Source organism: Nitrosophilus alvini (assembly GCF_015100395.1).
Classification (GTDB): Bacteria; Campylobacterota; Campylobacteria; order Campylobacterales; family Nitratiruptoraceae; genus Nitrosophilus; species Nitrosophilus alvini.
In genome coordinates this window covers 1,620,514-1,735,856 of sequence record NZ_AP022847.1, presented here as the reverse complement: position 1 = coordinate 1,735,856, position 115,343 = coordinate 1,620,514, and the positions used below count along the sequence as shown (strand labels likewise).

Annotated in this window: 113 protein-coding genes (2 of these 113 only partly in view); 78 read left to right on the top strand and 35 right to left on the bottom strand. The window is 38.6% G+C overall.

The window, feature by feature from the left end:
• Positions 1-979, top strand: partial view of an NnrS family protein gene (locus EPR_RS08830; protein WP_200762859.1) — the 3' portion only. 263 nt of this gene lie to the left of the window's left edge; only the last 979 of its 1,242 coding nucleotides appear in the window; its start codon lies off the left edge, out of view; it ends in the stop codon at positions 977-979.
• On the opposite strand, the gene EPR_RS08825 is transcribed toward EPR_RS08830, so the two are convergent.
• Genes EPR_RS08825 through EPR_RS08815 form a run of 3 tightly spaced genes read right to left on the bottom strand, consistent with a single transcriptional unit; the run spans position 960 to position 4,278 of the window.
• Positions 960-2,177, bottom strand: coding sequence for an ArsS family sensor histidine kinase (locus EPR_RS08825; protein WP_200762858.1), 1,218 nt, complete (start codon positions 2,175-2,177; stop codon positions 960-962). The genes EPR_RS08830 and EPR_RS08825 overlap by 20 nt on opposite strands.
• Positions 2,174-2,833, bottom strand: a complete 660-nt coding sequence (locus tag EPR_RS08820) for a response regulator transcription factor (RefSeq protein WP_200762857.1) — start codon at positions 2,831-2,833, stop codon at positions 2,174-2,176. The genes EPR_RS08825 and EPR_RS08820 overlap by 4 nt, the downstream gene beginning before the upstream one ends.
• Before the next feature lie 35 nt (positions 2,834-2,868).
• Positions 2,869-4,278 (bottom strand): DegQ family serine endoprotease, encoded by a 1,410-nt coding sequence (locus EPR_RS08815; protein ID WP_200762856.1) that lies wholly within the window; start codon positions 4,276-4,278, stop codon positions 2,869-2,871.
• Between the two features lie 130 nt (positions 4,279-4,408).
• Between EPR_RS08815 and EPR_RS08810 the strand changes: the two genes are divergently transcribed.
• The gene (locus EPR_RS08810; protein WP_200762855.1) at positions 4,409-5,179 is read left to right on the top strand and encodes an inositol monophosphatase family protein; all 771 of its coding nucleotides are present in this window, start codon (positions 4,409-4,411) and stop codon (positions 5,177-5,179) included.
• Here EPR_RS08810 and EPR_RS08805 read toward each other — a convergent pair.
• Entirely contained in the window at positions 5,176-6,426 is a 1,251-nt protein-coding gene (locus EPR_RS08805; RefSeq protein WP_200762854.1) for an Nramp family divalent metal transporter, read from the bottom strand. The genes EPR_RS08810 and EPR_RS08805 overlap by 4 nt on opposite strands.
• 126 nt (positions 6,427-6,552) lie before the next feature.
• Between EPR_RS08805 and EPR_RS08800 the strand changes: the two genes are divergently transcribed.
• Genes EPR_RS08800 through EPR_RS08775 form a run of 6 tightly spaced genes read left to right on the top strand, consistent with a single transcriptional unit; the run spans position 6,553 to position 12,316 of the window.
• A complete protein-coding gene (locus EPR_RS08800) occupies positions 6,553-7,368 on the top strand; it encodes an HAD-IIB family hydrolase (protein WP_200762853.1) in 816 nt (271 codons plus the stop codon).
• The gene (locus EPR_RS08795; protein WP_200762852.1) at positions 7,352-8,650 is read left to right on the top strand and encodes a glycerate kinase type-2 family protein; all 1,299 of its coding nucleotides are present in this window, start codon (positions 7,352-7,354) and stop codon (positions 8,648-8,650) included. Before EPR_RS08800 ends, EPR_RS08795 begins: the two co-directional genes overlap by 17 nt.
• On the top strand, positions 8,643-9,854 hold the full coding sequence (locus tag EPR_RS08790) for a glycosyltransferase family protein (protein ID WP_200762851.1): 1,212 nt from the start codon (positions 8,643-8,645) through the stop codon (positions 9,852-9,854). Before EPR_RS08795 ends, EPR_RS08790 begins: the two co-directional genes overlap by 8 nt.
• 10 nt (positions 9,855-9,864) lie before the next feature.
• Positions 9,865-10,053 (top strand): hypothetical protein, encoded by a 189-nt coding sequence (locus tag EPR_RS08785; protein WP_200762850.1) that lies wholly within the window; start codon positions 9,865-9,867, stop codon positions 10,051-10,053.
• A 9-nt stretch (positions 10,054-10,062) separates the two neighbouring features.
• Positions 10,063-11,067 carry a galactose-1-phosphate uridylyltransferase gene (locus EPR_RS08780; RefSeq protein WP_200762849.1) on the top strand — a complete coding sequence of 335 codons (1,005 nt, stop codon included), beginning with the start codon at positions 10,063-10,065 and terminating at the stop codon, positions 11,065-11,067.
• A gap of 1 nt (position 11,068) precedes the next feature.
• Positions 11,069-12,316, top strand: coding sequence for a glycosyltransferase (locus tag EPR_RS08775; protein ID WP_200762848.1), 1,248 nt, complete (start codon positions 11,069-11,071; stop codon positions 12,314-12,316).
• 13 nt (positions 12,317-12,329) lie between these two features.
• Here EPR_RS08775 and EPR_RS08770 read toward each other — a convergent pair whose 3' ends face one another.
• Positions 12,330-13,223, bottom strand: coding sequence for a patatin-like phospholipase family protein (locus EPR_RS08770; RefSeq protein ID WP_200762847.1), 894 nt, complete (start codon positions 13,221-13,223; stop codon positions 12,330-12,332).
• A 224-nt stretch (positions 13,224-13,447) separates the two neighbouring features.
• Between EPR_RS08770 and EPR_RS08765 the strand changes: the two genes are divergently transcribed.
• A complete protein-coding gene (locus tag EPR_RS08765) occupies positions 13,448-16,246 on the top strand; it encodes an EAL domain-containing protein (RefSeq protein ID WP_200762846.1) in 2,799 nt (932 codons plus the stop codon).
• Here the strand turns inward: EPR_RS08765 and EPR_RS08760 are convergent.
• Together EPR_RS08760 and EPR_RS08755 are read right to left on the bottom strand one after the other, a co-directional pair.
• A complete protein-coding gene (locus EPR_RS08760; protein WP_200762845.1) occupies positions 16,236-16,718 on the bottom strand; it encodes a BON domain-containing protein in 483 nt (160 codons plus the stop codon). The genes EPR_RS08765 and EPR_RS08760 overlap by 11 nt on opposite strands.
• Positions 16,702-17,682, bottom strand: a complete 981-nt coding sequence (locus EPR_RS08755; RefSeq protein WP_200762844.1) for a DUF6781 family protein — start codon at positions 17,680-17,682, stop codon at positions 16,702-16,704. Before EPR_RS08755 ends, EPR_RS08760 begins: the two co-directional genes overlap by 17 nt.
• Before the next feature lie 71 nt (positions 17,683-17,753).
• Between EPR_RS08755 and EPR_RS08750 the strand changes: the two genes are divergently transcribed.
• The 4 genes from EPR_RS08750 to EPR_RS08735 are packed head-to-tail and all read left to right on the top strand — an operon-like array spanning position 17,754 to position 24,197.
• Positions 17,754-21,275, top strand: a complete 3,522-nt coding sequence (locus tag EPR_RS08750; protein ID WP_200762843.1) for a hydantoinase B/oxoprolinase family protein — start codon at positions 17,754-17,756, stop codon at positions 21,273-21,275.
• 18 nt (positions 21,276-21,293) lie between these two features.
• Positions 21,294-22,523, top strand: coding sequence for an S-methyl-5-thioribose kinase (mtnK, locus tag EPR_RS08745; RefSeq protein ID WP_200762842.1), 1,230 nt, complete (start codon positions 21,294-21,296; stop codon positions 22,521-22,523).
• Positions 22,513-23,595, top strand: coding sequence for an S-methyl-5-thioribose-1-phosphate isomerase (gene mtnA, locus EPR_RS08740; protein WP_200762841.1), 1,083 nt, complete (start codon positions 22,513-22,515; stop codon positions 23,593-23,595). The genes mtnK and mtnA overlap by 11 nt, the downstream gene beginning before the upstream one ends.
• Positions 23,544-24,197 (top strand): class II aldolase/adducin family protein, encoded by a 654-nt coding sequence (locus EPR_RS08735; RefSeq protein WP_200762840.1) that lies wholly within the window; start codon positions 23,544-23,546, stop codon positions 24,195-24,197. The genes mtnA and EPR_RS08735 overlap by 52 nt, the downstream gene beginning before the upstream one ends.
• Before the next feature lie 2 nt (positions 24,198-24,199).
• On the opposite strand, the gene EPR_RS08730 is transcribed toward EPR_RS08735, so the two are convergent.
• The 7 genes from EPR_RS08730 to EPR_RS08700 all read right to left on the bottom strand — a co-directional run bounded on the left by EPR_RS08730 (position 24,200) and on the right by EPR_RS08700 (position 29,230).
• On the bottom strand, positions 24,200-25,399 hold the full coding sequence (locus EPR_RS08730; RefSeq protein WP_200762839.1) for a cation:proton antiporter: 1,200 nt from the start codon (positions 25,397-25,399) through the stop codon (positions 24,200-24,202).
• Positions 25,400-25,462: 63 nt separating this feature from the next.
• A complete protein-coding gene (locus EPR_RS08725; RefSeq protein WP_200762838.1) occupies positions 25,463-25,795 on the bottom strand; it encodes a hypothetical protein in 333 nt (110 codons plus the stop codon).
• A gap of 122 nt (positions 25,796-25,917) precedes the next feature.
• Positions 25,918-27,324, bottom strand: a complete 1,407-nt coding sequence (locus tag EPR_RS08720; protein WP_200762837.1) for a DEAD/DEAH box helicase — start codon at positions 27,322-27,324, stop codon at positions 25,918-25,920.
• Positions 27,325-27,580: 256 nt separating this feature from the next.
• A complete protein-coding gene (locus EPR_RS08715; protein ID WP_200762836.1) occupies positions 27,581-27,850 on the bottom strand; it encodes an HP0495 family protein in 270 nt (89 codons plus the stop codon).
• Positions 27,847-28,464, bottom strand: coding sequence for a DedA family protein (locus EPR_RS08710; RefSeq protein ID WP_234697132.1), 618 nt, complete (start codon positions 28,462-28,464; stop codon positions 27,847-27,849). The genes EPR_RS08715 and EPR_RS08710 overlap by 4 nt, the downstream gene beginning before the upstream one ends.
• Positions 28,465-28,467: 3 nt before the next feature.
• Positions 28,468-28,947: a cyclic pyranopterin monophosphate synthase MoaC gene (moaC, locus tag EPR_RS08705; RefSeq protein WP_200762835.1), complete on the bottom strand. Its 480-nt coding sequence runs from the start codon at positions 28,945-28,947 to the stop codon at positions 28,468-28,470.
• Positions 28,940-29,230 carry a Dabb family protein gene (locus EPR_RS08700; protein WP_200762834.1) on the bottom strand — a complete coding sequence of 97 codons (291 nt, stop codon included), beginning with the start codon at positions 29,228-29,230 and terminating at the stop codon, positions 28,940-28,942. Before EPR_RS08700 ends, moaC begins: the two co-directional genes overlap by 8 nt.
• 75 nt (positions 29,231-29,305) lie before the next feature.
• On the opposite strand from EPR_RS08700, the gene EPR_RS08695 reads away from it, so the two are divergent.
• On the top strand, positions 29,306-29,761 hold the full coding sequence (locus tag EPR_RS08695; protein ID WP_200762833.1) for a hypothetical protein: 456 nt from the start codon (positions 29,306-29,308) through the stop codon (positions 29,759-29,761).
• A 34-nt stretch (positions 29,762-29,795) separates the two neighbouring features.
• Here the strand turns inward: EPR_RS08695 and mobA are convergent, their stop codons facing one another.
• The 3 genes from mobA to leuC are packed head-to-tail and all read right to left on the bottom strand — an operon-like array spanning position 29,796 to position 32,338.
• Positions 29,796-30,383 (bottom strand): molybdenum cofactor guanylyltransferase MobA, encoded by a 588-nt coding sequence (gene mobA / locus EPR_RS08690; RefSeq protein WP_200762832.1) that lies wholly within the window; start codon positions 30,381-30,383, stop codon positions 29,796-29,798.
• A complete protein-coding gene (gene sfsA / locus EPR_RS08685; protein WP_200762831.1) occupies positions 30,371-31,057 on the bottom strand; it encodes a DNA/RNA nuclease SfsA in 687 nt (228 codons plus the stop codon). The genes mobA and sfsA overlap by 13 nt, the downstream gene beginning before the upstream one ends.
• Positions 31,058-31,069: 12 nt before the next feature.
• A complete protein-coding gene (gene leuC / locus EPR_RS08680; protein ID WP_200762830.1) occupies positions 31,070-32,338 on the bottom strand; it encodes a 3-isopropylmalate dehydratase large subunit in 1,269 nt (422 codons plus the stop codon).
• Positions 32,339-32,402: 64 nt separating this feature from the next.
• Between leuC and EPR_RS08675 the strand changes: the two genes are divergently transcribed.
• From EPR_RS08675 to tpx, 7 genes are all read left to right on the top strand, one after another.
• The gene (locus tag EPR_RS08675; protein ID WP_200762829.1) at positions 32,403-33,722 is read left to right on the top strand and encodes an NFACT RNA binding domain-containing protein; all 1,320 of its coding nucleotides are present in this window, start codon (positions 32,403-32,405) and stop codon (positions 33,720-33,722) included.
• 83 nt (positions 33,723-33,805) lie between these two features.
• Positions 33,806-35,401, top strand: a complete 1,596-nt coding sequence (locus EPR_RS08670; protein ID WP_200762828.1) for a methyl-accepting chemotaxis protein — start codon at positions 33,806-33,808, stop codon at positions 35,399-35,401.
• 98 nt (positions 35,402-35,499) lie between these two features.
• The gene (locus tag EPR_RS08665; RefSeq protein ID WP_234697130.1) at positions 35,500-36,267 is read left to right on the top strand and encodes a phosphatidate cytidylyltransferase; all 768 of its coding nucleotides are present in this window, start codon (positions 35,500-35,502) and stop codon (positions 36,265-36,267) included.
• A gap of 82 nt (positions 36,268-36,349) precedes the next feature.
• Positions 36,350-37,426: a 1-deoxy-D-xylulose-5-phosphate reductoisomerase gene (gene dxr / locus EPR_RS08660; protein WP_200764219.1), complete on the top strand. Its 1,077-nt coding sequence runs from the start codon at positions 36,350-36,352 to the stop codon at positions 37,424-37,426.
• Between the two features lies 1 nt (position 37,427).
• Positions 37,428-37,979: an RBBP9/YdeN family alpha/beta hydrolase gene (locus EPR_RS08655; RefSeq protein WP_234697204.1), complete on the top strand. Its 552-nt coding sequence runs from the start codon at positions 37,428-37,430 to the stop codon at positions 37,977-37,979.
• Positions 37,976-38,980, top strand: a complete 1,005-nt coding sequence (tsaD, locus tag EPR_RS08650) for a tRNA (adenosine(37)-N6)-threonylcarbamoyltransferase complex transferase subunit TsaD (protein WP_200762826.1) — start codon at positions 37,976-37,978, stop codon at positions 38,978-38,980. The genes EPR_RS08655 and tsaD overlap by 4 nt, the downstream gene beginning before the upstream one ends.
• A gap of 59 nt (positions 38,981-39,039) precedes the next feature.
• Positions 39,040-39,555 (top strand): thiol peroxidase, encoded by a 516-nt coding sequence (tpx, locus tag EPR_RS08645; protein WP_200762825.1) that lies wholly within the window; start codon positions 39,040-39,042, stop codon positions 39,553-39,555.
• Positions 39,556-39,642: 87 nt separating this feature from the next.
• Here the strand turns inward: tpx and EPR_RS08640 are convergent, their stop codons facing one another.
• Positions 39,643-40,419: a UDP-N-acetylmuramate dehydrogenase gene (locus tag EPR_RS08640; RefSeq protein ID WP_200762824.1), complete on the bottom strand. Its 777-nt coding sequence runs from the start codon at positions 40,417-40,419 to the stop codon at positions 39,643-39,645.
• 37 nt (positions 40,420-40,456) lie between these two features.
• Positions 40,457-41,320 (bottom strand): menaquinone biosynthesis family protein, encoded by an 864-nt coding sequence (locus tag EPR_RS08635; RefSeq protein WP_200762823.1) that lies wholly within the window; start codon positions 41,318-41,320, stop codon positions 40,457-40,459.
• An 82-nt stretch (positions 41,321-41,402) separates the two neighbouring features.
• Between EPR_RS08635 and recA the strand changes: the two genes are divergently transcribed.
• From recA to EPR_RS08615, 4 genes are all read left to right on the top strand, one after another.
• Positions 41,403-42,434 carry a recombinase RecA gene (recA, locus tag EPR_RS08630; RefSeq protein ID WP_200762822.1) on the top strand — a complete coding sequence of 344 codons (1,032 nt, stop codon included), beginning with the start codon at positions 41,403-41,405 and terminating at the stop codon, positions 42,432-42,434.
• Between the two features lie 79 nt (positions 42,435-42,513).
• Positions 42,514-43,782 carry a phosphopyruvate hydratase gene (gene eno / locus EPR_RS08625; protein WP_200762821.1) on the top strand — a complete coding sequence of 423 codons (1,269 nt, stop codon included), beginning with the start codon at positions 42,514-42,516 and terminating at the stop codon, positions 43,780-43,782.
• 26 nt (positions 43,783-43,808) lie between these two features.
• Complete coding sequence (locus tag EPR_RS08620; protein WP_200762820.1) at positions 43,809-44,075, top strand: FtsB family cell division protein; 267 nt, start codon at positions 43,809-43,811, stop codon at positions 44,073-44,075.
• On the top strand, positions 44,072-44,503 hold the full coding sequence (locus tag EPR_RS08615) for an AMIN domain-containing protein (RefSeq protein ID WP_200762819.1): 432 nt from the start codon (positions 44,072-44,074) through the stop codon (positions 44,501-44,503). The genes EPR_RS08620 and EPR_RS08615 overlap by 4 nt, the downstream gene beginning before the upstream one ends.
• 3 nt (positions 44,504-44,506) lie before the next feature.
• On the opposite strand, the gene EPR_RS08610 is transcribed toward EPR_RS08615, so the two are convergent.
• The 4 genes from EPR_RS08610 to topA are packed head-to-tail and all read right to left on the bottom strand — an operon-like array spanning position 44,507 to position 49,255.
• Positions 44,507-45,673 carry a cation:proton antiporter gene (locus EPR_RS08610; RefSeq protein WP_200762818.1) on the bottom strand — a complete coding sequence of 389 codons (1,167 nt, stop codon included), beginning with the start codon at positions 45,671-45,673 and terminating at the stop codon, positions 44,507-44,509.
• On the bottom strand, positions 45,666-46,508 hold the full coding sequence (locus tag EPR_RS08605) for a biotin synthase (RefSeq protein ID WP_200762817.1): 843 nt from the start codon (positions 46,506-46,508) through the stop codon (positions 45,666-45,668). Before EPR_RS08605 ends, EPR_RS08610 begins: the two co-directional genes overlap by 8 nt.
• Positions 46,505-47,026 (bottom strand): YfcE family phosphodiesterase, encoded by a 522-nt coding sequence (locus tag EPR_RS08600; protein WP_200762816.1) that lies wholly within the window; start codon positions 47,024-47,026, stop codon positions 46,505-46,507. Before EPR_RS08600 ends, EPR_RS08605 begins: the two co-directional genes overlap by 4 nt.
• Before the next feature lie 24 nt (positions 47,027-47,050).
• Positions 47,051-49,255: a type I DNA topoisomerase gene (gene topA / locus EPR_RS08595; protein ID WP_200762815.1), complete on the bottom strand. Its 2,205-nt coding sequence runs from the start codon at positions 49,253-49,255 to the stop codon at positions 47,051-47,053.
• 134 nt (positions 49,256-49,389) lie between these two features.
• Here topA and EPR_RS08590 point away from each other — a divergent pair, with 134 nt between their 5' ends.
• The 3 genes from EPR_RS08590 to asnB are packed head-to-tail and all read left to right on the top strand — an operon-like array spanning position 49,390 to position 52,349.
• Positions 49,390-49,749, top strand: a complete 360-nt coding sequence (locus EPR_RS08590; protein WP_200762814.1) for a hypothetical protein — start codon at positions 49,390-49,392, stop codon at positions 49,747-49,749.
• Between the two features lie 3 nt (positions 49,750-49,752).
• Positions 49,753-50,553, top strand: coding sequence for a DegT/DnrJ/EryC1/StrS family aminotransferase (locus tag EPR_RS08585; protein ID WP_200762813.1), 801 nt, complete (start codon positions 49,753-49,755; stop codon positions 50,551-50,553).
• Entirely contained in the window at positions 50,553-52,349 is a 1,797-nt protein-coding gene (gene asnB / locus EPR_RS08580) for an asparagine synthase (glutamine-hydrolyzing) (RefSeq protein ID WP_200762812.1), read from the top strand. Before EPR_RS08585 ends, asnB begins: the two co-directional genes overlap by 1 nt.
• On the opposite strand, the gene EPR_RS08575 is transcribed toward asnB, so the two are convergent.
• Both EPR_RS08575 and dcd read right to left on the bottom strand, forming a co-directional pair.
• Entirely contained in the window at positions 52,344-53,327 is a 984-nt protein-coding gene (locus EPR_RS08575; RefSeq protein ID WP_200762811.1) for an amidohydrolase family protein, read from the bottom strand. The genes asnB and EPR_RS08575 overlap by 6 nt on opposite strands.
• A gap of 13 nt (positions 53,328-53,340) precedes the next feature.
• Entirely contained in the window at positions 53,341-53,901 is a 561-nt protein-coding gene (gene dcd / locus EPR_RS08570; protein WP_200762810.1) for a dCTP deaminase, read from the bottom strand.
• Between the two features lie 93 nt (positions 53,902-53,994).
• Between dcd and accB the strand changes: the two genes are divergently transcribed.
• Positions 53,995-54,462 carry an acetyl-CoA carboxylase biotin carboxyl carrier protein gene (gene accB, locus EPR_RS08565; RefSeq protein WP_200762809.1) on the top strand — a complete coding sequence of 156 codons (468 nt, stop codon included), beginning with the start codon at positions 53,995-53,997 and terminating at the stop codon, positions 54,460-54,462.
• Entirely contained in the window at positions 54,463-55,803 is a 1,341-nt protein-coding gene (locus EPR_RS08560) for an acetyl-CoA carboxylase biotin carboxylase subunit (RefSeq protein WP_200762808.1), read from the top strand.
• A 31-nt stretch (positions 55,804-55,834) separates the two neighbouring features.
• On the opposite strand, the gene EPR_RS08555 is transcribed toward EPR_RS08560, so the two are convergent.
• Together EPR_RS08555 and dapD are read right to left on the bottom strand one after the other, a co-directional pair.
• A complete protein-coding gene (locus EPR_RS08555) occupies positions 55,835-56,665 on the bottom strand; it encodes a peptidylprolyl isomerase (RefSeq protein WP_200762807.1) in 831 nt (276 codons plus the stop codon).
• 72 nt (positions 56,666-56,737) lie between these two features.
• A complete protein-coding gene (gene dapD / locus EPR_RS08550) occupies positions 56,738-57,547 on the bottom strand; it encodes a 2,3,4,5-tetrahydropyridine-2,6-dicarboxylate N-succinyltransferase (RefSeq protein WP_200762806.1) in 810 nt (269 codons plus the stop codon).
• Between the two features lie 103 nt (positions 57,548-57,650).
• On the opposite strand from dapD, the gene gltX reads away from it, so the two are divergent.
• Together gltX and EPR_RS08540 are read left to right on the top strand one after the other, a co-directional pair.
• On the top strand, positions 57,651-59,042 hold the full coding sequence (gene gltX, locus EPR_RS08545) for a glutamate--tRNA ligase (protein ID WP_200762805.1): 1,392 nt from the start codon (positions 57,651-57,653) through the stop codon (positions 59,040-59,042).
• A complete protein-coding gene (locus tag EPR_RS08540) occupies positions 59,035-60,321 on the top strand; it encodes a malic enzyme-like NAD(P)-binding protein (RefSeq protein ID WP_200762804.1) in 1,287 nt (428 codons plus the stop codon). Before gltX ends, EPR_RS08540 begins: the two co-directional genes overlap by 8 nt.
• Here the strand turns inward: EPR_RS08540 and EPR_RS08535 are convergent.
• The 4 genes from EPR_RS08535 to EPR_RS08520 all read right to left on the bottom strand — a co-directional run bounded on the left by EPR_RS08535 (position 60,307) and on the right by EPR_RS08520 (position 67,245).
• On the bottom strand, positions 60,307-63,492 hold the full coding sequence (locus EPR_RS08535) for an NAD-glutamate dehydrogenase domain-containing protein (RefSeq protein WP_200762803.1): 3,186 nt from the start codon (positions 63,490-63,492) through the stop codon (positions 60,307-60,309). The two genes, EPR_RS08540 and EPR_RS08535, sit on opposite strands and share 15 nt — an antisense overlap.
• Before the next feature lie 9 nt (positions 63,493-63,501).
• A complete protein-coding gene (locus tag EPR_RS08530) occupies positions 63,502-65,589 on the bottom strand; it encodes an EAL domain-containing protein (protein WP_200762802.1) in 2,088 nt (695 codons plus the stop codon).
• Positions 65,586-66,515: a cytochrome-c peroxidase gene (locus tag EPR_RS08525; RefSeq protein ID WP_200762801.1), complete on the bottom strand. Its 930-nt coding sequence runs from the start codon at positions 66,513-66,515 to the stop codon at positions 65,586-65,588. The genes EPR_RS08530 and EPR_RS08525 overlap by 4 nt, the downstream gene beginning before the upstream one ends.
• A gap of 82 nt (positions 66,516-66,597) precedes the next feature.
• Positions 66,598-67,245 carry an MqnA/MqnD/SBP family protein gene (locus EPR_RS08520; protein ID WP_200762800.1) on the bottom strand — a complete coding sequence of 216 codons (648 nt, stop codon included), beginning with the start codon at positions 67,243-67,245 and terminating at the stop codon, positions 66,598-66,600.
• Between the two features lie 62 nt (positions 67,246-67,307).
• On the opposite strand from EPR_RS08520, the gene EPR_RS08515 reads away from it, so the two are divergent.
• The 3 genes from EPR_RS08515 to EPR_RS08505 are packed head-to-tail and all read left to right on the top strand — an operon-like array spanning position 67,308 to position 69,251.
• Entirely contained in the window at positions 67,308-67,529 is a 222-nt protein-coding gene (locus tag EPR_RS08515) for a MoaD/ThiS family protein (RefSeq protein WP_200762799.1), read from the top strand.
• Between the two features lie 58 nt (positions 67,530-67,587).
• Entirely contained in the window at positions 67,588-68,028 is a 441-nt protein-coding gene (locus EPR_RS08510) for a molybdopterin synthase catalytic subunit (protein WP_200762798.1), read from the top strand.
• 8 nt (positions 68,029-68,036) lie between these two features.
• Complete coding sequence (locus EPR_RS08505) at positions 68,037-69,251, top strand: molybdopterin molybdotransferase MoeA (protein ID WP_200762797.1); 1,215 nt, start codon at positions 68,037-68,039, stop codon at positions 69,249-69,251.
• 54 nt (positions 69,252-69,305) lie between these two features.
• Here the strand turns inward: EPR_RS08505 and EPR_RS08500 are convergent, their stop codons facing one another.
• On the bottom strand, positions 69,306-70,640 hold the full coding sequence (locus tag EPR_RS08500; protein WP_200762796.1) for an MFS transporter: 1,335 nt from the start codon (positions 70,638-70,640) through the stop codon (positions 69,306-69,308).
• A gap of 83 nt (positions 70,641-70,723) precedes the next feature.
• Here EPR_RS08500 and rdgB point away from each other — a divergent pair, with 83 nt between their 5' ends.
• The 39 genes from rdgB to amrA all read left to right on the top strand — a co-directional run bounded on the left by rdgB (position 70,724) and on the right by amrA (position 109,068).
• Positions 70,724-71,341 carry an RdgB/HAM1 family non-canonical purine NTP pyrophosphatase gene (gene rdgB, locus EPR_RS08495; RefSeq protein WP_200762795.1) on the top strand — a complete coding sequence of 206 codons (618 nt, stop codon included), beginning with the start codon at positions 70,724-70,726 and terminating at the stop codon, positions 71,339-71,341.
• Positions 71,338-73,188 (top strand): invasion protein CiaB, encoded by a 1,851-nt coding sequence (gene ciaB, locus EPR_RS08490; protein ID WP_200762794.1) that lies wholly within the window; start codon positions 71,338-71,340, stop codon positions 73,186-73,188. The genes rdgB and ciaB overlap by 4 nt, the downstream gene beginning before the upstream one ends.
• Positions 73,189-73,306: 118 nt before the next feature.
• Positions 73,307-73,741 carry an Hsp20/alpha crystallin family protein gene (locus EPR_RS08485; protein ID WP_200762793.1) on the top strand — a complete coding sequence of 145 codons (435 nt, stop codon included), beginning with the start codon at positions 73,307-73,309 and terminating at the stop codon, positions 73,739-73,741.
• Between the two features lie 125 nt (positions 73,742-73,866).
• The gene (locus EPR_RS08480) at positions 73,867-74,964 is read left to right on the top strand and encodes a pyridoxal-phosphate-dependent aminotransferase family protein (RefSeq protein ID WP_200762792.1); all 1,098 of its coding nucleotides are present in this window, start codon (positions 73,867-73,869) and stop codon (positions 74,962-74,964) included.
• Between the two features lie 4 nt (positions 74,965-74,968).
• Positions 74,969-75,823: an ATP phosphoribosyltransferase regulatory subunit gene (locus EPR_RS08475; protein ID WP_200764218.1), complete on the top strand. Its 855-nt coding sequence runs from the start codon at positions 74,969-74,971 to the stop codon at positions 75,821-75,823.
• Entirely contained in the window at positions 75,823-77,070 is a 1,248-nt protein-coding gene (locus tag EPR_RS08470; protein ID WP_200762791.1) for an adenylosuccinate synthase, read from the top strand. The genes EPR_RS08475 and EPR_RS08470 overlap by 1 nt, the downstream gene beginning before the upstream one ends.
• Positions 77,071-77,126: 56 nt before the next feature.
• Positions 77,127-77,678 carry a DUF507 family protein gene (locus EPR_RS08465; RefSeq protein ID WP_200762790.1) on the top strand — a complete coding sequence of 184 codons (552 nt, stop codon included), beginning with the start codon at positions 77,127-77,129 and terminating at the stop codon, positions 77,676-77,678.
• 59 nt (positions 77,679-77,737) lie between these two features.
• Positions 77,738-78,886, top strand: coding sequence for a glutamine-hydrolyzing carbamoyl-phosphate synthase small subunit (gene carA / locus EPR_RS08460; protein ID WP_200762789.1), 1,149 nt, complete (start codon positions 77,738-77,740; stop codon positions 78,884-78,886).
• Positions 78,886-79,110: a hypothetical protein gene (locus EPR_RS08455; protein WP_200762788.1), complete on the top strand. Its 225-nt coding sequence runs from the start codon at positions 78,886-78,888 to the stop codon at positions 79,108-79,110. The genes carA and EPR_RS08455 overlap by 1 nt, the downstream gene beginning before the upstream one ends.
• 273 nt (positions 79,111-79,383) lie before the next feature.
• Positions 79,384-81,438, top strand: a complete 2,055-nt coding sequence (locus EPR_RS08450; RefSeq protein ID WP_200762787.1) for a TonB-dependent receptor — start codon at positions 79,384-79,386, stop codon at positions 81,436-81,438.
• Between the two features lie 104 nt (positions 81,439-81,542).
• Positions 81,543-82,232, top strand: coding sequence for a sulfite exporter TauE/SafE family protein (locus EPR_RS08445; RefSeq protein ID WP_200762786.1), 690 nt, complete (start codon positions 81,543-81,545; stop codon positions 82,230-82,232).
• Between the two features lie 2 nt (positions 82,233-82,234).
• A complete protein-coding gene (locus tag EPR_RS08440) occupies positions 82,235-83,926 on the top strand; it encodes a hybrid sensor histidine kinase/response regulator (protein WP_234697127.1) in 1,692 nt (563 codons plus the stop codon).
• Positions 83,901-84,587 carry a response regulator transcription factor gene (locus tag EPR_RS08435; protein WP_200762784.1) on the top strand — a complete coding sequence of 229 codons (687 nt, stop codon included), beginning with the start codon at positions 83,901-83,903 and terminating at the stop codon, positions 84,585-84,587. The genes EPR_RS08440 and EPR_RS08435 overlap by 26 nt, the downstream gene beginning before the upstream one ends.
• Positions 84,588-84,855: 268 nt before the next feature.
• A complete protein-coding gene (ccoN, locus tag EPR_RS08430) occupies positions 84,856-86,322 on the top strand; it encodes a cytochrome-c oxidase, cbb3-type subunit I (protein ID WP_200762783.1) in 1,467 nt (488 codons plus the stop codon).
• A 10-nt stretch (positions 86,323-86,332) separates the two neighbouring features.
• On the top strand, positions 86,333-87,016 hold the full coding sequence (gene ccoO, locus EPR_RS08425; RefSeq protein WP_200762782.1) for a cytochrome-c oxidase, cbb3-type subunit II: 684 nt from the start codon (positions 86,333-86,335) through the stop codon (positions 87,014-87,016).
• A 4-nt stretch (positions 87,017-87,020) separates the two neighbouring features.
• Positions 87,021-87,239 carry a cytochrome c oxidase, cbb3-type, CcoQ subunit gene (locus EPR_RS08420; protein ID WP_200762781.1) on the top strand — a complete coding sequence of 73 codons (219 nt, stop codon included), beginning with the start codon at positions 87,021-87,023 and terminating at the stop codon, positions 87,237-87,239.
• The gene (locus EPR_RS08415) at positions 87,240-88,067 is read left to right on the top strand and encodes a c-type cytochrome (RefSeq protein WP_200762780.1); all 828 of its coding nucleotides are present in this window, start codon (positions 87,240-87,242) and stop codon (positions 88,065-88,067) included.
• Positions 88,068-88,077: 10 nt separating this feature from the next.
• Positions 88,078-88,344 carry a DUF4006 family protein gene (locus EPR_RS08410; RefSeq protein WP_200762779.1) on the top strand — a complete coding sequence of 89 codons (267 nt, stop codon included), beginning with the start codon at positions 88,078-88,080 and terminating at the stop codon, positions 88,342-88,344.
• Positions 88,345-88,350: 6 nt separating this feature from the next.
• Positions 88,351-89,808, top strand: a complete 1,458-nt coding sequence (ccoG, locus tag EPR_RS08405) for a cytochrome c oxidase accessory protein CcoG (RefSeq protein WP_234697126.1) — start codon at positions 88,351-88,353, stop codon at positions 89,806-89,808.
• Positions 89,809-89,993: 185 nt separating this feature from the next.
• The gene (locus tag EPR_RS08400; RefSeq protein ID WP_200762778.1) at positions 89,994-90,569 is read left to right on the top strand and encodes a TPM domain-containing protein; all 576 of its coding nucleotides are present in this window, start codon (positions 89,994-89,996) and stop codon (positions 90,567-90,569) included.
• Positions 90,566-91,060 (top strand): FixH family protein, encoded by a 495-nt coding sequence (locus EPR_RS08395; protein ID WP_200762777.1) that lies wholly within the window; start codon positions 90,566-90,568, stop codon positions 91,058-91,060. Before EPR_RS08400 ends, EPR_RS08395 begins: the two co-directional genes overlap by 4 nt.
• 35 nt (positions 91,061-91,095) lie before the next feature.
• Entirely contained in the window at positions 91,096-93,435 is a 2,340-nt protein-coding gene (locus EPR_RS08390; protein WP_200762776.1) for a PD-(D/E)XK nuclease family protein, read from the top strand.
• Positions 93,435-96,158 (top strand): RecB-like helicase, encoded by a 2,724-nt coding sequence (locus EPR_RS08385; protein ID WP_200762775.1) that lies wholly within the window; start codon positions 93,435-93,437, stop codon positions 96,156-96,158. Before EPR_RS08390 ends, EPR_RS08385 begins: the two co-directional genes overlap by 1 nt.
• Before the next feature lie 98 nt (positions 96,159-96,256).
• The gene (gene rplM, locus EPR_RS08380) at positions 96,257-96,676 is read left to right on the top strand and encodes a 50S ribosomal protein L13 (RefSeq protein WP_200762774.1); all 420 of its coding nucleotides are present in this window, start codon (positions 96,257-96,259) and stop codon (positions 96,674-96,676) included.
• A gap of 3 nt (positions 96,677-96,679) precedes the next feature.
• On the top strand, positions 96,680-97,069 hold the full coding sequence (gene rpsI, locus EPR_RS08375) for a 30S ribosomal protein S9 (protein WP_200762773.1): 390 nt from the start codon (positions 96,680-96,682) through the stop codon (positions 97,067-97,069).
• Positions 97,070-97,130: 61 nt separating this feature from the next.
• On the top strand, positions 97,131-97,535 hold the full coding sequence (locus EPR_RS08370; RefSeq protein WP_200762772.1) for a rhodanese-like domain-containing protein: 405 nt from the start codon (positions 97,131-97,133) through the stop codon (positions 97,533-97,535).
• A gap of 36 nt (positions 97,536-97,571) precedes the next feature.
• Entirely contained in the window at positions 97,572-99,071 is a 1,500-nt protein-coding gene (locus EPR_RS08365; protein ID WP_200762771.1) for a peptide-binding protein, read from the top strand.
• A gap of 31 nt (positions 99,072-99,102) precedes the next feature.
• Positions 99,103-99,765 carry an HAD family hydrolase gene (locus tag EPR_RS08360; protein ID WP_200762770.1) on the top strand — a complete coding sequence of 221 codons (663 nt, stop codon included), beginning with the start codon at positions 99,103-99,105 and terminating at the stop codon, positions 99,763-99,765.
• A gap of 95 nt (positions 99,766-99,860) precedes the next feature.
• A complete protein-coding gene (locus EPR_RS08355; protein WP_200762769.1) occupies positions 99,861-100,418 on the top strand; it encodes a pyruvate flavodoxin oxidoreductase subunit gamma in 558 nt (185 codons plus the stop codon).
• Positions 100,419-100,428: 10 nt separating this feature from the next.
• Positions 100,429-100,833, top strand: coding sequence for a 4Fe-4S dicluster domain-containing protein (locus tag EPR_RS08350; protein ID WP_200762768.1), 405 nt, complete (start codon positions 100,429-100,431; stop codon positions 100,831-100,833).
• A gap of 38 nt (positions 100,834-100,871) precedes the next feature.
• Positions 100,872-102,089, top strand: coding sequence for a 2-oxoacid:ferredoxin oxidoreductase subunit alpha (locus EPR_RS08345; RefSeq protein WP_200762767.1), 1,218 nt, complete (start codon positions 100,872-100,874; stop codon positions 102,087-102,089).
• Positions 102,090-102,101: 12 nt separating this feature from the next.
• Entirely contained in the window at positions 102,102-103,100 is a 999-nt protein-coding gene (locus EPR_RS08340) for a thiamine pyrophosphate-dependent enzyme (RefSeq protein ID WP_200762766.1), read from the top strand.
• A 150-nt stretch (positions 103,101-103,250) separates the two neighbouring features.
• The gene (locus tag EPR_RS08335) at positions 103,251-104,456 is read left to right on the top strand and encodes an NAD(P)/FAD-dependent oxidoreductase (RefSeq protein ID WP_200762765.1); all 1,206 of its coding nucleotides are present in this window, start codon (positions 103,251-103,253) and stop codon (positions 104,454-104,456) included.
• Between the two features lie 69 nt (positions 104,457-104,525).
• The gene (gene luxS / locus EPR_RS08330) at positions 104,526-105,077 is read left to right on the top strand and encodes an S-ribosylhomocysteine lyase (RefSeq protein ID WP_200762764.1); all 552 of its coding nucleotides are present in this window, start codon (positions 104,526-104,528) and stop codon (positions 105,075-105,077) included.
• Positions 105,078-105,103: 26 nt separating this feature from the next.
• Positions 105,104-105,400 (top strand): hypothetical protein, encoded by a 297-nt coding sequence (locus EPR_RS08325; protein WP_200762763.1) that lies wholly within the window; start codon positions 105,104-105,106, stop codon positions 105,398-105,400.
• Complete coding sequence (locus EPR_RS08320) at positions 105,387-105,803, top strand: hypothetical protein (RefSeq protein ID WP_200762762.1); 417 nt, start codon at positions 105,387-105,389, stop codon at positions 105,801-105,803. The genes EPR_RS08325 and EPR_RS08320 overlap by 14 nt, the downstream gene beginning before the upstream one ends.
• Before the next feature lie 16 nt (positions 105,804-105,819).
• Entirely contained in the window at positions 105,820-106,578 is a 759-nt protein-coding gene (locus EPR_RS08315) for a tRNA (5-methylaminomethyl-2-thiouridine)(34)-methyltransferase MnmD (RefSeq protein ID WP_200762761.1), read from the top strand.
• A gap of 62 nt (positions 106,579-106,640) precedes the next feature.
• The gene (locus EPR_RS08310) at positions 106,641-108,479 is read left to right on the top strand and encodes a GGDEF domain-containing protein (RefSeq protein WP_200762760.1); all 1,839 of its coding nucleotides are present in this window, start codon (positions 106,641-106,643) and stop codon (positions 108,477-108,479) included.
• Between the two features lie 10 nt (positions 108,480-108,489).
• Entirely contained in the window at positions 108,490-109,068 is a 579-nt protein-coding gene (gene amrA / locus EPR_RS08305; RefSeq protein ID WP_200762759.1) for an AmmeMemoRadiSam system protein A, read from the top strand.
• Positions 109,069-109,070: 2 nt separating this feature from the next.
• Here the strand turns inward: amrA and EPR_RS08300 are convergent, their stop codons facing one another.
• From EPR_RS08300 to EPR_RS08290, 3 genes are read right to left on the bottom strand one after another with little or no spacing between them, the layout of a single operon-like run.
• The gene (locus tag EPR_RS08300; protein ID WP_200762758.1) at positions 109,071-109,364 is read right to left on the bottom strand and encodes a cupin domain-containing protein; all 294 of its coding nucleotides are present in this window, start codon (positions 109,362-109,364) and stop codon (positions 109,071-109,073) included.
• Positions 109,365-109,371: 7 nt separating this feature from the next.
• The gene (thpR, locus tag EPR_RS08295; RefSeq protein ID WP_200762757.1) at positions 109,372-109,869 is read right to left on the bottom strand and encodes an RNA 2',3'-cyclic phosphodiesterase; all 498 of its coding nucleotides are present in this window, start codon (positions 109,867-109,869) and stop codon (positions 109,372-109,374) included.
• 16 nt (positions 109,870-109,885) lie between these two features.
• Positions 109,886-110,494: a riboflavin synthase gene (locus EPR_RS08290; RefSeq protein WP_200762756.1), complete on the bottom strand. Its 609-nt coding sequence runs from the start codon at positions 110,492-110,494 to the stop codon at positions 109,886-109,888.
• Between the two features lie 107 nt (positions 110,495-110,601).
• Here EPR_RS08290 and mnmG point away from each other — a divergent pair, with 107 nt between their 5' ends.
• From mnmG to EPR_RS08270, 4 genes are all read left to right on the top strand, one after another.
• Positions 110,602-112,500 carry a tRNA uridine-5-carboxymethylaminomethyl(34) synthesis enzyme MnmG gene (mnmG, locus tag EPR_RS08285; protein ID WP_200762755.1) on the top strand — a complete coding sequence of 633 codons (1,899 nt, stop codon included), beginning with the start codon at positions 110,602-110,604 and terminating at the stop codon, positions 112,498-112,500.
• Between the two features lie 163 nt (positions 112,501-112,663).
• Positions 112,664-113,533 (top strand): hypothetical protein, encoded by an 870-nt coding sequence (locus tag EPR_RS08280; protein ID WP_200762754.1) that lies wholly within the window; start codon positions 112,664-112,666, stop codon positions 113,531-113,533.
• 63 nt (positions 113,534-113,596) lie between these two features.
• Positions 113,597-114,097 carry a ubiquinol-cytochrome c reductase iron-sulfur subunit gene (gene petA, locus EPR_RS08275; RefSeq protein WP_200762753.1) on the top strand — a complete coding sequence of 167 codons (501 nt, stop codon included), beginning with the start codon at positions 113,597-113,599 and terminating at the stop codon, positions 114,095-114,097.
• Positions 114,098-114,107: 10 nt separating this feature from the next.
• A protein-coding gene (locus EPR_RS08270; protein ID WP_200762752.1) for a cytochrome b crosses the window boundary here: on the top strand, positions 114,108-115,343 show its 5' portion. Its footprint extends 21 nt past the window's final position; only the first 1,236 of its 1,257 coding nucleotides appear in the window; it begins with the start codon at positions 114,108-114,110; its stop codon lies beyond the right edge, outside the window.

Genomic DNA, 115,343 nt, shown 5'->3' with positions numbered 1-115,343 from the left:
ACTTCCCAGAACCGCAAACATCAGGGTTTTTATACTGTATCAGGCGGGTGCTTTACTCTTCGTTGTCTCCCAATTTATTTCTGTTTATCTTACGCTTTTGTCCGTTGTTTTGACTTTTGCGGCACAATTTATTGCTTTTGCGATAATGTATCAGATATATAGATTCAGTCCGGTTCCCCAAAAAGATGAACCCGGTTGGATGCTGAAAGCTTTCGGGCTGGGGCTTGTTGCGCATCTTCTGTTTATTGCATATCTTCTCATTTATCTCTTTTTACCAGAAGTCGGATGGACGGTTTTTATCTATGAAGCGGCCAAAAATATCGCTGTTTACCTTTATCTCTTTTTTATGGCTTTTGCCGTAGGGCAGAGAATGATACCTTTTTTTACAACAGCGGCACAGTTTGGATATCAGCCAAATAAAACACCGGGAATGCTGAAAACTGTTTTTTATCTGCTTATAGCAAAAACTCTATTTGCAACAGCAGGTCTTCATCTGGTTGAAGCACTGGCGGATGCGGCTCTTGCCGGTTTTATAGGAAGAGAGCTTGTAAAATGGAAATTGCCGGTTTTCAAAGTCTCTGCAATGCTGTGGGTTATGTATCTGTCTCTGTTTTGGATTCCTTTAGGATTTGGACTCTCGGCAGTGGAAAATGTTTTATGGTGGAGTTTGGGTACGGCGTATGATCCTTTGGAGAGACTCTCTCTTCATATCCTGATGGTGGGATTTTTGACAACCATCCTTATAGGTTTCGGAAGCAGGGTTACTCTGGGCCATTCCGGGCGGCCTCCTGTGGCAGACAGATATACTGTTTTCGTGTTTTTGTTCGTGCAGTTCGTAGTATTTTTCAGAGCGGCAAGCTCGGTTCTGTTTTTTTTGCTGCCGCAGGCATACTATCATGCAATTTTGTTTACGGCCGGGCTTTGGGTGTTGATGTTTGTTCTGTGGAGCAGAAAATATCTCATCTACTTGTTGAGATAGTAAATATATTTCGCCCATCTTTATATTTGTATGAGAGTTTGAAGCCGTGAAGAGCCAGGATTTTTGATACTATAAATAGACCAAGGCCGAAACCTTCACTTCTGCTCTCCTTCGAAAAGGGCTGAAGATAGTATTCGATTTCTCTTTTCAGGGGTTCTCCCCGACTTTCGATAAAAATCGATCCCTTTTTTGTACCTATTTTTACTTTATGATCGCTTGAGTGTTTTATACCGTTTTCCAGCAGATTTTTGACAGCAATTGAAAAAAGGCGTGAATCAGCATTGACAAAAAAGTCCTCTTCAATATCCTTTTCGACCTCTTTTTTGTCAAACATTCCAAGTTCAATCGCCTCATTTATGATATCCCGAACAGCCCTGCGTTTAAGCTCGGGTTCTATTTTTGAATCTACCGCTTCCAAAGCGGCGAGTTCGTTTATAAGAGAGTTGAGTCTTTCAAATATCTTGATAAACCTCTTTTTTTGCTTCTCATCTTCTATCATTTCCGAAGCTATTCTTCCCTTCGCGATAGGAGTTTTAAGTTCGTGCATCACGTTTCTTAAAAGCAGTTTTCTGGACTCCAAAAGGTTTTTGATCGAGTCGGTAGCCTCTTTCAGTGCAGACGCGACCTGGGCGATTTCACTGCTTCCTTTTATATCGAGGTCAAGGTCTAGTTCACCTTTTGAAAATTTCTTAAGCTCTTTTTCTATTTTTTTCAACGGTCTTAGTTTCATTATCGTAGCGATATAAACAAAAAGCAAAGAGAGTGCGATGATGGAAAAGATAGATATAATGACTTTCTGTCTGTAAGGTTCGTATTGGGCATATTTTAGAAGTAACAGGTTTGCGAAACTCTGAACAAGTATGTAAAAATCTTTTTGGTTTTGAAGAAGTTTTATCTCTCCTATGGGAATATTTTTCTGATCTATAACTTTAGCAGCGGTTATGATTTTTGCTATCTCTTTCGGGTAGGTTATAGGTGTAAGCCCGAGTTTTTCTATCTGGCGGTATATTTCATCGGGATTTTGTTCGGTTTGAAGCTGCCAGGTAATTGTATGTGTAAGAATCTCATATTTTTGATAAACAGTGTTTAGATAGTTTGATCTGTCATATTTCAAAAATAGATAAGCAGCCATTGCGATAGCAACAAACGCTATAAAGAATATAAAGGTAATTGATACGAAAATTGATGATTTTTTCATGGAACGAATTTATATCCTATACCTCTGACCGATATTATGTGTCTTGGATTTTTGGGATTCTCTTCAAGTTTCTGTCTAATTCTGCCTATTATTACATCTATGCTTTTGAGTGTGCTCTCATCATTAAGAGAGTCTATATTATAAAGAATATCTTCTCTGGAAAGCACTTTTGGACTTTTTTTGATCAAGTAGGCGAGTATCTCAAATTCAGCCGGTGTTAGGCGCAGAGGTTTGTCTTTGAAGAGAATCTCTCTGGCATCTTCGTTTAGTACTACATCGCTTTTTTTTGGAGTTTCGGGTCTCTTTCTTCTAAGAATCGCCCTGATTCTTGCTTCAAGCTCTCTTGGATTGTAGGGTTTTGGGAGATAGTCGTCTGCCCCCAGTTCCAAACCTATAACTTTGTCTGTTATGTCACTTCTTGCACTTGAGATGATTATTGGAATATCACTAAATTCCCTTATTTTTTTCAAAACTTCGAGTCCGTCCATTCCGGGAAGCGAAAGGTCAAGAATAAGAGCGTCAAATTTTTTAGACCTTAAAGCCGACAGAGCCAAAAAAGGATCCTCATAATTTGTCAGTTCAATATTGAATCTTTTCAGATATTCGGTCAAAATTTCAGCCAACTCAAAATCATCCTCTATCATTGCAATTTTCATCGAACTCCTTCAGGCAGCGCCGAAGCGCTGCAAGACTACTTGAGAACTTTTATCATAGGGTATCCGTGTCTGTTGATGAATACTCTTTTTGGTCCTTTGTATTTTTTGAGTGCCTCTTTGAAATCATCCACATTCTCTATCTCTTTGTCTTCAACACCCTCTATAATATCACCCGGTTTGAATCCGGCTTTTTCGGCCTTGCTGTCCGGTGCTACATCTACAACAAGAACACCTTCCACATCTTCGGGAATATTATACATCCTTCTTGTCTGTTCATCAAGATTTTTCAGACTCAGTCCTATTTCATCCTGTTCGGATGCCTGGCTTTGAGATGTTTCAGGTCTTTTTTGAAGAGTCAGTTTAGTTGTATATGTTTTTTTGTTTCTCTCATATTTTACTTTTATCGTTTTTCCCGGTGGCAGGGAACCTACAACTGTTTTGAGCTCATTTGCGTCTTCTATTTTTTTACCATCCACTTCTATGATAAGATCACCTCTTTTAAGGCCGGCTTTTTGGGCTGCAGAGTCTTTGGCAACTTCTACTATGACAGCGCCGTAGTCGTGCCTGTAAAGCTCTTTTAGATCTTTGCTCAAATCTTCAATTGTTACGCCCATAAAACCTCTTTCTATTTTACCTTTTTCTATGAGAGTCTTGACCACTTTTTTCATCATATTTGAAGGGATTGCAAAGCCTATACCGTTGTTTCCGCCGCTTCTGGTTATAATGGCGCTGTTGATTCCTATCAGTGCCCCTCTGCTATCCACAAGAGCACCACCTGAATTTCCGGGGTTTATAGCGGCATCTGTCTGAATGAAGTTTTCATATGTGTTTATACCTACACTGTTCCTGTTGAGTCCGGAAACGATTCCCTGCGTTACGGTTTCGCCTATTCCGAAAGGATTTCCTATGGCAAATACTATATCCCCGGCTTTAAGTTTTGAAGAGTCGCCTACCTTTATAGGTTTGAGGTTTTTTGCTTCAATCTTTATGACGGCAAGATCTGTAAGAGGGTCTTTGCCTATAACTTTTGCTTTATACTCTTTATCGCTTCCGGGAATCGTAACTGTTATCTCGTCTGCATCGTTTACAACGTGGTTGTTTGTTACAATATATCCATCTTTGCTTATGATAACACCCGATCCCAGCGATCTTTGCACTCGCTCTTTTGGTATCATATCTTTGAACATTGGTCCGAAAAACTGTCTAAAAAAAGGGTCGTTGAAAAGCTGAGAACGGTCAAACTTCGGTCTTTTTATCTTTTTTTTGGTAGATATGTTGACCACAGACTCTTTAGCGTCTTTTATAGCATCGTAATAGGAAAGTACTACATTGTTCCCGCCTCCTGGCATAACTCTTTTGAAATGGTTGGGCATTTCGTTAAAATTGATAGTAGCGGCTGAAAGCATCAGAGCCGCAGCAACTGAGATAACTGCAAGTTTTTTCATTTTCTCCTCCTTGTTTTTTTTACTGATATAATTGTAAGTGATATTTTGCAAACAGATTTAAACAAAAAGTTAACAGACGGTAAACAAGAAATTAGAGGTTCAACCTCTAAACTTTTTATAAAGGGAGTAGATGCGAAACGAATTGACCGCGATTATAAGAGAGGCGGGAGAGATGTTAAAAGAGGGGTATTACAGCAAAAAGTGCGTGAGTTTTAAAAGTGAAGTAGATCTGGTTACACAGTATGATATAGAGATAGAGAAGTTTTTGACAAAAAGGCTAAAAGAGATATATCCCGATTTTGAAATTGTAGGTGAAGAGGAGTACAGCGAGTCACGGTATCCATCAAACGCAATTTTTGTCGATCCCATTGACGGAACGACCAACTTTGTTCACGGTATACCTTTTGTTGCAGTTTCAATAGGGATATTTAAAGATAGTGAGCCGATAGAGGGAGCTGTATACAATCCTGTTTTAGATGAGCTCTTTTATGCAAAAAAAGGCGAAGGCGCTTTTTTAAATAAAGAACCGATAGAGGTATCAGCCGCAACATTGCTTCAAAAGTCTCTTATAGCCACAGGATTTCCCTATACCAAAGTAACAAAAGGGCGTGACTACAGATGGGTGATAGAGACTATGAAAGAGCTTCTACCAAAAACAAGAGATATAAGAAGACTGGGTTCGGCGGCAATAGACCTTTGCTATACTGCGAAAGGGATATTTGACGGATTTTATGAGATAAATCTCAAACCCTGGGATACTGCTGCAGGAATTTTGATAGTGGAAGAGGCGGGAGGCAGAGTCAGTAACGAGAAGGGTGAAAAGTATAGATTTGGAGATATTGTAGTGGCAAGCAACGGGAAAGTACATGAGGATCTTTTGAAAAATATAGCAAGATATTAAAACAATATACGGCTAAACATTACAATAGAGAGAAGAGAGGTTATTATCATCGTAGCAGATGCGAATATGTTATTAAATCTGCTGTTTGTATACTTTCCCATGATATTTTTATCGTTGCTTATGAGAAGTACCAGTCCAATGAGTAGAGGAAGTAATACTCCATCAAGGACCTGCGAGTAGTACAGAGCGTCAACCGCCGATATTGGTGAAAGGTCGATTATGTCGCCAATTATCAGTGCACCTATAAAAACGGTATAAAATCCTTTAGCATCGCTGACTTTGTAGTCCATTCCCTCTCTCCATCCGAAAGTGTCTGCTATTGCGTATGCAGTGGTACCTGCAAGAACAGGTATGGCAAGAAATCCGGATATTATGATGCCGATACTGAAAATAAGAAATGCGTATTCACCGGCAATAGGTTTTAAAGCTGTTGCGGCATCTTCCACGGTTTTTATGTCATTTCCCGTTCCATATATAGTGGCGGCTGCAGCTACTATTATGAAATAGTCAAGAACACTCGAATAGATCATCCCTACAGTAGTATCGAGTTCTGCCTCTTTTGCCTGCATTACGGTTCTATGCTCTTCTTTCTCTTCTGAAGCCTGCCAGAAGAGTAGATAAGGCGACATTTTTGTTCCAAGATAGCCTAAGGCCGCAACAAGAAAAAGTGAATGAAGAGGCAGACTGGGTATAAAAGTACCTAGAAGTACTTTTTCAAAATCGGGTTTTGCCAAAAAAGCGGATAGTATGTAGATACTAAGTGAAAGAGAGAGTACTACAAAGATTTTTTTTACATTCTTATATTTGCCGAACATAACAAGATAGGCTATGAGTGCAGTGATAGGTATAAGAAAATATACGGAATCTATATTGGTGGTTATCTTAAATATTACTGCGATTGCATTGAGGTCTGCGCCGATTGTGAGGATATTTGCAACGGAGAGTATAAGAACGATAAAGATTGTAAAAGGTTTTCCATAGAAACTGTTTGTTATTTCGGGAAGACTTTTACCTGTAACTATAGCTATTCTTGAAACGCTGTCTTGTACAGCGACCATCATGGGAGCAGATAAAAAAGCGAGCCATAGCAGTGAAAAACCGGTTGTAGCTCCTACTACCGTACAGGTAACTATTCCTGCCGGATCATCTCCTGCTCCTCCGGTTATGATACCAGGTCCCAGTTTTTTTATCCGTTCCCTGTTTTTTTTGATATCCTCTTTTATCTTATCTTTAAGACTCTTTCGCATCAGCAACCTTTATATTCTCTTCTAATTATAATTTATTTATATGTTACCGCATCTTAAGTGTCTCATATCTGTTACTTTGTATAAATTGTCGAAAAATAATATAATGTAACAGTTTGGGAGAAAAATATGAACAAAAAAATTTTTGTAATATTTACCGATCTTGACGGTACTCTTTTAGATCATGAAACCTATTCGTACGAAGGTGCTTCTAAGGTTCTTCAGATTATCGAAAAAGAGAGTATACCTCTTGTTCTCTCCTCCAGCAAAACCCGCTTTGAAATAGAAAAGATAAGAGAAAAACTGGGACTTAACACTCCTTTTATCAGTGAAAACGGAGCAGCAGTCTTTTTTCCCAAAGAGATGGCATCTTTTCTTCCTTCCGAAGCTCTGGAAGAAGAGAAATACTGTGTAGTAAAGATGGGAGTTGATTATGAGTATATATGTGAATTTGAAAAAGAGATAAAAAGAGAAGTCAATATAAGAGGATTTTGTGAAATGGATATTGAAGAGATAGCCAGGCTCACAGGTCTTGAATATGAGGATGCTAAACTTGCGAAAAAAAGAGAGTTTACAGAACCTTTTTTGATAGAAAAGGAAGAGGATCTTTTATTTTTGAAAAAAGAGGCAGCAAAAAGAGGGCTTAAAATAACAAAAGGTGGCAGGTTTTATCATCTCGTGGGAGCTGGTCAGGACAAAGGAAAAGCTCTATTGGTTACGAAAAAGGTTTATGAAAAGATTTTTCACTCCAAAGTCACTTCAATATGTGCAGGAGATAGTGAGAATGATTATGAAATGCTGAAAGTATGTGACAAAGCCGTTTTGATACCAAAGCCCGATGGCAGATACAGCGATATCTCTCTGCCGGGGCTTATATACGCAAGAAAGCCCGGCAGCAGAGGCTGGGGAGAGACGATAGGAGAGATACTTGAAACTGCGAACTGATGCACTGGATATTTTCAGATATGCCGTAGATGCCGTTTTGCCGGAAAATCTGGTAAAAACTTATGTTAGAAGAGAAGGCAAAAAGCTTTTTATTGAGAAAAACGTATATGATCTCGAAAAATATGAAAACATCTATATTCTGGGAGCCGGAAAAGCGTCTGCAAGGATGGCGAAAGCACTTTACCCTCTGATAGAGGATGTTGTAACGGAAGGTACGGTTGTCTCTTTGGAAGAGGGCAGTGTCGGAAAAATAAAACTATTAAAAGGAAGCCATCCTATACCATCGAAAGGGAGTGAAAAAGGCGCAGAAGCTCTGATGGAAATTGCAGGAAAAACGACAAAAAATGATCTGTCTGTATTTCTTTTATCAGGCGGAGCTTCAGCACTTGCCGAAAAACCGTTGCCGCCTGTAACTTTGGATGATTTGAGGCTTGTGACCGGGCTTCTTCTAAAAAGCGGTGCAGATATTAATGAAGTAAATATCGTAAGAAAGCATATCTCCATGATAAAAGGGGGCAGGCTGGCATCACTTTGCAAAGGCGAAGCTGCGGTTCTTATAATATCGGATGTTATAGGTGACGATCTTCAGACGATAGGCTCGGCTCCTTGCTATTTTGATAGCAGCAGTTTCAAAGATGCTGCGGCTGTGTTGAAAAAATACGCTGTTTCTGAAAAAGTCCCGCAGAGCGTAAAAGAGGTTTTAAAAAAAGGATTGGAAAAAGTTGTGGAAGAGACTCCAAAAGCTCCCAAAAAAAAGATAAAACATTTTCTAATAGGTTCGAATAAAAAGGCTCTGGAGGCTGCAAAGCAAAAAGCCGTCTATCTTGGGTACAGAACTTTTGTAGTAACCGACAAAATGTGCGGTGAAGCAAAAGATGTGGGAGCGAAAATCGCACAAAAAGCGCTTAATACAAAATATAAAAAAGATTTCTGCTGGCTCTTTGGAGGCGAGACGACCGTTAATGTGAAAGGAGATGGAAAGGGTGGTCGAAATCAGGAGATGGCACTTTCCGCCCTTGAAATAATCAAAGAGAAACAGGGAATTGTTTTTTTAAGTGCCGGAACGGACGGAATTGATGCAAACACCGATGCGGCAGGAGCCTGTGCGGATTGTTATATATATGAAAGAAGCAGAGATCTGGGGCTTGATATAAAAAGATATCTCAGAAACAACGATTCATACACTTTTTTTGAAAAAGTCGAAGGATTGATAGTTACGGGGCCTACAGGAACAAACGTGATGGATATAACAGTTGTTTTAAAAAGGGGTAGAGATGGCTGATTTTTTTCAAAACGGAATCATAACCACACTTACGAAACTGGGTCATCGGAATATCGAAGAGATGGAAGAGGAGCTTCTGGAGTATTCTAAAAGAAGGAGTATGGTACTTCTTTTGCCTGCTCTTTACAGTGAATTTGAAACCTCTTCTATGAAAAGAATTGTTGATGAGCTTAAAAATGTAAAATATCTTAACAAAATCGTTCTTGGTCTTGATATGGCCACAAAAAAGCAGTTCGAAAAGGCAAGACGCATAATGGACGAGCTTCCTGTTCGTACAGATATTATCTGGAACGACGGTCCGAGAATGCAGGAGATCTACTCCTATCTTCACTCACATGGATTCGATAGTATCGAAATAAGAGGAAAAGGATTAAATGTCTGGATGATGATGGGGTACTCTTTTGTGGACAAGGAAAACTACGCAATAGCTTTACATGATTGCGATATTGTTAACTATACCAGGGAGATTCCGGCAAGACTTTTCTATCCTATTGTCCATCCCGCACTCAATTTTGAATTCAACAAAGGATACTACTCAAGAGTCACAAACAGGCTTCACGGAAGGGTTACGAGACTTTTTTATACCCCTCTTATAAGATCGATCATAAAGACATACGGAGAGACGAGGTTTCTCGAATATCTAAACAGTTTCAGATATGCTCTGTCCGGTGAGTTTGCTATGATAAGATCACTTGCGAGAGGTATAAGAATATCGCCTACCTGGGGTCTTGAAGTATCGACTTTGAGCGAAGTGTACAACAATACATCTATTAAAAGAGTATGCCAGACTGAGATCATGGAGTCTTACGAACATAAACATCAGATTCTTGGCAGTAGCAAAGATAACAGCGGAATTGCGAGAATGGCAAACGAGATAGCAAAATCTCTCTTCAGGCTTCTTGCACAGCAAGGTATGGTTTTTGATAGATGTACTTTCAATACGCTTCTTAGCTGCTATTTTGACGAATCGAGAAATGCAATAGCCAAATATGATGCGCTGAGCAAGATAAACGGTCTTTTTTATGAGAGACAAAAAGAGATAGAAGCGGTTGAAGTGTTTACAGAGAGTATGAGAAAAGCCATGAGAGAATATCTGGAGGATCCTCTTGGTGTTCCTTCTTTATCCGCCTGGATTACGGTACGTTCTGTGATTTCTGATATTTCCGATAGACTTAAAGATGCTATAGAGACAGATAACAATTAAAGGAGCAGCTATGGAAGAAAACTGCAAAAAAGTGACTCTTTCCGATATTGATATACCTTTTTGGAGTCTGGTTATGTTTATGGTTAAGTTGGCCCTTGCTTCGATACCGGCTTTTATCATAATCTATTTTATCTTTTCTCTGCTGGGTCTGCTGTTGGGTGGATTTTTTTCTATGTTTGTTTTTCATCCGATGATGTAAGGGAATGAAATGCCGGATATAAGATATGATCCCTTAAAAAACAGATATTCTGTTTTTTCGCCGCAAAGAGCGCTTAGGCCACATGCAGGTTATGCAAAAAAGAGAGAGAAGAGAGATTATATCTCTCCTTTTGAGTGGGGAAATGAGCATATGACCCCTCCGGAAATTTTTGCAATAAGAGATGATGACAGCAGACCAGATACTCCGGGATGGAAAATTAGAGTCATTCCAAACGCATACTCGGCTCTTGAAAAAAGCGAGAACCATAAAAAAGAAAGAGAGTGTATATATTTACATATGGGAGGATACGGCTATCATGAGATTGTTGTAGAAACTCCGGATAAATTCAAACAGTTTGAAGATTTCACCATTGATGAGGTTTCACTTCTTTTTTGGGTATTTCAAAAAAGAGCCAGCTTTTTGTATACAGACAAAAATATAGAGTATGTACAGATATTCAAGAACTGCGGGGAAGAGGCAGGAAGCTCCATATTGCACTCCCACTCTCAGATAATTGCACTGCCCTATATTCCCTCTTTGACAAAAAGAATGCTCTTTCAGAGTAAAGAATATTTCAGTAAATTTGGAAAATGTCTGCTGTGTGATGAGGTTGAGTGTGAAACAGGTGAGAAAAAAAGGGTTGTATATGAAAATGAAAAGTATATAGTTTACTCTCCTTATGCATCCTTTTTCCCTTATGAAATGAGGGTAGTATCCAAACTTCATTCTTCCGATTTTATAAAAATAGAGAAAAAATCTTTAGATATGCTCTCAGATGCGGTTTTGAGTGCGATTGTTGCACTCAGAAGAAGCATAGCCGATGTTTCTTATAATATAATTATGCATATACTGCCAAAAAGTGAAAAAGATGCTTATAAATTTTTCCATTGGCATGTGGAAATCGTTCCGAGACTGAATGTGTGGGGAGGCTTTGAGATCGGGAGCGGCTCTGCTATAAACAGTGTTCTTCCGGAAGAGGCTGCTAGAGAGTTGAAAACCTTTGCAAGGATATAGAATGGATGGAAGAAGATTCATAACCGCATTAAGAGAAGATGCGAGAAAAGTCATAGAGACTCTCAGCGAGGCTGATATAGTTATAGGAATTCCGGCCTATTTCAGTCAAAATACCATATCGCATGTAATTAAAACTTCTGCAAAAGGGCTTGAAAAATACTATCCCGACGCTAAAGCGCTTATATTTGTAGCAGACGGAGGTTCTACTGATGATACAAGGGAAGAGGCAGCCAGAGTTCATATAAACAGTTTTAATATAAAAAAAGTTGTTACCATATATAGGGGCCTTCCCGGCAAAGGGTCTGCTGTTAGGGCGATATTTGAGGCAGCCTCTTTTTTAAAGGCCAAAAGTGTGGCACTTTTTGATTCTGACTTAAGGTCTATAACTCCTGAGTGGATTAAAAATGTGATAGAACCCGTTATGGAGGGATATGACTATGTTGCTCCTCTGTACAAAAGAGACAGGTTTGATGCGACAATAACAAACACTATCGCATATGATTTGACTAGGGCTTTATACGGTCTTAGAATCAGGCAGCCTATCGGGGGAGATTTTGGCATATCTCAAAGAATGGTAAAACTTTATCTAGATGAAGATGTGTGGGAGAGCGAGATAGCAAAGTTTGGTGTGGATGTTTGGATGACAACAACCGCTATTGTAAAAGGTGCAAAGATTTGTGAATCTAGGCTCGGAGCCAAGATTCACGATGTAAAAGATCCGGCAGCGGATCTTAGTGCTATGTACAGACAGGTAGTGGGTACGATTTTTAAACTTTGCGAACAGTATGAGGAGTATTGGAAAAAGGTGGAAGGCTCGAAGTCTGTACCCGTTTTGGGTGACGAGATCGGGAGAGAGCCGGAACCTCTTAAAATAGACCAAGAAAGCCTTATAGAGTACTTCAGACTGGGATTCAATAACTTTGGTGTGATTTGGAAGAAGATACTGGAAGAGAAAGACTATAAAGTTGTACAGCATCTTGCAAAAACAAAAAACTGTTTAGATTTTCTAATGCCTATAGAGACTTGGATAAGAATAGTCTACTCTTATCTTATAGCTTTTCACGAAACGCCAAGACAGGAGATGAAACTGCTTGAGACAATGATTCCTCTATATAACGCCAGAGTAGCGTCACTTGTAAACGAACTTGACGAAAAACCTCAGGAAGAGTGTGAAGAGTATTATGAAATGCAGGCTCTGAAGTTTGAAGAGATGAAAGAGTATCTGATAAAAAAATGGGAAAAAGGCTGATTTAATTTTTCTATCAGTGAGATAATAGTTTTTCGTAATCTTTTATAGCCTCTTTTGCGATCTCTTTTCCTATCTTTATCATCTCTTCGGCTCTATGAAATTCGTAAAAATCGCAACTGCTTTTCGGTATCTCTATGAGGATATCGGGTTTATATCCTGCAATCCTGTAGTTTGTAAGGATATTTTGCATCATATCCATCGATTTTGAAATAATAGTAAGATAATTCAGCTCCTCTTTTGATTTCTGTTTTGCTTCTTTGACTTTCTCCCTGGCATTTTCAAGAAGTGATTCAAAAAAACTTTTCGCTTTCTCTTTTTTCTCTTTCTCTTCTTTGGAGATACGGATTTTTTTTACTGGTTTATTACTGTTGAGATTTATGGCTACGATGATATCAGACATTTCTGACATTACAGGAGCTATTGGCAGAGGATTTGTTATGCCTCCGTCTATGAGAACTCTTTCGTTTATCTCTTTTGGTGTGAAAAAAGAGGGAATGGCAATGGATGCACGGATAGCGTCTATAAGCTTTCCTTCCTGCAGCCAGATCTCTTTTTGGTTAATAAGGTCCGTAGCGACAGCGGTATATTTTAAGGGAAGCTCCTCTATGAGTATATCTCCTATCATTTTTTCCAGATGTTCGAAAACTTTATCACCTTTTATAAGTCCCGAAGGGGCAAAAGAGATATCAAGCAGTTTTATTACGTCTATAAAATCGAGTGTTAGAACCCAGTTTTTATACTCTTCGAGTTTCCCGCAGGCATAAAGGCCGCCTATGAGCGCACCCATTGATGAGCCGCTAATAGCCTCTATCTTATAGCCATTATTTACAAGTTCATTTATTGCGCCTATATGTGCATATCCTCTTGCTCCTCCGCTGCCCAGAGCCAGTGAGACGGTTTTTTTCATTTTCCTGCCTTTGTAAAGAAAATTAAATAATATTGATATTATTGCACAAAATAAAAGTTTTGTTTCATAGAAATAAAAACAGATCTCTTGGTTACTTTCAGTTCAAAAGATTATTTGCTGGGTTTATTTATAAAATTCGATTAATTTATTTATGTTAACATATTAAATCAAACACAATATTTCAATCTAATTTTTCCAAATGTAGATAGAATAAGGCAGGTGATATGCTTAGTTTTATAAAACCTATTGTTCTTTTTATGAAAAGGCTAGATTACAAAAAAAAATTTACAATAATAGCCGTAGCAATAATACTTCCTTTTATCTCTCCCGCATTTCTCTCCTATCAATCACTGTTTAAAGAGATTTCTATACTACAAAATGAACAGACGGCAATAGGATATATCAAAGCTTTAAAGGAGTTGATAAAAACTATTCAACAACATAGAGGAATGATGGAAGGATATCTTAAAGGTGATGTCTCTTTCAAAAAAGATATTGAGATTTTGGAAAAAGAGATTGATAAATCATTTGAAAATCTAAAGAGATTCGATGCCAAAGAAGGAAAGGTTTTAAAAAATCTCTCTACATTTATAGAAGCCGAAAGGATATGGAAAAGCGTAAAACTAAAAAACTTTAAAAAAAATGAAATGAACAGTTTTGATCTGCACACAAAACTTCTGTCCAATATTATTATTATCATAAAAGAGGTATCAAATATATTTGATATATCCAGAGATAAAAATATTGAAAACTATTATCTCTCTATAGCAGTATTTGATAAAATTCCAAATCTTGCCGAATATCTAGGCAGAATGAGAGGATATATAACGGGAATTCTTGCAAATAATAAGATTACAAAAGAGAATGAAAGAGAGCTTATCGAGATGTATGCTCTTATATATTCTGCTCTAGAGAGTGTGTATCAAAACCTTTTTCATTATATAAAAGCCAATCCTAAGACCTCCCATGAGATTAAAAAAAGAGTTTTGAAAAGCCGAAAGCTGATCGAAGAGTATCTAAAAAGAGTAAATCGGTTGATTTCGGATAAGAATTTAGAAAATGAAAAGCCCAAGAAATTCTTTAGTTATGCCACCTCTATTATAGATGAGGTATTTATGCTATATGATACGGTTCTTCAGAAGATTGAGACTGATCTTAAGAAGAGGGAAAAAGAGACGATTGTTATGATTTTATTCTATACTGCAGGGCTTTTTATAACTATTTTCATTGCATTTATTCTTTTTGCGGGTATCTACTACTCTACAATAAAATCTCTTGAAAAAATTCAAAGAGCCTCTTTAGATATATCGAAGGGAAATTTTGATGTGGATACAAAAGTAGATACAAAAGATGAGATGGCCGATGTTGCAAAAGCGTTTGAAAAGATGGCATATGAAATTAAAAAGCAGATAAGCTTTTTAGAAGGGTATAAAAAGGCTCTAGATGCAAGCTCTCTAGTCATAAAGATGGATAGCAAAGGATTTATTACATATGCAAATGACTCTTTTCTTGAAGTTTCGGGCTGTAGTAAAGATTATATTTTAGGCAAAGAGTACAGTGATTTAATATGTCCAGATATGGTTAAAGAGATCTCTTCAAAAATATGGGAAACGATAAAATCGAAAAAAATATGGAAAGGTGTAATTAAAAACAGAAAGAAAAACGGAGAATTTTTTATTACTATTACTACTATAGTTCCTATAACAAATGAAAAGGGAGATGTCAAAGAGTATGTTGTTGCGGCGTATGATGTAACAGAACTTGTCAACAGTAAAGAGCAGATAAGAAAAATGCTCTATTTTGATACTCTTACCAATCTTCCCAACCGTACAAAACTTCTTGAAGATCTCAAAAGAAGCAGAAATGCTGTTCTTTTTATAATACTCAATATAGATGACTTCAGAATGTTGAACGATTTTTACGGATACGAGGCTGGAAATCTTGTCCTGAAAAATATGGCTAACTGGATACAAGAGTTTATCGGGCAAAAATTCAAGGTTTATAGGTTTCCATCCGATGAGTTTGCTATCGTATCACATGAAAAAATTGAAAAAGATGAGGTTTTGGAGTTTGTAAAAAGGCTTATAGGATACATTGAAGAAAAAACTGTTCTTTACGAAGATAATGAGATAGCCGTACAGGTTAGTGCAGGTGTTGCTATCGCAAAATATGGACAATATAAGGACTTTGACAAGCTTTTGCTTGAAGCCGACGCTGCTCTTAAAAATGCAAAAAATCTCAGGAAAAAGATAATTGTTTATGATAGCGGTAAATCATCCGAAGAGGAGTATAAAAAAAATACAGAGTGGATCAGAAAAATAAAAGAGGCCATTAAAGAAGACAGGGTGGAGCCATATTTTCAGCCGATAGTTAATACTGCAACAAAAAAGATAGAAAAATACGAAGCACTGGTAAGAATTATAGACAAAGACGGAAAAATCGTGCTTCCTTACGAGTTTTTAGATATTGCTAAAAAATCGAAACTTTATACACAGATTACAAAAATCGTGATAGACAAGGCGTTCAGGGTTTTTGAAAATAGAGATGAAGAGATATCAATAAACATCTCCACTTTGGATATCGAAAGTGCAGAAATTGCCGAAGCAATTAAAAACAGTATAGATAAATATGATATATCAAGAAGAGTGGTTTTTGAAATAACAGAATCCGAAGAGGTAAAGAACTATGAAGAGTTAATGAAGTTTGCCAGAAATGTTAAGAAATGCTCATGCAAACTGGCTATAGACGACTTTGGAAGCGGTTATTCAAATTTTGCATATATTCTCAATATGGGAGTCGATTATCTAAAAATCGACGGCTCTCTTATAAAGAATATAACTTCTGATGAAAAGTCTGCTGCTCTTGTAAAAGCAGTTATTACATTTACTAAAGAGTTGGGTATAAAAACGATCGCTGAGTTTGTAGCAGATGAAGAGATCAAAAGGATGATGGAAAATATAGGAGTCGATTATATGCAGGGTTTTTATATAGGCAAACCAGTTTCCAAAGAGGCTATAACGTAACTACGGAGGGTTCGATAACAATCAAAAAAGATTCCACTTCTTTTACTCCTGCAACTGTGAGGGCTGTGGATATTACCTCTTCGGCCTGCTCTTTTGAAGCCACTTTTCCAAACAGCTGAACTTTCCCATCATTTGCGGTTACAAGAATATTGCCGGAAGCTATCTCTTTTTTGGCAAGCAGTCTGTATTTTATCTGAGTAATTATCAATATATCACTTCTTTTTTCTACAGGTGCTTCATTTTCTATTTTTTTATAATAGAGTTGAAAGCCGCTTTTTGTTGAGGGAATCGCTTTTTGCTCTTTAAGGGTAAACGACTCTATTATCTCCTGAGACTTTTTCATCATCTCATATGCCTCTTTCAAAAGTTCCTGGGTGGTTTTATTGATGTCTTCGAAAGAGGCGGCGTTTAAAGTCGATATCATAAGAGCCGATGCGACTATACCCGCAAGGAGACTATCTCTCTTTATCATCCTTCTGCTCCTTTGCTATAGCCTCTTTAGCCCCTTTTATTGCTCCTTCCACAGCTGCCTTTGCCGTTGAGAAAGCTCTTAAGCCCAGTTTTTTTGCCTCTTCGGCCTTCTCTTTTAAAACAGTACTTTTAGAAGCGGCCTCTTTTGCAAATTCTGAAAATGTCGTTTTAAGTGTCTCTATCGCTTCATTTGCTTCGCTGGCCAGCCTTGTTAGATTTCTTTCCATCTCCTCCGCGAGTTTAAGCAGTTTGTTTCTGACACTTACATCCGCTTTCAAAGCCACGTTTTTAATCGTATGGGAGTATAAGTCTTCCACTTTTTCCAAATCTTCTATTATTTTTTCATAGTTTGTTACAATCATCTCTCTTGCTTCTATCGGTGTAAACTCGAGTGATTCTTTGAATTTTGCGATACTTTTTGCAACTCCTTGTTTTACTCCGTACACGCTTCCTTTGAGAATTTCATCACTATAATTAAGCGATACTGCAGCAATTTCTGCCGATACCGTTAAAATCGTTTTTGAAACATCCTCAATATGTTTTAGATCAAGCCTGTTTTCGCTTAACGATTCAAAAGTTATATTTTTTGTTATCTCTCTTATAGTATCCTCAACATCTTCACCCTTTTCAAGAACCGTTAAAATGGCAGCCTCGGTTGTCTCTTTCAAAATGCCAAGAAACTCCAGACTACGTAATTTACTCTCCTCAAGAGATTTCAGCAAAATCTCCCTTTTTTCTTCTTCAAGTTCTGATGCGATCTCTTCGAGAGTTTCGAAAACATCATTTAAAATATGTTTTATCTGCTCCTTCTGCAGATCTATTTCGTGTTCGATTCTATCTTTTTCTTTTAAAAGCTCTTCAATTTTTTCTTCTTTCTCCTTTTTGGCATCTTTTACCAAATTTTCCACATAATCTTTCAAATCATCCGTTTTTGCCAAATCTTCAAGTAGTTTATCTTTTTGCATAGCTGCCCTTTGGTAGAATTGTAAAATCATCTTAGATGTTTCTACAACTTTTATTATAGCAAAGGTTTACAATGCTTAGGATTGCTATAGACAGAGGCGGAACTTTTACCGATATATATGCCGAGTTTGGCGAAAAAAAGATAATAAAGAAAGTATTGTCTAATTCTCCTTTTTATAAAGATTCCTGCAGTTATGCGATAAAAGAGGTTTTAAAAGAGATCTACAAAAAAGAGTTTGAAAAGATTGACCCATCAATGTTTGAATGGATAAGAATGGGGACGACTATCGCCACAAACGCTCTGTTGGAAAGAAAAGGTGCCGATACGGCTCTCGTAATTACGAAAGGTTTTCGTGACACTCTTGTTATCGGCTATCAGGACAGACCCGATATCTTTGCTCTTGATATTAAAAAGCCGGAAGTGCTTTACAAAGAGGTAATCGAGATAAATGAGAGAGTATTGCCCCAAAAAGGCGGCTTCAGGGTTGAAACCCGACTTGACGAAAAAGAGGTTGAGGAGAAACTTTCGAAAATCTCTTCAAAAAGTGTTGCGGTTGCGTTTCTTCACAGTTACGGATTTGACGGACATGAAAAAGAGGTAAAAAAGATAGCCGCAAGGCTTGGATTTGAAAATATTACGCTTTCATCCGAAGTGATGCCTCTTGTGAAGATTGTAGACAGAGCCGATACGGCAGTTGTTGATGCATATCTTACCCCGCTGCTTAAAAAGTATATAAAAAATTTCAAGAAAGAGTTTTCAAAAGACCCTGGTTCCAAGCTTCTTTTCATGCAGTCAAACGGGGGGCTATGTCTTTCTGAAGAGTTCAGGGGTGCAAACTCACTTTTAAGCGGCCCTGCAGGAGGGGTCACGGCTCTGTCAGCCATTTACGAAGGGACTCCTATTATCGGTTTTGATATGGGAGGTACAAGTACGGACGTATGCAGATTTGATGGGGAGATAGGGATAAAGTTTGAAGATACGATAAACGGGATACGTATAAAGTATCCGCAGGTAGATATCCATACGGTTGCCGCAGGAGGAGGGAGCAGGCTTTTTTATAAAAACCGTATGTTTGAAGTCGGACCCGAGAGTGCCGGTTCGTATCCAGGTCCAGTCTGCTATCGTTTTGGAGGATTTCTTGCCATAACAGACGCAAATTTGGTTACAGGCAGGATTTTGCCGGAGCGTTTTCCGAAAATTTTCGGAAAAAACCGAAATGAGCCGCTCGATATCGATGCTTCAAAGAAGGAGTTTGAGAAACTGAGAAGAGATGTCGGTCTGGATATGAGTATAGAGGAGATTGCCGAAGGTTTTATAGAGGTGGCAAACGAAAATATGGCAAAGGCGATAAAAGAGGTGACAGCTTCTTACGGATTTGCTCCCGAAAACCATATTCTATGCTCTTTTGGAGGCGCAGGAGGGCAGCACGCCGTATCTGTTGCCAGAAAACTCGGGATAAAAAAGGTTTTTATCCACAAGGATGCGGGTATTCTCTCTGCCGTTGGTATAGCATATGCGGACATAATAAAAGAGTATTCGAAAAGTGTTGATGTATATCTTGATGAATTTGACGAAAAAGTTTTTGAAGAGCTTGAAAGAAAAGCTGTAAAAGAGCTTGAGAGATACGAAAATATAGAGTTTAAAAGATATATGTTTTTGAAATACGAAGGAACGGATACATCTTTGCAGATAGAAGCTGACAATGAAGCAAAAAAGAGTTTTGAGCAGGTGCATAAAAGAGTTTTCGGTTTTGTTATGGATAGAAAAATTGTGGTTGAAGCCGTAAGGCTTGTGGCATTGGTCAAAACCGAAAAACCCAAAAGAGACCAGATAGAGTTTTCTTCAGCACCTCCACAGCCTCTGGATAAAACCAAAATCTTCTTTAAAGGCGAATGGATCGAAGCTGATGTCTATGATTTGAGTCTGCTCAAAGCATCGCAGAAAATAGCGGGTTGTGCGGTTATACTGCAGGATACCTCCACAATATTTGTGGAACCTGGATGCGAAGCTGTTATCACAAAACACGGTGATATCGAAATAATGATAAGAGATCTGTCTCAAGAGAACAGAGGCAAAGGTTTTTTTGCGATACAGACGGCTCTTCTTTCAAAGAGGTTTGCATATGTTGCAGCCAAAATGGGAGATGTTCTTAAAAAAACGGCAGTTTCTACAAATATCAAAGAGAGGTTTGATTTTTCGTGTGCAATTTTTGATAAAGATGGAAATCTAGTCTCAAACGCCCCTCACATACCTGTACATCTGGGGTCCATGAGCAGTGTGGTCAAATCTTTGATACAGAAGTACTCCCGTTTTGAAAAAGGCGATCTGTTCATATCAAACGCTCCTTATGAGGGAGGCTCACACCTGCCGGACATTACCGTGTGTGCGCCTTTTATTGAGAACGGCAGAGTGCTTTTCTGGACGGCAGCCAGGGGACATCATGCAGATATAGGAGGAAGTGTGCCAGGCTCCATGCCGCCTTTTTCCAAGTCTCTTTTCGAAGAGGGGGCTGTGATAGAAAGTTTCAGGATCGTCCAAAAGGGTATTTTCAAAGAGGAGAGACTCATAGATATACTCAACCGTGCAGGAGCAAGAAAGATAGCAGACAACATATCCGACGTGAAGGCGCAGATATCGGCTGCCAGGGAGGGGATAGAAGGTGTTTTGGCAATAATGGAAGAGTTTGGCCAAAAAAGGGTTCTTGAGTATATGGAGGATATCCAGAAAATCAGTGAAGAGGCTTGCAGAAATTTTCTTAAAAACCGGCGAAAAAAGTTAAAAGCTTATGACTTTATGGATGATGGAAGCAGGATATTTCTAGAAATAGATATAGATGAAGAGGGCGGTGCGCTGTTTGACTTTTCAAAATCGGACATAGAAGTGTTTTCAAACCAGAACACGCCGCCATCAGTCGTAAGGTCTGCCGTGATGTATGCTTTGAGAGTTATGCTCAAAGAGGAGATACCGCTCAATGATGGCATCCTGCGTCCGATAAGGATCAATCTGAGGCAAAATTCCATACTGAACCCTTCAAAAGAGGCTGCGGTAGTCGGAGGCAACGTAACAACTTCCCAAAGGATTGTCGATGTTTTGCTAAGAGCCTTTGATGCTGCGGCTGCAAGTCAAGGGTGTATGAACAACATAACTTTTGGAGACAGCAGTTTCGGATATTATGAAACTGTAGCCGGAGGGGCTGGAGCTACGCCGCTAAGCAACGGAGCCGACGCAGTGCATACGCATATGACAAACACCAGGATTACAGATACGGAAGTGATAGAAAGAAGATACCCTGTTATCATACGCGAGTTTTCCGTAAGAGAAGGCAGCGGCGGCAAAGGACACCACAGTGGAGGAGACGGTGTGATAAGAGAGATGGAGTTTTTAAAAGAGCTCGATTTTTCGATACTCAGTGAAAGAAGAGTATTCCGGCCTTTCGGGCTCAAAGGCGGACAAAGCGGCAAAAGAGGCAAAAATATACTCATAAGAGATGGCAAAAGCTACAATCTCACTTCAAAAACGCTGATAAAAGTCAAAAAAGGAGACAGAGTTAGAATACTTACTCCCGGAGGGGGAGGGTATGGTAAAATTTTGTAATTTGTAAAAGGATCGAGTATGGGATATGAGATACTCAGACCCGAGAGTCTGCAGGATTTTCTTTATAAAAATGAGGGTATCAGAGATTTTTTTGAGGGTGATGACCTTGAGGTCAGCGAGATAGGTGACGGCAACCTTAACTTCGTTTTTGTGGCAAAATCAAGGAAAAATCCTGAAAAATCGCTGATTGTAAAGCAGGCAGTACCGTATCTCAGGTGTGCCGGAGAGGATTTTCCCCTATCAAGAGAGAGGATGACTTTCGAAATAAGAGCTTTAAGAGAGTATGAGAGGCTTTCGCCAGAATATGCTCCGAAGATTTACCACTCGGACGAAGAGATGAGCGTGGTAGTTATGCAGCATCTCAAAGATCATCTGATTTTGAGAAAAGGACTTATAAAAGGGATAAAATATTGCAACTTTGCAGAACAGATATCCACTTTTTTGGCCAAAACGCTCTTTTTCACCTCTTCTTTATATCTCTCAAGCACAGAGAAACGGCGTTTGATGGACAGGTTCAACCAAAATACCGAACTTTGCAAACTTACAGAGGATTTTGTCTTTACATTCCCTTATATGGAGCATGAAACAAATTTTGTGGAAGATATGAATAAAGAGATGGCCGAAAATCTTTTTTCGGATATGGAGTTCAAGAAAAAAGTATTGAAGCTGAAATATCTTTTTATGTCAAGTTGCGACGCTCTTTTACATGGGGATCTTCATACAGGCTCGATAATGGCGAATGAGAAAGAGACATTTGTAATAGACCCTGAATTTGCGTTTTTCGGACCCTTCGGTTTTGATATCGGAGCTTTGATAGCCAATATGGCAAACTCCTATATCTCCCATTCGGTTTTGGGAAGTTCCAAAGAGTACAGAGAGTGGATTCTAGATACGATAGAACAGATCTGGGAAAAATTCGAATCGAAATTTCTTGAGCTCTGGAGAGAGCAGCAAGAGAGCGCACTTATAATCCCCGGCTTTATAGATGAAGAGTATATGGAGAGTTTCAGAAGAGAGTTTATGGAGGATATTTTGAAACAGAGCATGGGATTTGCGGGATGCAAAATGGCAAGAAGGGTTTTTGGCATAGCAGGCGTAGAGGAGATAAGAGGCATTGAGAATGAAGCCCTTCGAAAAGAGGCACAAAGAAGAGCGCTTCAAACAGGTGTCAATTTTGTAAAAAACTATGAAAATATAACAGGTATAAATGATCTGACAGATATTTTAAGGAAGAGTAATGCAGGGTAGATACAGAGCTTTATGGCTTAATGAAGAAGGATATCTTGAGGTGATAGACCAGAGGTTCCTTCCTTTTGAAAAAAGAACGCTTATCATAAAAAGTGCCCAGCAGTGCGCCAGGGCTATAAAAAATATGACGGTAAGAGGTGCCGGCGTTATAGGAAATACGGCAGCTTTCGGCGTATACCTGGCAGCACGCCAAAGCAGCGGCAAAATAGAAGAGGTAAGAAAAGAGGCAAAAAATATAAGAGAGTCCAGGCCAACGGCCGTAAATCTTATGTGGGCAGTTGACAGGATGCTCGAAGTGGCTGAAAAATGTACTGCTTCGGATATGGCCGAAAGGTTGAAAAAAGAGGCAGTGGCCATATGTGACGAAGATGTTGTCAGATGCCGCAGCATAGGAAAAACGGGGGCGGATATTTTTGAGAAGATTATGAAAGAAAAAAACAGAAATTCCATTAATATTCTGACCCACTGCAATGCCGGTTGGCTGGCAATTGTCGACGACGGCTCCGCACTGGCCCCTATATATGAGCTTCACAGAAGAGGAGTGGATGTTCATGTATGGGTCGATGAAACAAGGCCCAGAAACCAGGGTGCGAATCTGACTGCATGGGAGCTTTCCGAAGCCGGTATAAAACATACGGTAATAGCCGACAATACAGGTGGGCATCTTATGCAGCACGGGATGGTTGACGTCTGTATAACCGGTGCCGACAGGGTGAGTCTGAGCGGTGATGTGGCAAACAAGATAGGAACCTATCTCAAAGCTCTTGCCGCAAAGGACAACAAAGTTCCGTTTTATGTGGCTCTTCCCGCATCCACATTCGACTTTTCCATAGAGGACGGACTGAAGCAGATACCCATAGAGACAAGAAGCGAGGATGAGGTGAAGTTTATAAGAGGACGCACCAAAAGCGGTTCTTTGGAAGAGGTTCAGATTGTCCCGGATGGTTCACGGTGTGCAAACTACGGTTTTGATGTAACTCCCGCAAGACTTATAACGGGACTTATTACCGAAAGAGGAGTTTGCGAGGCAAAAAAAGAGGCGATAGCAGAGATGTTTGGAGATATTTTATGATAGATGGTGTTATAAAGTACGAATTTGTGCATACAATGTGCCGGGCTTTGGAAAAAGAGCTCTGGGAAGATATCGAAATGGTAAGACAGAGGCTTGTCTGTCTGAAACTCATAGGAGAGTATGGAGGCATAGGATACGGAAATATAAGCAAGAGAGTTAAAAAGAGCTCTTTTGTGGTTACAGGTACGCAAACGGGACATCTGAAGGAGATGGACGGGAACTTTTATGCTCTGGTGGAAGAGTATGATGACAGGAGATTTTTTTTAAAATCACGCGGCGGAGTGAAACCTAGCAGCGAAAGCCTCACCCATGCCACGATATACAATCTGGACGAAAAAATAGGGGCAGTTATACATATACATTCAAACAGAATCTGGGAGTATATGCTTCAAAACGGATATCTTGCCACAGGCGAAGATACCGAGTACGGATCTTTGGAAATGATAGATGAGGTAAACGCCCTTTATGCTAAGTTCAATCCTCTCTCAGACCCTCTCTTTGCCATGGCGGGACATAAAGACGGAGTAATGGTATTTGGCAGAAATCTAAAAGAGGCTGAAGGAAAACTACTGGAACTTGTAGGAGAGGTTTTAAAGGCGTGATATCAGGCGCATTCGAATTTGAAAAGATATTTGAGCAAAAAGGGCGGTATTAAAGTAGTTACTACAATTACAAAAATCAAAACAGCATATATTTCGTTGCTAAGTATACCGTTTAATCTTCCTATCTCTGCAAATATCAGTCCCACCTCGCCTCTCGGTACCATTGAGATTCCTATAAGAACTTTGTTCAGCGTACATTTTGCGGTTATCAAAAAAGCACCAAGATATTTTCCCAAAACCGCAATGACTAAAAATGCCAGTGACATTTCCCAAAATATTGAAGATGTAAAATCTATGGCTTTTAGATTCATCGATAGTCCCACCATAACGAAAAAAATCGGTGTAAAAAGCTGGATAATCGGTGTCATTGCATTTTCCACTTTTTTTACAAAGTATTCATCTTTTTTAAGACCCAGTCCGAAAGGAAGAAAAAACCTTCTTGAAAGAGCCAGACCCGCAGCAAAAGAGCCGAGTATTTCAGGGGCTCCAAACTCTTTTGAAAGATACGCAAACAGAAGAATGAGAGATATTATGACTGTTGGTATAAACCCCGGGACCCTATTGTGTTTGTCGAACTTTCTTATCAGTTCGGACATGATATTTGCAAGGGCGGGAGCCAACAGAAGAAACATGAGAATAAACAGAGATACGGATGCAACATTTGACATATCGAGTGTTTTTGAAACAGAAAAATCGTATATAAACACGAGCAAAATAACACCTATGATGTCGTCTATTACTGCCGCACCTATCACTATCTGAGCAACCGAGGTTTGTTCTTTGTGAAGATCTTTGAGGACTCTGAGTGTGATACCTATGCTTGTGGCTGTAAGAGTTCCGCCAACGAACATGGATGTGTATATATCCAGATGGAAATAGTAGTAACTGATTATAAAAGCTGCCGCAAATGGAAAAACTGCTCCGAAAAGTGCTACTATAAGCGATTTGAAACCGGCTTCTTTGAGCCTTTTTATATCTGTTTCAAGACCCACTTCGAAAAGAAGAAGGATTATTCCTATTTCGGCAAGAAGTTTTAAAGCTTCATTTGGCTCTATGATACCAAACCCGGAAGCCCCTAAAAGTATGCCGGCACTTAGCTCTCCCAATACTGAAGGAATGCCGAGTCTTGCAAACAGTTCACCAAGGATTCTCGCTGTTACAAGTATAAGAAAAAGCGCAAGGAAAAAACTGTGTGCATCCATAGAGCCCTTCCTTCAATAATATCAACATTATTATACATAAAAAGAGGAGTAGGAGTTGAAGAGTTATCCGCAGTTAAGTCCGTCGCAGCTTCTGACCACACCCATGTCCCGGCCGTTGTTTTTCATAAATTTTTGCAGATGAATCGCTCTTCTTTTGAAATAGCCGGAATCAATTTTTTTCAAAGCTTTTGGGTACTTTTTGTGAAGTTCTCTCAGTTTTGCCGCATTGTTACCAAAGATTTCGACCCATTCGTCACTATTTAGCATGGCAGCGCCTTTGAAGGCGGGGCCATGGCATTTGCTGCATAATTTTTTATATGCAGTCATACCTTGTGAGGAGTAGCCGAAACTTAGAGTAGCACATGCTGCAATTATTAGCATAGAGTAAGGTTTCACAGTATGCTCCTTGCAGTTACAAAACAATATTAACATAAAAAAATTTAATAGATATTAAAGATTTTGTATTAGAAATTTTTATAATGTAAAGAAAAAGAAGATGTTTTGAAGGCAAGAAGAGATTATCTTCTTCTTTGCCTCTGTCCGCCTCTGTTGAATCTTTTTTGGTGGCCTCTGCCTCTGCCTGAATGAGATTTTTGCTTCACGAACTCTTTAATCAGCCACTCGATCTCTTTTTTGCTCTTTCCTATTTTGTTGGAACCTTTTACCTTATGGTTTTGGGCAACAACTGAAGCCAATTTGAAAGCTATTTCTGAGATATCATACTCTGCTTTAAGGGCTTCTACAAGTTCGATAGCTTCAGTATTTACTTCCTGCTCTTTTATAGACTCCACAAGAGATGACTGTTTTTTGCTGCTAACATCTTTTGCTGAAGGAACCTCTTTATTTACAAGGGAGCTTCCAACGTTTTTCTGTATCCTAAGAAGCGCTTTGAACTCATGTGGAGTGACTATAGATACTGCAATGCCTTCTCTTCCAGCTCTTCCCGTTCTTCCTATTCTATGGACATAACTTTCACTGTCAAAGGGAAGGTGATAGTTAAATACATGGGAAACATCGCTGATATCCAGACCTCTTGCCGCAACATCTGTCGCTATCAGTATCTCCAGATTTCCTTTTTTAAATCCTCTGATAACTTCTTCTCTTTGTCTTTGCTGCATGTCTCCGTGGAGACCTTTCGCATTGTATCCCTGTGCATTTAGAAAATCTGCAAGTCTATCAACCTCTTTTTTCATTCTACAGAAAATTATCGACTTGGCAGGAGATTTGTAGTCCAGAAGCCTTATAAGAGCTTCATCCCTTTCATGCTCGTCAATTACATAATAGTACTGTTTAATGTTTACGTTTGTTATTTCGTTTTTTGTAATGGATATAAATTCAGGGTTGAAGAGTATTTTTCTTGCAAGCTCTTTTATCTCGTTTGGCATTGTCGCGCTGAAAAGCATCGTCTGTCTGTTTGAAGGCAAAAATTCGAAAATCTCTTTTATATCGTCCAAAAATCCCATATCGAGCATCTCATCTGCTTCGTCGAGAACAACGAAAGTAGGGTTTAGTTCTATTTTCCCGCTTTTGAGAAGATCAAGAAGCCTTCCGGGAGTTGCAACGACAATAGAGGCATTTTCTATATGCTTCAGCTGTCTGGAATAGGATGAGCCTCCGTAAACAGTGGCAGTTCTGATCCCTAAAAACTTGCCCAGTTTGAATATCTCGTCACTTACCTGAGTCGCAAGTTCTCTTGTAGGGACAATTACCAAAGCTTCAACTTCGCCGTTTAATTCTAGCATATTAAGCACCGGCAGTCCGAATGCTGCAGTTTTTCCTGTCCCTGTGTGTGCCTGAGCTACTACGTCTTTTCCTTGAAGAACCAATGGTATCGCTTCTTTTTGAACAGGACTTGGTTCTTTGAATCCTGCTTCTTCGATTGCCTTCATAATAGGCTGTTTAAGATTGAAATCTTGAAATGTCATTTTTCTTCTTTAAATGTGTATTTACCCTTGAGCTGCCAAAAAAGGAATATCGTTATTCAATATACCGATCCAATTTTGCATGGGTCACATCTAAAATATAGTCGAGGGGTTTAGAGGTGAGAGGTTAAAATCGAATCGTTATTTAAATTTTACTCTCTTTGATAGGCAATCTATCAAAGGTATGCGGAATTGTACCCGTTAAAGCTTAAATTAAGGACAGGAAATAAAACTATTTGTTTTATGAGACCTTTTTCGGCTAAAGAACCATTGTTATATCGCAGTGTTTTTTCAAAGAGCGGTATATCTCTTCTCTCTCCTCTTCGCTGTGCACAAAAATATCAGCATTGAAACTTTGATATTTTCCCTTTGTGCTCAGTTTTGAAAAGGTTACGGAACAAGGAAGATTTTTTGCTGCCGACTCTATCGCTTCTCTTGTTTTTTTGGCGTCTTCACCTATTACTTTATATCTCCATACTGTTGGATACTCAATCTGAACTTTTTGTTCAAAATCTCCCATCTCTTTCATAGTCTCTCTCCTTTTAAAAGGCTTTTTGTTTTTAATTTTATGTATATAAATATTATAACAGATAAAGATGCAAGAGTTGCTGCAATGATGAAATGAAGATACTCTTCTATTAATTTTTCGTTATTTCCTATAAAAAAACCAAGAAGAGCCAGTATGGTAACCCATATGCCCGCCCCAAGACTTGTATAAAAAGCAAAAAGAGCCAGATCCATCCTTGCAAGACCGGCAGGCAAAGATATATACTGTCTGACAGCAGGAATCAGCCTTCCGGAAAATGTGGAGATGTGGCCATGTTTTTCGAAAAACCTTTCCATTTTCTGAAGAGTCGCTTCTTTGATAAACAGATATCTTCCCCATCTGCTCAAAAAGGAGCGCCCTAATTTCAAAGCCAGAAAATAGTTAAATACCGCACCGGCCAAAGAACCCGCTATACCTGAAAATATAGCCAGATAGATGTTCATTTTACCGATTGAAGCCAGGTATCCTGCAGGTATCATTACCACTTCGCTCGGAAAAGGGAAAAAGCTGCTTTCCAAAAACATCATAATAAAAATTCCTATATATCCCAGGTCTGAAACCGTAGAGACTATCCACTCGATTATGCCGTGAAGCAAACTTTACCCTTTTCTGACGAAATCGCCGCTTTTACCGCCGCTTTTGGATTCGAGTCTTATATCTTTTATCTCCATACTTTTGTCTATAGCTTTTACCATATCGTAAATGGTTAAAAGACCGATGCTTACACCGGTCAAAGCTTCCATCTCCACACCTGTTTTTCCTCTCAGTTTGCAAGTAAGTGTCAGTCTGAAACCAGGAAGTTCGGGAAGTTCTTCTACATCGCAGTTTATAGAGGTAAGAAGCAGTGGATGACACATCGGAATCAGATCCGGCGTCTTTTTTGCTCCCATGATAGCCGCGATCACAGCCGTATGCAAAACGGCTCCTTTTTTTGTCGTCTGGTTTATAACGGCCTCATACGCTTCGCGGCTCATTTTTATCATACCGCTTGCGACTGCAACCCTCTGGCTCTCTTCTTTTACTCCCACATCGACCATTTTTGGCCGTTTTTTTTCGTCAAGATGTGTCAAATCAGCCATTTTCCACCTCGTAATCTACAACTTTGCTCTCGACTCCCAAAGATTTGAGATATTTTATAATATCCTGATGATAGGGGTGTACCGCATAATTTTCAAGTGCCTCTTTGCTCTCAAACAGAGTTGTCAATGCTATATGGTAGGCTCTCTCCTCAGGTGAAAAGTTTATGCCCACTTCGATATCTTTCAGCTCTTTTATATTCCCTTTCATCGACAAAAGCTTTGCTTTGACATTTTCCAATACGGTTTTGTCCGGAAATTTCATAAAAACTATATGTTTTACCATTTTCTACCTTTGGCTTTTTGCATATTTTATCCAAAAAGTGATAATATAAAATTAATCGTATCAGAAGGAATTATTATGAAAAAGATAACCTTTGCTTTAATGTTTTTATCGGTTTTTCTATCGGCGGCTGACTGCAAGTGTGATCTGAACAAGAGCGAGCTTAGATGCAATTACTATGTTGTTAAAAAAGGTGACACAACAAAACAGAAATTTTGCGGTGAGTATGCGGCATATCTGGAGAAAACCGAAGTTTACGGCAAAGCATCGTGGTACTATCTGGTAGGCGGTGAACCTGAAAAAGCGATAGAAACGGGAACCAAAGCTTTGAAATCCGGTGAGCATTATGCTGCTGAGTATATAGCCGATGCCTATCTCATAGAAGGCGATGTTGATAAAGCGAAGAAATATTACAGCCATTTTGCAAAAAATGTCTCCCAAAGGAATTTTTTTATAAACAGGAATTTTGCAATACTTGAGAGAATTTATAAAAAATTTGACGCCAAGTTGGCCAGGGAGTTGATTGGGAATTAGGAATTGAAATCGGATTTTGCCATACAAAAACTTATCACGTATCACGATTCAATAAATGAATAGCTCTGTTATAATCTTCTGGTCTGTTCAGGTTTAAAAACTTCTCTTCATCTTCAAAATCTACAAAAAGAGTATTTGAAATTTTCAAAAGATAGTTAAGTTTGAAGTTCTTTTTTTGGGCAAGCTCTTTTATTTTAGGGGCAATGCTTGGTCTGTATATTCCTATCAGCGGATGTGTGCCACTTTTTGTTCTTGCTATAACAGCATCTTTTTTAGGGTGAAGTTTTGCTTTTTCAATCAGTTTTTTTATCACCTCTTTGTCTACAAAAGGGGTATCGACGCTTATCGCGAAAAATTCTGAGTTCAGAGATTCAAAGCTGCTTAGGATACCGAATGTGGGAGCAAACCGGGCAGAGTCTCTATCTTTTATGAGAGGTGCGGCAAAGTTGAATTTGTTCTCTTTTGCACTGATGTAGACATTATTGAAAATTTTGGAAAGCCTTCTGTACTGATACTCTGACAGCGTCGAAAATCCTGCGAATGGCAGAAGTGATTTGTCTTTTCCCATCCGGCTGCTTTTCCCACCGGCGAAGATAATGCAGGGGATATCTAACTTTGACATAGATTCAACTCTCCATCATATACAACTCTCAATTCTTCATCTATTTTTATAAAAAAACCTTTGAACTTTACACCCTCATTAAGTGCTGTGTAAAATGTTTTTTTGAACTCGCCGTCTCTTTCGGGATGGGGTTTGAAGCATTTGCAACGTCTGAGTGCCATGATAAGAATATATGCCTCGTAGCCTCTCTTTTTGGCTTCTATCAGCTCTTTTATATGTTTTGTGCCTCTGCTGGTGGGAGCGTTTGGAAAGAGGCAAAAACCGTTTTGTACCAGGGAACACCCTTTAAGTTCCACATAGGCGTTGTCAGCTTTGTAATCGAATCTGCTGTTTAAAAATCTGACCTCTTTTTTGATAATTTCAGGCTTGAAGCCCAAAACTCCGTTTTTAATGGCAATATGGGCGATTGCGGGATGAAGTTTTGTGTTTATCAAAACCCATCCCTCTTCCATTTTTGCCGCAACAAGAGTGTAGTCTGTCTTTAAAGACTCTGCGTTTTTCAGAAGCAGAAGCTCTCTTTTGGGTGTTAGTATCTCTTCAAGTCTTCCGGTGTCTGCGATATGGATTTTTTTTATCTCCTCATCCACTTTCGCAGTAGCCAGAAAGCGGTTTTGCCTTTTTATAAAAAAACCTTTTTTCAGCTCTCCGAGAGTTTTCAAGTCAAAAAGTATCACTTCCACCAAATATTAAATGATTTCTCTCGGGTCTGCTATTTTACCGGCTATCGCACTTGCCGCTGCAACAGCGGAGTTTGCAAGATATATTTCGCTGGATCTTGCTCCCATCCTGCCTACAAAGTTTCTGTTTGTCGTAGCTATACATCTCTCGCCGTCGCCCAAAATTCCCATATACCCGCCGAGGCACGCTCCGCATGTAGGATTTGAGACAACTGCCCCCGCATCTATAAGAGTATCGATATATCCAAGTTTTTCGGCTTCTTTGAAGATTTTTTGCGTAGCCGGCGTTACTATCATTCTTGTTCGTTTTGCCACTTTTTTCCCTTTTACTATCTCAGCTGCAATGGCAAGGTCGCTAAGCCTTCCGTTTGTGCAACTCCCTATGAAAACCTGGTCAACGGCAAGGTCGTCTTTTACGGCCTGACTGAGAGGTTTTCCGTTGCTGGGGAGATGCGGATATGCGATGACCGGTTCCAGGTTGGCCACATCTATCTCCACAGTTCTTACGTACACGGCGTCTTCGTCGCTGTAGTGAAATTTCGGCTCACGGGCGAGATTTTTATCTTTCAAAAACTCTTTTGTAATCTCGTCTACCGCAATAATACCGTTTTTAGCTCCGGCTTCAATCGCCATATTGCAAAGGCTGAATCTGTCATCCATAGACAGATGTTCAATGGTATCTCCTGTAAATTCCAACGCTTTGTAAAGCGCTCCGTCTACACCTATCAGCCTTATAAGCTCGAGTATCAAATCTTTTCCGTAGACAAATTCGCGCGGTTTTCCTTTGAATATCACTTTTATAGATTCGGGGACCCTGAACCAGTTTGAGCCTGTTATCATTCCGTATGCAAGGTCGGTTGAGCCCATACCGGTGGCGAAAGCTCCCAAAGCGCCGTGTGTACAGGTGTGGCTGTCCGCACCTATGATCACATCGCCCGGAACTACGAGCCCCTTTTCGGGAAGCAGCGCATGCTCTATTCCCATATCCTTTTCGTCAAAAAAGTGTTTAAGATCGTGTTCGTATGCAAAGTCGCGGCTGATTTTCGCCTGGTTAGCACTCGCTATATCTTTTGCAGGTATGAAATGGTCCATTACTATGGCGAAGTTATCGGGTTTTGCCAGCTTTTTTGCACCTGATTCCCTGAAAGCTTTTATAGATATCGGTGTGGTTATGTCGTTTCCGATGATCATATCCAGTTCGCACTGTATAATCTCGCCGGCTTTTACCTCCCGTCCTACATGATCGCTGAATATTTTTTCGGTTATCGTCTGACCCATAATAAGCCTTTTAAAATTTTTGTGATATTTTACCATATTAAAACGGTGATATAAGAGGAAATATATGAAGCTTTGGGAATTGAAGCGTATCGGGGAATATCTGAAAAAATTCAGGATTATTACCGATATATGCAGGGTTGATGACAATGTTATAAAGATAGAGTTTGACAAAAATCCTATTCTTTTTGATCTTAAAAAATCGGATGCAAAAATATACAAAAGAGAGGATCTGCTGAAGATAAAAAGATACAACGCTCCTTTTGATATAGCTTTGCAGAAAAGATTTAAAAAGGCGAAAATCATCAAAGTGGAAGTTCCGGATGATAAGATACTGAAAATCGTAGCCGAATCGGCATCTTCCTACAAAAAAGAGATAACGGTTTTACAGCTTGAATTTACCGGGAGAAACACAAATGCCATCGTTTTAACAGAGGATGGCACAGTTATAGAAGCTTTGCGTCACATTGACAGCAGCGTCTCTTTCAGAGAGGTCAAACCCGGCAAAAAGCTTCTTGATATTCCAAAGCGGGAGTTCAAAGAAGAACCAAAAGAGATAGAAGATATTGAAAAATATCTGTACGAAGTTTATGAAAAAGAGAGACAAAAAAGACTTTCTGTGCTGAAAACATCCAAAATTTTGCAGATATACAAACAGATAGAAAAACTTGAAAAGATTCTAAAAGATCTTGAAAGCAGTGAAAATCTGATGAAAGAGGCTGATGAATATGAGAAAAAAGCAAATCTCATACTTGCAAATATCCATAAAATAAAGCCCTACCAAACAGTTGCCAAAATAGAGGATTTTGACAACAAAACGGTTGAGATAGAACTCCCGCCGGAGGCAAAAAGCGTATCGCAGATGGCAGATATATTTTTTTCAAAAGCGAAAAGACTTAGACAAAAAGCCAAAAATATCCATATAGAAAAAGAGAATCTCTCTTCAAAAATTCTTTTTTTAAAAAGGCTTGCAAACATAGTGGAAAATGCCAAAAATCCTGAAGAGATCGAGCTGCTGTTTCCAAAAAAAGAGAAAAGAAAAAAAGAGAAAAAAGCACTCAATTTCGAGAAGTTTAAAATAGACGAATATACGATATATGTGGGTAAAAACGAAAAAGGAAATATAGAACTTCTAAAAAATGCAAAAGCATCCGATATCTGGCTTCATCTAAAAGATAGACCTTCCACTCATGTGATAATCCGTTCCAACAGACAAAATATTCCAGAAGAGATAATAAAAACGGCAGCCAGACTCTGTGTCGACTTCAGTGTGGATGAAAAAGGGGGATATCTTGTTGACTACACCAGGCGAAGAAATGTAAAGCCGAAAGCGGGCGCAAACGTAAACTATGTTAATTATAAAACAGTAAAAATCTATAAAAAATAATTAAATGTTAAAGTATAAACGGATAATATAATCCAATCACCGATTATTTATAAATATTATGTCAGTTTTAAAGGTCTCTTATAATGTTCAAAACTATCAAATCAAAACTTGTTTTTACTCTTATTCTTCTGTTGCTGCTTTTAGCTTTTTTATTGTACGCGTTTGTCTCTTATACTTATGACAAACTGTCTGATACCGCATCCAAAAAGAGTGCAATTATGTTGACGGAGTCTATTTTCCAGTCCGTGAGGCAGAGTATGAACAGCGGTGACAGAGAGGTTATCAATGAAACTTTGGAAAACGCCAAAAAAATCAAAGGGATTAAAGATCTGAACATTATCAGATCCAAAGAACTTATAAAATTTTTCGGCGAAAACAGAACGGCAAAAAACGGAAGCCGGGATGCTGTTAAAAAGGTTTTTGATACAAAGAAAAGTCTTGATTTCATAGAAGAAAAAAATGGCGGAACAAGATATGTTTTCTTAAAACCTTTGATAGCCGATAAAAGCTGTATAATATGTCATGCAACATCAAAGCCCGGAGACGTGCTGGGTGTTATGGACCTAGAGATATCGATGGACGATGTTGCCCGCCTTGTAGAGAGTTCGAGGACGGATATATTAGCCGGTATTGCAGTTGGAACCCTGTTTACGGCACTCTTTTTTTATGTTTTCTTTTCACGTGAAATCTTCAAGCCTCTTGACAATCTGACTCTAAAAGCAAAAGACCTTGCCCAGGGTGACGGCGATCTGACTAAAACAATAAATATAAAAAGAGAAGACGAGATAGGGCTTGCATCAAAATATGTAAATGAATTTATATCAAAAGTCAAAAATGTGGTCATAAGAGCGAAAGAGAATTCATACGATACAAGTAAATTTGCAGATGAGCTAAAAGAGGTAGCGCATCAGCTGCTTACAGATATATCCAAAGAGCTTGAAGAGATATCTTCGGTTGACAATGCCGCAAAAGAGGCAGGAAATCAGCTTGAAGATGCCAAAAGAGTTGCCAAAAAAACAGTTGAGGATTTGAAGCTTACAGAAAGAGTGCTTGTTGAATTTGTAGAGAATCTAAAAGAGGTAATAGATGTTATTTTTGAAGAGGGCAACAGGCAAAATGAGATAATCCGAAAGATGAACAGTCTTAAAGACCATGCGTTGCAGATAGAAGATATAGTCAAAATAATAACGGATATTGCAGCCCAGACAAATCTTCTTGCATTGAATGCAGCCATAGAAGCGGCAAGGGCTGGCGAGCATGGGAAAGGGTTTTCCGTTGTAGCGGAAGAGGTAAGAAACCTGGCGGTCAAAACACAGCAGAGCCTAAAAAATATAAACGAGACAATTTCCGTTATGGTAGAGAATGTTGAAGATATGAGTAAAACAGTGGAAAAAACATCCAAAAATATACTCGATGTGACAAAAAGTGCCTCATCACTTATAGAGAGCGCGGATGAGACCAGAGAGAGACTCAATACCGGTGTTGAGATTTCCGAAAAAGTTTTTGAAAAATATGAGATTATAGAAAAGAGTAGCAAAGAGCTTATTGTGGCTATGGATGAGACCCTGCATCTGTCGAAAGAGAATGAAAAAAGAGCAAAGAAGGTTGATCATATAGCGCTGTTGCTTGCCCAAAAGTCTAAAACTCTAAGTGAAATACTTCAGGGCTTCAAAACATAGGAACGAGCTTATTGGATTTAATGCTACCGTTAAATCAACTTCGTTATAATAGAATCTAACGGTTTGTGTTTTAGCAATCTTCAAAGCAAGAGGATTTTATGGAAAAAATAATAAATACTATCAAAGACAATTCGGAACGTTTTGTTACCGGTTCTATTTTATTGGCAGTAGTTATTGCCATAGGAATTATCGATAACTTTTTTCTTGTCTGGCTCTTTTTGGGAGTCGTTTTTATGTTCTCTTTTTACGAAGCTATGAAACTTTTCGGTATCGAAAACAACTCTATATATTTCTGGGCACTGGCTCTTTGGATAGTCGCCTTTTTCTATCCGAATCCCGATGATCTCTTTTTTGTAGTAGCTATACTGTTTGCTTCGGCATTAGCCTATACAAGGGAGTTTGACAGCAAACTTTTTTTGCCGTTTCTCTATCCGGCGAGCGGCTTTCTTTTTCTTCTTGCACTCTATCATGATTTCGGTATAGGGTCACTTTTCTGGCTTCTTGTTGTAGTTGCGCTTACCGATATAGGTGCATATTTTGTGGGTAAAATGTTTGGGAAAAGGGAGTTTTGCCCGACTTCTCCAAACAAAACCGTTGAGGGAGCAGTAGGTGGTGTAGTGCTTGCGACACTTTTTGGAACTATGTTCGGACTCTCTTTGGTAGATTTCGGCTACGCTTTTATTATCTCTCTTTTTGTTTCTGTTGCATCACTTTTCGGGGATCTTTTTGAAAGCTATCTCAAAAGAAGAGCAGGTGTGAAAGACAGCGGCGACATACTTCCAGGCCATGGGGGATTTCTTGACAGAGTTGACGGGTATCTTTTTGCGGGTCCGGCCATGGTGGTACTTTTAAGAGGACTTTTGTGAATATCCGGCCGGCACTCAGCAGGCATTATATTAAAGAGTGTAGACCAAACTGGATGGAAGAGGGACTGTTTTGCGCAGAAAAATAGCGGTTTTGGGCTCTACCGGCTCAATTGGTGTAAATACTCTTAATATTGCAAGAGAGTATAAACTTGATATCGATGTTCTTGTCGCCGGGAACAATATTGAACTTTTAAAGAAGCAGATAGATGAGTTTGCTCCCCAGATTGTTGTAGTGGGTAAAAAAGAGCATGTGGATAAGATCACACATAAAAGAGTGCTTTGGGGAGAAGAGGGAATACTTGAAGCGATTGAAAGTACAACTGCCGATACGGTTGTAAATGCCCTGGTGGGTTTTTTGGGGCTAAGACCTACTGTAAAAGCTATAGAGTGCGGTAAAAGGGTTGCGCTTGCCAATAAAGAGTCGCTTGTGGTTGCGGGAAAATTTATAGATATCTCAAAAATAGACCCGATTGACAGCGAGCATTTCGGTCTTTGGTATATACTTGGCAAAAGACCTGTAAAATCTATGCTTATAACTGCAAGCGGCGGAGCTTTCAGAGACTGGCCCCTTGAAAAACTTGAAAGAGCCACTTTGGAAGATGCTCTTAAACATCCAAACTGGAGTATGGGTGTAAAAATTACTATTGACAGCGCGACTATGGTTAACAAACTCTTTGAGCTTCTGGAAGGAAGATGGCTTTTTGGGTGCCAAAATCTTGATGCCGTTATAGAGACGAAATCGATAATTCATGCAATTGTCAACTATATGGACGGCAGCAGTGTTTTGCATGCGGCTTATGCGGATATGCGACTCCCTATAGCTTTTGCTCTGCTCAAAGAGGTGAAAAAACCTGTAATGCAGAGCGTTGATTTCGCCTCTTTGGGAATTTTGGAGTTTAGAAAGATAGAACAAGAAAGATATCCTGTCTGGCAGATTAGAGAAGAGCTTTTAGAACAACCGCACAGAGGTATTGTAGTAAATGCGGCAAATGAAGTTGCCATAGAGGCTTTTGTAAACAGACAGGCGGCTTTTACGAAGATTTCGGAGGTTATTTTGAAAAGTTTTGAAAAGTTTTCAGATGTGGATCCGAAAAATCTAGAGGAAGTATTTGAAATAGACAAAGAAGTACGAAATTTTGCAAGGAGTCTGATTGGATAGGGTGCTGATTCTTCACGGATGGGGTGGAAGTGACTATCCCCATTGGCAAAGCTGGCTGGCTTCCGAACTAGCTAAAGATTACGGAACTCTCTCTTTTCCATTATTGATGCATCCGCACCATCCCAACAGACACAGATGGATGAAGAAGGTAAAAAATATTATGAAAACTTTTTCTCCAACAACGGTTATATGTCACTCTCTTGCATGTACTTTATGGTTTTGGCTCTGCAATGAGGGTGAAGTAGAAGAGGTACAGAGGCTTTTGCTTGTAGCTCCCCCGAGGCTGGACTGTGATATAGAGATAATAAAAAGTTTTTTTCCTGTTGAAACTCCGAAAAGACTCTTTGCAAAAGAAGCTATGATGGTTGTATCTACGAATGATCCTTATATGAGTATCCAAGAGGCTCATGAACTACAGAATTTTTTAAATATTGAGATGCTTATACTGGAAAATGCCGGCCATATAAATACCGACAGCGGATACGGAGAGTGGCCCTGGGTTCTTGAGTGGGCAAAAGAGGGGGGAAAAGAGGCAGCCGGAGTTCCGGTATGAAAAAGGAGTTTCTGCTCAGTATCGAAAGCAGCTGTGATGACAGCTCTATTGCAATTACAAGAATAAGCGACTACAAACTTCTTTTTCATAAAAAGATATCCCAGGAGAAGCAGCATGCGGCATATGGAGGAGTTGTTCCCGAACTTGCAAGCAGACTGCATGCTGTAGCTTTGCCAAAAATCCTTGAGGAGACAAAAGAGTTTTTTCCTTTCCTTAAAGCTGTAGCGGTAACAAACGAACCCGGGCTTTCAGTGACTCTAATGGAAGGCGTTATGATGGCAAAGGCCCTTAGCCTATCACTGGGCCTGCCTTTGATAGGAGTAAACCATTTAAAGGGGCATATATATTCTCTTTTTATTGAGAAGGAAGCAGAACTTCCAAAAACGGTTCTTCTAGTCTCCGGCGGACATACAATGGTGATAGATGTCCAAAGCTATGATCTCATAAGAGTTTTGGCAACGACTATGGATGACAGTTTCGGAGAGAGTTTTGACAAAGTGGCAAAAATGATGGGGCTAGGATATCCGGGTGGGCCTGTTATAGAAGAGCTTGCAAGAAGAGGGGATGAAAACAGATTTGCTTTTCCTGTCCCTTTGAAAAACTCACCGAAAATAGCTTTTAGCTATTCGGGGCTTAAAAATGCGGTCAGAAGGACCATAGAAGAGATAGGCAGATTGACCGATAAGGACAAGGCCGACATTGCCGCCTCATTTCAAAAAGCTGCTATAGAGCATCTTTTGCATAAAACAAAAAAAGTGCTCGATATATTCCCTGCTTCTTCTTTTGCTATAGTCGGAGGCGCGAGTGCGAACCTTAAAGTAAGAGAGATTTTTGAAAAAGAGTGTGAAAAAAGAGGTATTGATATAAGCTTTGCCGAACTAAAGTACTGTTCTGACAATGCCGCAATGATAGGAAGATGTGCTATAGAGGCCTACAAAAGAAAAGACTTCAGCGATCCACTTTCCCTGAAAGTTAAACCTAAATCCTCGTTTTTTAATTAAGACATTTTTTATCCTATTTAGTTATAATTTTGTTACAAAATTTATGATGAGGGGTAATTATGGCAACAGTAAAACTTAAAGGTAATGAAGTAAAATTATCTGGAAATGAAATAAATGTAGGCGATAAGGCGCCGGAAGCTACAGTAGTTGCAACGGATCTTTCTGAAAAAAAGGTCGGAGGAGCTCAGGAGAAGGTACAGATGATAGTTGTCGTTCCTTCTCTGGATACTCCGGTATGTGCAACTGAGACAAGAAAATTCAATGAGTCTGCTGCTAACATAGAGGGTGTTGATGTAACTGTTGTTTCTATGGATCTTCCTTTTGCATCCAAGAGATTCTGCTCCACAGAAGGTGTGGAAAATCTGACAGTTGCATCAGATTTCAGAAACAAAGAGTTTGGGGAAAAATACGGAGTTCTTATAGAGGAAGGTCCTCTGGCAGGTATTCTTGCCAGAGCCATATTTATTATCGGAAAAGACGGGACTGTTGTTTATAAGCAGCTTGTTCCGGAAATTACTGAAGAGCCAAACTACGATGAGGCTATAGAAGCTGCAAAAGCTGCAGCAAACAAATAATATTCTAAATTATTTGCCCGAGGCAACAGCTTCGGGGCTACATAGGGGGAATTTGCAGCCTTTAGGCTGCAAATTTATTTATAGGTATTACAATATAACAACTTCTTCTTTTAAAACAATTCCAAACTTTTCGTAAACTCTTTTTTTTGCAAGTTCTATCAGTTTTATCGCATCTTCAAAGGAGGCATCTCCTCTGTTTACAAGAAAATTGGCGTGTATTTCGCTGAAAGCGGCGCCGCCTACGGTATATCCTTTAAGTCCCACCGCTTCTATAAGTCTTCCCGCATAGTCGCCGGGCGGGTTTTTGAAACAGCTGCCAGGGCTAGGCTCTTTTGGTTGATTTTTTCTTAAATCGAGCAGCTTTTTTTGCAGAGCGGTATCAAATCCATACTCTATCTTAAAAGCGGCTTCATAGATAATATTTTCAATATCTGTTATTCTATAGTCTATGTTTATCTCTTTTTTTGGAACAGTGCCCCGATAGGTTCTTATCCACAAAAGAGATTTTCCTATCTCATAGTTTTTTACGCCCGCATTCATTTTGACCATTGCACCCAGAGTCCCGGGCAGTTTAGTCAGGAATTCAAAACCTTTTATATTATGCTTTTTGCAAAAAGAGAGAATTTTTCCGCTAGGGGTTGCACCGCCTATAACGAGAGTATCATTTTTGATTTTTATATAATCAAATTTTTTGGATAAGATACCGATTTTTGGGGGATTTGGAGATACCAAAAGATTGTTTGCGCCGCCTATTATAAAGAGCTGCTCATTATCCTTTTCTATCTTTTCGATTATATACACTTCAACTTTCGGCCCGATTTTTATGGAGCTGTATTTAGAAAAATCTATAATCTTTTTTCCCAATTCAATATTCCATATTTTTAACTTTCACTTTTTACGTTCAGGAAAACCTGAACTCTTTATACTCTTTCGGTATCAGATACTCTTTTGCATCTATAGGACATTTGTAAAATCCGTGTTCGAAGCCTATTTGAAAGAGCCGATTCAGTGCCATATACTGTTTTTCGTTCATTACCGCAGACTCTTCGTTGGCATACATACCAAGATAGATATCGAGTTTTTTATCATCTATTCTGACAAGATCTCTTTCAATAAGCATTTTTGAGAGCATCTCTTTGTTTTTCGTTGCCACTTCCACAGCTTTGATGAGCATCTCTTCCGCCTCAATGGCCTTAAGTATGGGGATAGAGCGTCTAAGTGCCATTCCTCCAAGAGGAAGAGGAAGAGAACCGCCGCTCAGCTCTTCCCATATATCCCAAAGCTCACACTCCACTTCCAGGTTTTCGTCAAAATCGAGTATGCTCTCATGTATCAGAACACCTGCGTCAACCTTCTCTTCGAGGACCGCCTTTTCTATATCGAGGAAATTCATATATGTGATCCTGGCTTCCGGATATGCTATACGAAAAAGCATAGCGTTGGTTGTATATTTCCCGCTCAGAGCCACCCTGAAATTTTTCTTGAGCTTTTTGCCTTTTTTCTTTATCAGCTTCGGTCCGTAGCCGTTTCCGAAGCTGACAGCCGTTCTCAAAAGAGCATATTCCTCTTTTATAAAAGGATAGAGTGCGAAACTGATTGCCGTTATATCGTAAAAAGAGTTGAGAGCTTCCCTGTTTAGGGTCTCTATATCGAGTGCTATGTTTTCAAATCGTATGTTTTTTGAACTCACCCATCCGAATTTTATGGCATAAAACATAAAAATATCGTCTGCATCGGGGGAGTGGGCCACACTGTAACAAGACATCGGTTGCCTTTTATGATAATTTATTCATATTTTAATCAAAAAAGGATAAAATATTGATAATTTTAATAATGAGGTTGATTAAATGGATGCAAACAAGCAAAAAGCACTTGAACTTGCGATAAAACAGATAGACAAAGCATTCGGAAAAGGTGCGCTTGTAAAACTGGGCGAAAAAGAGATAGTGCCAATCGACTCTATAAGTACCGGGTCTTTGGGACTCGATCTGGCTCTCGGTATAGGCGGGGTGCCAAAAGGAAGAATCATTGAGATATATGGACCCGAGAGTTCGGGAAAAACCACACTGGCCCTTCAAATAATTGCCGAAGCGCAGAAGCAGGGGGGCGTGTGTGCTTTTATAGATGCGGAACATGCTCTGGATGTTCTTTATGCGAAAAATCTGGGAGTTGATGTTGATAACCTTCTTGTTTCTCAGCCCGATTTCGGCGAGCAGGCTCTGGATATTGTTGAAACCATTGCCAGAAGCGGTGCGATCGATGTGATAGTGATAGATTCTGTTGCGGCTCTGACTCCCAAAGCCGAAATCGAAGGCGAAATGGGCGACAGCCATATGGGGCTGCAGGCTAGGCTGATGAGTCAGGCTCTTAGAAAACTTACCGGAGTTCTTCATAAAATGAGTACCACCGTTATCTTCATCAATCAGATAAGGATGAAGATAGGGGCTATGGGATATGGAACGCCTGAAACCACAACCGGCGGAAATGCTTTGAAATTTTATGCTTCTGTTAGAATTGATGTGAGAAGAATCGCCACACTCAAACAGGGTGAAAATCAGATAGGGAACAAAGTAAGAGCGAAAGTTGTCAAAAACAAGGTAGCCCCTCCGTTCAGGCAGGCGGAATTTGACATAATGTTCGGAGAGGGTATCAGCAAAGAGGGTGAGATCGTTGATTATGGCGTAAAACTTGATATCATAGACAAAAGCGGTGCATGGTTTAGCTACAAGGATAAAAAACTGGGACAGGGACGAGAAAACGTAAAAGCCTATCTCAAAGAGCATCCGGAAGTCGCTTCGGAGATAGAAGAGCAGATAAAAAAGAGTATGGGGATAGATAAAGCTCTTGAAGTGCCTGAAAATGAGATGGTAGAAGATTGAGTCGGTTGTTATAGAGAGGACTAAAGCAACCGATTACGAATCACTAGTCACGAATTACGAGTTATAAAAAGGGGAGATAATGGTTTATATTGATAATATTATAGCAGATGAAGTTCTTGACAGCAGGGGCAATCCTACCGTAAAAGCCACTGTAATACTCAGTGACGGTACCGTGGCAAGCGCGATAGTGCCAAGCGGTGCAAGTACAGGGAAAAGAGAAGCGCTGGAGCTTAGAGACAAAGATGAAAGATTTTTGGGAAAAGGCGTTTTGAAAGCGTGTGAAAATGTAGAAGTTGCCATTGCCGACGAGTTGACAGGATTGGAACCATATAATCAGGCTGAAATTGATGCAATAATGAAAGAGTTGGATGGTACTGATAACTATTCCAGACTTGGAGCAAATGCCGTCCTGGGTGTTTCTATGGCTGTAGCAAGAGCAGCGGCAAAGAGTTTGAGACTACCTCTTTACAGATATCTGGGAGGCTCTAATGCCGTTGTAGTTCCCACACCTATGCTTAATATCATAAACGGCGGTGCGCATGCCGATAACAATGTGGACTTTCAGGAATATATGATAATGCCAAACGGCTTTGACGACTTTAAAGAGGCTTTGAGAGCAAGTACCGAAGTTTATCACACATTGAAAAAACTTCTGGAATCTGACGGTCACAATACAGCGTTGGGAGATGAAGGGGGATTTGCTCCCAATCTTAAAAATAATGCCGAACCCATCGAATATATTATAAGAGCTATAGAAAAAGCCGGATACAAACCATCCGAACAGATATCAATTGCTCTGGATGTTGCCAGCAGTGAACTTGTATGTGAGGAAGGATACAGGCTGGAGGGTGAAAATAGAACACTCACAGCCGAAGAGCTGGTTGGATATTATGAAGAGCTCTGCGGCAAGTATCCTATTGTATCCATCGAAGACGGGCTTAGTGAAGATGACTGGGAAGGATGGAAAATCCTTACGGATAGACTGGGCAGCAAAATACAGCTTGTAGGTGACGATCTGTTTGTAACAAACAAAGAGATATTGCAAAAAGGGATAGATGAAAAAATAGCAAACTCTATTTTGATAAAACCGAATCAGATAGGAAGTGTAAGTGAGACAATGCAGACGGTCAGGCTTGCTCAAAGAAACGGTTATAGATGCGTTATGAGCCACAGAAGCGGCGAAAGCGAAGATGCGTTTATAGCCGATTTTGCTGTTGCACTCAATACCGGAGAGATAAAAACAGGCGCTCCTGCCAGGGGTGAGAGAAATGCAAAATATAACAGGCTTATTGAGATAGCAAGAGATTTGGGCTATGCGGAATTTATAGGCCGTGAGCTTTTTGGTTAAAAAGCTGATAAAATCAGTGCGTCCCTATGAGAGAAATACTTGACGATTTAGGCTCCAAAAGTTTTAAAGAGACATTTTTCTGGTTTCTGAAAATTTTTGGAGCTGTAGTTGCAGTTGTGCTGCTAGGACTCTATATAGGGACGCTTCTTTTTGGTAAGAACTCCGTAGAGGTGCTTTTTGAACTACAGGAGCAAGAAAAGCTCCTTAAAAAAGAGGTAAACAGGCTCAAACAGGAGAATGCAAAACTCCAAAAAGAGTATTTTGAACTTAAACAACTGGAGCCGGGTCAGTGAAAAAATATACTATTTTGTTTTTGGCTGCCGTTATGCTGTTTGCCAGAGAAAACCCTTTTGAGCCTGTAAAAGCCGAACAGTTCCAGAAAGAGCCCCCTTTGTCTGAAACAAAACAACAGCCTCAGAGTGTCCAAAAAATAAAAATATTCTCATTTTTAGAGATTTTGGATAACAACAGAAGCATCATTATCCAAACAAAAGATAGAGCAATCAGAGTTTTTACTGTAAAAAATCCTTTAAAAACTGTTTTGGATTTCAGGCGTAAAAACAGTTTTTACACGAAGAAAATCGACCTGCAAAACGAAAATTTCAAAAAAGTGGAAATAGGAAGCCATAAAAATTACTACCGCATTGCAATAACTCCTAGAAAAGGCTGCAACCCGGAGGCTGAAAAGACTGATTTGGGATATAAGGTATTTTGCAAATAGTCCTCAGGTTTTTTCGTTTTTGGTGATATTCTCTTTTTTCTGCAGCAGTCTGATTGCGATCATAACAAACAACACTTCGAAAAGACTTGCCAGTATGAATGCCAGATAGTGAAACTCATCTATACTTTTTGTATGGTATGCAAGTGTGGCAACTGCTACAAGAAGCGTCAAAGGCATTGAGTGAGAGAGCCCAAAAAGAATGCTGTCTTTTAGCCCTAGAATTTTTATAAAATTCATTGAAGCGATGATTCTTATACCAGTCATTAGAACCGTTATCAAAAGAGCCTGCAAAAGCAACCCTTCCATTGTTAGTGCACTCAGTTTGAAAGAGCTTCCTGTATAGATAAAAAATATAGGAACAAGAAAACCGAAACCAAATGATGAGAGTTTATGGGGGAGCGCTTTTTTGTGTTCGAAAAAAGTAGCTATAAAAATACCCGCGATAAATGCGCCGAATGCAACTTCAAGGTCCAGATAGAGCATAATAGCGATAAATATAAAAAGAAGAGCCATACTCAGCCTGATATCCTGCTCTTCGCTGTCGATTTTGGGCATAAGTGTGGTTTTAAGTTCAGGATACCACCAAAACAGAATCTGTAGAAATTTGAATGCACCGAGAATCAGAAGCAGAAACATTGATAGATAAAATATCGTTTCATAAAACTTTATGCCGAAACCAAACTGAAGACCCGCGCTTACAAGTGTAAGTGCGGCAATACTTACGACTTCTCCGAGTGAACCTATTATCATAGAGATATTTAGCCAGGTAAGATTTTTGCCATACTCCTTTTTCAATGCGGCTATAAGGCCAACCGATATCAGAGGCATAACAACAATAAAAATATCACTGAATTTCATATATTTCGATATAGCAAAAGCTAAAATGTACAAAGTGGCAAGATAGAGCAAACCTTTATAGATTATATCTTTTTGGGTTGTAAAAACTTTTTTGAGGTCAACTTCAAGGCCTGCTAAAAACATAAGATATAAAAATCCAAATTCCGCCAAAAGCTCGAAAAGTTCGATATGTGGTAAGAGTGCCATAAAACCGGCTATGGAGCCAAGAATTATTTCCAACACGCTTGTAGGAAGTCTTGTGATTTTTGAAATGAAAGGAGTGGCAAATATCAAAAGTGATATTGTTATTATTATAGTTATTTCGTTATTCATGGCAGGTTACGGCGATTTCCAGTCCAAGTGATTTTATCGTTTCTATATCTTTGTGCGGTTCATTCCCTTTTGTTGTCAGATAGTCGCCTATAACTATCGCATCGGCTCCCATTTCAAATATTCTATACCATTCATCCTTAAGAGTTATCTCTCTTCCGCCTGCAACCATCAGTTTCACATCCGGCAGTATCTCTCTGGCAAGTTTTACGATGGACAAGGCCTCTTCAGCTTCCAGGATTTTCGCTTCAAGCGGTAAAGATGGATTTGGATGATAAAAGTTGATAGGTGTTGAGTCAGGGCTCAGTGATTTTATCTGCTCAAGAAACTCAACTCTTTGCTCTTTGCTCTCTCCAAGACCGAATATTCCTCCGCTGCAGAGTTTGAGTCCTGCCGCTTTTACATTCAGACAGGTCTGATATCTCTCATCCCACTCATGGGTTGAACAGATTTTTTTATAAAAATCTCTGTGGGTTTCAAGATTGTGGTTATAGCTGTCTATGCCGGCACTTTTGAGTTCTTTGAGTTGTTCAACATCGGCTGTACCGCAGCATCCTATAAGATTGAAATCATTCACGACTTTTTTTACTGCTCTTGCCGCTTCGCATACAAACTCCAGCTTTTTATCATCTATTCCTTTGCCCGAAGTTACCAGACAAAAACCCAAAGCTCCCATTTTTTTTGCTGCAACTGCTTCTTTTACGATTGTCTCTATCGGTTTATGCTCATATCTTTGGATATCGGCCTTATATCTCACGCTCTGAGTGCAGAACCTGCAATCTTCAAGGCATCTGCCGCTGGAAATATTTGATATGGCACATAAAAAAACTTTTTTCATAAATTCTCCGGATCTGCAGTTTTTATACTCTCTTTTATCCAAATGTTATCAGGTAACTCTTTATAACAATATATAATTTCGTATCTATTATCAATATCCAGAATGGCGCATTCGGATCTCGGTTTCTTTCTTGCACATACTTCACCAGGATTCAGATAGAGGCAGGAATCAGTTTTTTGATATTCAAATCTGTGCAGATGTCCGTATATGACTATATCGCTGTCCGGAGTTAGATAAAAGGGCAGATGCATAAGTTTGAATGTTGTATCTTTGATTTTGAAATAGTATGGCTCTTTATGTATATTGTATCTGGTTTGCAGATGAAAAAGATGTCGGTCGTTGTTTCCAAAAACCGCCGTATAGGGAAGAGATGTCTCTTCAAGCATTTGAAGAGTCTCCGGAAGTTCTATGTCTCCGGCGTGAATCAGAGCCTTTACCCCCTCTTTGACCAAAAATTTTATAGCATCTTCTGCAAGATCAAGACGTCTGTGTGTATCTGAGAGGATTCCTACTTTCATATCTTAAAATTCCCAATTCCTGTTTCAGGCTTCTTCTTTATGTTTACATTTTATACACTCATAAACCTCTTTGCCCCTATATGTCCTTTTTGCCGTCATATAACCGCATTTTTCGCATTTTTTCTCAGTCGGTTCGTATTTGGAGATGAATTTACACTCCGGATAGTTCGAACATCCGAAAAATTTACCTCTTTTCGAATATCTTTCCAGTATCTCTCCGCCGCACTCGGGACATTTTACGGAGAGTTTTTTGGGATCGTTCAAAGGTTTTGTATTTTTGCATTTTGGATATGCGCTGCAGGCGAGGAATTTGCCTCGGGGTCCCTGTTTTACCACCATAGGAGCACCGCATTTATCGCAAATCTGATCGGTAGTCTCCTCATTTTTGCTCTCTTTTTTATCCTCACTCTCTATCTGTTCTGTATATTTGCATTTTGGATATGCGCTGCAGGCGACAAACTCCCCGAACCTGCCGCTTCTTTTTACAAGTTCGGCTCCGCACAGCGGACAGTTTCTGCCTAGTGGAATTGCGATTTTCTGACTTTTTATCTCTTTTTTTCCCTCTTCAATCTGTTTGATAAAGGGTTCATAAAACTCAAGAAGAACCTTTTGCCACTCTTTTTTGGCCTCTGCTATCTCGTCTAGTTCCTCTTCCATTTTTGCAGTGAAGGAGCTGTCCACTATTTCACTGAAATGCTTTTCCAGAACCTCTATAACTTTAAATGCGATATCGGTAGGAATAAGCTGTTTTTTCTCTATATCTATATATTTTCTTGCCTGAAGAAGCGCTATAGTAGGAGCGTATGTACTTGGTCTTCCTATCCCCAAAGATTCGAGTTTTTTTATGAGACTAGCTTCGGAGTATCTTGCAGGAGGCTCTGTAAAATGCTGGTTTGCTTCGATTTTTGTAAGTTCGACTTTTTCTCCTTCTTTCAGCTCGGGAAGAAGCTTATCTTTGTCTTCGGTACCCAGAACTTTATAAAAACCGTCAAATACCAGTTTCCTTCCGCTTGCTTTGAAGGTTCCGCTATCGCTTTTGAAATAGATGGTTTGTGTTTCAAATATCGCATCTTCCATCTGAGATGCCAAAAATCTGTTGTATATGAGCGTATAGAGTCTTAGTTCGTCTTTTGAGAGATACTGTGCAGCAGCTTGCGGAGTGAAGTCTATCATAGTGGGTCTGATAGCCTCGTGAGCTTCCTGTGCACCTTTCGATTTTGTTGTATATATTTTGGGATTTTTGGGAAGGTATTTTTCCCCGTATCTGTTTTTTATGAGCTCTCTTGCGCTATTTTGTGCCTCTTTTGCTATATTGAGGCTGTCGGTCCTCATATAAGTTATGATACCGGTTATTCCTTTGTCGGTTTGAACGCCTTCATAAAGTTTCTGTGCTATCATCATCGTCTTTTTGGGGCTGAATCCCAGTTGACTGGAGGCTGTTTGCTGAAGTGTGGATGTCATAAAAGGCGGAGGTGTTTTGGAGACTCTTTTTTTCTTCTCTATTTTTGCAACTTTAAACTCTTCGCCTTTGAGGGTCTTTACAATGTTTTTAGCCACATCGGCGGTTTTAATACTCATTTTTTCTATTTTTTTGTCTTTAAACTCGACTAAAGATGCATCGATACTTTTGTTGAATACCGCGTCTATGCTCCAGTACTCCTGGGGAACAAACGCTTTTATCTCTCTTTCTCTGTCAACTATGAGTTTCAGAGCAGAAGACTGAACACGCCCGGCACTGAGTCCTCTTTGGATTTTGGATGAAAGAAGCGGTGAGAGTTTGTAGCCTACTATTCTGTCAAGAAGTCTTCTCGCCTGCTGAGCATTTACTTTGTCCATATCAATGGTTCTCGGATTTTCCAAAGCATGTGTTATGGCATTTTTCGTGATTTCGTGAAAAACAATCCTTGGCAGTTTTTCCGGGTCTTTTCCTATAGCTTTTGCGATATGGTAACCGATAGCTTCACCCTCTCTGTCCTCGTCCGTTGCTATGAAAATCCTGTCACTTTTCTTTGCGAGCTCTTTTATCTGTTTTACAACTGCGGAGTGTTCTTTGTCCACTCTGTATTGGGGTTCGAACTTTCCCTCTTCAACTTTTATACCGAAACTGTGTTTTGGAAGGTCTCTTATATGTCCCTTGGAAGCGATAACTTCATAATCTTTTCCCAAAAAATTTTTGATAGTTCTTGCTTTTGCCGGTGACTCGACTATTATAAGGTTTTTGTTTTTCACGGGTCTGCCTTGAAAATTTTTTGTGCAATTCTATCATATTTGCAAAATTTTGGCTAACATTAATTATAATAATAAAATATTTCGGGTAAAAGCGGAATATTCCCGTATTCGGAAACTATCAAAAAGGATGGATAATGAAGGCAATAGTTATAATCACGGTTTTTTTTACGTTTTTCCTGTATGCGGATACAAAAAGCGTTGTGCCCCAAAAAGCTAAATGGGTAGATATAATTCTTGAGGGAAAAGAGTGCAGTGTGGAGATAAAACAGGCAAACCGCTATGCTGAGGGAACTATCAAAAGTTCATCAGGCAGAGTAGAAAGAATGGCGATAATTATGAAAAATCCGAAAGGTTTTGGAAAAATTCATGTAAAATCGAATTGCAAAATAGTAAAAATAGACTACAGCAAAAATGCGGTAGGAAGTCCGGTAAAAAAGATAAAAAACAGAGAACTTTGGGAGTGGAAAAAGAGAAAAACAGATAATTTGAAATAAGATATGAGAAAGATTTTCTGCTCAAACTCACAGACTGCTTATATGGCGCTTTTGAAAGTTGCGGGTGTAAAAGATATCTCAATACCCGCGAATGCTCCAAGTTGGTTTGCCACAGTCCCGGAATTTTTGGGAATTAGAATAAAACTTGAAGATGTAAAGATAGATTTTTCGTCAAAAAGCGATATACAAAACCTCTTCTTTGAAAGTTTTATACCAAATGATGCCCTGTTTGTTTTTCAAAACCGTGGAGCGATAATCGGGGAAGCAAAAGCGCATATTGTTGATTTCGGAGATTTTGCTGCTATTTTTACCAGGGACGAAACTCTTGCAAAAGAGTTGGAGATTTTTGTAAAGGGCGGTATTGAGAAAGGAAGGCTTTGGAATTTTGATATAAAAAAAGCCGGAATCGATATCGAAGCCGAAAATGTCGATATACCCGATATCGAAGAGAAACTTGAAAAACAAAAAGAGGTTTTGGAGAGGTTTGAAAAAGAGTTTGCGAAAACTCCTTATTTCGATATTTTGCATATAGGAAACCGAACACTCAAAGAGTTCTATCCTATTTTTTTAAAACCCTCTTTGTATTGCCCCAAAGAGGATATTGTCCGAAAACTTGTCGAAAAAGGTTTTGAAGCAACGGTTCATTACAAGCCTCTATACAAATTGACACTTTTCAATTCAAAACCTCTTCCTGTGAGCGAAGAGTTATACAAGAGCGAACTCTCTATTCCACTTTGCGAAGAGGTTATAGAATCTCTTTTTGAAACGGTTGAAGAATACAGTTACAGGAGTTGCAGTTTTTAATGTGCGGTATATTTGGAGTTTTTGGAAAATATGATGAGAAAAGAGCATTTGAATCTCTTTCGTTGCTGACACACAGGGGTCCTGACAGCAGGGGATTTTATAAAGACGAAAAGATATTTTTGGGACACACCAGGCTTTCTATCATCGATCCCGGACGCAGAGCCGATCAGCCTATGCAAAGAGAGGAGATAACGGTTGTATTCAACGGAGAAATATACAACTATAAAGAGCTAAGACTCAGACTAGATTTTCCTTTTACGACAGATTCTGACACGGAAGTTATAATAGCTGCGTTTAAAAAGTGGGGAGTCTCTTTTGTCAATTATCTTAGAGGAATGTTCGCTATTGCTCTGTATGACGGTGAAAAGCTCTATCTTTTCAGAGACAGATTCGGTAAAAAACCGCTCTTTTATGCCAAAGACGGGGATAGTTTCATCTTTGCGTCGGAGATAAAATCGATAAAAAGCTATCTCTCGTCAAAAATAGAGAACAAAAAAGCTCTTTTATGCTATCTCTCCTACGGGACTTCAGTATCTCCAATGACATTTTATGCCGGGATATGCAAAGTTTTGCCCGCTTCATCTCTTGTATACGATACAAAGAATTTGGAAGAGAACAGATACTACACTTTTTTGAACAAGCCGCGAATTTTTGAAGAAAAAGAGGCATTAAAGCATATAGAAGATCATATAAAAGAGGCGGTTGAATACAGGCTTGTCAGTGATGTGGAGGTTGGAGCATTTTTGAGCGGTGGAGTAGACAGCTCTTTGGTTGCTGCAGTGGCAAAGAAACTTGAAAACAGCCTGAAAACCTTCAGTATAGGCTACAAAGAGTATGAAAGTTACAGCGAACTGGGATTTGCCAAGAGGGTTGCAAGGCATCTCGATACTGATCATCACGAAATAAGAATCGACAGAAACGATTTTTTTGAAGCTTTGGATGATGTTATATACCATCTTGACGAGCCTCTGGCCGATCCTGCGGCAGTTCCGTTGTGGCATCTGTCGCGCTTTGTGCATGAAAACGGTATAAAAACCGTCTTAAGCGGTGACGGTGGAGACGAACTTTTTATGGGGTATAGGCAGTATTTCGAATTTCTGGATATTGCAAAAGCCAAAGAGCTTAAATACAAAAACTGGCTCAGAAACTATTTTAAAAAACATTTTTCCGTAAACAAAGAGTGGGAGTGGTATAAAAGGGTATTTGAGGGGAGCGTGCTTTTTAGAACCAGCTCCGAGATTTTTACCGATCTTCAAAAAAACAGACTTCTCAAACAGAATGTCAAAGACAACGATTCGCTGGAGTATATAAAAAGATATATAGAAGAGTATGAAAATTCCGGCCTTGAGGATGAAGTTTCGTGGCAGAGCTTTTTGGATATAAAAGTGCATCTTGGAGAGCTCTACTTTACCAAGCTAGACCGTATCAGTATGGCTCACTCACTGGAGGTTAGAACTCCTCTGATAGACCAAAAACTGGTCGAACTCTCTTTCAGCATAGACCCGAAACTGAAGATTGGTGACGGCAATACCAAATATCTTTTGAAAAAAATTGCATCAAAATATCTTCCCGAAGATATTGTATACAGAAAGAAAAAAGGTTTTTCCTATCCATTCATCGAGTGGCTGAACAGCGCCAATGAACTTGAGCGTATAAGAGGGGTAAACAAAAAAGCGGAGATCTTTAAAGAAGAAGAGATAGATTTTTTGCTGGCCCAGGCGCAAAGAGGCAGATTCAAACAGCATGCATGGGCACTCTATATCTATTGTCGCTGGTTTGAAAAGGAGTTTTTATAGAAGCTTTTTCCAATTTGTAAATATCTCGCTCTCTTTGCCAAAAATCTCTACAAAGACTTCCGTGTATCTGTCGAAAGGGTTCTTAATTGCTGCTATCTTTTTTTTTCTATGCCTGTCAATATCCAAAGGCATAAATTCAACAATAATTGGAATCGGAAAATCGGTTCCGAAGAGAAGCTTGCTGTGGATATGTTTCTGAGTTGAGAGATGGCGAAGAACTCTCGCTTTGAGAGGATTGAGCATGGAGGAGAGGTCTGCGTAGAGATTTTCGTAAATTTCAAGCATTTCAATGAGTTTGAAATACTCTTTATTGAAAAAACGCGGATTTTGGCTGAAATTTCTCCAGAAAAGAAGTTTGTACTCCACATGTCCGCAGGCCATATGAGCCGCTATAACTTTTACTCCCGTTTCCAAAGGGAGTCTGAGCATATCTGTCTTTTCATATCTTTTGTTGCTTTCAATCGCAATTTCCAGTCCGGTATGAATAATAAGCGGCAAAGAGAGATCTCTCAGTTTTTCATAATAGGGAACTAAAGAAGGGTCGTTTGTATCTATCTGCCAGTAGTTTTGCAGAAATTTTGCGCCTCTGCATCCTCGTTCGGCATAGATTTCAAGCAGACTCAGCGCATCCGGTCTGTATGGATTTACTGACATAAAAGGTATGATGAGGTCTCTGTTTTTTTCATATACCGAAAGAACATCATCCGTAGAAGCACATGCCGTTTTGTTTTTTGAGAGGAATCTGCCTTTTTTGTCATATTTTGCATCTATACCGAAAAGAACAGCTTTTTCGATATATTTTGATTCTTTCAAAAGCTGAAGAAAACGGAATATGTAATACCCATACCCTTCAGTAAAGAGCCTTTTTCTCTCATAGCCCATATTTTTGGCAAAAAGGGCTATCGCTATTTTGTCAAAAAATCTGTCAAATTCCACTTCCGGACTCAAAAGATGAGTATGGAAGTCGACTGTTATCATGAAAAAACCAAAATCAGCCTAAAATTCTGGGCAGAGTGATTCCTGTCTGCTTTTGATACTTTCCGGCTTTGTCCTTATAGCTTACTTCGCATGGTTCGTCACCTTCAAAAAAGAGAACCTGGGCGATTCCTTCATTTGCGTATATTTTTGCAGGAAGAGGAGTTGTGTTTGATATTTCTATGGTTATATGTCCTTCAAATTCCGGCTCAAAAGGAGTTACGTTGACTATTATTCCGCATCTTGCATATGTGCTTTTGCCAAGACATATGGCAAGGACATTTCGGGGAATCTTGAAATACTCCACGGTCCTGGCAAGAGCAAAAGAGTTCGGAGGTACTATACATACATCTCCTTTGAAATCTACAACGTTTCTTTCATCAAAATGTTTTGGATCCACAACTTCAGCATTGACATTGGTAAAAATTTTGAATTCATCACTAACTCTTATGTCGTAACCGTAGCTGCTTAGGCCGTAGCTTACAACTCCCCGTCCTACCTGATCCTCGCAAAAAGGTTCTATCATTCCCTCTTTTAAAGCTTTTTCTCTTATCCAACTGTCCGATTTGAGTCCCATTATTTTTTTCCTGAATTTATAATTCTCTTTAAAAAATTATGATATTATAGCATACCTTTATCAAGCGTTTCAGACAATACTTTAGGAGAAAAAATGGACTTTAAAGAGATTAAAGAACTGATTAGAATATTTGATAAAAGCGGACTCAGTAAAATAAAGATAAAAGAGAATGAATTTTCTATAACGCTTCAAAAAGGCGGTGAAGCGGTACAGGTTGCTCCCGCGGCTCAGCAGATTGCAGCTGCACAGCCGGCAACTGCTCCTGCTCCTGTGCCTGCTCAGACATCTGAGCAAAAAGAGATTGAGACTGAAAAGAAAAAAGGCGAATTCATAACTTCTCCTATGGTGGGAACTTTCTACAGAGCACCATCTCCCGATTCCGAACCTTTTGTAAAAGTGGGAGATGTGGTATCAAAGGGACAGACTATAGCCATTATCGAAGCTATGAAAATTTTCAATGAGATAGAGGCCGATTTTGACTGCAAGATTCTTGAGATTCTTGCCGAAGACGGCCAGCCTGTAGAGTATGATATGCCGCTCTTTTTGGTTGAAAGGGTTTAAATGGCGATAGAAAAAATTCTTGTTGCCAACAGAGGTGAGATTGCCCTAAGAGCCATAAGAACAATAAAAGAGATGGGCAAAAAAGCTATCGCGGTCTATTCAAAAGCGGATAAGGATGCGCACTACTTGAAATTGGCTGATGCTGCGATATGTATAGGTCCCGAAAAAAGCAGTGAAAGCTATCTCGACATTCCCGCTATCATCAGTGCGGCTGAGCTAAGCGAATGTGATGCGATATTTCCTGGGTACGGATTTTTGAGCGAAAACCAGCAGTTTGTGGAAATATGCAATCTTCATAAGATAAAATTTATCGGTCCTTCCATTGAGGTGATGTCTCTTATGAGTGACAAATCAAAAGCGAAAGAGGTTATGAGAGCGGCGGGGGTTCCTGTTGTACCTGGGAGTGAAGGGGCTATAAAAGATATAGAGGATGCAAAGAAAAAAGCAAAAGAGATAGGATATCCGGTTATTTTGAAAGCTGCTGCCGGAGGCGGTGGAAGAGGAATGAGAGTCGTAGAAGATGAAAGCTATATAGAAAACGCCTTTCTGGCAGCCGAGAGCGAGGCGATAAGCTCCTTTGGCGACGGAACGATATATATGGAAAAGTTTATAAAAAGTCCGAGACATATAGAAGTGCAGATTCTTGCAGACAGTCACGGAAATGTGGTCCATATAGGAGAGAGAGACTGCTCTTTGCAAAGAAGACATCAGAAAATGCTCGAAGAGTCTCCTGCGATTTTTTTAGATGAGGAAAAGAGAAAAGAGCTTCTAGATACCGCTATAAGAGCTGCAAAGTATGTAAACTATGAAGGGGCCGGAACAATAGAGTTTCTTGTTGACAGTGACAAGAACTTCTATTTTATGGAGATGAACACAAGACTTCAGGTTGAACATCCAGTGAGTGAAATGGTCAGTGGAATAGATATAATAGAGTGGATGATAAGGATTGCGGAAGGAGAAGAACTCTTTTCCCAAGATAGCTTCGAACTCAAAGGACACTCAATCGAGTGTAGAATAAATGCGGAAGATCCTGTTAAATTTATTCCTAGCCCCGGCAAGATAAAGACATGGATATCTCCCGGCGGAAAAGATGTAAGGCTCGATACGCATGTATATGCAGGATATATTGTTCCTCCTTATTATGACTCAATGATAGCAAAGATTATAGTCTGGGGTGAAGATAGGAAAATGGCGATTGCAAAGATGAAAAGGGCTCTTGAAGAGTTTGAAGTAACAGGTATAAAAACCACAATAGATTTTCACAAAAAAATGATGGACAATCCCGACTTCATATCAAACAACTACGATACTAAATATATAGACGAGAAGTTTTTGAAATAGATTGATAAAAGAGGCTTTGGCGCCTCTTTTATCAGGGAAGTCTGTAGACTTTTATATTTGCAGAGGCTCTCAGTTTTTCGAAGTATTCTTTAACAGCTTTTTCTTTTTTTGCTTCCATTATTTTGGCGATAACCATATTTTTTACTTTTTCAAAGCTGATAGGTTGGTTGTCGATCTTCTTTTTGACAAAAAGAACTATATAATCTTTGCCTACGGGTATTATGGGAGTAAAAGAGCCCTCTTTCGTCTCGGTCAGTAAAAAGGCAAGTTGGCTTCCTACAGTGGACAGATCTACTTTTTCTTCCTCTTTTTGCACGTCCGGAATTGATGCCAGAGGGTTTTTGACAAGATTTTCAAGCGCTTTTTTTGAGGTTGACATATACTTTACAACTTCAACATATTTCGGGGCAGAAAACTCTTCAATATGAGAGTCGTAATATCTTTTTATCTCTTCCTCTTCCGGTCTCGATACTTTTGCAGATGCGATTTTGGAGTAAAGCTTTTTTTTGAGGAGCCGTTTTTTGAACTCTTCTTTATACTCTTCCAAGTCCAGACCTTTTTGCTTTATTATATTTTTCAGCTGAGATAGCGTAAGAGAGTTTTGTGCAGCAAACTTTTCGAGTTCTTTTTCAAGCTCGAAATCGTCTACTTTGAGACCGAGTTTTTTGACTTCTGCATCTTCGAGTTTTTTCTGTATGAGTATATCGACAGCTTTCTCTTTGTTTACTCCAAGAATCTTTGAAGTTTTGACTATCTCATACATCGTTATAGGCTCGTTGTTTACCACGATCGCAATGCCGTCAACAAGACCGGCAAAAAGAGATGATAACGTAAACAGAAGCGCTGCCAAAAATTTTTTCATAAAAGTCCTTCAATCGATATAGATGTATGGGCTAAATATATTTTTAAAGGCGCCCGATTTTTTCAAAAGCCATCAGCTTCTCAAAAGGTCGTTGATGGATGTTTTGCTTCTTGTTTTTTCGTCTACCTGTTTTACGATAATTACGGCATAAGTCTGTGTTTTTCCGTCACTGCTGGTAAGGGTTCCGGGCACTACAACACTATAAGGAGGAATTTCACCGTATAAAATCTCTCCGGTTGCTCTGTTATATATCTTTGTACTCGCGCCTATATAGCATCCCATGGATATTACGCTTCCTTCTCTGACAATAACCCCTTCGGCTATTTCGCTTCTTGCACCTATAAATACATTATCTTCTATGATAACCGGATTTGCCTGAAGAGGTTCAAGAACCCCGCCTATACCTACCCCTCCGCTGAGATGGCAGTTTTTTCCTATCTGGGCGCAGCTTCCCACTGTAGCCCAGGTATCGACCATTGTTCCTTCGTCTACATATGCTCCGATATTGGTAAAACTTGGCATAAGTATTGCATTTTTGCCTATAAACGTTCCGTATCTTACTATCGCTCCCGGAACAACCCTGAAACCTCCCTCTCTGAAGTCATCTTCGCTCCAGCCGGCAAACTTTGTAGGAACTTTATCGAAATATACATTTGTATTATCTGCGTCAAGAATTTTGTTATCTGTTATTTTGAAATAGAGCAGAACCGCTTTTTTTGCCCATTCATTTACCTTCCATTCGCCATTTTGCTTCTCGGCAACCCTAAGCTCTCCGCGGTCAAGCATCGCAACTGTTTGCTGTATGGCATCTTTTATTTCTGCTTTTGAGTTTGTATTTATGCTTTCTCTCTCTTCCCACAGTTTTTCAATTATCTCTTTCATTACCGTTTTCTCCTGTTAAATTATGTTAGTTGCTGATTTTACCACCTTTTAACTAATAATTGATTAAAATAAAGCCAGGATTAAAATATATAAAAGGATTTTTATGGTTGTTACCAGATTTGCTCCCAGTCCTACAGGATATCTCCATATAGGTGGGCTTAGAACTGCACTTTTTAACTATCTTTGGGCGAGAAAAAACAGTGGAAAATTTATATTAAGAATAGAAGATACCGACCTTTCAAGAAATTCAGAAGAGGCTACAAAAGCCATACTCAAAGCGTTTGACTGGGTGGGACTTGAATATGATGGTGATGTTGCCTATCAGTCAAAAAGATTTGATATATATAAAAGATATATACAAAAACTGCTAGATGAGGGGAAAGCATACTACTGCTATATGACAAAAGAGGAGCTGGATGCTTTAAGAGAAGAGCAGATGGCAAAAAAAGAGAGACCCAGATACGACAGAAGATACAGGGACTTTACAGGTACTCCTCCAAAAGATGTGAAACCGGTTGTCAGGATAAAAGCGCCTCTTGAAGGTGAGATGGTTTTTGAAGATGGCGTGAAAGGGACTATTGCCATTACGGCAGAAGAATTGGATGATTTTATCATAGCAAGAAGTGACGGAACCCCCACTTATAATTTTGTGGTGGCAGTTGATGACGCTTTGATGGGAGTGACAGAGGTTATAAGAGGAGATGATCATCTATATAATACACCCAAGCAGATACTTGTATATGAAGCTTTGGGTTTTGATATTCCAAAATTTTATCATGTACCGATGATTTGCAACGAACAGGGCAAAAAGCTCTCAAAAAGAGACGGGGCACTTGATGTAATGGCATACAAAGAGATGGGTTTTCTGCCTGAGGCGCTTCTCAATTTTCTTGTAAGACTCGGATGGAGTTACGGTGATCAGGAGATATTCAGCAAAGAAGAGATGATAGAGCTTTTTGACCCGAAAGATATAAACAAATCGGCTTCTAGTTACAATCTTGACAAGCTTTTGTGGCTTAACTCACACTATATTAAAAACTCTTCCAATGAAAGACTGTCGAAACTTTTGGAAGATTTTGGCATATACCTTTTGGGGCATGATAAAAGAGAAATTATCCTCGATGCCGTAAAAGAGAGGGCAAAGACGATAAAAGAGCTTGCCGAGCAGATAAAGATGATACTGGAAGACCCCAGAGAATATGATGAAAAAGGTGTAAAAAAGGCGATAAAGGGCGAATGGAAAGATATTTTGAAAGGATTTGAAAAAGAGCTTCAAGATGCACAGGAGCTTCATCTTCCAAGCGACTATCATAAAATTATGGAAAAATATCTCAACGAAAAAAACATAGGATTTGGAAAACTGGGACAGCCTTTAAGACTGGCTCTTGTAGGAAAGCTGACGGGTCCCGGGCTTGATGAGATTATGTCTATAATCGGGAAAGAGGAGACTGTAAAGAGAATAGAGATGCTGATAAAAAAGTTTGAAAATGGATGAGATTACCAAAAAAGAGGCATTGCTATACCATAAAGAAAGAAGACCCGGTAAAAAGAAGATATGCACGAGCAAACCTTTCGAAACCCAAAGAGACCTCTCTATCGCTTATACACCGGGAGTGGGATTTGTTTGTGAAGAGATAGTGAAAAATCCTGATGCCGTCTATGAATACACCACAAAAGGAAATCTAGTAGGAGTTATAACAAACGGTACTGCGGTTCTAGGGTTTGGAGATATCGGTCCCCTTGCCGCAAAACCGGTTATGGAAGGCAAAGCTGTACTATTTAAAAAATTTGCCGATATCGATGCATACAATATAGAAATAGATGAGAAAAATCCCGAAAAATTTGTGGATATCGTAAAAGCAATCTCTCCCACATTCGGAGGAATCAATCTGGAAGATATAAAAGCGCCGGAATGTTTCTATATCGAAGAGAAGCTCAAAAAAGAGTTGGATATTCCGGTTATGCATGACGATCAGCACGGTACCGCCATCGTGACAACTGCAGGAATGATAAATGGTTGCTTCCTGACAAACAGAGATTTGGCAAAGATAAAAGTGGTTATAGTGGGTTCCGGTGCCGCCGCAATAGCGAGTGCAAGAATGTACAGGCATCTGGGAGTCGAAAATATTATAATGATTGACAGCAGGGGAGTTGTTCATAAAGAAAGAGATGATTTAAACCCTTTTAAAAAAGAGTTCGCATATCCCAAAGAGATTAGCAGAACAGATGCTTTCAAGGATGCCGATATGGTCCTTGGGCTATCCATACCGAAGGCTATAACAAAAGAGGATATATCTTTAATGAAAAAAGAACCTCTTGTCTTTGTCTGTTCAAATCCTATTCCTGAAATTATGCCGGATGCTGTTTTGGAGGTGAAACCTGATGCTATTATAGCGACCGGAAGAAGCGATTTTCCAAATCAGATAAACAACGTTCTGGGATTTCCTTATCTTTTCAGGGGAGCATTGGATGTAAGAAGCAGGTCTATAAATTATGAGATGATGCTCTCTGCTGCATATGCTTTGGCAAGGCTTGCAAGGGAAGATGTTTCAGAAGAGATAAAAAAGCTTTACAAAAAAGAGTTTAAATTTTCAAAAGAGTATATTATTCCCATACCTTTCGATAAGAGACTTTTGACAGAAGTCTCTTCGGCTGTGGCCGCTGCTGCAGTCAAAACGAAAGTAGCAAAGGTAGATAATTTTGATGTTGAGAGATATAAAAAAGATCTTAAAAAAAGAACAGAAGAGACTGGCGTGCTTTTAAATAACACTTAAAACGAGTATATTTACTATATAGGTCAAATAAGGCAGACTCTGGTTTGATGAGTCTGTAAACTTCTCTATTTCTGTAAATATCTTTTCAAACTCCAGTTCTTTGCTCTCTATATATCTTTCCAGTGCATCTTCCAAGCTAACGGTTGTTCCTGCATAGGGAAAACATTTTTTCGTTATTCTTGTTACAAAAAATTCAAGCAGATACTGAAGCTGTTTTTTTACCGCTTTTTCTTTTTCGGTTGCGGGTTTGAATGATCCGATAATTTCAAGAATTTCCACAATCTTGAATCTTGTGAGAATCTTCATAAAAAGGGTAGCAATATCTTTGAATGTATATGAAGAGTCCTCTTTTATATATATAACGGCAACTATAAATTTCAGATAGTCGAGCAAAGAGAAGAAGAGATTGATTTTTGGCCGGTTTTTTATAAACTGAGTAATGTTGATCTCTTTCTCGGCACTTTCCATAAGTTCTTTTATCTCTTTTGTATAACTTAGTATATTGGAAGGTTCAAATTCGGGTGTTTTAAAATTTTTCAACATCCATTCCACACTGAAATCTATACTGTTTTCGATATTGAGTAAAAGTTTATACTGCAATCTTGCCGGAACTTCGAAATCGCTTCTGAAGATTTCATATCTTATATCGTTAATCCCAAGAAGCCTGTTTACAATCAAATAGGATTTTATCTTTTCTATAAATTTTTTTTCGCCCAAAACATCATAATCGGCGATAAAAGAACTGCCTCTGTGGTTGATGATCTTGTTTGCTATTACTGTAGCGGTTATTTCACGATAAAGAGGATGACTTGAGATCTCTTTTTCGTAAACGGAAGCAAACGGTTTGGGGAAATATTTATACAGGTAGTGTTTTGAAAAAGGAGTATCTAAAAAGTCGCTTTTTAAAAGCACCTGTTTTAGAAAAATTTTGGAATAGGAGAGCAATATACCCAAAACGGGCCTGGCTATAGTTCCGTTTTTTGTAACAACTGTATCAAAGTCATTTGTTTTGGGAATGCTGAAATCTCTCCTTTTGAAGATTTTTATATTTTCTTCCAGAATCTCTATCGTTTTTATAAAACTTTTTCTATCATATTGCGAACGAATCTCATCGAGTGTAATTGCAAGAGATTGTAGATAGTTGTTCCAGTAGACGGAATTTAAAACATTATCAGTAAGATGAAAAAGGGTCTCTATGCGCTCTTTTTCATCAATAACACCTTTATTTTGCAGTTCATTTAAAACAATTTTCAGGTTTACTTCATGGTCAGAGGTATCGACACCGGCTGAATTGTCTATACTGTCAAGATTTATAGCACCACCTTTCCTTGCATACTCTATCCTTGCCTTCATTGTAAATCCAAGGTTTCCACCTTCACACACAGAAAAAGCTTTAAGGTCTGAAGCGTCGACTCTGTAGTTTTCATTCTCCTTATCGGGCAGATATAGATTGATTTCGTCGCTGGATTTTACGTAGGTGCCAATACCGCCTATAAAAAGCATATCCACTTTCAGGCATAAAACTCTTTTTATCAGTTCTTCACCTGAAATGCTCTCTTTTGAGATTTTGAGCATTTTTCTTATCTCTTCGGATAGGCTTATTTTTTTTGCCGATTTTTTGAAAACTCCTCCCCCTTTGGAGATCTTTTTCCTATCATAATCGGACCACCCTTTTTTCTCTTCAAAGAGCCTTTTTCTCTCTTTAAAGGCAGTTTTTGTATCTGGGGCAGGGTCTATAAATATTTCATCGCCACTTATTGCGGCAAGCAGTTTTATGTTAGGATTTATAAGCATTGCATTTCCGAAAACGTCACCTCGCATAGAACCTGTGCCCACTACACTGATAGAGTCTTTATATATATCTATGCCCTTTTTCATAAAGTGTCTCTGGGCCGATTTCCATGCGCCTTTTGCGGTTACACCCAGTTTTTTGTGATTATAGCCTTTGCTGCCGCCGCTTGCAAATGCGTCTTTAAGCCAGAAACCTCTTTTCAAAGCTATCTCATTTGCGGTATCGCTCATAGCAGAAGTTCCTTTGTCCGGAGCCACCACAAAATAGAAATCCTCTTTGTCGTAGGATATGACATCTGGGTTTTTTATGATTTGCGAATCCTTTTTGTTGTCTATAAGGTCCAGAAGACCTTCAATGAACATTGAATATATATTTTTAAACTCTTTTTTTGTCAAAGAGGCGTTTTCTTTGAATATTACAAATCCCCCTTTTGCCCCTGATGGAACGATGATAGCGTTTTTTGCTTCCTGTGTGCTCATCAGGGACTTTATCTCTTCGCGATAGTCTTCAAATCTGTCACTCCATCTTATGCCCCCTCTGCTGACAGGCCCCATCCTAAGATGTATACCGTGGAAATTTCTGTGAAATACAAAGGCTTCTATAGAGGGCTGGATTCCCAAAAGATACTCTTCAAGGGCTTTGATGTCTATTTTGAAACTTATATACTCTTTTTGCAGAAAATAGTTTGTTCTCAGCATATGGGTAATGATTTTGTAGAGAATTTTGAGAATTTTGTCTTCGGTGATATGATCTATATTTTTAAGGCTCTCTTCAATCCTTTTTTTCTGTTCTTTTATCTTTTGCGCTCTTTTATCTATATTTGGCTGAAACATCAGTTTAAAGAAAACAACCATATCTTTTATCAACGAGTGGTGTTTTAGAAATGTTTTCAGAATTACCGCTTCGTTGAACTCTAGAACTATCTGATTTTCATAGCTCAAAAGAGCTTTCAGAAGCAGAATTTCACTGATACTCATGTTTTCTTTCAGAGCGAATGCATATAGTCTGCAATGTTTGAAAAGTTCCATGCTCAGTGTTTTTTCTATAATTTCGATAACATTTTTTTCGGATTTTTCAAGTTTTTCGGTATCTGTTAAAATTTTGAATCTATTTACAAAGAAAGTTTCGCCCTTTTTTGAAATACTGAAGGATACTTCGTCTATCACTTCGAACCCGATATCATGCAAAAGCGGAATAATATGAGAGATATGAATCCTCTCCTTCGAAAATATTTTTAGATAAGTAGTCTCTTTTTCGTAGACAAAAAGTGCTTTTGGTTTATCCTTTTCCACGGTTTCGAAAATTTTTTCATCCAATAGAAGATCTTCTGTGGCAAAAATTTCGCTACAGGCTTTTTCGATATTGCTTTTTGGTTTCATATTACGCCTTTAGCATTGCAGGTTTTTTTCAGGTTTACTGTAAATATATCCTTGTGAATAGTCGATTCCCATCTCTTTTACTATTTTGGCAATTTCGCCAGAGTGCACATATTCCGCAACGGTTTTTATTCCTGCCTTTTTTGCAAAAGCGACAACCGTTTCCACAATAAGTTTTGCGTTTTTGTTTTTATCCAGATTTTTTATAAGACTGCCGTCTATTTTTATGTAATCGATATCGATATTTAGAATATGTTCAAAGTTGGAATATCCGCTGCCAAAATCATCAATCGCAACTTTTGCCCCTTTGGATTTTACCAAAGCTGTGAAATCTTTTAAAACATCATAATCTGTTATTGCTTCGGCTTCGAGTAGTTCAAACGTTACTCTTTTTGCTGTTTCAGGATGGGTGTTTAGCAGATTTTTCAAAAGATCCATAGTCCTTTTATTCGTAAGGTCTTCCATAGAGAGGTTTACTGAAAACTCATATTTGTGAACGGCAAATTTTTCAAAACATTTTATCAGCATAGAGTGTGTGATAAGTTCATAAAGTTTTGCCTCTTTTGCAATATCTAGAAAATCATATACCGTGACAAGTTCATTTTCGTCACTTTCGATTCTGCCCAATGCTTCGAATTTGACCACATCGCCTGTTTTGTTATCAATAATGGGTTGAAAACAGGGAACTATTTTATCTTTTTCTATAGCCTCTTTCAATATTTTCGTTTTTTCCAGGTTTTCTTCTATCTTTTCGTAAAATCCGAAATTGTCATCATATATTGCATAATCGGATTTATGGTCTTTTTTGACATATTTCAGTGCCATATCGGCTTTTTCTATCAGAGGTTTTTGAGTGGTGATTCCTATACTTACCGATATATGCATATCTATATTTTGATAGACTATTTTGTCTGTTCTGAAATAGTCGATGATATTTTTTGCCAGCGACTCAATGTCTATGTTTGAGCTGTTTTCGAAAAGAATACCGAAATCGTCTCCTCCTATCCTGTAAAATCCGGCGTTAAGGGTAGAAGGAACCGTCTCTTTTATTCTTTTTGCAACCTCTTTTAAAACATAGTCGCCGGCTTTTATACCGTAAAAGTCATTATAATGTTTGAACTTGTCTATATTTACTATCATAAAAACCGGATTTTTGATTTTTAGTTTATCTTTTTCCAGAATAAATCTGTTTTTAAGACCGGTTAGAGCATCTGTTGTGGCTAGTTTTTGCAGATCTTTTTGCAATCTTTTCAATCTGATGTTCTCTTTTTCGGTCAAATAAAGAAAATAGATGATTACTCCTATGCTGGATATGAAAAGAAGTATCAGGAATGTACTGAAGAGTGTAACTACTTTAAGCTCATCATTTGCAGTTTTTATAAATGTCTTTTCCAGATTATCGAGTATTTTTTTACTCTCTGATTGCATAATAGTATCCAGAAGTTCTTTGTATTTTGGAAAATAGTTTAGAAAGAGTCTAAGGTGTGCCTGCAAAAGATTGTTAAATTCTCTCTGTTTGGCAGAGACAAAGTCAATTGATTTCATATAAAATAGATGATCCTCTATATTTTTGAGAAAGTCGCTGTCAAAACTGTTTTTTGCCAAAAATATGGAAGATATAACAGAAACTGTTCTGTTTAGGTATTCTCTTTGTTTTGGATCAGCAGAATTAAAAACCGAAAATGATCTGTTGAGCAGGGTTGTAAGATACATGCTGGAGTTTTTTATAGAAGCGTTCAGTGTTTCAAAATCGTTTATCGCCTCAATCTTTTTGTTTAGAGACTCTTCATATAAGATGAGCTGTTTATATGATTTTTGGTGGTCCTTTGTAAAATGAGGATGGTCTTTTATTTTATTGATTAAGCTGAAAAGTTTATCTTCCGTTTTTGCGATGATATCGAAATTTGTATATAAAAAAACACTGCTTTTGAGTACTTCATAGTCAAGCTTTATCTCTTCTCTTTCCAAGGAGTTAATAATCTTTACTATATCATTGTTTCTTTCAAAATAGTTTTTCGTAAAACTGTTAAAATATATCAGCATCCCTACAGCGAAAATACCGGCAAAGAGAGCAGATATGATTTTGAAATTCAGATTCATTTTTCATCCAGTATTTTGGGTTTTTCGCCGGTAAGAGTGGCCAAAAAGGCAATCAGAAAGTTTTTTTCTTCCCATGTGAGTTTTACTCCAAGTTCGTGATAAGCCATTTTATCTATAGCATCATACAGTGTTTTTGCACTGGCATCATGAAAGTACGGGGCTGTCAGGATAATGTTCCTAAGTGTAGGAACTTTGAATCTGTTTTTGTCAAATTCACGTTTTGTAACCTCATATCTGTCCTGAGCAGATTTTTTTCTTGGATAGGGAATGATTGCGCCTATTTTTTGAAAAGAGTTTCCACCCAGGTTAATTCCGTTATGGCATGTTATACAGCCAAGTTGTTTGAAAAGAAGATACCCTTTTTCCTCTTCGGTAGAAAGTTTTATCTCTCCTTTTAAGAATCTGTCAAACTTAGAGTTGGGAGTTATAAGCGCTTTTTCGAACTCTGCTATCGCATCTATTACCATATCCAGAGTTATTACCTCTGTCTTGTAGACTTTTTTAAACTCTTTTTTGTAAAGCTTTGAAGAGTTTAGCCTCTCTTCGACAAGCTCTTTTGTCATACCCATCTCTACCGGAGAAAAAAGAGGTTCAATCACCTGTTCTTTTAGATCTTTTGCTCTGCCGTTCCAAAACTGCCTGAAATTAAATACGGAGTTCAGCACTGTAGGAGAGTTGACAACCCCTTTTCGACCGTAAACGCCTATGGAGAAATCTCTCGGATCTGCACCTCCGTAATCAAAATCGTGGCAGCTTGCGCAGGATATTTTTTTATCGGCAGAAAGAAGCGGATCAAAAAACAGAAGTTTTCCTAAAAGGGCTTTATCTTTTTTGTACTCAATGCTTTCAGGTATAGGGACGATTGGTTCAACAGCATAGAGTATTGTTATAAAAAAAATGAAAAAAAATGACAACAGTCGTATCATCGGCAATCTTTATAAAGAGCAGTAATTTATGTATTCGAATATATTATAATGAAAAAAGGAGGAGAAGTAAATAAGTGACAAATTAAATTTTTTTTGATAGATGTATAAATTTTTTTAATGACTTTTTTGCCTTTGCATCTATTTTGTAATCTATATGTTTCAGATAAAAACTTATCTGTTTTGTGGTAAGACCACTTCTTTTGGCATATTTTTTGAGTATATACTGAGGTATTTTTACTTTTCTTTTTAAAAAATCTCTGCTCATCTTTTTAAAGAACTTTTCGTTACTGTGAAAACAGAGTCTGGCAAAAACAAATGGGAGTTTGTATCTGTTATACCACTCTTCGGCAAGATCTTTGCATTTGCAGTTTTCGAAATATTTTTTGAGTGCTTTGTCTCCTATAAGCACTTCGCCTTCAAGTTCAAGAATTTTTGCAAGAACATTTGATGTATTTGATTCGATATCTTCTCTGTTTTCTCCTTCGCATACAAGAACGCTCAGAACTTTTTTATTTGCAACGATACCAAGATCTGTGCATCTGTACCCTTTTGATTCGACACTTGAAATAATTGCAGCATCTATCTTTCTTTTTTTAAAAGAGATATTTATTTGTGAGGGTACTCCTTTTTTATGCTCTATCGTCGCAATTGTAGCGGAGCTTCTAATATATTTTTTTAAAAAAAGATATAGAGGTAAAAGGTTTATATAGTCTATTTTCGCAAAAATCATGGGGGTATTATACCAAATTGGATATAATTATCTATCCTAATGTCAGATAAAAGGGGTGTATGATGGTCAAAATTGAATTTTTGGGCCCTATCGGCAAAGAAGCAATTGAGGTGGATGCATCGAATCTAAAAGAGGTGGCGCAGAAGCTCAAAGATGACAAAGATATCGAAAAATGGCTTGAAGAGTGTGCTGTTGCCGTGAATGATAAAATAGTCGATTCGCTTGATATCGAGCTTAAAAATGGAGACAGAGTATCTCTTCTTCCTCCGGTTTGCGGTGGATAAAACAACTATTTGCAATTTTTTCAATACATTTATATACGAATAATCAAAAAGGCAATGAATGTTGGAGCTTTATAACGGACCTTTAGATGTTGATGTGATTTTTTCAAAATGGCGAAAATGGGCTGATGTTAAAAACTACGGAGCATATATAACCTTTGTGGGGACTGTTCGTGAAGAAGATGGCATAGAAGCTTTGAGTTTTGACGTGTATGAGCCGATACTGAACAGTTGGTTCAACGAATGGCAGGAGCGTGCGAAAAAAAAAGGAGCATATCTGAAAATGGCACACTCTGTAGGCGATGTTCCTGTACACACCTCTTCATATATGGCTGCCGTGTTTTCTCCGAAAAGAAGGGTTGCTCTTGAGATGATAGAAGAGTTTGTGGAAGATTTCAAAGCAAGAGCGCCTATATGGAAATATGATGTAATAGAGGGAAAAAGAGTCTATGCAAGAGACAGAAGTACCAAAATAAGCGGCAGCGGAATTTTGAAAATATAGGGGGAACAATGGGATTTATCTCATATGAAGAGTCTATAAAAAAACTGAACAATATCAAAATAGAGACAACCGGGATACAAAAACTTTATCTAAACGATGCTTTGAAGAGGTTTCTTGCACAGGATATAAAAGCCAAAGAAAATTCGCCGGAATATCCCACATCCGCTATGGACGGTTATGCTATCAGGTTTGAAGACCAAAAGAGCGGAAAGATAAAAATTATAGACAAAAATCCTGCCGGAAGCCGTATCAGAAGTGAGGTTTCAGAAGGCGTCTGTATAAAAACCTTTACCGGTTCGCTGATGCCAAAAGGTGCAGATACCTTGATACCGATAGAAAATGTGGAGGTTGAGGGAGAGTATATTGTTGTAAAAGAGCCTGTCAAAAAAGGTTTCAGTGTCAGGCCTGTGGGAGAGAACTATAAAGAGGGAGAGATCCTTTTGAAAAAGGGTTCAAGGCTCTCTTTTGCAGAAATTGGAGTCCTTGCGAGTCTCAATATCGTGCAGGTGAGCGTTTTTCAAAAACCAAAAGTTGCAATTTTGGCGACAGGAAGCGAAGTACTTGAAGTAGGGCAAGAGAGGGAAAACAGTGCCCAGATAAGAAGTTCCAACAACTATACTCTCGAAGCGCTCGCTGCTCTTCACGGTGCCGAGCCTATCCAGATGGGAGCTGTGAAAGACGACAGGCAGAGCATCACCGACTCTTTGAAAACAGCACTGAAGAGTGCCGATATAGTTGTAACTACCGGCGGAGTAAGCGTTGGAGACTACGATTTTGTAAAAGATGTGATAAGAGATGAAATCGGAGCCGAAGTAATTTTCAAGGGCGTTGTGATGAAACCGGGACAGCATGTGATGGTGGCTGTCAAGGGAAATAAGATAATAATTGGGCTTCCGGGATTTGCATTTTCAAGTACCGTTACTTTTATGGTCTATGTTCTGCCTCTTATATACAGAATGCAGGGAGCCGAATTTAGACCCAAAATCGTTAAAGCTACTCTCAAGGAAAACTTTACCAAAAAAAGCCGTAAAACAGAGTTTACCGCTTGCAATCTCTATCTTGAAGAGGGAGAGTATTTTGTTGATTTCAAAGGCAAAAGAGAGGGCTCAAGTGCTATTTTGACAAATATGACCGGAGAACATACCGCACTTTTGGCTACCTCTCCTGATGAGGGGGACAAAGAAGCCGGTGAGAAAGTCAGAGTCTGGATTATAAACAGTTGATTTGCCGTTATTGGGGAACGAAGTCCGCTCTTCCCCAATACACCGATAACAAACCTACAAATTCTTTTTCAAAAACTCACTTATATACTTCTCATCAACTTTTTCTTTATCATATTTTATAACTATAATTTTTTCCGTTTCGTTGATATAAAAATCGGTTACGCCTTCAATCACTTTAAGTCCGTCAACCTTATCTTTGTCATATTTGTCAAAAGGAAGGAATATATTTCCTCTCAGACCAGGATTTCTCATACCGGATATCCAAACTATCCAAAACAGACATACTACAAGAACAAAAATAGCAATACCGGTTTCCTGAAAGTATTGGTATAAAAGACCTCCGACAGCACCGCCTATAAATATCCCTATATATGCAAATGTATTGGCTACGCCTAAAGCAGCACCTTTTTGGTGGACTTTTGCAAACTTTGATACAAAGCTCTGCAAAAGAGGTTCAAACATATTAAATCCTATGAAAAAGAATACTGCACCGACCGCAAACCATAAAAGAGAGTCCGAAAACCCCATAAGAGCAAAAGCTGCTGCAATAAAAAGAACAGAGACGATAAAAACCTCTTTTCCTCTTGAATATTTTTCACCGAATACCGCGGCAGGTCCCATGGCTAGTATTCCGAATATTACAGCCGGAATATATACTTTCCAGTACTCTTCGGGTCCCATGCCGAATTTTTGTTTTAGAAGTATCGGTATGATAAAAAAGGCGATTGCCATGGTAGAGCTGTGAAAAAGAAAAGTGATATACATTCTTACCAGATCTTTATCCTTGAAAACATGCTTTATCTTTGCCTCCTCCTCACTGTATGAGTGGATAATTTTTGGGGGCTCTGGAACTGCTGTAAAGAGAATAACAAGTGCGCCGATTGCCATAGCGGCAGTAAGCCAGAAAAGCGCACTGACAGAATAGAAACCGCCTATCAGAGGTCCGAAAACCATCGCTACCGCAAAACTAAGAGCAATTACCATTCCCATGACAGCCATAGCATGGGCTCTTTGGTCTTCCCTTACATGATCTGCTATCATTGCGGTTACAACCGAACCGATAGCTCCGGCCCCTTGCAAAAATCTACCTAGAAGCAGCAAATATATATTATCAGCTAAGGCACATATTACCGAACCGGCGGCAAATATCAGGAGCCCGATAAGGATAGTCTTTTTTCTTCCTATTTTATCACTGAGAACTCCAAAAGGTACCTGCAACACCGCCTGGGTCAGAGCGTATCCTCCCACGGCAACCCCTGCCAAAAATGCTGTAGCGCCTTTTAAACTCAGTGCATACTGTGAGAGTACAGATAAAACGATAAAAAGACCGAAAAATCTGAGTCCAACTATCAGGCTTAAAGGCAAAACTTTCCTGACTATCTGCTTCATACAAAAATTCCTTTTTTGTTTTATTAATGATAAAATTTCATAAAATTTATTGTAGGCGGATATTATATAATAAAGGTACAAAAATGAAAGTTATTTTAGCAACTTCAAACAAAGGTAAGATTGAAGAGATTAAAAATCTGTTGCATTACAAAGATGTTATTCCATATAAAGAGGTACTAGAAGATTTAGAAATTGAAGAGACCGGTTCGAGCTTTAAAGAAAATGCTGTAATAAAAGCCCAGACAATATATGAAAAGATAAAGGATAGTTTCCCGGAGGCTGTTGTTATATCCGATGACAGCGGAATAACCGTTCCTGCCCTCGGAAATATCCCCGGCATCTACAGCGCAAGATTTGCAGGTCCCGGCGCTTCTGATAAAGAAAATCTTCAAAAACTTGTAAATAAACTGAAAAAAGTCGGATTAGAAAAAACTCCCGCCTACTACAGCGCAGCTGTTGCCATTGCTTCAAAAGAGGGTATATTTACGGTACACGGCTGGATGTATGGAGATGTTATAGACAAACCAAGAGGCGATAAGGGGTTTGGGTACGATCCTATGTTTATACCAAAAGGATACGATAAAACTCTGGGAGAACTTGACGAAGATATAAAAAAGAAAATTTCGCACAGGTCAAAAGCTTTGAACCTTGCTAAAAAGATACTGAAAATTTTAAAAAGAGATACCGGGGAGGATAAATGAAAGAGGGGTTTTACAAAGAGCTAGAGATTTTGTATAAGCTGATAGAAGAGGACCAGAAAGAGCTGCAAAGATTCTATGATATTCTAAAAAACCGCACTTCTATTTTAGATGATGAGATAGTTGAACTGGAATATACAGTGGATGATTTTTTGAATATGCTTGGACTGGACATCGACGGCGAATCCAGGCTTGCTGCCATAAACAGAATAGTAAATCTACGAGAAGATCTTTTGGTACAGCTTTTCAAACAGAAAGGATTTGACGAAGAGGAGGTTATAGAGGCGAAAGAGAAAGCTTACCTTTGGGTGGCCGATTTTTATATCTCCAGATTTGAGAAAATTTTGAAAAAGATAGAGGATGAAAAGCTTCTAACTCCTTTTTATCGCGAAATCATAAAAGGTGCACACGAAACCGGTCTTGCATTCAGCTCATGGCAGTCATCATGGGTTGCACAGATTATCAACGGAACAAACAGGGAGCTTTACAGACTTTTTAACGGGGATGAAGAGAAGATTTTTGAGATGCTTAACGAAAAGAGGCTTTTGGACCCGGGCCCCGAGGGATGTGAAGGTGACAGGTGCTATTCGGTGCTGAGAATCTGCGATAAGGGATTTGAGAGAGTTTCATATGCAAAAGCTTTTGAAGAGGAGGTAAAAGAGGTTGTAAAAAGAGTCGAAAAGTTTATAAAGAGATTACATAATTACGATGACGAGGTTTTTAATCTCAAAAACGAATGGATAGATTATTTAAGTGCGATAGTAACAGCTTTAAAAGAAGAAGACCCGGATTTGCTAATAAGCAGGTGGGCAGATGTTGACAGGTGCTGGATGAAGATAACGTCTCCTGTTCAGATCGGACATCCGCTCGAATATTATGAGGACAGATATAGAAAAGCTGTTGCTCTTGAATGGGATATTAGAGTTGCAAATCCGAAATTTACCGTCAATGAGCGGGTAAATCGGATAAAATATATGTTCGACAAGATTTTCAACGAAGTAGCTGGGGCAAAACAGATAGATATCTATAACAACACTCTTGAAAATCTGAACAGAGTGCAACTATACATAGGACGACCTCTTTTTTTCTACGGAGCGGAATTTAACGGTCTTTTTTCAGCGCAGGTGGTGCCTAATGACGAGACGGTTTCAAAAGAGTACGGGAAAAAGATTTTTGCGTATGCGGATATGATACTTCAGACGCAAAAAGCAAAACCTCCTATGAAGATAACCAAAGAAGTTTTTGGTGATAATCTGGCAAAGAAGTTCAGAGAAGTTTTTGAAAAACCTGATATCTGGTACAAAATTTATGAAATAACAACCATAGGGCATGAGTACGGCCATATACTCTGGATGGATGAGGATAGCGAAACTGTAATGAATAAAACAGGACAGTTTAAAAATATGGAAGAGTTCAAAGCTACCTTGGGCGGGCTTGTATCTTTTTTTCTTGCAGAGGAGGATGATTTATGGAGATATGTTTTGGAGGATACGGTAAAAAGAGCGGTTGGGCTTATAGCATGGATGGAAACTTCGGAAGTGGAACCATATTATGTTGAGGGGCTTCTGCATTTGACAGGTCTGTTTTCAAGCGGAGTTTTAAAGTTTGACAAAAAGCTTCAGACTAATCTGTCGAAAAGTGGGTATGAAAAGCTCAAAGAGTGGTATCTGAAGATTTATAAAAAGATGGCGGGCGAATTTTATCTGCCTAAAAGAGATGCCAAAGAGTTTCTCTCAATGTTTGTCTCCAAAGAGAATGGTATATATCTTCCGCTTGACCGCCAGGTAAGAGAGTTTACCCTCTATTATTGGGATCTTTATAAAAAAATAGGAAGGGTTGTTGATAAATAAAGTAACTATAGTGCTCTCAAAAAAACTAAATAAACCAGTTTAAAAACATTGACAAATATCGACTAAAGTTGCTATAATTTCATTAGCAATAAAAACTTAACCGATAAAGGAGGTTACCATGTTGCCAATCATCGATCCGTTCAAAGAACTCAGAGATATCGAAAGAAGAATAGCAAGTATGCTGGAACTTGAAAAGGGTACAGTACCATCCACTTCAGGCGCTACCGTTTGGGCTCCGGCTGTTAATGAAAAAGAGGATGAAAAGGCGTATTATGTTGAGGTAGACCTTCCCGGTGTCAAAAAAGAAGATATTCATGTTGATGTAAAAGATAATGTCCTCTCTATTTCAGGTGAAAGAAAGTTCAAAAAAGAGGAAAAAGATAAAGGCTATGTGAGGACAGAGAGCTTTTTCGGAAAATTTGAAAGAAAATTTACGCTACCAAACGATGCAGACGTAGAACACATAGAGGCAAAAACTGAAGACGGTGTTTTGCATATAACAATTCCAAAAGTTGCAGAAAAAGAAGGCTCCAAAAAAATCGAAGTAAAATAAGCCGGACTCTTCCGGCTTATTTTAATCTCCCCTTTCTACTTATTAGATTTTAAATTTATCCGCTCCTAAACCAATATTTGATATACTCAGCCCAAAATTTGATTATTTTTATTGAAAGGTTGAGTATGCTTCTTTTTACACCCGGTCCCACACCTGTTCCGGAACATGTCAGAATAGCAATGGCTCAGAAAACCATACATCATAGAACCCCTGAATTTACGGAAATTTTTAAAGATACAAGAGAGAGACTTTTAAACCTTTTTGGCACCGAAGAGTGTGTTATTCTTGCTTCAACAGGCACCGGCGCTATGGAAAGCACCGTTATAAATCTTTGCCAAAAAAAGGCTTTGGTCATAAATGCCGGAAAATTCGGCGGAAGGTTTGCAAAAATAGCCAGGGCATATAATATTCCCGTAACGGAGCTCTGCTATGAGTGGGATACGCCGGCAGATGTAGATGAGGTAATTGAAGCGATAAAGAGTGATGAGGATATAGATGCGCTTTTTATTCAGATATGCGAAAGTGCTGGAGGACTCAGGCATCCGGTTGAAGAGATAGCAAAAGAGGCGAAAAAAATAAGAGATATTACGATAGTTGCAGACGGTATAACGGCTGTGGGAGTGGAGCCTATAGATGTAAGTGACATCGATGCTTTGATAGCAGGAAGCCAAAAAGCGCTTATGCTTCCACCCGGTCTTGCCATGGTTGGGCTCAGCGCTAAGGCCGTGGAAAAGATAGGCAATGGCAGAGGCTACTATTTCAATCTGGCAAGCGAAATATCAAAACAGAGAACCGGTACTACTGCATATACGGCAGCTACTACTCTCATAATAGGCCTTGGTGAAATTCTGAAAACTATTGAGAAAGCAGGGCTTGATAACCTTTATAGGGTGACTGCAAAAAGAGCAGAAGCTACAAGAGAAGCATTAAGAGCGATAGGACTCAAAATATATCCCAAAACACCGGCAAATGCTATGACAGCCATTATAGACGAAAATAGCGAAGATATAAGAAAAATTTTAAAAACAGAGTTTGGAGTGAATATTGCCGGGGGTCAGGACCATCTAAAGGGAAAAATTTTCAGAATCAATCATATGGGGCTTATAGAGCATTATGAAGCCGCATGGGTTGTAAATAGCATAGAGCTTGCTCTTGAGAGGATAGGTCGAAGAGTTTACGACGGAACGGCTAATGCTGTTTTCAATAAAATATATTTTGGATAGAGATATGGTTTATGAACATGAGATACCAAGAGGCGCAAGACTCTATTTCGGTGCGAATGCAAAACTGAAAAGAGAGATAGAAAAAAGAGCAAGCGATATTCTTTATATGCATGGATATGAAGAGATAGCAACACCTCTTTTTTCTTATCATCAGCATCTAAGCGTAGAAGATCAGAGCGAGCTTATACGAGTCAGCGATGAGAAAAACAGGAACGTAACTTTAAGAGCCGACAGCACTATAGATGTTGTAAGGCTTATAACAAAAAGGCTCGGAAGAAGTACTACGCATAAAAAGTGGTTTTATATACAGCCGGTATACAGATATCCTACAAGCGAATATTATCAGATTGGAGCAGAGTTTATCGGAAGTTCCAAAACCGCAGAAGTTCTGAAAACCGCGCTGGAGATTTTCGAAAAACTGGATATAAAACCTCTCCTGCAGCTTTCAAATATAAAGATACCGAAAATTCTTTCCGAAAATTACGGAGTTTCATTGGATGTTCTCAAAAACGTCAATATAGAGATGCTGCTTGAAGCCCCAATGCCATGGCTGCAGAAGTTGCTTTATCTGAAAAGACCGGAGCAGATATCTGAGATTTCAGGTGAGGTTCCCGAAGAGATAGAGAATGAGCTTCTGAAAATCAAAGAGCTTGCGGATAGTTTTGCATATGACAATATTATCGTAGCACCTTTGTACTATGCGAAAATGAGATATTATGATGATCTTTTTTTCAGATTTATAGATAAAAACTCCACTCTTGCCATGGGAGGAGAGTATGAGAGTGAAAATATTGAAGCTGCAGGTTTTGCGCTATATACCGACAACCTGATAGAAATTTTAGAGAAAAAAGGCTTTTGATGAAGGCGGATTTGATAGTTGGAATACAGTGGGGAGACGAAGGAAAAGGAAAAATTGTAGACCTTTTGGCACAAAAGTATGATATTGTCTGCAGATACCAGGGAGGGCACAATGCCGGCCATACGATAGTGGTGGAAGGTAAAAAGATAGCACTACATCTTATTCCTTCCGGTATTTTGAACCCTGATGCTGTAAATATTATAGGAAACGGGGTGGTTGTCAGTCCCGAGGCACTCCTTAAAGAGATGAAACAGTTTGATTCTCTTGAGGGAAGACTCTATGTGAGTGACAAGGCCCACATGATTTTAAAATATCATGAACTAATTGATAAGGCAAAAGAGAAACTAAGAGGGAAAAACGCTATCGGTACAACAGGCAGAGGCATCGGACCGGCATACAGTGACAAAATAAGCAGAGTCGGTCACAGACTGGGAGAACTCAAAGATGTAGATACACTACTGGAAAAGATTGTTTCATATTTTGATTCCAACAGAGCGATATTTGATGTATTGGAGATAAAGCTGCCTGATATAGATGAACTGAAAAACGAACTTTGCGAGTATAAGGAGAAACTTGCTCCTTATTTGGCGGATACTACGGAATATATATGGGAAGCGATAGAGAACAACAAAAGAATTTTGCTTGAAGGTGCACAGGGTACCATGCTAGATATCGACCACGGCACCTACCCTTATGTTACAAGCTCGAATACAATTGCTGCCGGAGCGTGTACGGGACTTGGACTCTCTCCCAGGGATATTGCCAAAGTTACCGGCATAGCCAAAGCGTACTGCACAAGAGTCGGGAACGGTCCTTTTCCAACGGAAGATTTTACAGACGAGGGTCAGAAACTCAGAGACCAGGGACATGAGTACGGTACAACCACAGGCAGGCCGAGAAGGTGCGGATGGTTTGATGCTGTTGCCGCAAGATACGCCTGCAGACTCAACGGATGCGACGAGCTTTCTATTATGAAGCTGGATGTACTTGACGGATTTGATAAAATAAAAATATGTGTTGCCTACGAATATAAAGGAGAAAAGATAGATTATGTACCTTTTGACCTTGAAAACGTAACCCCTGTATATGAAGAGTTTGAAGGGTGGAAGAGTGTGGAAGGCATACGAAAGTTTGAAGAGCTTCCCGAAAGTGCCAAAAGATATATTAAAGTTATTGAAGATTTGACAAAAACAAAAGTAGGAATGGTGTCTACCAGTCCGGACAGAGAAGATACGATTATTATGTAAACAGGAGAGCCGGAGTCTGAAAAACTCTGACTTCCTACCTCAAATCAGGAGAAAATATGAGACTTAGATTGCCTCATGCGCCGTATGTAGCGAATAAGATAGCGATAGACCTTGCAAAAAGCGGATTTGTAACAATGACAAAAGGCATTGAGCCTGTAGCTGAAGCGGCCAAAGAACTTCTTGAGGATGATCTTAAAAAAGAGGCTGCTTTAGAAGAGAGAGTCAAAGAGATTATAGAAGAAAATGAAGAAGAGATAGAGTTTATGCTTGCGGATCCGAAACAGCTTTTCTGGATGATAAAGAAAAAACTGGCACCGGAATATGGTGTGATACTTGATTTTGAGGACAGATACAATGATCTTGCCCATAAAATACTGGACAGACTATATGAAGACGACCTTATAAGGTATGATGTACCGGAAAATAAAGTAAAAAATATCATTTTTAATGCGATAATGGATTATATAGGGACATATGAGGATATAGAAGAGGCTGTTCTGGAAAAGATATCGCATTATAAAAGAAAGCTGATACCCGGTTCTGAAGAGTTTGAGATGGTTTTTCAAAAAATGTATGAAGATGAACTGAAAAGAAGAGGTATGCTGTAGAATTTTGGTTAATATATGGTGATTGACGCTTTTGAAAGATGGGAAAATTGGGAGATTATATGAAAAAAGTATGGGTATATCTTGAAAACGGGATATTTTTGGAAGCCAGAAGTTTTGGAGCAGAGGGAACGAGAACCGGCGAAATTGTATTTAATACGTCAATGACAGGCTATCAGGAGATTGTGAGTGATCCGAGCTATGCCGGCCAGTTTATAACTTTTACGATGCCAGAAATCGGAAATGTGGGAACCAATGCTGATGATATGGAGAGTGCCGGGGCATATGCAAAAGGAATAATCGTAAGAAACTATCAGAAAAGATACTCCAATTTCAGAGCCCAGAGTTCACTTGAAGATTTTTTGAAAAGATTTGATATTATGGGAATAACAGATATAGATACCAGATTTTTGACAAAGGTTCTCAGAGAAGAAGGCTCTATGATGATGATAGCTTCAACCGAAATATCGGATGCGGGTGAGCTGAAAAAGATACTAAGCCAAAGCCCGAGAATTGAAGAGATAAACTATATCAAAGAGGTAAGTACAAAGAAAAGCTATCTGCATAAAAGTGCAACATATGATGCAAAAGAGTTCTGTTATAAAGCGCCTCCGAAACCGAAGGCTAAAATCATCGCTATAGATTTCGGGGTAAAAAGAAATATACTCAATAATTTAACCCAAGCAGGTCTCGAAGTAGAAGTAGTTCCTCATAACTTTAAAGCAGAGGACTTGATAGAAAAATACGAAAAAGGTGAAATTGACGGAGTTTTTTTATCTAACGGACCGGGCGATCCGCTTCTTCTTAAAGATGAGCATAAAGAGATAAAAAAACTTATTGATGCAAAAATACCTATGTTTGCCATATGCCTTGGACATCAGCTCCTTTCCATTTCGCACGGATATCCTACTTTCAAACTCAAATTCGGTCATCACGGAGGAAACCATCCTGTTAAAAATGTCAAAACGGGTAGAGTGGAGATAACAGCTCAAAATCACAACTATAATGTTCCTGAAAATATAAAAGAGGTTGCAGAAGTTACACATATGAATCTTTTTGACAATACTATAGAAGGACTAAAATATAAAAATTCTCCGATTTTTTCGGTACAACATCATCCTGAAGCCAGTCCAGGTCCTCATGAAAGTGCATATGTGTTCGAAGAGTTTGCTAAGGCTGTAGTGGAGTGTAAAAAGAATAGGAGTATCTGATGGAATTTATCAAAAAACTGACCGAATGGGTTATTGAAAAAGAAGAAGAGGCTGCAAAACAGTGTGCCATAGGTCTGGATACGATAGAAAAACAGCTTGAGTTTCTCAAAGAAAAAAAAATTGAGCTTCAAAAGAGATGCGATAAAAATTTAAAAGAGCTAGAAGAGCTTGAAAAGAGGGTAGAGAAGATAAAATCTATCGAACTTTTAAGATGTAAAAAATAGTTCTATTTATTTAATACTAAATTAACACACTTGTATTAAAATAGTATTTGTAATCATACCCGACTGCAACTGCATTCCTCACTCCTTTTTGAAGTGTTGAGATTTTTTCTCAACACTTTTTTATTTATAACTACTGTGAAACTATACAAAATTTGTAGTTTTGCCGTTTAAAAAGCAGGAGATTTATTATTAAATTGTGATTAAAATAATATTTAATTTAAAACATATTTAACTTTCTTTTGCAATAATAAAGAAAAAATTTCAGGAGCTATCATGAGAAATAAAATCGTACTGTCACTAGTTCTTGGTTCCGCACTTTTTGCCCAAAGCGTTACAGTAGAAAAGGTGATAATAGAAAGCGAAGCCGAAAGGAGTGTTGAAAAAGAGGTAAGTGCAGTTGAGATAGAGTTTACAAGACAGCAGGACCTGGCTGAAATACTATCTCAATCGCTTCCGGAAATAAATCTTGTAAGAGCCAGTGCGATAGGAAACGATCTGCTTCTTAGAGGTTTCAAAAGAGATGATATAAATGTTTTGATTGACGGAGCCAAAATCTACGGTGGATGTCCCAACAGAATGGATCCTCCTTCTATGCACATATCCGCTTCCCAGATAGATACGGTTGTTGTAAAAGAGGGACCTTTTGATGTTGAGAACTTTGGAAGTATGGGAGGAGTGATCGATGTCAAGACTAAAGATCCCAAAAAAGGTCTTGAAGGGGAGCTCTCTTTGACCGCAGGAAGTTTTGACTATAAAAAAATATCTGTTACCGGAAATGCTGGAGACGACAAAATAAAAATACTGATGGGTTACTCCCGTGAGTCCAGTGATCAGTACAAAGACGGCGACGGCAAAACTCTTGCCCAACAGAATATTGAAGCTTTGGGTGCGACGGCAGATGATGCCTATAAACCTGAATATAAAGATAAAAAAGCGTATAAAAGAGATATATTATGGACCAAAGCCAATATTTCAGTAGCAGACAATCAGGAGGCGAAACTGAGTGTTTACAAAGACAAAGCAACCGATGTTTTGTATCCCGCTTTCAAGATGGATGCGCAACTTGACGAAACTGTAATGGCGAACGGAGAGTATGTAATAAAAAATCTTTCAGAATATTCTGACAAACTTGCTGTGAAAGCTTACTATTCTCATGTAAGACACGATATGGGAACCGAATTTAGAAATGCCTCATCAAATCCTATGAAATATGGAACTCACAGGGTTAGAAGTACTATAAAGGGTACGAAAATCGAAAACTCTTTTGCTGCTTCCGGTGTGAAATGGAAAGTGGGAGTGGATACATCTCTTAGAAACTGGAACGGTATGTATCTGCGCGAACCAGCCGAAAATCCTGTACAGGTAAGAATTCCCGACGTTGATACTAAAAACAGAGCCCTTTTTGCAAAAGCGGTCAAAAATATCGGAAACTATACTATCAAAGTAGGCGCAAGATACGATAAAACAGATATCGATGCAAACAATCTTGATGATCCTACTATCGTATCAATAGCGGATATACAAAACTATTTTGCAGGTAAAACTAGCAAGACATACAATAATTTCAGCGCAAATCTGGTTGCCAAATATAACTATTCGAAAGATAGTTCCGTATTTATAGGCTTCGGACAGGGTATCAGGGTGCCGGATGCACAGGAGCTATATGCGATAATGTATATGAGTGGGATGTGGATGAGACAAGGAAATCCTGATCTCAAAGAGACGAAAAACAGAGAAGTAGATCTTGGATTCGAAACAAAAATTGCTGATGTAAAATTTAGAGGAACTCTTTTTTACAGCGATCTGAAAGACTATATATACGCGTACAAAAAAGGAAACACACTTACTTGGGCAAATATAGATGCCCATATATATGGAGGAGATATCTCCGCATTTGCACTTCTTACAGATGAGATTTCGCTTGAAGGTTCTATTGCATACCAAAGAGGTAAAAAAGATACACAACCAAGTGCTACACAGACTGATGAGGATATGGCCCAAATCCCTCCTCTTAGAGGAAGAGTTGCTATTACATACGATAATGGCGACTGGTTTGGAAGTATCGAAGGGGTTGCACAGAAAGGTTACAGCAGTTATGATGAAGATAACGGAGAACAGGCTGTCGGCGGTTGGGGAGTAGTAAATCTCAAAGCGGGCAAAGAGATAACCGACTCACTCAGGGTAAATGCTGGTATCGATAATCTTTTCGATAAAACTTATGCGGCAAACAATACATATGTTGGGAGAGCTCTTGTAGGAGATACTGCACCTCTGCTTATAAATGAACCGGGAAGATACATATATGCAAATTTAAACTACAGATTTTGATATAATTTCCTTTATGGGATGAAGTAAGGGAGAGGGTAGATTTTAGCCTTCTCTTTTGACTTCAAACTTTTAAAAAAGGATTCTTTATAGAGACTATTGATTTTTTGAGTATAGTCACTGTTGCTTTTTTGGGTAGTCTTGGGCACTGCATAGGGATGTGCGGGGGATTTGTCATAGCGTATACGACAGCGAAAGTAGATCCGTCCAAAGGAAAACTGAACTCTCTTCTGGCACATCTGATTTACAATACCGGAAGAACTTTTTCTTATGCTATTATAGGTGCAGTATTTGGATTTTTGGGAAGTATTCTGCTGATTTCTGCCAAAACACAGGGTGCACTCTATCTGGCAATCGGTCTTTTTATGGTTTTGATGGGTATCTCATTGACAGGGAATCTTAAATTTTTGACTTCTATAGAGGTCTCTCTTACAAAATATACCTTTTTTAAAAAACTGTTTTCAAAACTGATACATTCAAAAACGCTTCCAAGTTTCTTTTTTCTTGGTATGCTCAACGGATTTCTTCCCTGCGGACTTGTCTATTTCTTTGCAGCCTCTGCAGCCGCTACAGGTTCGCCTTTTTGGGGTGCGATAGTTATGACAATTTTCGGACTCTCCACTATTCCCGTTCTTTTCGGGCTTGGTACAATTGCAGGATTTTTGAAAAGCAGCAATTTTAGAAATTTAATGATTAGATTAGCTTCCGTTGTTATAATCTTATATGGATTTTATATAATATATAAAGGATATTGGTTCATTTTTGATCCAAACGCATCTATTCATACATGTCACTGAAAATGAAAAAGATAAAACTTACGCGCAGACCGCTTAGAAAATTTACTCTGCTTTATGTAGAAGACTCGGTATTGGAACAAAAAAAGATGCTACCTGTTCTGAACTTCTATTTTCCAAAAATTCATGTAGCATCAAACGGAAAAGAGGGATTGGAAATTTTTGAAAAAACAGAACCGGATATCGTAATCAGCGATACAAAGATGCCCGAAATGGACGGCATATCTATGGCAAAAGAGATTAGAAAAATAAATAAACATGTTCCGATTATACTTTTTGGCAATAAAAGTACGGACTGTCTTCTTGAGGCTATTGAGGCGAAAGTTGACAGATATCTGTTGAAACCCGTCGATATAAAAAAACTTCATGAGATTCTTGAAGAGACGGAAACAAAAATTTTTCTGGAAAAAGCCAGAAGCTATAACACTTTTCTGCTGCATCAATATAAACAGGCTATAGACAGTAGCAATATAGTTTCAAAAACGGATATCAATGGCATAATTACCTATGTAAATGACGAATTTTGCAAAATATCGGGATATTCAAGAGAAGAGTTAATAGGCAAAAATCACAATATCGTAAGACATCCTGATATTCCGAAAGAGGTGTATGAAAAATTCTGGAATACAATTCTTTCAAAAAAAATCTGGAAAGGCACAGTTAAAAACAGAGCAAAAGACGGAAGTACTTTTTATGTGAATACAACTGTAGTGCCGATAGTGGATTCAAACGGCAAAATTGTAGAATTTGTAGCAATAAGATATGATGTAACCGAATCGGTCAAACTTCAGGAGAGGTTGAAAAGAAAAGAAGAGGACCTGGAAAAACTCAATCGCGAACTTGAAAGAAGAGTCGAGGAGCAGACAAGAAAACTAAGAGAACTCAATCTTACTCTTGAAAAAAGAGTAATCAAAGAGGTTGAGAAAAACAGACAGAAAGACAAACTGATGTTTCAGCAGGCGCGTCTTGCTTCTTTGGGCGAAATGATAGGAAATATAGCTCATCAGTGGAGACAGCCGCTTATGGAGCTTGGAATTTTACTATATAACATAAAAAAGCGACATGATGAGAATACATTAGATAAGAAAATGATGCAGACTCTGTATGAAAAAAGCAACTCTATCATAGAAAGAATGTCCCAAACTATAAGTGATTTTCAGAATTTTTTCAAACCCAACAAGAAGAAAGAGAGTTTCAATATAGAAAAGGTTATAAAAGACTCTTTGACAATAGTTGAAGGAAGTCTTGAAAAAAGTGGAATCGAGATAAAAATGGATATAGAGAAAAATATCTCCATAGAGGGATATTCCAATGAATTTTCTCAGGTAATTGTCAATATAATAAATAATGCGAAAGATGTATTAAATCAGAAAAATCCTGAAAACAAAAAGATAGAAATAAGTGTGAAAACCAAGAGTGAGCAGACAGGCAACGGGAAAAAAGATTTTGTTGAAATTTTTATAAAAGATAACGGAGGAGGGATTGATAAAAAGATTATTGATAAAATTTTTGAACCATATTTTACTACCAAACATAGTAAACAAGGAACCGGCATAGGCCTTTATATGTCAAAAATGATTATTGAACAGAGTATGAACGGTACTCTTGAAGCCAGAAATCATGATGATGGTGCAGAATTTATAATTAAACTACCTTTGGAGTATGAGAAAGATGGAAAATTGCAAAAAACTGCTTAAAGAGTTATCTCTATTATATGTGGAGGATGAAAAAAATATTAGAGAGCTTTTAAAAGATGTTCTCTCCGGTGACTTTAAAAATTTTTATACCGCTTCCGATGCACAGGAAGGAATGGAAATTTTTATGTCGAAAAAACCTGATATAGTAGTAACAGATATCGAAATGCCAGGTACCAACGGTCTTGAATTTGCAAAAGAGATCAAACAGATATCAAAAAACACCCCTGTTCTTTTGTTAACGGCATATAGCGAAAAAGAGAGGCTTTTCAAAGCGATTGATGTAGGTGTAAATAAATATCTCGTAAAACCTTTTACACCGGAGAAGTTGCTTGATGTTTTATGTGAAATTGCAGAAGGACTATATAAAGAAAATATTTTTGTGAACCTGGGTGAGGGATTTGTTTTTGATATGAAAAAAAGAGAACTCTTAAATTCAAAAAAAGAGCCTATAATACTTACAAAAAAAGAACTCCTCTTTGTTGAACTTCTTGCAAAAAATCTTGGAAGAGTTGTTACGATCGAAGAGATACGTTCAACTGTATGGCAGGATGATATTTTTACTGAAGCTGCTCTTAGAGCACTGGTTAAGAGAGTGAGACAAAAAAGTTCCAAAACATTGATAAAAAACTTCCCGGGAATCGGATATAAGATAAAAGAGTGAAATAGTATAAACAGTAACCCTGCTTTAATTAATATCAAACTTTTATAGTTATTTAACTCTCAGACATAAGCCCCAAGCTTTTTTATAATTATAGATAATAAATAAAATAACAATAACCTACAATTCGTTGTTTTGCAGTTTTCCTTAATATTGTCTTATATAAAACTGATAGATAGTTTCTTATGTATTTAAGCTTTATGATATATAAACTCTACTATAATTCTAAATTGTAGTGACAAAATTGTGACCAAAATTAAGGAGGAGCTGCATGCAACACAATCCTGCAGTTGAGTATGATTATACTGTTGCAAAATGGTTTAGCTATCTGACCATTTTGTTCGGAATTCTGGGTATGGGCGTTGGCGTTCTGATCGCCTTCCAGTTGGCTTTTCCCGAACTTAACTATATTTTCGGAGAATACAGTCTTTTTAGCAGACTGAGACCAATCCACACAAATGTTGTGGCATACGGATTTACAGTCAGCGGTATATTTGCCACATGGTATTATGTAGGACAGAGGGTCCTTAAAGTATCAATGGCAGAGTCCAAGTTTCTTATGACTATTGGAAAAGTCCATTTCTGGATCTATTTTATTACTGCTCTTTTGGCTGTTGTATCTCTACTTTTCAGAGTAACAACATCAAAAGAGTATGCACAGTTTGAATGGCCACTCGATATTCTGGTCGTTGTACTGTGGGTTCTTTGGGGTGTAAGTATATTTGGACTTATAGGAATAAGAAGAGAAAAGACTCTCTATATCTCTCTTTGGTATTATATAGCAGCATTTCTTGCAGTTGCGATGCTATATCTTTTCAATAATATGGAAGTACCTACAAGACTTGTTACAGGATACGGAAGCTGGTTGCACTCCGTTTCATGGTACGCAGGAACAAATGATGCGATGGTTCAGTGGTGGTTCGGACACAATGCAGTTGCGTTTGTTTTCACGACTCCGATAATCGCTATGATCTATTATTTCCTACCTAAAGAGTCAGGACAGCCTGTATATTCTTATAAACTGTCGCTTCTTTCCTTCTGGGGATTGATGTTTGTATATCTTTGGGCAGGCGGACACCACCTTATCTACTCTACAGTTCCGGACTGGATGCAGACAATGGGTTCTATTTTCTCTGTTGTGTTGATTCTTCCGTCCTGGGGAAGTGCTCTTAACATGCTTCTTACCATGAAAGGTGAGTGGAATCAGCTTAAAGAGAATCCTTTAATCAAATTTATGGTTCTTGCTTCAACGTTCTATATGTTGAGTACTCTTGAAGGGCCGATTCAGTCAATCAAATCTGTTAACGCACTTGCACACTTTACCGATTGGATTCCAGGACACGTTCATGACGGAACGCTCGGATGGGTAGGATTTATGATAATTGCTGCCCTAATGCATATGGCTCCGAGATTTTACAAAAGAGAGATTTACAGCAAAAAACTTCTTGAGATGCAGTTCTGGCTGCAGACAACCGGTATAGTTCTATACTTCTCAAGCATGTGGATTGCAGGTATTACACAGGGTATGATGTGGAGAGCTGTTGACCAGTATGGTAACCTTGCCTACTCTTTCATAGATACTGTTACAGTTCTTCATCCATACTATACATTAAGAGCAATAGGCGGTTTGATGTACTTTATTGGTCTGTTTATGTGGGCTTATAATTTCTATAAAACTATGACGGCGTCAAAAGCGATTGAGAAAGAACCTCAATTTGCTTCACCGATGGCAGCATAAGGAGGTATGAATGTTTGGATGGTTAGAAAGAAATCCCTTTTTCTTTGCGGTTGGTGTATTTGTAGTAATCGCTTTTGCGGGACTTATCGAGATATTGCCTGATTTTGCACAGCAGTCAAGACCTTTAGTGGGAACGAAGCCATATACGGTACTTGAGCTTGCAGGAAGGCAGGTTTATATAAAAGATAGTTGTAATGCGTGTCATTCGCAGCTTATCAGACCTTTTAAATCTGAAACGGATAGATACGGAATGTACAGTCTCAGTGGAGAGTATGCATATGACAGACCTTTCCTTTGGGGTTCTAAAAGAACTGGTCCCGATCTTCACAGGGTAGGAAACTACAGAACGACGGACTGGCATGAAAACCATATGTGGGATCCCACTTCTGTTGTTCCCGGTTCTATTATGCCTGCATATAAGCATATGTTTAAAAACGATACTGATATAGAAACGGCATATGCTGAGGCATTGACAGTCAAAAAGGTGTTCAATGTTCCTTATGATACAGATATTGACGGCGACGGAAAAATCGATGTACCGCTCGGCAGTTATGAAGAAGCGGTTGAGAATGCAAAAAAACAGGCGGCAGAGATAGTAGCACAGATGAAAAACCAGGATGTAAAAGATGCATTCAAAAACGGTCAGATAAAAGAGATTGTCGCTCTTATTGCATATCTGAACAGGTTGAAATAAAAAGATGGACTTAAGAGAGATACAGGCTTATGCCTATTTTTTCTTTGTAGTGTTTTTGACTCTAGTTTTGTACGGATATATAGTGCATCTGTACAGAAGTGAAAAGAAGGGTCTAAGAGATTATGAAAAATATGGAAAAATCGCACTTGATGATGAGCCTGGATCTCCTCCTGTCGAGGAGATCAAAAGCGATGAAAAAGCAAATGATAAAAAGGAGCAGTAAATGAACTGGCTAAGTGATAACGTCAACGCCTTAGCATTGCTTGGTGCTGCTGTTATCCTGATACTCACGGTCGGGGTAGTCGGCAAGTACTTTAAAGATATAAAAGAGGGAAAATCTGAAGGTAAACTGAAAGATGAAAACTGGGATGGAATAGGCGAATACAAAAACAACTCTCCTATAGGCTGGTCTCTTGCATTTATGGGAACTATTATCTGGGGATTCTGGTATTGGTTTGTGGGATATCCTTTAAATGCATATTCACAGATAGGAGAGTATAACGAAGAGGTTGCGGCACATACGGCAAGATTTGAAAGCAAATGGGCCAATCCGACTCAGGAAGATCTGATGGGTATGGGTGAAGGCGTTTTTCTTGTACAGTGTTCACCATGCCACGGTATAGATGCCACCGGGATCGAAGGAAAAGCAGGAGACTTGACAAAGTGGGGACATAAGCAAGGTGTAATAGATACTATTAAAAACGGCTCCAAAGGTCTTGGCTTTCCTATGGGAGAGATGCCGGGGGGACTTGTTCAAGATGATGCTGAGATAGATGCAGTTGCGGAATATGTTGCAAGCGGACTTAAAGGTGAAGGGAAAGGCGCCGAGGTATTTGCAACATACTGTGCAAGTTGTCACGGCCCAGATGGGAAAGGAATGGGAGGAATGGCTCCTGACCTAACTCAATATGGTACACATGCTTTTGTTTCGGAAGTTCTTAAAAGAGGTAAAATAGGCGGACATATCGGTACTATGCCTTCTTTTAAAGGAAGATTGACTCCGGTACAGGAAAAAGCGGTAGGCATATATATCCTATCACTTGGCGAGTAAAGGAGATAAAATGGAAAACACCAATAGAAACGTATTTGGACTTCACGGCATAGGCGGAATGTTAATCGCAGTTGTACTGCTTCTTTCCATATTGGCATTTTTGTCTACGCTTGCATTGCAAACACAAAATGCTACCGCGCAGCAGGCATATGAGATAAAAGATCCGATGAGTATAAAAATGTACGGTCCGGATCTCGAAAATGAAAAACATGTTGTTATTTACGGTAAACCGGTAGGCGGTGATACTAAACACAAATATCAGTTTGTAGAGAAGTAAATTTAAATGACCCAGACAGCAGCAGATGCAAAAAAGATGAAAACCAGCGACTACCTAAGAGGGTGGGTGCCATACAGATACAAGAGATATTTGTTTTACGGGGCTATAACGATAATAGCACTAGTATTGCCATTTATAAAGATAGGTGGCAACCATTTCTTTTTGCTGAATTTCGATCAGAAGCAACTGCATCTGTTTTTCGTCAGATTCGATATGCAGGAGCTGTACCTTATGCCATTCGTGCTTCTGCTGCTGTTTTTGGGGATATTTTTTCTAACCACACTGGGGGGAAGAGTGTGGTGCGGATGGGCATGTCCGCAGACTATATTTCGGGTTATATACAGAGATCTGTTCGAGACTAAACTGCTTAGACTGAGAAAAAGAATAGATAATAAACAGATAGAGCCTGATATGAGTAAACCTTCAAATCAGGCAAAAAAACTGATAGCTATACTTCTGTGGTCCGTTCTTGCATTTGTAGCGGCGGCGGATTTTCTATGGTATTTCATACCGCCCGAGGAGTTTTTCCAATATATCCAGAACCCGGGCGATCATCCGATACTTATGGGTTTTTGGATAAGTACGGCACTTTTTTTAATAGCAGATATCGTGTTTATAAAGGAGAATTTCTGTATCTATATCTGCCCATACGCAAGAGTACAGTCGGTAATGTACGATGATGATACCTTCCAGACTGTATACGACTATAAAAGAGGCGGTAAGATATATGAAGAGGATCCCCAGACACACCAGATAGTCAAAAGAGTAAAAAACAGAAAAGAGCTTCTGGAACAAGACCCGGAGGCAGAGTGTACATACTGTGACAGCTGTGTGCGAGTATGTCCTACCCATATAGATATAAAAAAGGGTATGCAGCTTGAGTGCATCAACTGCCTCGAGTGCGCAGACGCATGTACCAAAGTGATGGGGGCACTGGGAAAAGAGAGCCTTATCAGATGGACAAGCTACCACGCTCTTGAGAGCGGAGGAAAGACAAGAGTATTCAGATTCAGAGTGATAGCATACCTTGTGGCTCTTACCATAGTTCTAATAGCACTCTTCTGGATGGGGACAAAAAAAGAGAGTATGCTCCTTAACATAAACAGAACGAGCCAGCTGTACAAAATAACAGCGGACGGAAGAGTGGAGAACTCATATGTATTTTTGTTTCAGAATACAGATACAAAAGACCACAGGTACTATTTCGAGATAGCGGACAATAAAGATATAGCTATAAAAAGACCCAAAAAGCCTTTCAATCTGATAGCGGGTAAAAAGGTTAAAAAGATAGTTATACTCTATGCCAGAAAACCTCTGGTAAAAGAGAGCAGAAAAGATACGCCTATTCCTATTACCATCAGAGCGTATGCTGTTGACGACCCGAAAATATCCGTCACCAGAAAAACTGTCTTTGTCTACCCCAGGTGGGACATTGTTGAAAAGAAAATGAAGGGTACAAAATAGATATTCTTGAAATATGTTAAAATACAACTATTCAAAAGGAGGCCGTTATGGTTGATAAGTTTGAAGCGATAATCGGAGTTATGCTGCTGATTTCTGCTCTTATAACATTATGGGCAGTTCTTACACCTTTTCATGCGTATGTAGGTTAAATGTCAAAAAGTTTTAAATTTAAGAAAGGAGCTCTTTTGGCTCCCTTTCTTTTTTTTCTTCTAACCGGCTTTCTCAACGCTTCCGATTTCATTCTGAAAAATGACAATATACTGCCCGAAAAAACTGTCATGAAAATAGATGAGATGGGAAAAGAGCTTCAGGAAAAAACCGGCGTTTCTGTCTATATTGTAGCAGTTAACCACATAAGCGGCACCAATTTTAAAGAGTATGAAGAAAATGTTAGCAAAAGTTTAAAGCCGCCTTTTATATTGTTAACCATTGCTTTAAATGATAAAAAAATAGATATTATTAGTTCAGATGATGTGAAAAGTAGATTTGACAAAGAGACAGTGCTCAGTCCACTACCTTGGAAAGGTTCGATTTTGCCTCTCCTTACCCAGGAAAAGGGCGGTAAAGCCAATGTTCAGGCTGCATTGCTGAACGGATATGCAGATATTGTAGACCAGGTATCATCATCTTATGGCGTTGAACTGGCCTCATCCGTAGGTAGTGACAACAGATATGTATATGATGTACTGAAGCTCTTTTTCTATGGTACGATCATTCTGATTTTGATAAGATATCTATATGGGAGATTTGCAAAAAAATGACAGAAAAAAGCAAAAACTACTGGCCGCACTTTATAATAGGTCTTGTTCTTTTTTCGGCAGGGCTTGTGGGCTGGACAATAAAAGCTGCAATTGACAATCCTGTGGAAATGGACAACAGTTATATGTTGAACTACCATACAGTTGATGATAATATTAACGATATTTTAAAAAAGCAGCAGATTTTTGATAAAAATTATAAATTGGCTATAGAGAACGAAAAACTTGAACTTGGTAAAAACCGGATAGTTTTCAAACTTTTTGATAAATCCGGAAATATTGTTGAAAATGCTAAAGTCAGTCTTCTTGTAACACGGCCCGAGACTGTAAAATATGACAAAAAAATTGACGCGAAATATATTGGCGACAGATATGTAGCAGAGGTTGATCTGGATTTGGAAGGCAGATGGAATATTATTGCGAAAGTGAAGCTGCCTGATGTGGAAGGTTTCAAAACATATAAACTCTCAACTCTGGATATCCCCAAAGAATAGCGGTACACTTTTTAAAAGCTACCCAAAGGGCATGGATGCTTATTTTCCCTACAGTTAGAGCTATCAGGCAGGAACGTGCAAGGCTTCAGGCAAAAGGGAATGTTTTTTTGCCCAAAATGGTAACGATAGATGAGTTTATAAAAAGATCCGTTATCGTTCCCGGAAAAAAGGCGGTTGACGAAGATACGAGAGTTATACTGCTGGGGCGGGCTGCAGATTTTGATGACTTCAAAAAACTTAAAATAGAGCGTGATTTTTTCAAATTTCTTAAAAACAGCGATTTTTTTTTCAGATTTTTTGAAGAGCTTTCAGTTGAAAAGGTCGATATATCTTCACTTTATATAACCGATATATATGCAGAGTACAGCGAGCATCTTGATATCCTTCAGGAACTTAAAAGAAGATACGAAAAGCTTCTTGAAGAATACTCTTTTTTTGACAGATTTCAGATTCCCTCCCTTTACAGGTTGAACAGAAATTTTATCGGTCAGATAGAGTATGTAAAGTTGTATCTTGAAGGTTTTGCTACCAATTTTGAACTTGAACTGTTTGATTCTATTTCAAAAGAGAGAGACTTCTTTATAAATTATACGGCTAACGGCTTCAATGAGAAAATGAGCCAAAAGTTGGAAAAACTGGGCTTTGGAACTCTTGAAGTCGGCTTTTCCTACAGCCTTGATTTGACAAACAAAGAGATATTGGAAAAAAAAGCACTCAATTTGCCCAAGCCGGCAGAGGCTGTATCTTTTAAAAACAGAATCTCCCAGACGGGATTTGTAAAGAAAAAAATATACGATTTTGTGAAAAGCGGCATTAAGCCTGAAGATATTGCTGTAATTTTGCCGGACGAAAATTTCAAAGAGTATCTCTATCTGTTTGATCTGCCCCGCAACCTCAATTTTGCAATGGGATTTGACTACTCCTCCACATCTACATATAAAAAGCTCACTCTTCTTTTGGAGTATATAAACGATAGGGAGTCTATAAAAAACCAAACTGAAATAGAAAAAGAGTCTCTATCCGAAATTGCAGAAAATTTTCTGCAAATATCATCTAAACGTACAGGTTTTGATGAATTTAGAAAAGTTGTCGAAGCTGCGGTTGAAAGCGAAGCGGAAGAGAGGGAAATTTTTGAAGATGAGATAGAGAAGTTCAAAATACTGTTTGGTGTGATGAAAGAGTATACTTTCGCAAAAAAACTTAGGATTTTTCTAAATAGACTGCAAAAGAGGTCGATTGACGATGTACAGGGGGGAAAGATAACAGTAATGGGGCTTCTTGAGAGCAGAGGATGCAGCTTTGAAGGGGTGATTATCCCGGATTTCAATGAAGGGATTGTGCCAAAGCCGAGCGAAAAAGATATATTTTTGGATTCGAAAGTCAGAAGATCGGCAAATCTTCCAACCCGAAATGATAGAGAAAATCTTCAGAAATATTACTACTACGAACTTTTTAGAAAAGCCAAAAAATGTGCGGTCTGTTATGTGAAAAACGATATTGATTCTCCTTCCAGGCTTATAGAGGAGTTCGGCTTTTTTGAAAAAAAGAGTTATGCTGAAAAAGAGATTGCAGGAACACTTTTTTCTGTCAATACCCCCAAAAAGAGAACCAACAAAGAGATAAAACTCTATTACGATTTCAAAAAAGAGAAAATTTCCGCTACGAAACTAAAAGACCTGCTGGAGTGCAAAAGAAGGTTTTACTATAAATATATCAAAAATCTTAAAAGTGCTGAAATGCCTACAAAAGCAGTCGCTGAAAATGAAGTGGGCAATATTCTTCATGAAGCACTCAAAAATGTTTACAGGAAAAAAGATGCATATTTCAGTGTAGCCGAACTCAAAAAAGAGTTTGAAACTGAGATGAAAAAACTAACGGACAAATCAAATATGTACATGCGATTTTTGACAGATATCTGGACAAAAAAAATCGAACCGTTTTGTGAAAATGAAATCAAAAGATTTGAGGCGGGGTACAGAGTATTTAAAACGGAACAATATCTGACCGCTTCTTTTGAAGGATTTGTTCTGGAAGGCAAAATAGACCGAATAGATAGCAAAAGCGGCAGGTTTTATGTAATAGACTATAAAAGCGGAAATATAAAATTGCCGGCAAAATATGAAGAAGAAAAAGTTGTCGATTTTCAACTTGAGTTTTATTATCTACTCTCTTTAGGTTACGGAGAGATAGAAAAAGTCTGTTATTATGACCTGAAAGACGGGAAGTTGAAAGAGGAGAAGTTTTTTGGAGAGAAAATGGGTCTGCTTAAGGAGACTTTGAAAAGTCTTGAAAAAGGCGAGGTCGATTTTTCTATGACACAGGATTTCAAAAATTGCCGATACTGCCCATATAAAATAGTTTGTGGAAGAGATTGATGGAAAAACTTTTGGCATACGAGGCAAGTGCCGGTACGGGAAAGACTTTTGCTCTTGTTGTAAGATACATAGGGCTTCTTTTTTCAGGAGCGTTACCCGACAGAATTCTGGCACTCACCTTTACAAATAAAGCTGCAAACGAGATGAGAGAGAGGATAGCGTATACGCTGAAAAATTTGAAAGATTCAGCAGAACTGGAAAAAATCAGCGAAGATACAGGTATTGCAAAAGAGGAGATTCTCAAAAAGCAGCCATATATATACAAAAAGTTTTTAAAAGCAGATCTGAAAATTGTAACCATTGACAGTTTTTTTGCAAAAGTTTTGAGAAAGTTCTCTTCGTATGCCTCTTTACTTCCCGATTTTTCCATATCCTCGGCAGAGGATAGAGATGAGATAATTTTTCTTTTCTTAAAATATGCCTATAAACAGGGAAAAATTGACTCACTTCTGCGTCTTGCCCTGCTTGAAGAGAAGAGACTCAAAGATATCTTCTCGCTGTTTGTTTTGCTTTATGAGAGTGGCGAAGATTTTTCGTTTGAGTTTCAAAAAAGCGATATCTCTTTTTTCAAAAAAGAGGTACTGAGATATTTCAACATATTGAAAGAGGCTGTTTTTGAGTGTGAAGAGATAGGCGTAAAGCTAAAGAATATGCTAAATGAAGAGAGTATAGAAAAAATTGCGAAAAAAAGTTGGATTGCAAAAGAGAGTCTCAAATACAGCAGAAGTCCATTCAACAAATGTTACAGAGAGGAGATGGATGAATATCTTTTGATGATAAAAAAGCATCTTAAAAGATATTTCGATGCGAAAGAGGCGGATTTTTTTCTTGAGCTTTTCGATCTTTTTCTACTTTTCAAAGAGGTCAATTTTCTATATAAAACGAAAAACAACAGAGTGGTTTTCAGCGATATACTCAATTTTTCAAAAACTCTTCTCAGAGAAAAAATAGAGAACGATTTTCTCTATTTCAGACTCGATTCCAAAATAGACCACCTCCTTATAGATGAGTTTCAGGATACGAGTCTTTTGCAGTTCAGGCTGCTTGAGCCTATTGTCGAAGAGATAGCGTCAGGCGAGGGGCGAAGCGGTTTCAGGACATTCTTCTACGTTGGTGACGTCAAGCAGTCTATATATCGATTCAGAGGAGGTTTTAAAGAGCTTTTTGGGTATGTAGCGAAGCGCTACTGCGTCCGGGTAGTTCCGATGGCACAAAATTTCAGAAGTGATCGCCTGATTGTTGAGTTTGTAAATGAGATATTCAAACCTCTATATGACAAAGGACGCATAGGATTTGTCAGGCAGGAGGCGATGAGCAAAAAAGAGGGGTTTGTAAAAGTTAAGCAGAGCGATGATTTGCTAAGAAATATGACAAAAGAGATAAAAGCCCTTCTAGATGCCGGAGTTGACGAAAACGATATAGCGATTCTCTGTTTTAAAAATGATGACTGTCTTGCCGTAGAAGAGAAGATCAAAAATGAGTTGCCGGGTGTTTCGGTTTTGAGCGAAAGCAGTATGAGACTGCTTCATGAAGAGAGAGTCAGAGCAGTTGTGGAGTTTTTGAAATATATATATTTCAAAGAGGAGATCTACCTGAAAAACTTTGAAGCCTCATTCGGACTTGAAGATATCTCATTTGATATGGAAAGTTATGAGAGACTGAAAAAGAGGCTTCCTCTGCTTATAAAAAGGATTTTAAACGATTTCAATCTTTTTGACGGCGACGAGAATCTGCTTAAACTTCTGGAGATAAGTACAACATACAGTACTCTGGGAGATTTTCTGTTCTCGCTGGAAACCATAGATGAAAGCATTGTTCCCTCTTCGGCTAAAGGTATAAAAGTGCTTACGGTGCACAAATCCAAAGGTCTCGAGTTTGGGCATGTTCTGCTTATGGACAGGTTTGGAATAAAAAGAGGCGGAGGGGACCCGATAATATTCGATTATGATGAAATTGAACTCAAAAGAGTCTATAAAAATATGGGAGGAAGAGAGAATGTGGATGAGCTATATAATTTAGCTCTTCAAAAAGAGAATCTACTCAAGGCCGAAGATGAGCTAAATGCCCTCTATGTCGCTTTTACAAGGCCAAAACATTCGTTGATCGTTTTGAAAAAAGAGAAAAATTCTGTTTTTGACAGATTGGGGCTTGAAGAGATACAAAAAGGTAGGCTTGAGGTTTCAGTAAAATCGGCGGAGAAAAAAGAGCATGAAAAATTTGAATATGAAAAAGAGTATTACGGCCCGCAGAATAAAAAGAGCGACAAAGATACAAAGAGCAAAGATTTCAGTTCGGTTCTATTTGGACAGGCTCTTCACTACGTACTGGAAATGATTGATTTAAACGATATAAAAACTCTTGGTACCGCTATGGAAGCTGCATTTAACAGATATGGCGGATTTTTGACAAGCCAGAGTTTCGAAGAGATAGAAAAAAGAGTGACTATGCTTCTATCAAATAGTGATTTTTTGAATCTTATAAAGGGTGAGATTTTAAAAGAACAACCGCTGCTATTTAATGGCGAAACAAAGCAGATTGACCTTCTTGTTGAAAACAGTGAAGGATATACCGTTATAGACTACAAAAGCTCATATAATGAAAGAGAGAGCCATATAAAACAGGTCACGGAGTATGTGTCGGCTGTTTCTTCTATAACAGGTAATAGATGTTGTGGTGTGATAGTATATCTTTTACGAGATGAAATATTAATAGAAAAGATATAGGCAAAAGAAGAAAACTTTAAAAAGTACTTAAATTAAGTTAGTTTTAATAAAAACTGTTCTAAAATCACATTCTCAAAAAGCTATAAAGGTTTGGGCACATGAAGTTTACTAAAATGGTAAAACCTGAAGAGGTTAAAAGAGATTGGATTGTTTTGGATGCCGAAGGAGAAACATTCGGTAGACTCATAACAAAGATCGCAACGATACTTAGAGGCAAACATAAGCCTTCTTATACACCGCATGTTGACTGTGGCGATTTTGTTGTTGTTATAAATGCATCAAAAGCCAAGTTTACCGGAAGCAAGCTGGAAAACAAAGAGTATCATAGACATACTGGTTATTTTGGCGGTGTTAAAAGTGAAAAACTCGAAGATCTTCTAAAAAAGAATCCGGAAAAACTATTTAAACTTGCTACACGGGGTATGCTTCCGAAAACAAAACTCGGAAAACAGATGCTTAAAAAATTGAAAGTTTATGCTGGAAGCGAGCATCCGCACACAGCACAGGTAAAGGGATAACAGATGGCTAAAGTATATGCAACGGGAAAAAGAAAAACAGCAATAGCAAAAGTTTGGTTAACGCCGGGTAGCGGCAAAATCATTGTTAATGGCATGAGTTTGGATGAGTGGCTAGGCGGCCATGAAGCTATAAAGAAAAGAGTAAGACTTCCGTTGACTCTTACAAAGCAGGAGTCAAGCGTAGATATCGTTGCAACAACATTCGGCGGCGGATACTCTGCACAGGCAGACGCTCTTAAGCACGGGATATCAAAAGCGCTTACAGCTTTTGACGAATCTTTCAGATCTATTTTGAAGCCTCAGGGTCTTTTGACAAGAGATGCGAGGGTAGTTGAAAGAAAGAAATACGGAAAACACAAAGCGAGAAGAAGTCCTCAGTTCTCAAAAAGATAATACTCTTCCATACATTCGGGCTTATGCCCGAAATGTTTCTACCTATCAAAAAGGCAACCTTATGAAAAATATAATCTTTTTACTATCACTTTTGCCTATTCTCCTAACAGCGGGAGTCAAAACGCTCTCTGTAGAAGAGGTGGAAAAACTCAAAAAACAAAAGGTTCCTATTATTGATATCAGAACGCCTCAGGAGTGGAAAAGCACAGGTATAATTCCCGGCAGCAGGCTTATTATGTTTTTTGATGAAAGAGGCGGCTATGATTTGAACAGATTTATGAAAGAGTTTGCAAAAGTCGTTCCTTCAAAAGATATGCCTTTTGTTCTTGTCTGCAGAACGGGCAGCAGAACAAAAGTGGTCGGAAACTTTCTTGCCGATAAATTAGGATATAAAAAAGCCGCAGATCTTGGTGGGGGCATATATGCCTGGATAAGGTCCAAAAAGCCTGTAAAAGCTGTTAAGTGACAATGAATTGTTAATTCCCGTTCAAGGCTTTGTGTTATGAGACTCTTTATATTTTTCCTATCTGTTACAGTATATATTTTTGCCTCGACTCTTCATCTCTCAATTTCCGCAAGTCCCAGCAGAATAAATCCCATTTTAGCTACCGACAGTGCAAGCAGTACCATAGCAAGCCATATCTTCAACGGTCTTGTAAAGTATGACAAAAACGGCAATGTTACAGGTGATCTTGCAAAGAGTTTCTATTTCGAAAACGACAGAACTCTTATTTTCAAACTAAGAGACAATGTCTACTGGCATGACGGAGAGAAGTTCAGTGCAAAAGATGTTGTTTTTACCTATAAAACAATAATATCTCCCAAAGTATTTACCCCTTATGCAAGCGAATTCAGATTTGTAGAGAGTGTGGAAGCGATTGATGATTTGACAATCAAGGTTGTATATAAAAAACCCTATTTTAAAGCTTTGGAAACCTGGATGATGGGAATTTTGCCTGAGCATGTTTTGAGAGATGAAAAAGATCTTATGACAAGCAGTTTTAACCAAAAACCTATAGGGACCGGGCCGTATAAACTTAAAAACTTTTCCGTATCTTCCGATATAGAACTTGTGGCAAACGAAGAGTATTTTGAACACAAACCATATATAGATAAGATAGTTTACCATTTTATACCAGACCCCTCGACACAGTTTCTTATGCTCAAATCGCACAAATTGGATGTGGGAGGACTATCTCCGCTACAGTATGAGAGACAGATAGACGAAAAATTCAAGGAGTATTATAAAATTGTAGAGCAGATAAGTCATGGATATACCTATCTGGGATTCAATCTGAAAAAAGAGAAATTCAAAGATAAAAGAGTGCGTGAAGCGTTGAGTCTTGCAATAGACAGAAAAGAGTTGGTGGATATTCTTTTCTTTTCACACGGTCGTGTCTGTACGGGCCCTTTTCTGCCGGGAACATTTGCCTATAATGATAATATAAAACCTTTGAAGCCGGATCTGAAAAGAGCGAAAATGCTTTTAATAGAGGCAGGATACGATGAAAAGCATCCGTTAACATTTGAGATAGCAACAAATTCAAACAACTCCATAAGACTCTATGCAGCGCAGATTATTCAGTATCAGCTGGCAAAAATAGGTGTGAAAGTAAAGATAAAAGCTATGGAGTGGCAGGCGTTTTTGAATACTGTGGTTCATCCGAGAAATTTTGAGACGATTCTGCTTGGCTGGAGTCTGGGACTTACTCCGGATGCCTATCCTTTGTGGCACAGCGATTCAGATAAGCCTGGAGGATTCAATCTGGTAGGATATAAAAACGAAGAAGTCGACCGACTGATAAGCGAAGCTGAGAGTATAATAGACAGAAAAAAGCTTGGAGAAGTATATAAAAAAATATTTAAACTCATAGCCGACGATAAACCGTATCTCTTTTTGTACATTCCTAACTCTATAACTGTTGTCAACAGAAAAATAACACCGATTGAACCTTCTATAGTAGGAATATTCCATAATGAGATAGATTGGATTAAGCCTTGATTTTGGCTTAGAAGGTTATTAGAGGTTAGTTTTGAAAAAAATTACAATCTTATTTGATTTAGACGGTACGTTGATTGATTCAACTGATGCCATATTGGAGAGTTTTGCTTATGCTTTCGGCAAATTTGATGTAAAAGTTCCCCAAAAAGAGAAGATCCTCTCTCTGATAGGGCATCCGCTTGACTTTATGTTTTTACATCTCGGAGTTGCCGAAGAGATGGTGCAAAATTATGTAGATGCCTACAAAGAACGCTATAGAGTTATATCTAAAGAAAAGACTTCCCTGCTTTTTGGGGCAAGAGAGGCTGTCGAACTCGCCTCTTCCTTTGCAACTTTAGGCGTAGTTACAACAAAAACCGCAAAATATTCGGCAGAGCTTCTGGAGCATATGAAAATTATGCATTTTTTTGAAGTCCTCATCGGCAGAGAAGATGTTATACATCCAAAACCTCACCCCGAACCTATACTTAAAGCGATGCATAAAATAGATGCCCGAAAAGAGCATACCTGGATGATAGGAGATACCTGCCTTGACATAAAGTCGGCAAATGATGCTACTATAAGTAGCATTGCCGTTCTTTGCGGATACGGAAATGAAAGAGAGCTAAGAAGGTGCTCAAAATATGTAAAAGAAGGCGTTTTAGAAGCTGTGGAATTGATACGTAAAGTCGAAAATACAGACCTTTTTAAATAGGAGAAATTATCTCCTTATAGGCCAAAAATAAAGCTGCTTTTAAGTCCTGCTTCATTACAATAGTCGGACTAACTATGACTATTGAGGGAGCTGAAATGTTAGAGATAAGATGGCACAGCAGGGCCGGACAGGGAGCCGTTACCGGAGCAAAGGGTTTGGCGGATGTAGTTGCAAATACCGGCAAATATGTACAGGCATTTGCATTTTACGGTTCAGCTAAAAGAGGTGCTGCGATGACGGCATACAACAGAGTTGATGAAGAGCCGATATTGAATCATGAAAAATTTATGAAGCCCGATTATGTTCTTGTTATTGACCCGGGTCTTACATATACAGCAGATATTACAGCAAACGAAAAAGAGACCACAAAATATATAATCACGACTCACCTTTCTAAAGAAGAGCTTATAAAAGCTCAGCCGAAACTTGAAGGAAAAGATGTTTATGTAGTGGATTGTATGAAAATATCTCTTGATACGATTGGAAGAGCGATACCAAATACTCCTATGCTTGGAGCATTGATGAAAGTATCGGGAATGTTTGAGTTGGATTATTTTCAAAATGCAATGAAAAAAGTTTTATCTAAATTTCCGCAGAAAATCATCGATGCTAATATGGCTGCGATAGAGAGAGCATATAACGAAGTCAAATAAAGGATGAATAATGAGTAGCAAAGATATAAAAGAACTGGGGTGGGATGAGCTGGTTCCGGGAGCTTGCCTGTTCTCTTTTACAGAGCCTGTTGAAAATGTTGTAGATCTTACTATGGATGAGAGACCTTATGCACCTACAAATTCCCATGAGGCTAGTGTTGGAGACTGGAGAGTAGAAAAACCGGTTTACAACAGAGATCTATGTATCGATTGTCAATTTTGCTGGATATTCTGCCCCGATATCTCTATTATAAGCAGGGATAAAAAGATGATAGGTATCGATTATGATCACTGTAAAGGGTGCGGTATATGTGTAGAAGTTTGTCCGACAAATCCTAAATCTCTATTGATGTTTCCGGAACAGACGGACAATGAAGAGGCTTTGGCTAGTTGGCCAGAAAAAGAGAAAAAATAATATAACATCTTTAAAATTATGTATTAAAAGGAAAAGAAATGGCTGAAAAGATGCAATTAAACGAAGTGGAGGTTTGGGACGGCAATATGGCTGCTGCTCAGGCTCTTCGCCAGGCACAGATAGATGTAGTTGCAGCATACCCCATAACTCCTTCTACTCCTATCGTTCAAAACTACTCCAAATTTTTGGCCGACGGTTATGTTGACGGCGAATTTATAATGGTGGAGAGCGAACATGGCGCTATGAGTGGTTGTGTTGGTGCAGCTGCAGCCGGAGGAAGAGTTGCTACCGCAACAAGTTCTCAGGGCTTTGCTCTTATGATAGAGGTATTGTATCAAGCTAGCGGTATGAGACTGCCTATAGTTCTTACTGTTGTCAACAGAGCGCTTGCTGCCCCTTTGAACGTTAACGGAGACCATTCCGATATGTATCTTGGACGAGATGCGGGATGGATAAATCTATGTTCTTACAATCCACAGGAAGCTTACGATATGACGCTTATGGCATTTAAAATAGGTGAAGATTTAAATGTCAGACTTCCTGTAATGGTTCATCAAGACGGCTTTTTGTGTTCGCATACGGCTCAAAATGTGAGACCTTTACAAGATGAGGAAGCTTACGGATTTATAGGAGAATATAAACCTGTAAACAGTATGCTAGATGTTGCAAATCCGGTTACTCACGGTGTTCAGACTGAAGAAGACTGGCATTTTGAACATAAAGCGAGACAGCATAACGATCTGATGAATTCAGTAAGTACAATCAAGAAAGTTTTTGCCGAATTTGAAAAGCTTACCGGAAGAAAATATGATCTTCTGCACAAATACAAAATGGATGATGCCGAAGTTGCTATCGTTGCTCTTGGAACTACAGTAGAGAGTGCAGAAATTGCAGCTGACAGGATGAGAGAAAAAGGTGTAAAAGCCGGAGTTTTGGGAATAAGAGTTTTAAGACCATTCCCTTTCAAAGAGATACAAGAAGCTCTGAAAAATGTAAAAGCTATTGCTGCTATGGATAGAAGCGCACCCGGAGGAACGTTCGGAATGCTTTTCAATGAGATTGGTGCAGCGATGCTTCAGTCCGGAAAAACGCCTGTTTTGTTGAACTATATTTACGGTTTGGGTGGAAGAGATACGACTATTGCTCACCTGACTGATATTTACGAGCAGTTGGACAGATGTGCCAAGAGTGGAAAAAGTGAGTATCCTTTGCAGCAGTTTATAGGGCTGAGAGGTCCTAAACTCTCTTTTTATTAATAGGAGAACAAAATGACTAAAAAGATTAGAAACCTAAAAGAGTTTTCGACTTCCAACGATAGATATGAGGGCGCCAATCTTATGTGTCCCGGATGTTCTCATAACATCATTGTTAGAGAGGTTTTGAATGCTACAGATAATCCGGTGCTGATTGCAACAGCCACAGGATGCCTTGAAGTTTGTACTGCAGTTTATCCGTATACATCATGGGATGTTTCCTGGATTCATATAGGTTTTGAAAACGCTTCTACTGCAATTGCCAGTGCGCAGGTGATGTATGAGGTTTTAAAAAGAAAAGGCAGACTTCCTGAGTCGACCATGAGGGCTATTGAAGAGGGGAGAGAACCTAAATTTGTCGCTTTTGGAGGCGACGGTGCCACATACGATATCGGCTTTCAGTGGCTGAGCGGTTGTTTCGAAAGAGGACACGATTTTATGTATGTGTGTCTTGATAATGAGGTATACGCAAATACTGGTGGACAAAGAAGCTCCTCTACCCCTATAGGTGCCAGTACTACCACAAGTCCCGCCGGAAACGTAAGTTATGGCGAGAAAATGATGAAAAAGTCTATGGTGGAGATTATGGCGGATCACGGTGCACCATATGTAGCGCAGGTAGCACCGAATAAATGGAAAGATCTTGTCAAAAAGATTCAAAAAGGTTTTGAAACAAAGGGACCTGTTTATATAAATGCAATGAGTGCTTGTACCACAGAGTGGAAACATGCGCCGGAGAATACTATTGATGTGAGTGAATTGGGTGTTGAAAGCTGTGTCTGGCCTCTATATGAGATAATAAATGAAAGAGACGAACACGGAATTATATATAGTACTAAATTGAATATCACATACAGACCTAAAAATAAAATACCTGTAGAAGAGTATCTTGCCGCACAGCCAAGATTTAAGCATCTGTTTAAGCCTGAAAACAGACATATTATCGACCTTTGGCAAAAAATGGTCGATATTAGATGGGAAAATCTGCAAAAAAGAGAAGAGGCAGGCGTATAAGAGTGCATTTTGCCTCTTTGCCTCTTTTTTATGTATAACAGCCTTTAAATAGAAAAACTACCGAATATTTCTTCAATCCTTACACAAATCTTTATTCTTTGCTATAATAACTGCAAACAGAGGCTCCTACGCCTTACATAAAGGGCACAAATGGGCAAGAAAACAAAAATAGTTATTTTGGGTGCGGGATATGGCGGAATAAGAGCGGCTCAGAGACTGAGTGAGAGAGAAGATTTTGAAACGGTTTTGATTGATCAGCATCCGTACCATTATCTTCAAACGGAAGTGTATGATTTTATTGCCAATAAAATAAAAATTTCTGATGTTGCAATCGATCTGTTTGCACTTTGTGCAGGATTTGGAGATAATGTCTCTTTTTTAAAAGATTTTGTAATAGATATAGACTTTGAGAGCAAAAAAGTTATTTTGTTAAATAAAAAGAGTGTCTCTTATGACTTTCTTATTATTGCACTTGGTGCCAAAACTGCATTTATGGATGAGATTGAAGGGCTTAAAGAGTACTCAAGGGATATTAAAGATTTGCAAAACGCACTTATTTTCAAACATAAATTTGAAGATGAACTTTTTGACAGAATAGAAACTGAAGGTAGTCTTTGTACGAGAAAATTCAATATTGTAGTAGGAGGAGCAGGTCTTAGCGGTGTAGAAATAGCTGCGGAGATGGCATGCTATGCTAAAGAATTTTACAAAAGTCATAAATTTGTGTGTGAAAACCTGAATATCTATCTTGTTAGTGCAACGCCTACTATTTTGCCGGGTCTACCGGAAAAAGTGGTAAAACTCGCACAAAAAAGACTTAATAAACTGGGAATAAAAACGATATTTAACGCCAAAATTACAAAAGTAAATAAAAAATATGTACGTCTCTCCACAGATGCGGCTCTTGAACATGACTTTTTGATATTTACCGGTGGTGTTAGAGGAGTTGATCTTGTCGAAAAGCTGGATGTTGAAAAAAACAGAAAACTGCAGATAGTCACAGATGAGTATCTGAGAGTTGCAGGTAAAGAAGTAGAGTTTGCGATAGGAGATATAGCGCAAATCAAAGATACGGAAGGAAATATTGCTCCTCAGACTGCAGATATCGCAGAACAGTCGGCCGAACTTGCAGTCCATAATATAATCTGTATGGTTGATAATAAAGAGATGAAAAAGTCTGATTTAAAATCAAGAGGTATGCTCATAGCTCTCGGTGGGAAATATGCTATCGGAAGAAGCGGAAATTTTGTATTCAGTGGTTTTAGCGCGTATATTGCAAAACAGGGGATTTTCAAAATATATAAATTACCTCTTTTGAAAAAAGCAGACGAAGGATTTTCAAAAATTTCAAAATGAATTTAGCGTATAATTGAGCATCAGAAAATAAAGTTTATATGAAATATAAATAAGAGATAAAGGGAAAAAATGCCTCTGCTTGAAAGTTTTATGGTAGATCACACCAAGATGATAGCCCCTGCAGTAAGAGTGGCAAAGAGTATGAATACGCCCTGCGGTGATACTATAACAGTGTTTGATTTGAGATTTTGCAAACCAAATCAAGAGATAATGCCCGAAAAAGGAATACATACATTAGAGCATCTATTCGCCGGTTTCATGAGAGAACACCTAAACAGCGAAGAGGTTGAGATCATTGATATATCTCCTATGGGCTGCAGAACGGGATTTTATATGAGTGTTATAGGAACACCAAGCGAGCTGGATGTTGCTCAAAGCTGGGAAAAAAGTATGAGAGATATAATCTCTTTGAAAAGCCCAGATCAGATTCCGGAGTTGAATATATATCAGTGTGGAAGCTGTAAAATGCATTCGCTTGAAGAGGCGAGAAAGATAGCAAATCATGTAATTCAAAGCGGCATAGGGATTATGAAAAATGAGGATTTGGTATTGGATTTAAATAAAATCGATACTCATAAATGTGATGTTAAAATTGAAGATATAAGAGTTATTGGCCAGTAATCATTTAAAAAAGAGAGGGGAAGTAAATGCTGGTTGTTATACCCGTAAATTTGAATGATATTGATGAAGCGAAAATAACTTCGATTGAGAGTGCAAAATATTTTGCTTTTTTGCAGTTAGGAGAGGGAGCTAAACTGGAAAATGTAGAATTTAAAAAAAGTTTTTCAGAAGATTTTTTCGATTTTTTTATAGTCAACAGCAAAAATGAAGAGCTTGATACAGTTTATGAGCTTGGAGCCAGAGTGCTCTTGGCAATGCCGAACAGTTATGTAGAGGATATTTTAGAAGCTTTTATGTTTAGGGAGTTAGATGAAGTTGTCTAAAAAAGATGCAAAACTTTTTCTAGAGATTTTTAAGTTTTATCCTTTTGTCAAAATTGCTGCTACAGTCGATATTCCCTCTGAAATTTCGGAACTTTTGAATAGTGAGCTGCAAAGGTGTGAAGGAGAGCTTGATATTTTTGAAAATGATAATTTCAGACCAAAAAGAGGAGTTTACGACTATGTAGTTATCTGCGATACGCTTGATGAAAATATTCTACAGACTGCAAAAAACTCACTTAAAGCTGTCGCAGAACTAGTTGTTTTGCTTGATAAAAATAGATTTGGTCTGTATGAAGCTGTTGATAAGATATCAGAAGCGGACTTTGCAGCGGCAAATGATATAGATCTTTTTGATGAATACCATCTGATTACTGCAAAAAGACTTTTAATGTACGGAGTATAGCAAAAAGGGTTCGGGTTTGAAATATGAATTGAAAAAAACAGAAGACGGAACTCTTACTCTTTACAACAAAGATTTTGATGAGTGCTATCACAGTGTGCGGGATGGTGCCCTGAGAGAGTCTTTGAAAAAACATATAGAGCCCGCCTGGACTATTTTATCTCAAAAAGACAAGAAACAGGTGACAGTTTTGGATATATGTTTTGGACTCGGCTACAACACTTTAGCAACAATATACCACCTTAAAAAAACAGGTATTAAAACAAAAGTTCATATAATTTCTCCGGAGATAGATGAATATCTTGTAAAAAATCTTTCGGATTTTCAGTATCCCTCTGAACTGGAGCCTTTCAGGAGAGTTGTCCAGACCCTTTCAAAAGATCTAGTTTATGAAGATGAACAGTTTTTGATAGAGGTTAAGATAGGTGATGCTAGAGATATCGTAAAAAAAATCTCCAAAAATATTGATATCTGTTACCAGGATGCTTTTAGTCCCAAAAAAAATCCACTTCTTTGGACATATGAGTATTTCAGGGATCTGAAAAAAATAGCTTCAGATAATTTTCTTCTAACTACATACTCTTCAGCAACTCCTGTGAGAATGGGCCTTTATGAAAACGGTTTTTTGCTCTATCACAATGTAAGTGAAGGTGTCAGGAGTGGAACAGTTGCAAGTGTAAGACAACTGCCTCTTGAAAAAATCGATATGGAATTGAAAAAAGAGAGAAATCCAGAGGCAAGAAGCCTCAAGGATGCTGACTTTAAAGCTCTGCTTTGAAACTTATGTTATAAAATGATATTATAATAAAACCTTTCTGATATACATTACAAGAGGCAGATATGAATACAAGACAAAAGGTTTCTCTACTGTTATTGGCAATTTTTGCCGTTGCTTTTATTCTTATAACTGCTAATACTCTGCTGCAATTCAGAGACTATGGTTTTAAAAACGCGGAACAGAAAGCAAAACTGACTGCGGAAGTGGTCAAAAACGGACTTACTGCTCATATGGTAAACGGTTTTATGGACAAAAGATCCTATTTCCTTGAGCAGATAGAAAGAATTGAGAATGTTAAATCGATTTGGATTGCAAGGTCTCCAGCAGTTATAAAACAGTTTGGAAAAGGGCTCAATAACGAAATAGCAAGAGACGACATAGACAAAGAGGTTTTGAAAACCGGCAAAGTTATGAAAGAGATTACAGAAACTGCGGACAAAAGTCTTTTTAGAATAAGTATTCCCTATATTGCATCTGCATTTGAAAAACCCAACTGTCTGAAATGTCATAACGCAAAAGAGGGTGAGGTGCTTGGTGTAGTGAGTATGGTTATCGATGTAACCGAAGGGAGAGGTGCAAGCCTGAAAACTGTTTTGTATAACGCTTTTATAGGTTTTGTCTTTATTGTTTTGGCGCTTTTTATCATCAACTATTTCCTGAAACCCTATGTAAATATCTTCTATTCTATAAAAAGGGTGATGCAAAAAGCATATGATGGAGACTATTCCGGCAGGGTTGACGGAGGTTTTACAAGCGAAACCAAATCTGTTGCAAAGATGCTCAACAATCTTTTAGAAAAATTACAGAAGGTTTTCAAAGAGATAGACAGCAAAGTCTATATATTTTTAAGAAACTCAAATCAGATGAGAGATAAGGATCCCCTTATAAGTATAAACAAAACAGTCAATCAGCTTTCTGATATTTACAAATTTAAAAAGACGATTGAAAATGACAAAGAGCTTGAAGATGTATATAACAGAATAGCGTATCTTCTTGAAAAGAGATTCCATATAGATGATTTTGTACTTATCGAAGCAGATACGGCATCCAAAACAAATAAAATTGTTTATGCCTCCAAAAGATGCAGATGCAGAGTAACCGAAGGCGAATGCAGGGCAGACAGGATAAATGCCATTATAGATTCTTGCATATTTGAAAAAGTTTGTGAACTGTTTGAGGAGGAGGGTGTGGATTATCTCTGCATTCCATATTCTATTTCCAACGAGCTCAACTTTATTATTTCCATATATTCCGAAAGCAAAGAGGAGAGCGAAAGAATTAGAAAACTTGAACCACTTGTCGAAGACTATATAAATGCCGCAAGACCTGCAATTGTCAGCAAAAAACTTATGAAAATGCTAAAAGAGATGGCCAGAATAGACCAGCTTACAGGCATGTACAACAGAAAATTTTTGGAAGAGTTTGTTGAAAAAGCCGCACCACAGGCTCTTAGAAGTAATATCAGATACGGTATACTCATGATAGATATTGACTATTTTAAAATGATAAACGATACATACGGACATGATGTTGGAGATGAAGCGATTAGGACTGTCTCCAAAGTTATAAAAAATTCAATAAGAAGTTCCGATATCGCTATACGTTTCGGAGGGGAAGAGTTTCTTGTTCTGCTTTATAACTGTGATAAGGATGCCGTAACCAAAATAGCTGAAAAGATAAGAACAGAATTTTCCAAACAGAAAATCAAAAGTCCGGATGGATATTTTACCAAAACGCTGAGTGTTGGAACATCAATATTTCCGGATGATAGTGAAAGTATATGGAAATGTATAAAATTTGCGGATGTGGCGCTTTACAAAGCAAAAAAGAGTGGAAGAAACAGAGTTGTAAATTTTGAAAAGAGTCTGATCAAAGATGGCTCTTTGGATGAATCATACTAAAGGATGAATTATGGACGAAAGATTGAAAAGGACGCTCCTAAATATTGCCAGAGTGGCAATAAAAGAGGAGTTTATGGGACATAAAGAGCTCAATGAGGGTGTTATTGAGAGACTGACCAAAATGTTTCCAGAACTACTTGAAAAAAGAGCTACATTTGTTACTATAAACGAACAAGGAAGTCTCAGAGGCTGTATAGGCTCCATAATTCCGTACAGGACGCTTTTGGAAGATGTTATCGAAAATGCGAAAGCCGCTGCGTTTCATGATCCCAGATTTGCTCCTTTGAGCCGTGACGAATTTGAGAAAATAAACATAGAGATATCTATTCTTACTGTTCCGGAGATTTTGCCTTACAGTGACAAAGAGGATTTAAGAAAAAAGATAAGACCTGGAATCGATGGTGTTATTTTAAAATATAATGGCTATCAGGCAACATTTCTACCGCAGGTATGGGAGGACTTGAACGATTTTGACCAGTTTTTCGCACATCTTTGTATGAAAGCTGGACTTGGACCCGACTGCCTTGATCTACATCCGGAAATTCTTACATATCAGGTTGAAAAATTCAGTGAAGAGGATTTTAAATAAATTTAGTGGATATGAACTGCAAGCCAGAGAGCCCCTTTTGAAGTTTTAGTAACTTTGTGGGGAGTTCTGGCCGGAATAAATAGTGTATCCCCTTTTTTCAACTTTTTTGCTTTTCCCTTGATTTCAAGCTCAGCATCTCCCTCCAAAAGCACAACCCACTCATCTTCATCCTGAATATAAAGAGAACTTTTGACACTCTCTGCGCTCACTATCCTTTTTATCTCCACATTGCCACATCTTAAAAGTGTGTCGAACATCTCACCTTTTTGCGGTATTTCAAAGTCATAGATATTCATGATTCTCCTAAAATGTATGAATAGTTCTGTATATAGGTCCCTCAGGCGTAAGAGTGCTGCTTACAAGGCAGAGTCTGAGTTTCATTTCTCCGAGGATTTTGTATCTGGTCTTTTCGAAATATTTGAGGAACGATTTTCCTCCGTTTGTTTTTTTAATCCTCATCAGAGTTACGTGGGGTATAAAAGGCTTTTGAGAAGCAATTGCCACTCTTTTTTCTATATCTTCATAAAGTCTGTATATCTCTTTATCTTTGCATTCGGCAAAAAGAACTTTAGGAGGTCTGCCGAACGTTCCGTATCTTTTAAGTTTGAAAGTTCTTTTTGGATACTCTATACCATCAAGTGATTCTATAATCTTTGATGGATTGGATATATCGCCGAAAAAATGAAAAGTCATATGAATGTTTTGTGGTTCAACCCATTTGCCTTCAAAATACTTTGATAGCTCATTTTTTATATCCTCATAATTGTAAATTGTTGCAAAACTTCCAAGAAAAAGCCGCATTATCTCTTATCCTTTTTCAATAGAGTGCCTGAATTTTGTCTATATCGCTCCAGTGCAGACTCTTCTCTTTTTTGAACATATAGTACAGATATCTTGCAAACATATCCGTTTCTATATTTACTCTTCTTCCGGGAGTATATATTCCAAAAAGTGTCTCTTTCATTGTAAGAGGGATAATCGTCAATCTGAAGCTATCTTCAAATACGTCATTTACGGTAAGACTTACACCTTCTACGGCGATGCTCCCTTTAGGTATCACAAACTTTATAAACTGAGGAGGAATTTTTATATAAAAATCATAGCCGCCGGGTTTTTTTATGATTTTTTCTATAACCCCCACCGTATCTATATGACCCTGGATAATATGCCCTTCGAGTCTGTCGCCAAGTTTCATGGCCGGTTCTATATGAACTTTGTCTTTGTAGTTTTCAAGCGCCAAAACTTCCAGGCTCTCATGTGAGAGCTCGACTTCAAATCCGCCTTCATATACTTTGGTTACACTGAGACATGCCCCGTTTACCGCTATAGAATCGCCCACATTGGGTCTGTATTTTGCTTTCAGTTTTAAAACGTTCTTCTCAAAGGCACGAACTTCCGCTATCTCTCTTATCAATCCTGTAAACAAGCTCTTCCTTCTTATAAAAATTTTATTTAAATTATAAACATAGCTAAAACCGAAAAACAATCTTAGATATAATTATATCAGCAAATCAAAGAATATAGAGGATATGAATGAAATACGATGTAATCGTTGTAGGCGGAGGGCATGCAGGGATAGAGGCCTCTTTGGCGAGTGCCAGAATGGGTATGAAGACACTTTTGATAACCATTCTTGCCGAACAGATTGGAGCGGCGAGCTGCAATCCGGCCATAGGAGGGCTCGCAAAAGGGCATCTTGTAAAAGAGCTTGATGCGCTTGGAGGCCAGATGGGGCTGGCAACTGATAAAACCGGAATCCAGTTTAGAATACTGAATGCTTCCAAAGGTCCAGCCGTAAGAGGTAGCAGAGCCCAGATAGATATGGATAGATACAGAATATATATGCGAACGGTCGTTCTTGGGACTGAAAATCTTGATGTGGCTCAGGAGATGGTTGATGAGATTCTTGTAAAACAAGGAAGAGTTGCCGGCGTTATAACAAATCTCAAAAATATATATCATGCCAAAAAGATAGTTATCACTACCGGTACCTTTTTAAAGGGAGTTATTCATATAGGCGATATTACTCAAGAAGCTGGAAGGGCCGGCGAATTTGCATCCAACAGACTAAGCCAGTCACTGAAAAAGCTGGGTTTGGAGACAGGAAGGCTTAAAACCGGGACATGCGCAAGGATTGATGCCAAGAGTATCGATTTTTCCAAAATGGAGATACAGCCAGGTGATGAAAACCCAATTCCTTTTAGTTTTCGTACGGACAGGAAAAACTTCGATCCCGTTCAGCTCCCCTGCTTTATTACATATACAAATGAAAGAACGCACGAAATAATAGAGAGTAACTTTGAAAGAGCCCCTCTTTTTACAGGTCAGATAGAGGGTGTGGGACCCAGATACTGTCCTAGTATCGAAGATAAAGTTTTTAGATTTCGTGAGAAAGAGAGACACCATATTTTTGTTGAGCCGCAGACACTTGAAGCTACCGAATACTATATAAACGGCATGAGTACATCTTTGCCCACCGATGTTCAAGTGGAGATGGTAAGAAGTGTAAAGGGTTTGGAAAATGCCGAAATTGTCAGATTCGGATATGCAATAGAGTATGATTACGTAAATCCGACCGAACTTAAACATACTCTTGAGACCAAAAAGATAGAAGGGCTCTATCTTGCAGGTCAGATAAACGGTACAACCGGCTATGAAGAGGCTGCTGCCCAGGGACTTATGGCCGGAATAAACGCTGCTCTTTCTATAAAGGGGGAGGAACCTTTTATCTTAAGAAGAGATGAAGCTTATATCGGAGTTATGATCGATGATCTTGTAACAAAAGGGACAAAAGAGCCTTACAGGATGTTTACAAGCAGAGCAGAGTTCAGGCTTCTTTTAAGAGAAGACAATGCCGATCTTAGACTTATGCCGTATGGATACAGGTTTGGTCTTATAGATGAAGAGACATATTTCAAGATGGTTAAAAAAGCAGATGAGATACAAAAAGGTCTTGAGATTCTTGAAAACAGATATTTGACACCTACAAAAGAGACTCTCCAGTTTCTCGAAGAGATAAATGAGAGCAAAATAACAGATAAGACAAATCTTTTAAATATCGTCTCACGAAAAAGCTTTGATATGAAAAAGCTTGAAAAAATAGCTCCGGAAATAAAAGAGTTCAGTGATGATGCAAAAGAGCAGATTTTAATAGAAGCAAAATACCATCAGTATATAAAGAAACAGAAAGAGCAGATTGACAAAATGAGAGAGATGCTCAGTATAAAAATACCTGAAGACCTGGATATAGACTCGATTTCAGGATTGAGCAACGAAGTGAAAGAGAAACTCAAGAAATTCAGACCACCAACTCTTTTTGCTGCAAGTGAAATAAGCGGAATAACTCCTGCTGCCATCGAGATACTTCATATCTATATAAAGATGAGAGAGAAATTGCGGAAAGAAGGAAGAAGACTGAAGGGAGAGCCGTAAAGAAAAAGCAAACTGCTTTGCTTTTTTAGGCTCGCACGGCGATGGCGATGTGCAGAGCGGAGCGATTGCACCGCCAGACGCCAGTTCACCAGATAAGGACGAAGGAAAGCTTCTCAACCAATCACGAATTACGAATTACGAATTACGAAAAAAAGGGAAAAAGATGAAACTGTTTTTTTATGCAAAAACCGGTCATAGAGTAGGGCTTGACAGGATGAGAAGGGTAATTGCTCTGATGAGAGAGTTTGAAGAGTTTGATCCGCTTTTGATGGTTTCTGATTTCAGGGCCGCATCGTATGCCAAAGAGCTAGGTGTCAGAAGAAGTGTGGGTATTGACGATGTAAGAAATATGCCCAATATTACGGAAAGAGGAGATATAGTAATATTTGACAGCGACGAATACAATGAGGTTATGCATCAGGAAATGATTGAGTACTTCAGTCATTTTGTGAGAGTCTCTACAGATCCCACAGATAGTGTAAAAAATGGAGAGATAGTAATATCACCTTATCTGGAGGGCGAAAATATCATAAATGCGATTTTGATAGATAAGACCTATTTTAAGAAAGAAGACAAAGAGTATGAAAAAGTTTTTTTCTATGGTGATGACGATTACGAAAAAAAACTTTTAAAAGATGCGGAAGCTTTTGCAGATGAAAATTTTGATCTATTGGAAGGTTTTTATTTTTTTATGGGGTATGATAAAGAACTTAAAAAATATTTTAATAATATTTATGAAGGAGAGATGTATGAAGAAGTTCTTTTAAAAAGTAAAAATTTTGTTACTTCTTCGGCTCAGTCGGCTCTTGAAGCTTTAGCTGCGAATTCAAATCCAGTATATATACATAGAGATGATAAAGAAAATCACTATTTTACTCTTCTTGAGGAGCTTGGGATACCTGTATTGAAATGCTTCAGTAAAAATGAAATTGTTGAAACTGTAAATGTTACAAAAAATTACAATATAAAAAAAATTAATGACAAAAGTGTAACAAATGCTGCTACAGAGCTAAAAAAGAGATTGAATTTATGAACTTTTAAATAAAGCTCCTATAAAATAAAGCGACAAAATTAATTTCAAAACAAAGGAAGTCATATGGCTGATCAAGGAAGACGTGACTTTATAGGAATGGTCTTCGGCGGTGTAGCAGCAGTAGGCGGCGTAGCCTCTCTGTATGCTATGAAAAGAACTTGGGATCCTCTTCCAAGTGTAATGGCTGCCGGTTTTACCACTGTAGATCTATCTCCTATGAAAGAAGGAGAGTTTAGAACTGTTCAGTGGAGGGGCAAACCTATCTTTATCCTTAAAAAATCAAAAGAGATGAAGAAATGCGACGACAGAGACCTCATGGTAGGCAATGAGGACTATTTGATTGCGATAGGTCTTTGTACGCATTTGGGATGTATTCCTGCGTGGGAAGCTGATAAGCAGATATTTAAATGTGCATGCCACGGTGGCGAATTTGATGCATGTGGTGTAAACACTTTCGGACCTCCTCCAAGACCGTTGGATATTCCTCCATTTAAAATAGAAGGTACAAAACTTGTGCTTGGCGAAGAGGGACCTGAGTATAAAAAATTAGTCGGCAAAGCGTAAGGAGCGGAATATGGCGCATTTTGAAAAAGCAAACAGTGTAGGAGAGTGGCTAGACCAGAGGCTGGCCGTCAATAAACTCATGAAGGTCATGATGACCGAATATTGGATTCCTAAGAATATCAATTTTCTCTGGGCAATGGGTGTTGTCCTTATGACAATGTTTACGGTACTTTTGATTTCCGGTATATTCTTGCTAATGTATTACAAGCCGGATACAAAACTGGCTTTTGACAGTGTTAATTACACTATAATGCAAGAGGTCTATTTTGGATGGCTGTGGAGACATATGCATGCTGTTGCAGCATCTGTTGTTTTCCTTGTTATATATATACATATGTTTACGGCTATCTACTATGGTTCATATAAAAGAGGCCGCGAAATGATATGGATAAGCGGTATGCTTCTTTTTGTTACCTTCTCTGCAGAAGCATTCAGTGGATATATGCTTCCGTGGGGACAGATGAGCTACTGGGCTGCACAGGTTATTACAAATCTTTTCGGCGGTATTCCTTTTATAGGTGATGAGCTTGTTATATGGATCAGAGGTAACTTCTATGTTGCAGACTCAACATTGACAAGATTTTTTATGCTTCATGTTCTTCTTCTTCCATTAGTTATTATGGGAATTATAGGACTTCACTTCTATAGTCTAAGAATCCCTCACGTTAACAATCAGGAGGGTGAAGAGATAGATTTTGATGCAGAAGCAGAAAAATATAAAGCGGGACAGAAAAAAGAGTCAAAAGTTATTCCGTTCTGGCCGGTTTTCCTTAGCAAAGACCTTTTTGTTATGGGTGTATTTATGATTTTCTACTTCTATCTTGTTTTCTATCATTACAATTTTGCAATGGACCCGATCAACTTTGATCCTGCAAACCCGATGAAAACTCCGGCTCACATATATCCTGAGTGGTATTTCCTGTGGAGTTATGAGGTTCTAAGAGGGTTCTTCTTCGATGTTGGGCCTATTGCGGCGATGGATATAGGTCTTGCGGCATTCGGTATAGCAAACGTTATTTTCTTCCTTATGCCTGTTCTTGACAGAAGTCCGGTTGTTAAACCAGCTCACAAAAGAGGGCCTTTCTTTATATGGTTCTGGATTCTTGTTGTTGATATGATTGTATTGACTATCTGGGGAAAACTGCCTCCAACAGGTATTAACGCATGGATAGGATTCTTTGCTACAATAGTTTTCCTTGTATCGTTGCTGGTTGCGCTTCCTGCAATCACAAAAAAAGAGGCTGAG

Excerpts from the sequence above, each read along its gene's own strand:
- EPR_RS08825 (WP_200762858.1), bottom strand. The coding sequence starts at position 2,177 with ATGAAAAAATCATCAATTTTCGTATCAATTACCTTTATATTCTTTATA.
- EPR_RS08820 (WP_200762857.1), bottom strand. The coding sequence starts at position 2,833 with ATGAAAATTGCAATGATAGAGGATGATTTTGAGTTGGCTGAAATTTTG.
- EPR_RS08815 (WP_200762856.1), bottom strand. The coding sequence starts at position 4,278 with ATGAAAAAACTTGCAGTTATCTCAGTTGCTGCGGCTCTGATGCTTTCA.
- EPR_RS08810 (WP_200762855.1), top strand. The coding sequence starts at position 4,409 with ATGCGAAACGAATTGACCGCGATTATAAGAGAGGCGGGAGAGATGTTA.
- EPR_RS08805 (WP_200762854.1), bottom strand. The coding sequence starts at position 6,426 with ATGCGAAAGAGTCTTAAAGATAAGATAAAAGAGGATATCAAAAAAAAC.
- EPR_RS08800 (WP_200762853.1), top strand. The coding sequence starts at position 6,553 with ATGAACAAAAAAATTTTTGTAATATTTACCGATCTTGACGGTACTCTT.
- EPR_RS08790 (WP_200762851.1), top strand. The coding sequence starts at position 8,643 with ATGGCTGATTTTTTTCAAAACGGAATCATAACCACACTTACGAAACTG.
- EPR_RS08785 (WP_200762850.1), top strand. The coding sequence starts at position 9,865 with ATGGAAGAAAACTGCAAAAAAGTGACTCTTTCCGATATTGATATACCT.
- EPR_RS08780 (WP_200762849.1), top strand. The coding sequence starts at position 10,063 with ATGCCGGATATAAGATATGATCCCTTAAAAAACAGATATTCTGTTTTT.
- EPR_RS08775 (WP_200762848.1), top strand. The coding sequence starts at position 11,069 with ATGGATGGAAGAAGATTCATAACCGCATTAAGAGAAGATGCGAGAAAA.
- EPR_RS08770 (WP_200762847.1), bottom strand. The coding sequence starts at position 13,223 with ATGAAAAAAACCGTCTCACTGGCTCTGGGCAGCGGAGGAGCAAGAGGA.
- EPR_RS08765 (WP_200762846.1), top strand. The coding sequence starts at position 13,448 with ATGCTTAGTTTTATAAAACCTATTGTTCTTTTTATGAAAAGGCTAGAT.
- EPR_RS08760 (WP_200762845.1), bottom strand. The coding sequence starts at position 16,718 with ATGATAAAGAGAGATAGTCTCCTTGCGGGTATAGTCGCATCGGCTCTT.
- EPR_RS08755 (WP_200762844.1), bottom strand. The coding sequence starts at position 17,682 with ATGCAAAAAGATAAACTACTTGAAGATTTGGCAAAAACGGATGATTTG.
- EPR_RS08750 (WP_200762843.1), top strand. The coding sequence starts at position 17,754 with ATGCTTAGGATTGCTATAGACAGAGGCGGAACTTTTACCGATATATAT.
- mtnK (WP_200762842.1), top strand. The coding sequence starts at position 21,294 with ATGGGATATGAGATACTCAGACCCGAGAGTCTGCAGGATTTTCTTTAT.
- mtnA (WP_200762841.1), top strand. The coding sequence starts at position 22,513 with ATGCAGGGTAGATACAGAGCTTTATGGCTTAATGAAGAAGGATATCTT.
- EPR_RS08730 (WP_200762839.1), bottom strand. The coding sequence starts at position 25,399 with ATGGATGCACACAGTTTTTTCCTTGCGCTTTTTCTTATACTTGTAACA.
- EPR_RS08720 (WP_200762837.1), bottom strand. The coding sequence starts at position 27,324 with ATGACATTTCAAGATTTCAATCTTAAACAGCCTATTATGAAGGCAATC.
- EPR_RS08715 (WP_200762836.1), bottom strand. The coding sequence starts at position 27,850 with ATGAAAGAGATGGGAGATTTTGAACAAAAAGTTCAGATTGAGTATCCA.
- moaC (WP_200762835.1), bottom strand. The coding sequence starts at position 28,947 with ATGGCTGATTTGACACATCTTGACGAAAAAAAACGGCCAAAAATGGTC.
- EPR_RS08700 (WP_200762834.1), bottom strand. The coding sequence starts at position 29,230 with ATGGTAAAACATATAGTTTTTATGAAATTTCCGGACAAAACCGTATTG.
- EPR_RS08695 (WP_200762833.1), top strand. The coding sequence starts at position 29,306 with ATGAAAAAGATAACCTTTGCTTTAATGTTTTTATCGGTTTTTCTATCG.
- mobA (WP_200762832.1), bottom strand. The coding sequence starts at position 30,383 with ATGTCAAAGTTAGATATCCCCTGCATTATCTTCGCCGGTGGGAAAAGC.
- leuC (WP_200762830.1), bottom strand. The coding sequence starts at position 32,338 with ATGGGTCAGACGATAACCGAAAAAATATTCAGCGATCATGTAGGACGG.
- EPR_RS08675 (WP_200762829.1), top strand. The coding sequence starts at position 32,403 with ATGAAGCTTTGGGAATTGAAGCGTATCGGGGAATATCTGAAAAAATTC.
- EPR_RS08670 (WP_200762828.1), top strand. The coding sequence starts at position 33,806 with ATGTTCAAAACTATCAAATCAAAACTTGTTTTTACTCTTATTCTTCTG.
- EPR_RS08665 (WP_234697130.1), top strand. The coding sequence starts at position 35,500 with ATGGAAAAAATAATAAATACTATCAAAGACAATTCGGAACGTTTTGTT.
- tsaD (WP_200762826.1), top strand. The coding sequence starts at position 37,976 with ATGAAAAAGGAGTTTCTGCTCAGTATCGAAAGCAGCTGTGATGACAGC.
- tpx (WP_200762825.1), top strand. The coding sequence starts at position 39,040 with ATGGCAACAGTAAAACTTAAAGGTAATGAAGTAAAATTATCTGGAAAT.
- EPR_RS08635 (WP_200762823.1), bottom strand. The coding sequence starts at position 41,320 with ATGTCTTGTTACAGTGTGGCCCACTCCCCCGATGCAGACGATATTTTT.
- recA (WP_200762822.1), top strand. The coding sequence starts at position 41,403 with ATGGATGCAAACAAGCAAAAAGCACTTGAACTTGCGATAAAACAGATA.
- eno (WP_200762821.1), top strand. The coding sequence starts at position 42,514 with ATGGTTTATATTGATAATATTATAGCAGATGAAGTTCTTGACAGCAGG.
- EPR_RS08620 (WP_200762820.1), top strand. The coding sequence starts at position 43,809 with ATGAGAGAAATACTTGACGATTTAGGCTCCAAAAGTTTTAAAGAGACA.
- EPR_RS08610 (WP_200762818.1), bottom strand. The coding sequence starts at position 45,673 with ATGAATAACGAAATAACTATAATAATAACAATATCACTTTTGATATTT.
- EPR_RS08605 (WP_200762817.1), bottom strand. The coding sequence starts at position 46,508 with ATGAAAAAAGTTTTTTTATGTGCCATATCAAATATTTCCAGCGGCAGA.
- EPR_RS08600 (WP_200762816.1), bottom strand. The coding sequence starts at position 47,026 with ATGAAAGTAGGAATCCTCTCAGATACACACAGACGTCTTGATCTTGCA.
- EPR_RS08590 (WP_200762814.1), top strand. The coding sequence starts at position 49,390 with ATGAAGGCAATAGTTATAATCACGGTTTTTTTTACGTTTTTCCTGTAT.
- EPR_RS08585 (WP_200762813.1), top strand. The coding sequence starts at position 49,753 with ATGAGAAAGATTTTCTGCTCAAACTCACAGACTGCTTATATGGCGCTT.
- asnB (WP_200762812.1), top strand. The coding sequence starts at position 50,553 with ATGTGCGGTATATTTGGAGTTTTTGGAAAATATGATGAGAAAAGAGCA.
- EPR_RS08575 (WP_200762811.1), bottom strand. The coding sequence starts at position 53,327 with ATGATAACAGTCGACTTCCATACTCATCTTTTGAGTCCGGAAGTGGAA.
- dcd (WP_200762810.1), bottom strand. The coding sequence starts at position 53,901 with ATGGGACTCAAATCGGACAGTTGGATAAGAGAAAAAGCTTTAAAAGAG.
- accB (WP_200762809.1), top strand. The coding sequence starts at position 53,995 with ATGGACTTTAAAGAGATTAAAGAACTGATTAGAATATTTGATAAAAGC.
- EPR_RS08560 (WP_200762808.1), top strand. The coding sequence starts at position 54,463 with ATGGCGATAGAAAAAATTCTTGTTGCCAACAGAGGTGAGATTGCCCTA.
- EPR_RS08555 (WP_200762807.1), bottom strand. The coding sequence starts at position 56,665 with ATGAAAAAATTTTTGGCAGCGCTTCTGTTTACGTTATCATCTCTTTTT.
- dapD (WP_200762806.1), bottom strand. The coding sequence starts at position 57,547 with ATGAAAGAGATAATTGAAAAACTGTGGGAAGAGAGAGAAAGCATAAAT.
- gltX (WP_200762805.1), top strand. The coding sequence starts at position 57,651 with ATGGTTGTTACCAGATTTGCTCCCAGTCCTACAGGATATCTCCATATA.
- EPR_RS08540 (WP_200762804.1), top strand. The coding sequence starts at position 59,035 with ATGGATGAGATTACCAAAAAAGAGGCATTGCTATACCATAAAGAAAGA.
- EPR_RS08535 (WP_200762803.1), bottom strand. The coding sequence starts at position 63,492 with ATGAAACCAAAAAGCAATATCGAAAAAGCCTGTAGCGAAATTTTTGCC.
- EPR_RS08530 (WP_200762802.1), bottom strand. The coding sequence starts at position 65,589 with ATGAATCTGAATTTCAAAATCATATCTGCTCTCTTTGCCGGTATTTTC.
- EPR_RS08525 (WP_200762801.1), bottom strand. The coding sequence starts at position 66,515 with ATGATACGACTGTTGTCATTTTTTTTCATTTTTTTTATAACAATACTC.
- EPR_RS08520 (WP_200762800.1), bottom strand. The coding sequence starts at position 67,245 with ATGATTTTTGCGAAAATAGACTATATAAACCTTTTACCTCTATATCTT.
- EPR_RS08515 (WP_200762799.1), top strand. The coding sequence starts at position 67,308 with ATGGTCAAAATTGAATTTTTGGGCCCTATCGGCAAAGAAGCAATTGAG.
- EPR_RS08510 (WP_200762798.1), top strand. The coding sequence starts at position 67,588 with ATGTTGGAGCTTTATAACGGACCTTTAGATGTTGATGTGATTTTTTCA.
- EPR_RS08505 (WP_200762797.1), top strand. The coding sequence starts at position 68,037 with ATGGGATTTATCTCATATGAAGAGTCTATAAAAAAACTGAACAATATC.
- EPR_RS08500 (WP_200762796.1), bottom strand. The coding sequence starts at position 70,640 with ATGAAGCAGATAGTCAGGAAAGTTTTGCCTTTAAGCCTGATAGTTGGA.
- rdgB (WP_200762795.1), top strand. The coding sequence starts at position 70,724 with ATGAAAGTTATTTTAGCAACTTCAAACAAAGGTAAGATTGAAGAGATT.
- ciaB (WP_200762794.1), top strand. The coding sequence starts at position 71,338 with ATGAAAGAGGGGTTTTACAAAGAGCTAGAGATTTTGTATAAGCTGATA.
- EPR_RS08485 (WP_200762793.1), top strand. The coding sequence starts at position 73,307 with ATGTTGCCAATCATCGATCCGTTCAAAGAACTCAGAGATATCGAAAGA.
- EPR_RS08480 (WP_200762792.1), top strand. The coding sequence starts at position 73,867 with ATGCTTCTTTTTACACCCGGTCCCACACCTGTTCCGGAACATGTCAGA.
- EPR_RS08475 (WP_200764218.1), top strand. The coding sequence starts at position 74,969 with ATGGTTTATGAACATGAGATACCAAGAGGCGCAAGACTCTATTTCGGT.
- EPR_RS08470 (WP_200762791.1), top strand. The coding sequence starts at position 75,823 with ATGAAGGCGGATTTGATAGTTGGAATACAGTGGGGAGACGAAGGAAAA.
- EPR_RS08465 (WP_200762790.1), top strand. The coding sequence starts at position 77,127 with ATGAGACTTAGATTGCCTCATGCGCCGTATGTAGCGAATAAGATAGCG.
- carA (WP_200762789.1), top strand. The coding sequence starts at position 77,738 with ATGAAAAAAGTATGGGTATATCTTGAAAACGGGATATTTTTGGAAGCC.
- EPR_RS08455 (WP_200762788.1), top strand. The coding sequence starts at position 78,886 with ATGGAATTTATCAAAAAACTGACCGAATGGGTTATTGAAAAAGAAGAA.
- EPR_RS08450 (WP_200762787.1), top strand. The coding sequence starts at position 79,384 with ATGAGAAATAAAATCGTACTGTCACTAGTTCTTGGTTCCGCACTTTTT.
- EPR_RS08440 (WP_234697127.1), top strand. The coding sequence starts at position 82,235 with ATGAAAAAGATAAAACTTACGCGCAGACCGCTTAGAAAATTTACTCTG.
- EPR_RS08435 (WP_200762784.1), top strand. The coding sequence starts at position 83,901 with ATGGAAAATTGCAAAAAACTGCTTAAAGAGTTATCTCTATTATATGTG.
- ccoN (WP_200762783.1), top strand. The coding sequence starts at position 84,856 with ATGCAACACAATCCTGCAGTTGAGTATGATTATACTGTTGCAAAATGG.
- ccoO (WP_200762782.1), top strand. The coding sequence starts at position 86,333 with ATGTTTGGATGGTTAGAAAGAAATCCCTTTTTCTTTGCGGTTGGTGTA.
- EPR_RS08420 (WP_200762781.1), top strand. The coding sequence starts at position 87,021 with ATGGACTTAAGAGAGATACAGGCTTATGCCTATTTTTTCTTTGTAGTG.
- EPR_RS08415 (WP_200762780.1), top strand. The coding sequence starts at position 87,240 with ATGAACTGGCTAAGTGATAACGTCAACGCCTTAGCATTGCTTGGTGCT.
- EPR_RS08410 (WP_200762779.1), top strand. The coding sequence starts at position 88,078 with ATGGAAAACACCAATAGAAACGTATTTGGACTTCACGGCATAGGCGGA.
- ccoG (WP_234697126.1), top strand. The coding sequence starts at position 88,351 with ATGACCCAGACAGCAGCAGATGCAAAAAAGATGAAAACCAGCGACTAC.
- EPR_RS08395 (WP_200762777.1), top strand. The coding sequence starts at position 90,566 with ATGACAGAAAAAAGCAAAAACTACTGGCCGCACTTTATAATAGGTCTT.
- EPR_RS08390 (WP_200762776.1), top strand. The coding sequence starts at position 91,096 with ATGCTTATTTTCCCTACAGTTAGAGCTATCAGGCAGGAACGTGCAAGG.
- EPR_RS08385 (WP_200762775.1), top strand. The coding sequence starts at position 93,435 with ATGGAAAAACTTTTGGCATACGAGGCAAGTGCCGGTACGGGAAAGACT.
- rplM (WP_200762774.1), top strand. The coding sequence starts at position 96,257 with ATGAAGTTTACTAAAATGGTAAAACCTGAAGAGGTTAAAAGAGATTGG.
- rpsI (WP_200762773.1), top strand. The coding sequence starts at position 96,680 with ATGGCTAAAGTATATGCAACGGGAAAAAGAAAAACAGCAATAGCAAAA.
- EPR_RS08370 (WP_200762772.1), top strand. The coding sequence starts at position 97,131 with ATGAAAAATATAATCTTTTTACTATCACTTTTGCCTATTCTCCTAACA.
- EPR_RS08365 (WP_200762771.1), top strand. The coding sequence starts at position 97,572 with ATGAGACTCTTTATATTTTTCCTATCTGTTACAGTATATATTTTTGCC.
- EPR_RS08355 (WP_200762769.1), top strand. The coding sequence starts at position 99,861 with ATGTTAGAGATAAGATGGCACAGCAGGGCCGGACAGGGAGCCGTTACC.
- EPR_RS08350 (WP_200762768.1), top strand. The coding sequence starts at position 100,429 with ATGAGTAGCAAAGATATAAAAGAACTGGGGTGGGATGAGCTGGTTCCG.
- EPR_RS08345 (WP_200762767.1), top strand. The coding sequence starts at position 100,872 with ATGGCTGAAAAGATGCAATTAAACGAAGTGGAGGTTTGGGACGGCAAT.
- EPR_RS08340 (WP_200762766.1), top strand. The coding sequence starts at position 102,102 with ATGACTAAAAAGATTAGAAACCTAAAAGAGTTTTCGACTTCCAACGAT.
- EPR_RS08335 (WP_200762765.1), top strand. The coding sequence starts at position 103,251 with ATGGGCAAGAAAACAAAAATAGTTATTTTGGGTGCGGGATATGGCGGA.
- luxS (WP_200762764.1), top strand. The coding sequence starts at position 104,526 with ATGCCTCTGCTTGAAAGTTTTATGGTAGATCACACCAAGATGATAGCC.
- EPR_RS08325 (WP_200762763.1), top strand. The coding sequence starts at position 105,104 with ATGCTGGTTGTTATACCCGTAAATTTGAATGATATTGATGAAGCGAAA.
- EPR_RS08320 (WP_200762762.1), top strand. The coding sequence starts at position 105,387 with ATGAAGTTGTCTAAAAAAGATGCAAAACTTTTTCTAGAGATTTTTAAG.
- EPR_RS08310 (WP_200762760.1), top strand. The coding sequence starts at position 106,641 with ATGAATACAAGACAAAAGGTTTCTCTACTGTTATTGGCAATTTTTGCC.
- amrA (WP_200762759.1), top strand. The coding sequence starts at position 108,490 with ATGGACGAAAGATTGAAAAGGACGCTCCTAAATATTGCCAGAGTGGCA.
- EPR_RS08300 (WP_200762758.1), bottom strand. The coding sequence starts at position 109,364 with ATGAATATCTATGACTTTGAAATACCGCAAAAAGGTGAGATGTTCGAC.
- thpR (WP_200762757.1), bottom strand. The coding sequence starts at position 109,869 with ATGCGGCTTTTTCTTGGAAGTTTTGCAACAATTTACAATTATGAGGAT.
- mnmG (WP_200762755.1), top strand. The coding sequence starts at position 110,602 with ATGAAATACGATGTAATCGTTGTAGGCGGAGGGCATGCAGGGATAGAG.
- EPR_RS08280 (WP_200762754.1), top strand. The coding sequence starts at position 112,664 with ATGAAACTGTTTTTTTATGCAAAAACCGGTCATAGAGTAGGGCTTGAC.
- petA (WP_200762753.1), top strand. The coding sequence starts at position 113,597 with ATGGCTGATCAAGGAAGACGTGACTTTATAGGAATGGTCTTCGGCGGT.